The 110,745-nt window shown below is 69.3% G+C and carries 102 protein-coding genes, 1 tRNA gene and 5 pseudogenes (2 of these 108 cut by a window edge); 60 read left to right on the forward strand and 48 right to left on the reverse strand.

The window, feature by feature from the left end:
- On the forward strand, positions 1 to 1,010 hold the 3' portion of the coding sequence (locus JR064_RS07180; RefSeq protein WP_179571141.1) for an acetyl-CoA C-acetyltransferase. Its footprint begins 271 nt before the window's first position; only the last 1,010 of its 1,281 coding nucleotides appear in the window; its start codon lies beyond the left edge, outside the window; its stop codon occupies positions 1,008 to 1,010.
- A 221-nt stretch (positions 1,011 to 1,231) separates the two neighbouring features.
- Positions 1,232 to 1,801 (forward strand): hypothetical protein, encoded by a 570-nt coding sequence (locus JR064_RS07185; RefSeq protein WP_206229261.1) that lies wholly within the window; start codon positions 1,232 to 1,234, stop codon positions 1,799 to 1,801.
- Between the two features lie 118 nt (positions 1,802 to 1,919).
- Here JR064_RS07185 and JR064_RS07190 read toward each other — a convergent pair whose 3' ends face one another.
- The 3 genes from JR064_RS07190 to JR064_RS07200 form a co-directional block, all read right to left on the reverse strand.
- Positions 1,920 to 3,188 carry a heme biosynthesis HemY N-terminal domain-containing protein gene (locus JR064_RS07190; protein ID WP_206229262.1) on the reverse strand — a complete coding sequence of 423 codons (1,269 nt, stop codon included), beginning with the start codon at positions 3,186 to 3,188 and terminating at the stop codon, positions 1,920 to 1,922.
- Complete coding sequence (locus JR064_RS07195) at positions 3,185 to 4,162, reverse strand: uroporphyrinogen-III C-methyltransferase (RefSeq protein WP_191826612.1); 978 nt, start codon at positions 4,160 to 4,162, stop codon at positions 3,185 to 3,187. The genes JR064_RS07190 and JR064_RS07195 overlap by 4 nt, the downstream gene beginning before the upstream one ends.
- 118 nt (positions 4,163 to 4,280) lie before the next feature.
- The gene (locus JR064_RS07200; protein WP_425510278.1) at positions 4,281 to 5,057 is read right to left on the reverse strand and encodes a uroporphyrinogen-III synthase; all 777 of its coding nucleotides are present in this window, start codon (positions 5,055 to 5,057) and stop codon (positions 4,281 to 4,283) included.
- Positions 5,058 to 5,099: 42 nt separating this feature from the next.
- Between JR064_RS07200 and JR064_RS07205 the strand changes: the two genes are divergently transcribed.
- The 5 genes from JR064_RS07205 (at position 5,100) to JR064_RS07225 (ending at position 8,166) form a co-directional block, all read left to right on the forward strand.
- Positions 5,100 to 5,570 (forward strand): YiiD C-terminal domain-containing protein, encoded by a 471-nt coding sequence (locus JR064_RS07205; protein ID WP_206229264.1) that lies wholly within the window; start codon positions 5,100 to 5,102, stop codon positions 5,568 to 5,570.
- Positions 5,571 to 5,607: 37 nt separating this feature from the next.
- Positions 5,608 to 6,027, forward strand: a complete 420-nt coding sequence (locus JR064_RS07210) for a hypothetical protein (protein WP_179571135.1) — start codon at positions 5,608 to 5,610, stop codon at positions 6,025 to 6,027.
- A gap of 53 nt (positions 6,028 to 6,080) precedes the next feature.
- The gene (locus tag JR064_RS07215; protein ID WP_179571134.1) at positions 6,081 to 6,515 is read left to right on the forward strand and encodes a rhodanese-like domain-containing protein; all 435 of its coding nucleotides are present in this window, start codon (positions 6,081 to 6,083) and stop codon (positions 6,513 to 6,515) included.
- Positions 6,516 to 6,603: 88 nt separating this feature from the next.
- Complete coding sequence (gene secB / locus JR064_RS07220; RefSeq protein ID WP_179571133.1) at positions 6,604 to 7,122, forward strand: protein-export chaperone SecB; 519 nt, start codon at positions 6,604 to 6,606, stop codon at positions 7,120 to 7,122.
- A gap of 18 nt (positions 7,123 to 7,140) precedes the next feature.
- Positions 7,141 to 8,166: an NAD(P)H-dependent glycerol-3-phosphate dehydrogenase gene (locus JR064_RS07225; RefSeq protein ID WP_179571132.1), complete on the forward strand. Its 1,026-nt coding sequence runs from the start codon at positions 7,141 to 7,143 to the stop codon at positions 8,164 to 8,166.
- Between the two features lie 165 nt (positions 8,167 to 8,331).
- On the opposite strand, the gene JR064_RS07230 is transcribed toward JR064_RS07225, so the two are convergent.
- The 4 genes from JR064_RS07230 to JR064_RS07245 form a co-directional block, all read right to left on the reverse strand.
- On the reverse strand, positions 8,332 to 8,904 hold the full coding sequence (locus tag JR064_RS07230) for an OmpO family porin (protein ID WP_179571131.1): 573 nt from the start codon (positions 8,902 to 8,904) through the stop codon (positions 8,332 to 8,334).
- A 348-nt stretch (positions 8,905 to 9,252) separates the two neighbouring features.
- Positions 9,253 to 9,921, reverse strand: coding sequence for an NAD(P)-dependent oxidoreductase (locus tag JR064_RS07235; protein WP_206229265.1), 669 nt, complete (start codon positions 9,919 to 9,921; stop codon positions 9,253 to 9,255).
- A 114-nt stretch (positions 9,922 to 10,035) separates the two neighbouring features.
- Positions 10,036 to 10,509, reverse strand: a complete 474-nt coding sequence (locus JR064_RS07240; protein WP_206229266.1) for an AtaL-like protein — start codon at positions 10,507 to 10,509, stop codon at positions 10,036 to 10,038.
- Positions 10,510 to 10,548: 39 nt separating this feature from the next.
- Complete coding sequence (locus JR064_RS07245; protein ID WP_206229267.1) at positions 10,549 to 11,418, reverse strand: SDR family oxidoreductase; 870 nt, start codon at positions 11,416 to 11,418, stop codon at positions 10,549 to 10,551.
- 111 nt (positions 11,419 to 11,529) lie between these two features.
- On the opposite strand from JR064_RS07245, the gene JR064_RS07250 reads away from it, so the two are divergent.
- Positions 11,530 to 12,411, forward strand: a complete 882-nt coding sequence (locus tag JR064_RS07250; RefSeq protein ID WP_206229268.1) for a LysR family transcriptional regulator — start codon at positions 11,530 to 11,532, stop codon at positions 12,409 to 12,411.
- A gap of 173 nt (positions 12,412 to 12,584) precedes the next feature.
- Here JR064_RS07250 and JR064_RS07255 read toward each other — a convergent pair whose 3' ends face one another.
- From JR064_RS07255 to JR064_RS07270, 4 genes are all read right to left on the reverse strand, one after another.
- Positions 12,585 to 12,992, reverse strand: a complete 408-nt coding sequence (locus tag JR064_RS07255) for a DUF2000 domain-containing protein (RefSeq protein WP_179571126.1) — start codon at positions 12,990 to 12,992, stop codon at positions 12,585 to 12,587.
- A 52-nt stretch (positions 12,993 to 13,044) separates the two neighbouring features.
- Positions 13,045 to 13,896 carry an AraC family transcriptional regulator gene (locus tag JR064_RS07260; protein WP_206229269.1) on the reverse strand — a complete coding sequence of 284 codons (852 nt, stop codon included), beginning with the start codon at positions 13,894 to 13,896 and terminating at the stop codon, positions 13,045 to 13,047.
- A gap of 302 nt (positions 13,897 to 14,198) precedes the next feature.
- The gene (locus tag JR064_RS07265; protein ID WP_206229270.1) at positions 14,199 to 14,678 is read right to left on the reverse strand and encodes a tRNA (cytidine(34)-2'-O)-methyltransferase; all 480 of its coding nucleotides are present in this window, start codon (positions 14,676 to 14,678) and stop codon (positions 14,199 to 14,201) included.
- A 51-nt stretch (positions 14,679 to 14,729) separates the two neighbouring features.
- Entirely contained in the window at positions 14,730 to 15,206 is a 477-nt protein-coding gene (locus JR064_RS07270) for a hypothetical protein (RefSeq protein WP_191826605.1), read from the reverse strand.
- A gap of 412 nt (positions 15,207 to 15,618) precedes the next feature.
- Between JR064_RS07270 and JR064_RS07275 the strand changes: the two genes are divergently transcribed.
- The 7 genes from JR064_RS07275 to JR064_RS07305 all read left to right on the forward strand — a co-directional run bounded on the left by JR064_RS07275 (position 15,619) and on the right by JR064_RS07305 (position 23,670).
- Positions 15,619 to 18,495 carry a M16 family metallopeptidase gene (locus JR064_RS07275; protein WP_206229271.1) on the forward strand — a complete coding sequence of 959 codons (2,877 nt, stop codon included), beginning with the start codon at positions 15,619 to 15,621 and terminating at the stop codon, positions 18,493 to 18,495.
- 750 nt (positions 18,496 to 19,245) lie between these two features.
- Positions 19,246 to 19,563 (forward strand): DUF4156 domain-containing protein, encoded by a 318-nt coding sequence (locus JR064_RS07280; RefSeq protein ID WP_179571121.1) that lies wholly within the window; start codon positions 19,246 to 19,248, stop codon positions 19,561 to 19,563.
- Positions 19,564 to 19,665: 102 nt separating this feature from the next.
- Positions 19,666 to 20,682 (forward strand): 3-oxoacyl-ACP synthase III, encoded by a 1,017-nt coding sequence (locus JR064_RS07285; RefSeq protein ID WP_179571120.1) that lies wholly within the window; start codon positions 19,666 to 19,668, stop codon positions 20,680 to 20,682.
- Positions 20,683 to 20,769: 87 nt separating this feature from the next.
- On the forward strand, positions 20,770 to 21,933 hold the full coding sequence (fic, locus tag JR064_RS07290) for a protein adenylyltransferase Fic (RefSeq protein WP_206229371.1): 1,164 nt from the start codon (positions 20,770 to 20,772) through the stop codon (positions 21,931 to 21,933).
- Positions 21,930 to 22,085 carry a hypothetical protein gene (locus JR064_RS07295; protein WP_191826660.1) on the forward strand — a complete coding sequence of 52 codons (156 nt, stop codon included), beginning with the start codon at positions 21,930 to 21,932 and terminating at the stop codon, positions 22,083 to 22,085. The genes fic and JR064_RS07295 overlap by 4 nt, the downstream gene beginning before the upstream one ends.
- Positions 22,082 to 22,987, forward strand: a complete 906-nt coding sequence (locus JR064_RS07300; protein WP_179571118.1) for an alpha/beta fold hydrolase — start codon at positions 22,082 to 22,084, stop codon at positions 22,985 to 22,987. Before JR064_RS07295 ends, JR064_RS07300 begins: the two co-directional genes overlap by 4 nt.
- A gap of 209 nt (positions 22,988 to 23,196) precedes the next feature.
- Complete coding sequence (locus JR064_RS07305; RefSeq protein WP_191826602.1) at positions 23,197 to 23,670, forward strand: hypothetical protein; 474 nt, start codon at positions 23,197 to 23,199, stop codon at positions 23,668 to 23,670.
- Positions 23,671 to 23,810: 140 nt separating this feature from the next.
- On the opposite strand, the gene JR064_RS07310 is transcribed toward JR064_RS07305, so the two are convergent.
- Together JR064_RS07310 and JR064_RS07315 are read right to left on the reverse strand one after the other, a co-directional pair.
- Entirely contained in the window at positions 23,811 to 24,185 is a 375-nt protein-coding gene (locus tag JR064_RS07310; RefSeq protein WP_179571116.1) for a YkgJ family cysteine cluster protein, read from the reverse strand.
- Positions 24,186 to 24,293: 108 nt separating this feature from the next.
- On the reverse strand, positions 24,294 to 25,190 hold the full coding sequence (locus JR064_RS07315; protein WP_206229273.1) for a LysR substrate-binding domain-containing protein: 897 nt from the start codon (positions 25,188 to 25,190) through the stop codon (positions 24,294 to 24,296).
- Positions 25,191 to 25,290: 100 nt separating this feature from the next.
- On the opposite strand from JR064_RS07315, the gene JR064_RS07320 reads away from it, so the two are divergent.
- The 3 genes from JR064_RS07320 to JR064_RS07330 all read left to right on the forward strand — a co-directional run bounded on the left by JR064_RS07320 (position 25,291) and on the right by JR064_RS07330 (position 29,635).
- The gene (locus tag JR064_RS07320; protein WP_206229274.1) at positions 25,291 to 25,890 is read left to right on the forward strand and encodes a short chain dehydrogenase; all 600 of its coding nucleotides are present in this window, start codon (positions 25,291 to 25,293) and stop codon (positions 25,888 to 25,890) included.
- Positions 25,891 to 26,376: 486 nt separating this feature from the next.
- Positions 26,377 to 28,044 carry an olefin beta-lactone synthetase gene (gene oleC / locus JR064_RS07325; protein WP_206229275.1) on the forward strand — a complete coding sequence of 556 codons (1,668 nt, stop codon included), beginning with the start codon at positions 26,377 to 26,379 and terminating at the stop codon, positions 28,042 to 28,044.
- Between the two features lie 10 nt (positions 28,045 to 28,054).
- Positions 28,055 to 29,635, forward strand: coding sequence for a winged helix-turn-helix domain-containing protein (locus tag JR064_RS07330; protein ID WP_206229276.1), 1,581 nt, complete (start codon positions 28,055 to 28,057; stop codon positions 29,633 to 29,635).
- On the opposite strand, the gene JR064_RS07335 is transcribed toward JR064_RS07330, so the two are convergent.
- Positions 29,619 to 30,743, reverse strand: a complete 1,125-nt coding sequence (locus tag JR064_RS07335) for a serine hydrolase domain-containing protein (protein WP_206229277.1) — start codon at positions 30,741 to 30,743, stop codon at positions 29,619 to 29,621. The two genes, JR064_RS07330 and JR064_RS07335, sit on opposite strands and share 17 nt — an antisense overlap.
- Before the next feature lie 197 nt (positions 30,744 to 30,940).
- Between JR064_RS07335 and oleD the strand changes: the two genes are divergently transcribed.
- Positions 30,941 to 31,951: a 2-alkyl-3-oxoalkanoate reductase gene (gene oleD, locus JR064_RS07340; protein WP_206229278.1), complete on the forward strand. Its 1,011-nt coding sequence runs from the start codon at positions 30,941 to 30,943 to the stop codon at positions 31,949 to 31,951.
- Positions 31,952 to 32,013: 62 nt separating this feature from the next.
- Positions 32,014 to 32,172 carry a DUF1328 domain-containing protein gene (locus JR064_RS07345; protein ID WP_003468167.1) on the forward strand — a complete coding sequence of 53 codons (159 nt, stop codon included), beginning with the start codon at positions 32,014 to 32,016 and terminating at the stop codon, positions 32,170 to 32,172.
- A 114-nt stretch (positions 32,173 to 32,286) separates the two neighbouring features.
- Here the strand turns inward: JR064_RS07345 and ddlA are convergent, their stop codons facing one another.
- Positions 32,287 to 33,402, reverse strand: a complete 1,116-nt coding sequence (ddlA, locus tag JR064_RS07350) for a D-alanine--D-alanine ligase (RefSeq protein WP_206229279.1) — start codon at positions 33,400 to 33,402, stop codon at positions 32,287 to 32,289.
- A gap of 172 nt (positions 33,403 to 33,574) precedes the next feature.
- On the opposite strand from ddlA, the gene JR064_RS07355 reads away from it, so the two are divergent.
- The 4 genes from JR064_RS07355 (at position 33,575) to JR064_RS07370 (ending at position 38,318) form a co-directional block, all read left to right on the forward strand.
- On the forward strand, positions 33,575 to 35,533 hold the full coding sequence (locus JR064_RS07355) for an alpha/beta hydrolase family protein (RefSeq protein ID WP_206229280.1): 1,959 nt from the start codon (positions 33,575 to 33,577) through the stop codon (positions 35,531 to 35,533).
- Positions 35,534 to 35,599: 66 nt separating this feature from the next.
- Positions 35,600 to 36,241 carry a ubiquinone biosynthesis accessory factor UbiJ gene (locus tag JR064_RS07360; RefSeq protein WP_179571107.1) on the forward strand — a complete coding sequence of 214 codons (642 nt, stop codon included), beginning with the start codon at positions 35,600 to 35,602 and terminating at the stop codon, positions 36,239 to 36,241.
- Entirely contained in the window at positions 36,238 to 37,896 is a 1,659-nt protein-coding gene (gene ubiB, locus JR064_RS07365) for a ubiquinone biosynthesis regulatory protein kinase UbiB (protein ID WP_179571106.1), read from the forward strand. Before JR064_RS07360 ends, ubiB begins: the two co-directional genes overlap by 4 nt.
- Positions 37,897 to 37,967: 71 nt before the next feature.
- Complete coding sequence (locus tag JR064_RS07370; protein ID WP_206229281.1) at positions 37,968 to 38,318, forward strand: DUF3147 family protein; 351 nt, start codon at positions 37,968 to 37,970, stop codon at positions 38,316 to 38,318.
- Between the two features lie 193 nt (positions 38,319 to 38,511).
- Here JR064_RS07370 and JR064_RS07375 read toward each other — a convergent pair whose 3' ends face one another.
- Positions 38,512 to 38,973, reverse strand: a complete 462-nt coding sequence (locus JR064_RS07375) for a thioredoxin family protein (protein WP_206229282.1) — start codon at positions 38,971 to 38,973, stop codon at positions 38,512 to 38,514.
- Between the two features lie 67 nt (positions 38,974 to 39,040).
- Here JR064_RS07375 and JR064_RS07380 point away from each other — a divergent pair, with 67 nt between their 5' ends.
- A complete protein-coding gene (locus JR064_RS07380; RefSeq protein WP_206229283.1) occupies positions 39,041 to 39,865 on the forward strand; it encodes a pseudouridine synthase in 825 nt (274 codons plus the stop codon).
- Between the two features lie 275 nt (positions 39,866 to 40,140).
- Here the strand turns inward: JR064_RS07380 and JR064_RS07385 are convergent, their stop codons facing one another.
- A complete protein-coding gene (locus JR064_RS07385; RefSeq protein WP_179571102.1) occupies positions 40,141 to 40,674 on the reverse strand; it encodes a DUF2059 domain-containing protein in 534 nt (177 codons plus the stop codon).
- A gap of 443 nt (positions 40,675 to 41,117) precedes the next feature.
- Here JR064_RS07385 and arfB point away from each other — a divergent pair, with 443 nt between their 5' ends.
- Together arfB and JR064_RS07395 are read left to right on the forward strand one after the other, a co-directional pair.
- Positions 41,118 to 41,549, forward strand: coding sequence for an alternative ribosome rescue aminoacyl-tRNA hydrolase ArfB (gene arfB / locus JR064_RS07390; RefSeq protein WP_179571101.1), 432 nt, complete (start codon positions 41,118 to 41,120; stop codon positions 41,547 to 41,549).
- 3 nt (positions 41,550 to 41,552) lie between these two features.
- Positions 41,553 to 42,155: a lysophospholipid acyltransferase family protein gene (locus JR064_RS07395; protein ID WP_179571100.1), complete on the forward strand. Its 603-nt coding sequence runs from the start codon at positions 41,553 to 41,555 to the stop codon at positions 42,153 to 42,155.
- Between the two features lie 358 nt (positions 42,156 to 42,513).
- Here JR064_RS07395 and JR064_RS07400 read toward each other — a convergent pair whose 3' ends face one another.
- The 3 genes from JR064_RS07400 to JR064_RS07410 form a co-directional block, all read right to left on the reverse strand.
- A complete protein-coding gene (locus tag JR064_RS07400) occupies positions 42,514 to 45,555 on the reverse strand; it encodes a TonB-dependent receptor (RefSeq protein ID WP_241092906.1) in 3,042 nt (1,013 codons plus the stop codon).
- 125 nt (positions 45,556 to 45,680) lie between these two features.
- Complete coding sequence (locus tag JR064_RS07405; protein ID WP_206229285.1) at positions 45,681 to 46,766, reverse strand: FecR family protein; 1,086 nt, start codon at positions 46,764 to 46,766, stop codon at positions 45,681 to 45,683.
- Complete coding sequence (locus JR064_RS07410; RefSeq protein WP_206229286.1) at positions 46,747 to 47,319, reverse strand: RNA polymerase sigma factor; 573 nt, start codon at positions 47,317 to 47,319, stop codon at positions 46,747 to 46,749. Before JR064_RS07410 ends, JR064_RS07405 begins: the two co-directional genes overlap by 20 nt.
- A gap of 338 nt (positions 47,320 to 47,657) precedes the next feature.
- Here JR064_RS07410 and JR064_RS23035 point away from each other — a divergent pair.
- The 4 genes and pseudogenes from JR064_RS23035 to lepB form a co-directional block, all read left to right on the forward strand.
- Positions 47,658 to 48,227 (forward strand): annotated as a pseudogene (locus JR064_RS23035) (cyanophycinase); the annotation flags it as partial.
- A 216-nt stretch (positions 48,228 to 48,443) separates the two neighbouring features.
- Positions 48,444 to 49,409: an isoaspartyl peptidase/L-asparaginase family protein gene (locus JR064_RS23040; RefSeq protein ID WP_241092921.1), complete on the forward strand. Its 966-nt coding sequence runs from the start codon at positions 48,444 to 48,446 to the stop codon at positions 49,407 to 49,409.
- Positions 49,410 to 49,653: 244 nt separating this feature from the next.
- A complete protein-coding gene (gene dcp, locus JR064_RS07420) occupies positions 49,654 to 51,810 on the forward strand; it encodes a peptidyl-dipeptidase Dcp (protein WP_179571096.1) in 2,157 nt (718 codons plus the stop codon).
- A 424-nt stretch (positions 51,811 to 52,234) separates the two neighbouring features.
- Complete coding sequence (gene lepB, locus JR064_RS07425) at positions 52,235 to 52,864, forward strand: signal peptidase I (RefSeq protein ID WP_206229288.1); 630 nt, start codon at positions 52,235 to 52,237, stop codon at positions 52,862 to 52,864.
- Between the two features lie 111 nt (positions 52,865 to 52,975).
- On the opposite strand, the gene JR064_RS07430 is transcribed toward lepB, so the two are convergent.
- The gene (locus JR064_RS07430) at positions 52,976 to 54,013 is read right to left on the reverse strand and encodes an MBL fold metallo-hydrolase (protein WP_206229372.1); all 1,038 of its coding nucleotides are present in this window, start codon (positions 54,011 to 54,013) and stop codon (positions 52,976 to 52,978) included.
- Between the two features lie 140 nt (positions 54,014 to 54,153).
- Between JR064_RS07430 and JR064_RS07435 the strand changes: the two genes are divergently transcribed.
- Positions 54,154 to 54,786: a TetR/AcrR family transcriptional regulator gene (locus tag JR064_RS07435; protein WP_206229289.1), complete on the forward strand. Its 633-nt coding sequence runs from the start codon at positions 54,154 to 54,156 to the stop codon at positions 54,784 to 54,786.
- A gap of 103 nt (positions 54,787 to 54,889) precedes the next feature.
- Here JR064_RS07435 and JR064_RS07440 read toward each other — a convergent pair whose 3' ends face one another.
- From JR064_RS07440 to JR064_RS07455, 4 genes are all read right to left on the reverse strand, one after another.
- Positions 54,890 to 55,240 (reverse strand): VOC family protein, encoded by a 351-nt coding sequence (locus JR064_RS07440; protein ID WP_179571093.1) that lies wholly within the window; start codon positions 55,238 to 55,240, stop codon positions 54,890 to 54,892.
- Between the two features lie 70 nt (positions 55,241 to 55,310).
- Positions 55,311 to 56,042 (reverse strand): helix-turn-helix domain-containing protein, encoded by a 732-nt coding sequence (locus tag JR064_RS07445; RefSeq protein ID WP_206229290.1) that lies wholly within the window; start codon positions 56,040 to 56,042, stop codon positions 55,311 to 55,313.
- 159 nt (positions 56,043 to 56,201) lie between these two features.
- Positions 56,202 to 57,464: a cation:proton antiporter gene (locus JR064_RS07450; RefSeq protein WP_206229291.1), complete on the reverse strand. Its 1,263-nt coding sequence runs from the start codon at positions 57,462 to 57,464 to the stop codon at positions 56,202 to 56,204.
- A gap of 290 nt (positions 57,465 to 57,754) precedes the next feature.
- The gene (locus JR064_RS07455) at positions 57,755 to 58,723 is read right to left on the reverse strand and encodes a LysR family transcriptional regulator (protein ID WP_206229292.1); all 969 of its coding nucleotides are present in this window, start codon (positions 58,721 to 58,723) and stop codon (positions 57,755 to 57,757) included.
- Positions 58,724 to 58,831: 108 nt separating this feature from the next.
- Here JR064_RS07455 and aceB point away from each other — a divergent pair, with 108 nt between their 5' ends.
- The 4 genes from aceB to JR064_RS07475 all read left to right on the forward strand — a co-directional run bounded on the left by aceB (position 58,832) and on the right by JR064_RS07475 (position 65,881).
- The gene (gene aceB / locus JR064_RS07460; RefSeq protein WP_206229293.1) at positions 58,832 to 60,475 is read left to right on the forward strand and encodes a malate synthase A; all 1,644 of its coding nucleotides are present in this window, start codon (positions 58,832 to 58,834) and stop codon (positions 60,473 to 60,475) included.
- A 143-nt stretch (positions 60,476 to 60,618) separates the two neighbouring features.
- Entirely contained in the window at positions 60,619 to 61,914 is a 1,296-nt protein-coding gene (aceA, locus tag JR064_RS07465; protein ID WP_206229294.1) for an isocitrate lyase, read from the forward strand.
- A 293-nt stretch (positions 61,915 to 62,207) separates the two neighbouring features.
- Positions 62,208 to 63,254, forward strand: a complete 1,047-nt coding sequence (locus JR064_RS07470) for a GGDEF domain-containing protein (RefSeq protein WP_206229295.1) — start codon at positions 62,208 to 62,210, stop codon at positions 63,252 to 63,254.
- 26 nt (positions 63,255 to 63,280) lie between these two features.
- Complete coding sequence (locus JR064_RS07475) at positions 63,281 to 65,881, forward strand: putative peptide modification system cyclase (protein WP_206229296.1); 2,601 nt, start codon at positions 63,281 to 63,283, stop codon at positions 65,879 to 65,881.
- On the opposite strand, the pseudogene JR064_RS23365 reads toward JR064_RS07475, so the two are convergent.
- Both JR064_RS23365 and JR064_RS07480 read right to left on the reverse strand, forming a co-directional pair.
- Positions 65,823 to 65,990 (reverse strand): annotated as a pseudogene (locus JR064_RS23365) (NHLP-related RiPP peptide); the annotation flags it as partial. The gene JR064_RS07475 and the pseudogene JR064_RS23365 overlap by 59 nt on opposite strands.
- Before the next feature lie 23 nt (positions 65,991 to 66,013).
- Positions 66,014 to 67,228, reverse strand: coding sequence for a putative peptide maturation dehydrogenase (locus JR064_RS07480; protein ID WP_206229297.1), 1,215 nt, complete (start codon positions 67,226 to 67,228; stop codon positions 66,014 to 66,016).
- Positions 67,229 to 67,522: 294 nt separating this feature from the next.
- Between JR064_RS07480 and JR064_RS07485 the strand changes: the two are divergent.
- A pseudogene (locus JR064_RS07485) lies at positions 67,523 to 67,732 on the forward strand (putative peptide maturation dehydrogenase); the annotation flags it as partial.
- 117 nt (positions 67,733 to 67,849) lie between these two features.
- On the opposite strand, the gene JR064_RS07490 reads toward JR064_RS07485, so the two are convergent.
- The 3 genes from JR064_RS07490 to JR064_RS07500 all read right to left on the reverse strand — a co-directional run bounded on the left by JR064_RS07490 (position 67,850) and on the right by JR064_RS07500 (position 71,128).
- Positions 67,850 to 68,665, reverse strand: a complete 816-nt coding sequence (locus JR064_RS07490) for a DUF2884 family protein (RefSeq protein WP_206229298.1) — start codon at positions 68,663 to 68,665, stop codon at positions 67,850 to 67,852.
- A gap of 119 nt (positions 68,666 to 68,784) precedes the next feature.
- Positions 68,785 to 69,378: a cupin domain-containing protein gene (locus tag JR064_RS07495; RefSeq protein WP_241092907.1), complete on the reverse strand. Its 594-nt coding sequence runs from the start codon at positions 69,376 to 69,378 to the stop codon at positions 68,785 to 68,787.
- A 127-nt stretch (positions 69,379 to 69,505) separates the two neighbouring features.
- Positions 69,506 to 71,128: a SulP family inorganic anion transporter gene (locus JR064_RS07500; protein ID WP_206229299.1), complete on the reverse strand. Its 1,623-nt coding sequence runs from the start codon at positions 71,126 to 71,128 to the stop codon at positions 69,506 to 69,508.
- Positions 71,129 to 71,575: 447 nt separating this feature from the next.
- Between JR064_RS07500 and JR064_RS07505 the strand changes: the two genes are divergently transcribed.
- From JR064_RS07505 to JR064_RS07520, 4 genes are all read left to right on the forward strand, one after another.
- Positions 71,576 to 71,995: a hypothetical protein gene (locus JR064_RS07505; protein ID WP_179571082.1), complete on the forward strand. Its 420-nt coding sequence runs from the start codon at positions 71,576 to 71,578 to the stop codon at positions 71,993 to 71,995.
- Between the two features lie 174 nt (positions 71,996 to 72,169).
- Positions 72,170 to 72,376 (forward strand): hypothetical protein, encoded by a 207-nt coding sequence (locus JR064_RS07510; protein ID WP_191825950.1) that lies wholly within the window; start codon positions 72,170 to 72,172, stop codon positions 72,374 to 72,376.
- Positions 72,377 to 72,407: 31 nt separating this feature from the next.
- Entirely contained in the window at positions 72,408 to 73,499 is a 1,092-nt protein-coding gene (locus tag JR064_RS07515; RefSeq protein WP_206229300.1) for a DUF3182 family protein, read from the forward strand.
- Between the two features lie 2 nt (positions 73,500 to 73,501).
- Positions 73,502 to 74,389: an alpha/beta hydrolase family protein gene (locus JR064_RS07520; RefSeq protein WP_179571079.1), complete on the forward strand. Its 888-nt coding sequence runs from the start codon at positions 73,502 to 73,504 to the stop codon at positions 74,387 to 74,389.
- Between the two features lie 96 nt (positions 74,390 to 74,485).
- Here the strand turns inward: JR064_RS07520 and JR064_RS07525 are convergent, their stop codons facing one another.
- Both JR064_RS07525 and dkgB read right to left on the reverse strand, forming a co-directional pair.
- The gene (locus tag JR064_RS07525; protein ID WP_206229301.1) at positions 74,486 to 74,803 is read right to left on the reverse strand and encodes a hypothetical protein; all 318 of its coding nucleotides are present in this window, start codon (positions 74,801 to 74,803) and stop codon (positions 74,486 to 74,488) included.
- A 325-nt stretch (positions 74,804 to 75,128) separates the two neighbouring features.
- A complete protein-coding gene (gene dkgB / locus JR064_RS07530; protein ID WP_206229302.1) occupies positions 75,129 to 75,932 on the reverse strand; it encodes a 2,5-didehydrogluconate reductase DkgB in 804 nt (267 codons plus the stop codon).
- Positions 75,933 to 76,227: 295 nt separating this feature from the next.
- Here dkgB and JR064_RS23215 point away from each other — a divergent pair, with 295 nt between their 5' ends.
- The 4 genes from JR064_RS23215 (at position 76,228) to JR064_RS07550 (ending at position 79,078) form a co-directional block, all read left to right on the forward strand.
- Positions 76,228 to 76,359 (forward strand): hypothetical protein, encoded by a 132-nt coding sequence (locus tag JR064_RS23215; protein WP_263604336.1) that lies wholly within the window; start codon positions 76,228 to 76,230, stop codon positions 76,357 to 76,359.
- Positions 76,360 to 76,520: 161 nt separating this feature from the next.
- Positions 76,521 to 77,516, forward strand: coding sequence for a bifunctional helix-turn-helix transcriptional regulator/GNAT family N-acetyltransferase (locus JR064_RS07540; protein ID WP_206229303.1), 996 nt, complete (start codon positions 76,521 to 76,523; stop codon positions 77,514 to 77,516).
- Positions 77,517 to 77,709: 193 nt separating this feature from the next.
- Entirely contained in the window at positions 77,710 to 78,156 is a 447-nt protein-coding gene (locus tag JR064_RS07545; RefSeq protein ID WP_206229304.1) for an Rrf2 family transcriptional regulator, read from the forward strand.
- Complete coding sequence (locus JR064_RS07550; RefSeq protein WP_206229305.1) at positions 78,146 to 79,078, forward strand: NAD(P)/FAD-dependent oxidoreductase; 933 nt, start codon at positions 78,146 to 78,148, stop codon at positions 79,076 to 79,078. The genes JR064_RS07545 and JR064_RS07550 overlap by 11 nt, the downstream gene beginning before the upstream one ends.
- Positions 79,079 to 79,145: 67 nt before the next feature.
- Here JR064_RS07550 and JR064_RS07555 read toward each other — a convergent pair whose 3' ends face one another.
- The 4 genes from JR064_RS07555 to JR064_RS07570 form a co-directional block, all read right to left on the reverse strand.
- On the reverse strand, positions 79,146 to 80,366 hold the full coding sequence (locus JR064_RS07555; RefSeq protein WP_206229306.1) for an RtcB family protein: 1,221 nt from the start codon (positions 80,364 to 80,366) through the stop codon (positions 79,146 to 79,148).
- A 55-nt stretch (positions 80,367 to 80,421) separates the two neighbouring features.
- Positions 80,422 to 81,543 (reverse strand): slipin family protein, encoded by a 1,122-nt coding sequence (locus tag JR064_RS07560; protein ID WP_206229307.1) that lies wholly within the window; start codon positions 81,541 to 81,543, stop codon positions 80,422 to 80,424.
- Between the two features lie 374 nt (positions 81,544 to 81,917).
- Positions 81,918 to 81,993 (reverse strand) — tRNA-Lys (locus tag JR064_RS07565).
- A gap of 442 nt (positions 81,994 to 82,435) precedes the next feature.
- Positions 82,436 to 82,621 carry a hypothetical protein gene (locus JR064_RS07570; protein WP_206229308.1) on the reverse strand — a complete coding sequence of 62 codons (186 nt, stop codon included), beginning with the start codon at positions 82,619 to 82,621 and terminating at the stop codon, positions 82,436 to 82,438.
- A gap of 306 nt (positions 82,622 to 82,927) precedes the next feature.
- Here JR064_RS07570 and JR064_RS07575 point away from each other — a divergent pair, with 306 nt between their 5' ends.
- Together JR064_RS07575 and pcaD are read left to right on the forward strand one after the other, a co-directional pair.
- Complete coding sequence (locus JR064_RS07575; RefSeq protein WP_206229309.1) at positions 82,928 to 83,416, forward strand: nuclear transport factor 2 family protein; 489 nt, start codon at positions 82,928 to 82,930, stop codon at positions 83,414 to 83,416.
- 322 nt (positions 83,417 to 83,738) lie between these two features.
- Positions 83,739 to 84,518 (forward strand): 3-oxoadipate enol-lactonase, encoded by a 780-nt coding sequence (gene pcaD, locus JR064_RS07580; protein WP_206229310.1) that lies wholly within the window; start codon positions 83,739 to 83,741, stop codon positions 84,516 to 84,518.
- A gap of 99 nt (positions 84,519 to 84,617) precedes the next feature.
- Here the strand turns inward: pcaD and JR064_RS07585 are convergent.
- Together JR064_RS07585 and JR064_RS07590 are read right to left on the reverse strand one after the other, a co-directional pair.
- Positions 84,618 to 85,637 (reverse strand): annotated as a pseudogene (locus JR064_RS07585) (NADP-dependent oxidoreductase); the annotation flags it as partial.
- Positions 85,634 to 86,593, reverse strand: coding sequence for an aldo/keto reductase (locus JR064_RS07590; protein ID WP_179571067.1), 960 nt, complete (start codon positions 86,591 to 86,593; stop codon positions 85,634 to 85,636). The pseudogene JR064_RS07585 and the gene JR064_RS07590, both read right to left, overlap by 4 nt.
- 175 nt (positions 86,594 to 86,768) lie before the next feature.
- Here JR064_RS07590 and JR064_RS07595 point away from each other — a divergent pair, with 175 nt between their 5' ends.
- Complete coding sequence (locus tag JR064_RS07595) at positions 86,769 to 87,626, forward strand: class I SAM-dependent methyltransferase (protein WP_179571066.1); 858 nt, start codon at positions 86,769 to 86,771, stop codon at positions 87,624 to 87,626.
- Between the two features lie 113 nt (positions 87,627 to 87,739).
- Positions 87,740 to 88,276, forward strand: a complete 537-nt coding sequence (locus JR064_RS07600; protein WP_206229311.1) for a pseudouridine synthase — start codon at positions 87,740 to 87,742, stop codon at positions 88,274 to 88,276.
- Between the two features lie 312 nt (positions 88,277 to 88,588).
- Here JR064_RS07600 and JR064_RS07605 read toward each other — a convergent pair whose 3' ends face one another.
- Both JR064_RS07605 and hrpB read right to left on the reverse strand, forming a co-directional pair.
- On the reverse strand, positions 88,589 to 88,990 hold the full coding sequence (locus JR064_RS07605; protein WP_179571064.1) for a hypothetical protein: 402 nt from the start codon (positions 88,988 to 88,990) through the stop codon (positions 88,589 to 88,591).
- 413 nt (positions 88,991 to 89,403) lie between these two features.
- Positions 89,404 to 92,016, reverse strand: coding sequence for an ATP-dependent helicase HrpB (hrpB, locus tag JR064_RS07610; RefSeq protein WP_241092908.1), 2,613 nt, complete (start codon positions 92,014 to 92,016; stop codon positions 89,404 to 89,406).
- A 110-nt stretch (positions 92,017 to 92,126) separates the two neighbouring features.
- Between hrpB and JR064_RS07620 the strand changes: the two genes are divergently transcribed.
- Positions 92,127 to 92,924 carry a TatD family hydrolase gene (locus JR064_RS07620; protein WP_206229312.1) on the forward strand — a complete coding sequence of 266 codons (798 nt, stop codon included), beginning with the start codon at positions 92,127 to 92,129 and terminating at the stop codon, positions 92,922 to 92,924.
- Positions 92,925 to 93,157: 233 nt separating this feature from the next.
- Here the strand turns inward: JR064_RS07620 and JR064_RS07625 are convergent, their stop codons facing one another.
- From JR064_RS07625 to JR064_RS07645, 5 genes are all read right to left on the reverse strand, one after another.
- Complete coding sequence (locus tag JR064_RS07625) at positions 93,158 to 93,670, reverse strand: hypothetical protein (RefSeq protein ID WP_145706987.1); 513 nt, start codon at positions 93,668 to 93,670, stop codon at positions 93,158 to 93,160.
- 489 nt (positions 93,671 to 94,159) lie between these two features.
- The gene (panE, locus tag JR064_RS07630; RefSeq protein ID WP_206229313.1) at positions 94,160 to 95,104 is read right to left on the reverse strand and encodes a 2-dehydropantoate 2-reductase; all 945 of its coding nucleotides are present in this window, start codon (positions 95,102 to 95,104) and stop codon (positions 94,160 to 94,162) included.
- A gap of 49 nt (positions 95,105 to 95,153) precedes the next feature.
- A complete protein-coding gene (locus tag JR064_RS07635) occupies positions 95,154 to 95,609 on the reverse strand; it encodes a hypothetical protein (protein ID WP_206229314.1) in 456 nt (151 codons plus the stop codon).
- The gene (locus JR064_RS07640; RefSeq protein ID WP_179571047.1) at positions 95,606 to 96,421 is read right to left on the reverse strand and encodes an ABC transporter permease; all 816 of its coding nucleotides are present in this window, start codon (positions 96,419 to 96,421) and stop codon (positions 95,606 to 95,608) included. The genes JR064_RS07635 and JR064_RS07640 overlap by 4 nt, the downstream gene beginning before the upstream one ends.
- Before the next feature lie 21 nt (positions 96,422 to 96,442).
- A complete protein-coding gene (locus JR064_RS07645; RefSeq protein WP_241092909.1) occupies positions 96,443 to 97,450 on the reverse strand; it encodes an ABC transporter ATP-binding protein in 1,008 nt (335 codons plus the stop codon).
- 100 nt (positions 97,451 to 97,550) lie between these two features.
- Here JR064_RS07645 and JR064_RS07650 point away from each other — a divergent pair, with 100 nt between their 5' ends.
- Positions 97,551 to 98,300, forward strand: coding sequence for a ferredoxin--NADP reductase (locus JR064_RS07650; protein WP_206229315.1), 750 nt, complete (start codon positions 97,551 to 97,553; stop codon positions 98,298 to 98,300).
- 113 nt (positions 98,301 to 98,413) lie between these two features.
- Here JR064_RS07650 and JR064_RS07655 read toward each other — a convergent pair whose 3' ends face one another.
- Positions 98,414 to 99,307, reverse strand: a complete 894-nt coding sequence (locus JR064_RS07655; RefSeq protein WP_206229316.1) for an AraC family transcriptional regulator — start codon at positions 99,305 to 99,307, stop codon at positions 98,414 to 98,416.
- 236 nt (positions 99,308 to 99,543) lie between these two features.
- Between JR064_RS07655 and JR064_RS07660 the strand changes: the two are divergent.
- From JR064_RS07660 to JR064_RS07685, 6 genes and pseudogenes are all read left to right on the forward strand, one after another.
- A pseudogene (locus tag JR064_RS07660) lies at positions 99,544 to 100,296 on the forward strand (SDR family NAD(P)-dependent oxidoreductase); the annotation flags it as partial.
- A 450-nt stretch (positions 100,297 to 100,746) separates the two neighbouring features.
- A complete protein-coding gene (locus JR064_RS07665) occupies positions 100,747 to 101,328 on the forward strand; it encodes a hypothetical protein (protein WP_179571044.1) in 582 nt (193 codons plus the stop codon).
- On the forward strand, positions 101,325 to 101,525 hold the full coding sequence (locus JR064_RS07670) for a helix-turn-helix transcriptional regulator (protein ID WP_003472309.1): 201 nt from the start codon (positions 101,325 to 101,327) through the stop codon (positions 101,523 to 101,525). Before JR064_RS07665 ends, JR064_RS07670 begins: the two co-directional genes overlap by 4 nt.
- 82 nt (positions 101,526 to 101,607) lie before the next feature.
- A complete protein-coding gene (locus JR064_RS07675; RefSeq protein ID WP_179571043.1) occupies positions 101,608 to 103,125 on the forward strand; it encodes an alpha/beta hydrolase in 1,518 nt (505 codons plus the stop codon).
- Between the two features lie 31 nt (positions 103,126 to 103,156).
- On the forward strand, positions 103,157 to 103,903 hold the full coding sequence (locus JR064_RS07680; RefSeq protein ID WP_179571042.1) for an ABC transporter ATP-binding protein: 747 nt from the start codon (positions 103,157 to 103,159) through the stop codon (positions 103,901 to 103,903).
- Positions 103,900 to 105,081, forward strand: a complete 1,182-nt coding sequence (locus JR064_RS07685) for an ABC transporter permease (protein ID WP_179571041.1) — start codon at positions 103,900 to 103,902, stop codon at positions 105,079 to 105,081. The genes JR064_RS07680 and JR064_RS07685 overlap by 4 nt, the downstream gene beginning before the upstream one ends.
- Positions 105,082 to 105,221: 140 nt before the next feature.
- Here JR064_RS07685 and JR064_RS07690 read toward each other — a convergent pair whose 3' ends face one another.
- Together JR064_RS07690 and JR064_RS07695 are read right to left on the reverse strand one after the other, a co-directional pair.
- Positions 105,222 to 106,226: an energy transducer TonB gene (locus JR064_RS07690; protein ID WP_206229318.1), complete on the reverse strand. Its 1,005-nt coding sequence runs from the start codon at positions 106,224 to 106,226 to the stop codon at positions 105,222 to 105,224.
- Positions 106,227 to 106,404: 178 nt separating this feature from the next.
- Entirely contained in the window at positions 106,405 to 107,013 is a 609-nt protein-coding gene (locus JR064_RS07695) for a TIGR00645 family protein (RefSeq protein WP_179571039.1), read from the reverse strand.
- Between the two features lie 111 nt (positions 107,014 to 107,124).
- Here JR064_RS07695 and JR064_RS07700 point away from each other — a divergent pair, with 111 nt between their 5' ends.
- The 3 genes from JR064_RS07700 to JR064_RS07710 all read left to right on the forward strand — a co-directional run.
- Positions 107,125 to 107,814 (forward strand): glutathione binding-like protein, encoded by a 690-nt coding sequence (locus JR064_RS07700; protein ID WP_179571038.1) that lies wholly within the window; start codon positions 107,125 to 107,127, stop codon positions 107,812 to 107,814.
- Positions 107,815 to 107,888: 74 nt separating this feature from the next.
- On the forward strand, positions 107,889 to 110,120 hold the full coding sequence (locus JR064_RS07705; RefSeq protein ID WP_206229319.1) for a S9 family peptidase: 2,232 nt from the start codon (positions 107,889 to 107,891) through the stop codon (positions 110,118 to 110,120).
- 39 nt (positions 110,121 to 110,159) lie between these two features.
- On the forward strand, positions 110,160 to 110,745 hold the 5' portion of the coding sequence (locus JR064_RS07710) for a cytochrome c oxidase assembly factor Coa1 family protein (protein WP_179571036.1). The gene runs 5 nt beyond the window's last position; 586 of the gene's 591 nt are visible here — the first part of the coding sequence; it begins with the start codon at positions 110,160 to 110,162; its stop codon lies off the right edge, out of view.

The raw sequence follows: 110,745 nt of genomic DNA on the forward strand, positions 1-110,745 counted from the left end.
GCGGCACCAGCCTGGACAGCATCATCACCGTGGCCAACAAGATCGCGCTGGGGCAGATCGAGTCGGGCATCGGCGGCGGTTCGGACACCACCTCGGAAGTACCGATCGTGTACGGCAAGAAGCTGCGCGCGCGGCTGCTGGCCGCCAACCGCGCCAAGACCACCGGCGACAAGATCCGCGCGCTGACCCGCAGCTTCAAGTTCGCCGAGCTCAAGCCCGAGTTCCCCGGCGTGGCCGAGCCGCGCACCGGCAAGAGCATGGGCGACCACTGCGAGGACATGGCCAAACAGTGGAACATCGCGCGCGATTCGCAGGACGCCTGGGCGGTGTCCTCGCACCACAAGCTGGCCGCGGCCTACGAGCGCGGCTTCTTCGCCGACCTGATCGCCCCGTTCCGCGGCGTGGAGCGCGACAACATCCTGCGCGCCGACACCTCGCTGGAAAAGCTCGCCACGCTGAAGCCGGCCTTCGACAAGACCAGCGGCCGCGGCACCCTGACCGCGGCCAACTCCACCCCGCTGACCGACGGCGCCGCCGCGGTGCTGCTGGCCTCGGAGGAATGGGCGCAGGCGCACGGCCATGTGCCGATGGCGTACCTGCGCGATGCGCAGGTCGCCGCGGTGGACTTCGTGCACGGCGAAGGCCTGCTGATGGCGCCGACCATCGCCGTGCCGGACATGCTCAAGCGGCACAACCTGAGCCTGCAGGACTTCGATATCTACGAAATCCACGAGGCCTTCGCCGCGCAGGTGCTGTGCACGCTGCGCGCCTGGGAGAGCGAGGACTACTGCCGCACCCGGCTCGGCCTGGACGCGCCGCTGGGGCAGATCGATCCGGCCAAGATCAATCCGCTGGGGTCCTCGCTGGCCACCGGCCATCCGTTCGCGGCGACCGGCGCGCGCATCGTCGCCACGGTGGCCAAGCAGTTGGTCGAACGCGGCGGCGGGCGGGCGCTGATCTCGATCTGCACCGCCGGCGGCATGGGCGTGGTGGCGATCGTCGAGCGCTGAGCCGCGGCATGCGGCCCGCGCGCCTGGGGCGCCGGGCCGCGAAAGCGCGCAGGGCGATAGCGCCGGGCCCGAAGGCGCCGCTCAACGCGGCCACGACCGCCGCATCGTCGAATAGGTTCTTTCCCCCGCCATCGCCCGCCAGCAGCGCTTGCCGCTGCGCTACCATGCGCGCCGATCCGCCTGCACGATGCAGGCCGAACGGCGCGCAGGGGGCGCATGCCATGAACCAGCTCGACAGCTTCAATCCGTATCAGGCGCCCGACGCCGCCATCCAGGCCACCACCATGCCGCCGCTGCCGGGCGAGACGCTGTGGCGCGACGGCGACGACCTGCTGTGCCTGCGCGATACGCCGTTCCCGGCGCATTGCGTCAAGTGCGGGGTGGCGCTGCGCAACGACGAACTGAAGAAGCGCACGTTCTACTGGCACGCGCCGGGCTGGTACGTGCTGATCCTGGTGAGCGTGGTGATCTATGCGATCGCGGCGCTGATCGCGCGCAAGCGCAGCAGCCATGTGCTCGGCATGTGCGCGGAGCATCGGCGCAGGCGCAACCGCTTCGTGCTGCTCACGGCAGCTGCGTTCGTGGTCGCGCCGCTGCTGGGGTTTGCCGTCGGCGACGAAGCCGGGCTCTGGCTGGGCCTGGGGATGTTCCTGGCCATGCTGGTCGCCGGCCTGCTCGGCGCGCGCATCCTGGTGCCGCGGCGCATGGACGAGCGCTATGCGCGCTACAAGGGCGTGGCGCCCGCATTCCTGGCGCGCCTGCCGGCGCTGCCGGCCGCGTTGCGGCGCTGAGCCGGTCGGTTCGGCCGGCCGGCCAAGCGCTGGCCCTGCAATCCTTGAATGAGAAACCCGGCGCCGGCTGCAGCCGACGCCGGCCTCGGTCAACGGTGCGTCATCCCTACTGCCGCACTCATTCCTGCAGGCGCGGGAACCCGTGTTCGTCGCGGCGTTCGTCGCTGCCCGGATCCGGGTCGATCGGCACCACCGGCGCGCTGGCCGCAGGCAGCGGCTGGGCCAGTTCGCCGCGTTGCACGCGCAGCGCGTTGGCGTAGCAGCGCTGCGCCATGAAGGAGTCGCCGGCCTCGGCATGGCCATCGCCGAACGCCTCCCAGGCCTCTGCGCCGGCGCCCAGCGCCAGCGCGCGATGCAGGAATTCTTCCGACTGCGGCCATTGCTGTTGCTGATGCGCCAGCCGCGCCAGGGTCAGCAGCAGGCCCGGGCTGTCCGGATGGCTCTGCAGCCAGCGCTGCGCGCTGGCGCGGCGCGAATCGTATTTCTCCACCGGCAGGCGCCCGTACAGCGCCGCCAGGCCTTCGTCCCAGCGCGTCTCCAGGGCCTGTTCCACGGCGCGCAGCGCCGCATCGTCCCAGTGCAGCGCGGCGGCGCGGGTGGCATAGGCCTCGACCACGGCCGGTTCGCTGCGCTGCGACTTGGGCAGGCTTTCCCAGCGCTCGGCCAGCGCGTTGGCATCGTCCGCCTGCTGCAGCGAGGCGGACGCCAGGCGCGATTCCAACGGGCCGATCGCGTCCAGCGGCAAGGCCTGCTGCTGGCGGATCGCACCAAGCTGGCCATAGGCCTCGCCGGCGCGGCCGATGCTGGTCAGCGCCTCGGTGCGCAGCAGCAACCCGCGCGGCGGCAACGGCTGCGCCGCGGCCACGTCCAGCGCATTGATCGCATCGACCGGACGTTGCTGGGCCAGAAGGCGTTCGCCCTGCAGCAGCGCGTGCGCGCCGGCGTCGCGCTCGCTCAGGCGCTGCAGATAGCGGTTGGCCGCCTCCGCGTCGGCGCGCGCATCGGCCACGCGGACCGCTGCGACCAGGGCGATGGCGCTGACGTCGGGATCTTCCGCAGCGGCATTGAGCTGTTTCTCGGCGCGCGCCCACTGGCCGTTGTGCAGCGCGGTCAGGCCTTCGATCAGGCGCGCGCGCGATTGCTTGCGGCGATGCCGGCCCCAGGCGCGGAACGGGAAGCTGAGCAGATTCCACAGCAGCAACAGCACCAGGAAGGCGATCACCAGCAGCAGCGCCGCCTGCGGCAGCGGCGAGATGTAGTCGTTGCCGCCTGCGCGCACGACCACTTCGCCGAGGTCGCCCAGCTTGTCCTGCGCCAGCCACTGCGCGCCGATCACGCCCAGGGCGATCACCACCAGCAACACGATCAGGGAACGGAGGGATTTCATGGTTGGCTCCTTGCGTCGCGCATGGTGCGCAACTGCTGCAGGGTGGTGCCCAGCTCGGGGACGGCCGGGCGCAGGGCGGCGTTGCGCAGGGTCTGCAATGTGGCGCGGCGTTCGCGCAGCGGCGCCGAATCGGGCCACAGGCGTTGCAGCCAGGTGCCGGCGCGGGTCAGCGCGCCGCGGTAGCCGCGCGCGTCGCCACGCTCCAGTGCGGCGCGCGCCAGGCTCAGGTCCAGCTGCAGCGCATCGCGCGCGGCGATCCGCTCCGAACGCGCGACCAGCACGCCGCCCTGGGCGGGGCGGATCTTGACCAGCGGCGACAGCAGCCGTTGCCACAGCGGGGCTTGCGTGCGCTCGGGCAGTTGCGTGGGCAATGCCTCCAGGCTGGCGGCGAAGGCGTCCAACTGCGCCGACAGCCGCGCCTGCGGCCCTTCGCCGAGCGCGTCCAGTGCGGTGCGTTCCTGCAGCAGCACCTGGCGCAGGTTGAGATAGCGCGGATCGTCCACGCCTTCCAGCACGCCGCTGGCCAGCGCATAGGCGCGGCGGGCGCCCTGGGTATCGCCGGCCACGTCCAGGCGCTGCTGGCCCTGGCTCAGCAGCAGTTCCACCTCGTCCAGGCGCAGCGCCTGCGCGCCGTGGCGATTGGAGTCGGCGAGCTTGGCGACGTTGTCTTCGAGCAACGCGCTGCGCTGGCTGAGGCCGAGCATCTCGTCGCGCAGCACGCGGTTGGTGCTGGCCGCATCCTGGACCCGCTGCACGGTGGCGCGCTGGTCGCGGCGCAGGGTTTCCAGGTTCTGTTGCAGGGCCTGCAACTGCAGTTGGGTCTCCGATTGCTCGGCCAGCGCGCGCGCGTTGCGCGCCTGCCACCACTCCCAGCCGCGCCAACCGGCCAGCGCGAGCGCAGCCAGCATGGCCAGTACCAGAAGCAGCCAGATCCAGCGCGTGGAGCGGCGGGGCGTGGACGAGATTTCGGTCATCGGCGGGGGCATCCTTATAGCCTGCGTCCCGTCGCGACGATGGCGACGGCCGGACCCACGGCACGCGGGAGCATGGCGTGAGCGGCACCGCGCCCGCAAGCCGGGGGGCGGCGCGCGTTCAGCGAGGTGGCGAGCGCGTTACGACCGCGGCGGCGGCGGTGGCCAGTTGCTGCGGCAGCGGACCGGCGGCGCGCGCGATGTCGGCGAAGCCGAGTTCGGCGGCCTGCGCGGCCAGCCGCGCGCTGGCCGCGACCAGCGGCCGCGCGCGCCAGGCGGCGGCCAGGTCGTCGGGCAGGCGGTCCAGCACCAGCCGCAGCGCCTCGCCGCTGCTCAGCGCCAGCACGCCCGGCGCCGCGGCGCGCAGCCGGGCGATGCGCGCGGCGGACAGGGGCACCGGCACCCGGCGGTAGACATCGGCGCGCTGCAACGGCGTGCCGCGCGCCTGCAGCTGTGCGGCGATCAGGCCACGCCCGCCGGGCGCGGTGATCAGGCCGACGGCGCCATCGCGGGCGGCCAGCTGCGGCAAGGCCAGCAGGCCATCGCTGTCCATCCGTTCCGGCACCACGACCTCGGCGATGCCATGGCGCTGCAGCGCGCGTGCGGTGCCGGCGCCCACCGCCAGCCAGCATTGCCCGGGCGCCGCCGCCAGCGGCTGCAGCGCCGCGGCCGCGCGCACCGCCGCCGGACTGCTGAAGAGCACCCGCGGCGCGGCCAGCGCCAGCGCCAGCGCGGTGCGCGTGGCGGCGTCGTCGCAGGCGTGCAGGCGCCATGGCGAGACCGCCAGCAGCCGCGCGCCGACCCGCGCCGCGGCGCGGCGCAGCGGCGCGTGCTCGCCCTGCGGGCGCAGCGAGATCAGGGTCCAGGCCGCGGCGGCAACGGTTGCATGTGCGCTCATGCCAGGCATTATGCGAGCCCCCACCGGCAGCACAATCGCACCATGGCAGCGGATCTTCCTTTCGATGCGTTCCTGCAGCAGTTGCAGCGGCAGTTCGATGCGATGCCGCCGGTGGCGGCGCTGCAGGTCGCGCTGCAGGGCTATGCCGATCAGCGCTTGCACGTGGTCGCGCCGCTGGCGGCCAACCTCAACGACAAGGGCAACGCCTTCGGCGGCAGCCTGGGTTCGGTGATGACCCTGGCCGGCTGGGCACTGGTCAATTGCGAGCTGCACCGCGCCGGCCTGCAGGCCGACGTCTACGTCGCCGATACCCAGGTGCGCTACCTGGCGCCGCTGTATGCCGACCTGCACGCGCAGGCCGGCGCCGATGCGCAGGCCGACTGGGACACCTTCGTGCAGACCTTCCGCCAGCGCGGCCGTGCCCGGATCGGCATCCAGGCCCACGTCGGCCCGGCCGATGCCGCCGCCGCGGCGACGCTGAGCGGGCGTTTCGTCGCCATCGCGAAAGGGTAGGATGCGCGCATCGCTCGCGCCCATCCGGAAACCCGCCATGCACTCGACGTTCCGCGCCCTGGCGCTGCTGCTGGTGCTGGGTTTCGCTGGCACCGCGCTGGCCGCCAGCCGCAGCCAGCAGAACAAGCTCGACGATCTGCAGACCGCCTACGGCACCGCGATCCGCTGGAGCGAGTTCGAGTCGGCCTGGGAAGCGGTGGATCCGGCCTACCGGCAGGCGCACCCGCTGACCGATCTGCAACTGGAGCGCTACCGCCAGGTGCAGGTGTCCTCCTACAAGGTCGGGCGGGTCGGCGCGCTGGATGGCGACGCGGTACGCGACATCGAACTGGGCGTGATCAACCGCAATACCCAGGCCGAGCGCATCGTGCGCTACCGCGAGCGCTGGCGCTGGGACGCGCAGGCCAAGACCTGGTGGCTGCTGGACGGCCTGCCGGACTTGTGGAACGGCCAGTAGCGCCGCCGGCCAGCTGTGCGACAATCGGCGCCCGCTTCCAGCCCCCTATTCCTGTGAACTTCGAAGAACTGCTGGCCTTCGCCGGCCGCAACCCGATGCTGGCCCTGGCCCTGGTCGGCCTGACCATCGCCCTGATCGTCACCGAAATCGCGCGCCTGTTCCGCGGCTTCAAGACCCTGCGCCCGGCCGAACTGACCCTGCTGATCAATGCCGGCAACGCGGTCCTGGTCGACCTGTCGGCCGCGGCCGATTTCGAGAAGGGCCATATCGCCGGCAGCCGCAACGCCACGCCGAGCCAGTTCGGCCCCGAGCACAAGCTGGTGGCCAACGCCAAGTCCTCGCCGGTGGTGCTGGTGTGCCGCACCGGCAACACCGCCGACGCCGCCGCCAAGCAGCTGAAGAAGGCCGGCTTCGAGCAGGTCTACGTGCTCGACGGCGGCATCGCCGCCTGGCAGCAGGCCGATCTGCCGCTGGTCAAGGGCCGCTGATCGCGCGTCCCGGTCGGGCGCCGAGCGCCGCGGCCGGCATGTGATAATCCCGAATCTTTCTGTTACCTGAATCCACCGGAGTCAAGAAATGTCCGACGTCACCAACAACGGCGCCACGGCGCCGGCCGAAGCCGCAGCCGGCCCCGCTTTCACCATCGAGAAGATCTACGTCAAGGACGTGTCCTTCGAGTCGCCGAACGCGCCGGCGGTGTTCAACGACAACGTGCAGCCGGAGTTGCAGCTCAACCTCAACCAGCGCGTGCAGCGCCTGAACGAGCAGGCCTTCGAAGTGGTGCTCGCGGTGACCCTGACCTGCACCGCCGCCGGCAAGACCGCCTACGTGGCCGAAGTGCAGCAGGCCGGCGTGTTCGGCCTGGTCGGCCTGGACCCGCAGGCGGTGGACGTGCTGCTCGGCACGCAGTGCCCGAACATCCTGTTCCCGTACGTGCGCTCGCTGGTCAGCGACCTGATCCAGGCCGGCGGCTTCCCGCCGTTCTTCCTGCAGCCGATCAACTTCGAAGCGCTGTACGCCGAAACCCTGCGCCAGCGCGCGCAGCAGGGCGAGACCCAGTCGCTCGCCGACTCGGAGCCGGCCGGCAACGCCTGAGCGCGTCCGCCGTTGCGCATGCGCGATAACCCTGCGAAGAAGATCGCCGTCCTCGGCGCCGGTTCCTGGGGCACCGCCCTGGCCGCGCTCGTCGCCCGGCACGGTTTCCCGACCGTGCTGTGGGGGCGCGACGCCGTCGTCGCCGAGGCGATTCAACAGCGCCACGAGAACCCGCGCTACCTGCCGCAGATCCCGCTGCCGGCGAGCCTGCAGGCCACTACCGACCTGGCGGCGGCCGTGCACGGCGCCGACTGGATCCTGGTGGTGGTGCCGTCGCACGCGTTCACCGAAACCCTGCACCAGCTGGCGCCGCTGCGCCCGCCGCAGGCCGGCGTGGCCTGGGCGACCAAGGGCTTCGAGCCCGGCTCCGGGCGCTTCCTGCACGAGGTGGCGCAGCAGATCCTGGGCGAGGACGTGCCGCTGGCGGTGGTGACCGGGCCGTCGTTCGCCAAGGAAGTGGCGCTGGACCTGCCGACCGCGGTGACCGTGCACGGCGATGCCGCGTTCGCGCAGCAGGTCGCCGACGCGATGCACGGCCCCACCTTCCGCGCCTACACCGGCGACGACATGGTCGGTGCCGAGCTGGGCGGGGCGATGAAGAACGTGCTGGCGGTGGCCACCGGCGTGGCCGACGGCATGGAGCTGGGCCTGAACGCCCGCGCCGGCCTGATCACCCGCGGGCTCAACGAGATGCTGCGGCTGGCCGCGGCGATCGGCGGCAAGCCGGAAACGCTGATGGGCCTGGCCGGACTCGGCGATCTGGTGCTGACCTGCACCGGCGACCTGTCGCGCAACCGGCGCCTGGGCCTGGCCCTGGGCCGCGGGCAGACCCTGCCCGACGCGGTTCGCGCGATCGGCCAGGTGGTCGAGTCGGTGCAGACCGCCGACGAGGTGATGCGCCAGGCCGAACGCCATGGCATCGACCTGCCGATCTCCAACGCGGTGCGCGCGGTGCTGCACGGCGAACTGACCCCGGCGGTCGGCCTGCAGCAGTTGCTGGCCCGCGAGCAGAAGCCGGAGTACCCGACCACGCTGTTCAGCTGATCGCGCGTTGTTTTAGACACGAAAAAGCCCGGCCGAAGCCGGGCTTTTTCGTGTCTGCGGCCACTTGGCCCGAACGCCGCGCAAAAAAGAAGCCCGGTCCTGGGACCGGGCTTCGAACCGCGCGCAGCGGAGAGAGACGCGGCGCGCAGCGCTACGCGGTGTCGCTTACCAGCTGAAACGCGGGCCGACGAACCATTCCTTGTCGCCATCGCGGTTCATCTTCAGGTCCGCGCTCAGGCCCCAGTTCTGGTTGAGCTTGGCCTGGGCGCCGAGGCGGCCGTAGAACTCGCCGTCCGGGTTGATGCCGTCCTTCTTGGTGTAGTCCTCGTAACCGCCCAGCGCATACACCTCGAGGTACGGGTTGAACGCGGTACGGATGCCCACTTCGGCGCTGTAGCCGTTGAACTTGGTGCCGTATTCCGGGTCGAAGCGGTTGTAGGCCACGCGGGTCACCAGATCGGTGCTGGTCGAGATCTCGTGGTTGTAGCCGGCGCCGATGCGCCACTGGTCGACGTCGACGTCGCCGAAATCGGTCTTCTGGCGGTTGAAGTCGCCGAACACGCTGAAGTTCGGGTTGATCGCGTAGGAGCCCTTGATGGCCCAACCATCCGCGTCGCCGCCGCTGGCGTCGGTCTTGATGTAACCGCCTTCGACGTAGTTGTAGGACAGGCCTTCGGCCGCAGAGGCAGCGAACGGCAGAGTGGCCAGGAGGCCGAGAGCGAGCAGAGAAGTCTTCATGATCGGGATACCCTTGTTATTGGTTTAGTCGGCGCTGAGGCGTGGGCCGTTCGCTGCCGATATGTAAATTATCCGTTAGCCACCCGAACTTGCCCTGAATTTCAAACTGACCGGTATATAAATCAGACACCGTGTTCAGGAACTTTCGCAGGCACGGTTTCGAAGGCGCATGGCCCGCACGGTTCGCGCCGCTACCGGATCACAAGTCGCCGTAGTCCCGGGACGCCAAACCGCCATCGACTCGTTGCCGACAGCGTTGGTCGCTGGCTTCTGGTCGCGGCTATACCGCGGCGGGCCGCGTCCGTCTGCTCGTCCGGCGCGGTCCGGGCAGTAGCGCGCGCGGTGCGCTTACCAGGTGACCAGCGGCGCGCGATGCAACCAGGCATCGGAGGCCACCTGGTCCAAGACGAACGTCGCGACATCCGCCCGCGCGATGCTGCCGCCGCGGAAGCCGGTGAGATCGGTGATCGCGCGGACTTCGCCGCGGGCGGGCTTGTCGTTGAGCACGGATGGGCGGACCAGCACCCAGTCGAGGCCGCTGTCGCGGATCAGGGCTTCCTGCCGATTCTTGTCTGCATACACCTTGCGCAGAAGCAATGGAAAGATCAGCTTGTCGAACAGAAATCCGCCGTGTCCTGTGCTGTCGCCGGCCCCCATTCCGGTAATGCCGATCAGGCGTGTGACCTGCTCTGCCTTCATCGCGCTCACGAGCGCTCGCGTCGCGGTGGAGAGCAGGGTGACCTCGCGGCGCGGGCTGGCCGGCGTGCCCAATGCGCTGATGACGGCGTCGCGGTCGCGCAGCGCCTGGCGCAGGATCGTCTCGTCGCGGGCGTCTCCCACGATGAGTCGTGCCCCGCCGAGATGGCGCGCCGCATCGGGCGAACGCACCAGCGCCGCGACGTCGTAGCCTCGGGCCACCGCCTGGCCGACGATGAGCCGGCCGGTGCCGCCGGTCGCACCCAGGACCAGAATCTTCGGTCGGTCAGGCGCGATATTGCCGCTGTCGTGCTGTTGCATGTTGGCTTCCTCGGAGGACGGGACGCCTGTTGATAGAGGTCGTCCCAGGGGGGATCTCATGTCTCGGCCAGGCGTTTCCTGGCGGAGCCGTTGCGGCGAGAGGCGGACGGTTGTTCAGAGCCTGCCGTCCGCGAGCAGTTCGCGGGTGCGTTTCAGCGTCGATTGCAGCGCCGCCTTGTAGCCCTTGTCGCTGTCGAACTGGGCCTGCTCGGCTTGCTCCTCGGGGCCGCCCGGCTCTTTGCCGCGCAGGCCGAGATAGCAATAGAAGCGCAGCTGCAGCGCTCCGGCCGCGTCCTCGAAAAGCACGTTGACGATCGCGCCTTCGCGCGGGCCGGTGGCCTGGAAGAAGGTGATCTTGCTTTCCGGTTCGAGGACGATGATCTCGCGCAGGTCGGTGCCGGCGATCGTGGCTTCGCGCACGAAGTGCGTCGCGCTTTCCTCCACGACGTCGCAGCGGGTGCACAGGCCCTCGGGCAGGAACAGGCGGGCGTCGCGGGCCTTGAGCAGCAGGCCCTGCCAGGCCTGCGCGCGGGTCAGCGGGCGTTCGCCGGGAGGGTTCACGGCGACGGTGGCGGTCGAATAGATCATGGTGGAGTCCTGGTGGTGTAGGTGCGCAAGCGCTGCTTGTCAGGAGGAGGTCGCGACCCGGGTGGCGAACTCGCGATAGGAGTGCAGCGGGCGACCCAGCAGCGTGGTCAGGCGTTCGACGTCGCCGGCGGCGGGGATCATTCCGTCGCTGATGAAACGCTCGCTCATCAGGCGCATGTCGAAGGCCATCCAACTCGGCATGAACTGGCGCAGGTTCTGCTCGAATGCGGCGGTGTCCTCGCCCGGATAGGAGATCTGGCGGCCCAGCGCGTCGCTCCAGATCGCGGCGATGGCGGTGCCGGTCAGCGTCTCGGGGCCGACCAGGTTGATGCGCTCCAGCGCCAGCGGCACTGCCGACTGCTCGCGGCGCAGCAGTTCGATGGCCGCGACCTCGCCGATGTCGCGCGTGTCGACCATCGCCAGGCCCTTGCTGCCGATCGGCATCGGATAGACGCCGTAGCCGCTCACCACGTCCTTGATCGTGAGGTCGTTGTCGATGAAGTAGGCCGGACGCAGGATGGTGGCGTTCAGGCCCATCTGCTCGATCATGCGTTCCACGCCGTACTTGCCCGCGAAGTGCGGCACGTTGACGTACAGGTCGCTGTGGATCACCGACAGATAGACGAACCGTTCGATCCCGGCCTCGCGGGCGACGTTCAGTGCGATCAGCGCCTGGGTGTACTCGTCGGCCACCACGGCGTTGAGCAGAAACAGCGTGGAGACGCCGGAGAAGGCGCCGCGCAGCGAATCTACATCGAGCAGATCGCCTTGGACGACCTCGACGCCTGCCGGCAAGTTGGCCTTGGATGGATCGCGGACCAGCGCGCGGACATCGGCGCCGCGCTTGACGAGGTGTTCGACGACCTGACGGCCGACAGTGCCGGTTGCACCGGTTACGAGAATGGTCATGGTGATTTCCTTGGTTGGGGTTCGGTCTGGGTGTGGGCCAAACGATAGGAGGTTCCATATTCAAAACACAGACTCTAAAATATGGACGCCTCGTACCAAATTTGAGACGAAATGGACCTGAACGCCCTGGAAGATTTCCAACTGGTGGCTGCGCACGGCGGCTTCGGCAGAGCCAGCCGCGCCAGTGGCCGGTCCAAAGCGACCCTGTCGCGCCGGGTTGCCGATCTCGAAGACTCCCTGGGCATACGGCTCATCGAGCGAGGCGAGCGCAGCCTGGGCCTGACCGAAGCCGGCCGGATCCTGCTGGCAAGACTCGAGGGGCCGATGCGCGAGGTTGCCGACGCGATCGCGGCGGCGCGGGATGGACTGGCGACCCCGCGAGGCCGGCTGCGTGTCGCAGCGCCGCTGCTGTTCTCGCAAGTGGCGCTGGGACGGCTTGCCGCCGCGTTCCAGGCGCTCCATCCGCAAGTGCAGATAGAAGCCGTCTCCGAGGACCGCGTCGCCGACCTCGTCGACGAGCACTTCGACGTCGCCATCCGCATCAACCCGCGCAAGGACAGCGCGCTGGTCGGCAGGTGTTTCGCCAAGGACCGGTTGGTGCTTGCGGCGGCTCCTGTCGTCGAGACCCCCAAAGGGCGCAAGGGCGAGACGCTGCGCGTCCCGGCCGTGGTGATGCCGTCCTATCGCGACGGCGAGCTGTGGTCCGTCCAGGGCGGCCAGCTCGTGGTCGAACCACAGCCCGTCCTGCGGCTGTCCTCGCTGCTGACGGTCCGCGATGCCGTCACCGCCGGCGCGGGCGCGGCCATGCTGCCGCAGTCGCTCATCGGGCGCCTTCTCGACGAGGGCGAACTGGTCGCGTGGGGCGCGGCCGGCGACGAGGTCGAACTGTGGGTGTTGCACACCTCACGGCGCCTGCAGAGTCCCAAGGTCCGGGCGTTCGTCGAGTTCATATGCGGCCGTTATCCGAGTGGTGTGTTTGTCGTGGACGCATGATCTTGGCCGGCGGCGCACGTCATCCGGATGCGCGGACCGTGCGCCTGCGCCGGGTGCCAGGCATCGCTACGCATCGCCTGGAGCCATCCGCTAACGACCGACCGTGCAGGGGACGGTGCGGCGTGCGGGACAACCCGGGAAGATTCGGCACGGCCGCATCGCCGCGCGCCGCGTCACGGATGCAGGGACAGGCGCTTCGTGGCTTTTTCCACGGCTTTCTTCGGCCCGCGCAACCCGATCCCCACAAGGTTCAGATCGCCCGGGTCTTCCGCGCCGAATGCCTGGCGATTGGCGTCGTCGTGCCCGGTCGCGAACATGGCGAACACATACGGCAGCACGGTGATCTCGCGCTCCAGTCCCACGCGATGCGCGGCCTGCAGTCCGGCGAGGTCGGCCTCGAACACCAGCATCGGTTGCCCGAGCATGTTGCCGTAGCGATGGCCGTTCGCATCGACGTAGGGTTCGCCCATGGCGTCTGGGGCGGCCGATGCGATGCCGGTCGCCAGGAACGCAACGACATTCAACCGTTGCCAGGTCGCCAGGTCGTTGCGGACGATGAGAGCCACTTTGGTGTCGAACATTGGGGAACTCCGTTCTTGCTGGACTGTGGTCATGGTCGGAGCCGCCCAGGATTCAATCTAGAACGCCTGTGCATTGCCGCCTGTAGGCGGCCGGGGTGAGCCGATAGGCGCGCTTGAACCAGCGGCCCAGATGGCTTTGATCGGCAAAGCCGACCTTGAGCGCCACGTCCGCCGGTTCCTGGCCAGTGGCCAGCAGGGCGCGCGCGACGCGCAACCGCAAGCGGACCAGGTACGCGTGCGGCGACAGGCCGAACGTGCGCTGGAATTGCCGGGTGAGGCGGAACCGGTCCATGCCGGCGTAGCCGGCAAGTTCATCGAGGCCGACGTCGCGTTCCATCTGCTCGTGAAGGAAATCCCTGGCCCGCGCCATCCTTGCCGCCGAATCGCGCGCGGGCTGCGCATCCGCGGACAGGTGCGAGGACAGCCGCCGCATCATGCGATCCAGGCTCTGGTCCCGCGCCAGGCGGCCTTCGCCATGATGCACGGCGAGGAACGCCTGCCGTATCGCCGCGCTCAACACTGCGTCGCCGGTCAAGGTGCTCCGGAACGCCGGTTGAATCGCGGAGATGTCCCACTGCCCGAGCCGTTGCAGCATCTGCGCCACCCAGGACTGCGGGAGGTAGAGCATCGCGTAGGTGAAGCCGTCCTCCTCGGGCGCATGTCCGTCGTGGACCGCCCCAGGCTCGATCAGGATGGCGCGCCCCGGCGTGCTGGTATGGAGCGATCGATGGCAGTGGAACCGCTGGATTCCCTGCAAGGTGATGCCGACCAGCACTTCGTCGTGATCGTGGGGATCGTAGGCGTGTCCGCGGAAATGCGCGTGCACGCTCTCGATCCCGGTTTCCTGGTCGCGGCGAATCCTGACCCAATCGTCGGTGGTCGTTTTTCGGGAGCTGGAGGTCATAGCGCTACCCTGCAAGCGCGCGGCGGGTAGCGCGCCCGGATCGACTCAGGCGATGTCCCTGACGACTCAGTGTAAGAACGAAGCGTTGCCGACTTCAACCGCAAGCAAAGACGCCGCAATGCACGAGACGCAGCGGCTTTCCGGCGGAACGTCGGCGTGCAGCTTGCGTTCGTTGTCGTGGAGAAGGCCTCATGCCTGCGGCGCCGCCGCCGTGTGCCGGATCGCGTGGCAGTCGTCGTCTGCGTTGCCGCACAGCCCGGCCCGATGGACGTGGCGCCAGCGACCGGTGCCCTGCCGCGCGTTCAATCCGCGCCGGGGAAGCCCAGCTGCCGCCATGCTTCGAACACCACCACCGCTACCGCGTTGGACAGGTTGAGGCTGCGGTTGTGCGGGCGCATCGGCAGGCGCAGGCGTTGCGCGGGCGGAACCCGTTCCAGCACCTCGGCGGGCAGGCCGCGGGTTTCCGGGCCGAACAGGAACGCATCGCCGTCGGCGAAGGCGGGCGCATCGTAGCGGGTGTCGCTGCGGGTACTCAGGGCGAACAGGCGGCGCGGGGCGATGCTCTGCAACGCGGCGTCCAGCGAAGCGTGGACCTGCAGGCGTGCGTACTCGTGGTAATCCAGGCCGGCGCGTTTGAGCTGCTTGTCCTCAAGGTCGAAGCCGAGCGGCTCGATCAGGTGCAGCTGCGCGCCGGTATTCGCGCAAAGGCGGATGGCATTGCCCGTGTTGGGCGGTATTTCTGGTTGGAACAGCAGGACATGCAGCGTGGGCGTGGCGGTCATCGGCGCAGTTTACGCGCCGGCTCCGGCCTGCGCCGGCGAAGCGTCGCCGGCTCAGCGCGCCAGGCTGGTGGTCAGGTCCTGGCTCAGGTTCTGCAGGCTCGGCTGCAACTGCAGCATCGCGCTGTCCAGGGCGCCGCTGACCACGCTGCCGATCGCGAAGACGCTCTGGGTGTCGGTGCTCGGACGCACCTGCACCGCGGCCAGGGTCACCACGCGCTGGCTGGTCGCCTGCTCGGCATCGCGCTGGGCGATCTGCTCGGCGGACGGACGCACCTGCACCGACGCCAGCGTGGCGATGCGGCTGGACAGTTCGGCATCGCGCTGCGCCAGTTGCTCGGCGGAGGGGCGCACCTGCACCGCGGCCAGGGTGGCGATGCCGCTGTTGCGCTCGAAGGTGCGCTGGGCGATCTGCTCGGCGGAGGGGCGGACCTGCACGCTGTCCAGGGTGGTGACGGTCGGTGCGGCGATGGCCGGCGCGGCGAGCAGGGCGGCGATGGCGAAGGTCAGGGCGAAGGAAGCGGTTTTCATGGCGGGCCTCGTTGGTGTTGTTGAGCAGTGGTGTGGTAGTAAGGTAGAACACCTAATCAGGGCGTGCAAGAACTTTCTTCTGTTTTTTCTTTCTATTAAGCTCTCATTCATTATTTGCTTCGAATGCAGTTGTGGCGCTCAGATGCAAAGCAGATCCTGTGCCAACTTCAAGGTATTGTTATTCAAGGTTTTTTTGGCGAGCCGGGTGTCCGCGGGCGGACACACGGTCGCTTGCGTACGTCCGTCTTCGGCCTGCCGGTCACCGTTGCGGCAGCGGCGTTGGCGCATCGCGTTCAGGATCGGAAGCGCCGGCCACGCTCGGGAACGGGCCAAAAGACATACGCGGGCGCGGCGGCGGCCCGTTACGATCGAGGCCTGTTGTCCTTCCACTCATTTCTCAAAAGGAACTTGCATGACCGTGTCGATCCGCCCCCGTGGGGCGCTGCTGGCCATCGCCCTGTCCACCGCGCTCGGCGCGTTGAGCTACGCGCCGCCGTCGAGTGCGGCCAGGCCGCCGGCTGCGGCGAAAGTGGACATCGCGTTCGAGCAGTTCACCCTGCCCAATGGCCTGCGCGTGGTGGTGCATACCGATCGCAAGGCGCCGATCGTGGCGGTCAACCTCTGGTACCACGTCGGCGCCAAGGACGAGCCGGCCGGGCGCACCGGTTTCGCGCACCTGTTCGAACACCTGATGTTCCAGGGCAGCGAGAACCACAGCGGCGAATTCTTCGAACCGTTCAAGCAGGTCGGCGCCACCGACCAGAACGGCACCACCAACAGCGACCGCACCAACTATTTCGAGAACGTGCCGACCACCGCGCTGGACATGGCGCTATGGATGGAGTCCGACCGCATGGGCCACCTGGTCGGCGCCATCGACCAGGCCGCGCTCGACGAACAGCGCGGCGTGGTCCAGAACGAGAAGCGCCAGGGCGAGAACCAGCCCTACGGCCAGGCCTGGGACAAGCTGAGCCGCGCGCTGTACCCGAAGGGCCACCCGTACCACCACAGCGTGATCGGCTCGATGAACGACCTCAACGCCGCCTCGCTGGCCGACGTGAAGCAATGGTTCCGCACCTGGTACGGGCCGAACAACGCGGTGCTGGTGCTGGCCGGCGACATCGACGTGGCCACCGCGAAGGAGAAGGTCGCCCGCTATTTCGGCGACATCCCGGCCGGGCCGAGCATGGCGCAGCCGCAGGTCGACGTGGCCCAGCGCACCCAGTCCACCCGAGAGACGATGACCGACAAGGTGCCGCAGGCGCGCATCTACCGGGTCTGGAACGTGGCCCAGACCGGCACCGAGGACATCGACCGCCTGCAGCTGCTGGCGCAGGTGCTGGGCGGCGCCAAGTCGTCGCGGCTGGACCGGCGCCTGGTGCACGAGGACAAGCTGGTCGACCAGATCAGCGCCGGCGCCTGGCCGTCGCAGTTGGGTTCCAGCTTCGGCATCATCGCCACGGTGAAGCAGGGCGTGGATCCGGCCAAGGTCGAGGCGGTGATCGACGAGGAGCTGCGCAAGCTGCTCGACAAGGGGCCGGACAAGGACGAACTGCTGCGGGCCAAGACCGCGTTCCGCGCCGGCTTCGTGCGCGGCATCGAGCGCATCGGCGGTTTCGGCGGCAAGGCCGATGCGCTGGCCGAGTGCACGGTGTTCACCGGCGATCCGGGCTGCTTCCGCACCTCGCTGGCCACGATCGAGTCCACCCGCGCGCGCGATCTGAAGGCGGTGGGCCGCAAATGGCTGGGCAAGGGCGACCACACCCTGGTGGTGGAACCGGGCGAGCGCGTGGCGCTGGCCGAGGAGCCGGCCGTGCAGCCGGCGCCGCTGAATCCGCCGCCGGTCGATCCGAAGTACCGCGTGCTGCCCAGCGTCGTCGATCGCAGCGCCGGCCCGCCCAAGACCACCCAGTTCCCGCAGCTGAAGTTCCCTGCGCTGCAACGCGCCACGCTGAAGAACGGCACCCGGCTGATCCTGGCCGAGCGCCACGACGTGCCGGTGGTGCAGTTCAGCTACGAATTCCCGGGCGGCTTCAGCGCCGACCAGGGGCGCAAGTCGGGCACCGCCAACTTCACCATGGGCATGCTCGACGAAGGCGCCGGCAGCTACGACTCGCTGGGCTTCGCCGATGCCGCCGACACGCTGGGCGCCACGCTCAGCGCAGGCGCCTCGCTGGACGGCAGCAACGCCTACCTGTCGGCCTTGAAGGAGAACCTGGCGCCGTCGCTGGCGCTGTACGCCGACATGCTGCGGCGTCCGCGCTTCGAGCAGAAGGAGATCGAGCGGATCAAGGCGAGCTGGATCGCCGGCATCCGCCAGGAGAAGGCGCAGCCCAACGCGGTGGCGATGCGGGTGCTGCCGCCGCTGCTGTACGGCGCCGGCCATCCGTATGCGATCCCGTTCAGCGGCAGCGGCACCGAGCCGGCGATCGCAGCCCTGGAGCGCACCGATCTGGTGGACTTCCAGCGCGACTGGATCCGCCCCGAACAAGCCACTCTGATCGTGGTCGGCGACACCACCCTGGCCGAGGTGGTGCCGCTGCTGGACGCGCAGTTCGGCGACTGGAAGGGCGAGGGCACGGCGCCGTCGCTGCAGGCGCCGGCGGCGGTGCCGCGTCCGAGCAAGCCGCGGGTGTACCTGATCGACCAGCCCGGCGCGGTGCAGGCCAACCTGTTCGCCGCCGAACTGGTGCCGCCGACCACCGATGCGTCCTCGATCCGCTTCGATACCGCCAACGGCGTGCTCGGCGGCGATTTCACCTCGCGGTTGAACATGAACCTGCGCGAGAACAAGCACTGGTCGTACGGCGCGCGCAGTTCGGCCTCCAACACCCTGGGCCAGCGCCCGTGGTCGGCCGCCGCGCCGGTGCAGATCGACAAGACCGCGCCGGCGCTGCAGGAGATGCAGAAGGAGATCAGCGCCTTCGCCAGCGGCAAGCTGCCGCCGACGGCGGAGGAAGTGGCGCGGATCCGCAACATCCAGACCCTGAGCCTGCCTGGCGCCTACGAGACCGCCAGTTCGGTGCTCGGTGCGATCGGCGGCATCGTCCGCTACGGGCGGCCCGACGACTACGTGTTCAAGCGCAAGGCCGAGATCGAGGCGATGACCCCGGCGCAGGTGGCGCAGGCCGCCGCGACCCTGGATCCGAACGCACTGACCTGGGTGGTGGTGGGCGACCTGAAGCAGATCGAGCGCCCGGTGCGTGCGCTGAAGCTGGGCGAAGTGACGGTGATCGACGCCGACGGCAAGCCGCAGGGCGCGGCCGCGCCGGTCGCGCCCAAGCGCTGAGGGTGGCGGCCTGCGGGGCCGGGTGAGGATGCGGGCGCAGCCTCGCGCGCCCAACTCCGCGAGGCGCTTCGCGCCGTACCCTCACCCCAACCCCTCTCCCGGCGGGAGAGGGGCTAGTCGGCTGTTCCCTTCTCCCCTCGGGAGAAGGTGGCCCGCAGGGCCGGATGAGGGTACGGGCGCAGCCTCGTGCACCCAAACACCGCGAGACGCTTCGCGCCGTACCCTCCTCACCCCAACCCCTCTCCCGGTGGGAGAGGGGCTAGGGCTGCTCCCTTCTCCCACCGGGAGAAGGTGCCCCATAGGGCCGGATGAGGGTACGGGCGCAGCCTCGCGCACCCAACTCCGCGAGGCGCTTCGCGCCGGACCCTCACCCCAACCCCTCTCCCGAGGGGAGAGGGGCTAGTCGGCTGTTCCCTTCTCCCATCGGGAAAAGGTGCCCCGCAGGGGCGGATGAGGGTACGGGCGCAGCCTCGTGCACCCAAACACCGCGAGTCGCTTCGCGCCGGACCCTCACTCCACCCGTCTCGCGGTGGGAGAGGGGCTTAGGCCGTTCCCTTCTCCTTGCGGGGACATGGCTCCTTTCGGGGGACGGTGGCCCACGGGGCCGGACGACGCATGGCGAAGCTTCGCGCACCGGAGCCGCCGTGGCCGGCTCCGGTGCGCATTGCGGCCACCGGGATCCGGCGGCGTCATTGCCAATTCAGCAATCTGCGGCACAATCCGGGTTCTCTCAGCCTGCGGTCCCTCTCCATGCGCCTACCGATCGCGTTGCTCCTGCTCGCCAGTCTCTCCGCCTGCACCTGGGTGCCGATGGCGCCGGAAGGCAAGACCGTGCGCGTACTGCCGCCAGGGCAGGCGCCGGCCGGCTGCGAGAAGCGGGGCGAGGTGGTGGTGTCGGTGAAGAGCAACGTGGGCTTCTACCAGCGCAACCCGCTGCGGGTGCGCGAGGAACTGGAGACCCTGGCGCGCAACGAAGCCCCCGGCGTCGGTGCGAATACCGTGCAGGCGATGGGCGAACCGGTCGACGGCGACCAGCGCTACGGCGCCTATCAGTGCAGCGTTCGCTGAACCGGTTAAGCCATACGCTCTGTTCCAATTTGTTAAAGATGCGGTAAAACCGGGCAGCCGCTAGAATTGGCGCCCCTTCGCCTTATCCCGGCGTACATCTCGATGCTCTTCAACAATGTCTCCATCGCGGGACTGGCGCATATCGATGCGCCGCACACGCTGACTTCCAAGCAGATCAACGAACGCCTGCAACCGACCTACGACCGTCTCGGCATCCGCACCGACGTGCTCGGCGACATCGCCGGCATCCACGCGCGGCGCATGTGGGATGCGGACATGCAGGCGTCCGATGCGGCCACCCTGGCCGCGCGCAAGGCGATGACCGACGCGGGCATCGACGCCGGCCAGGTCGGGCTGCTGGTCAATACCTCGGTCAGCCGCGACTACCTGGAACCGTCCACCGCCAGCATCGTCTCCGGCAACCTGGGCGTGGGCGAGGAATGCATGACCTTCGACGTCGCCAATGCCTGCCTGGCCTTCATCAACGGCATGGACATCGCGGCGCGGATGATCGAGCGCGGCGAGATCGACTATGCGCTGGTGGTGGACGGCGAGACCGCCAACCTGGTGTACGAGAAGACCCTGGAGCGGATGACCTCCCCGGACGTGACCGCACAGGAATTCCGCGACGAACTGGCCGCGCTGACCCTGGGCTGCGGCGCCGCGGCGATGGTGATGGCGCGCGCCGAGCTGGTGCCCGACGCCCCGCGCTACCGCGGCGGCGTGACCCGCTCGGCCACCGAGTGGAACACCCTGTGCCGGGGCAACCTGGATCGCATGGTCACCGATACCCGCATGCTGCTGATCGAGGGCCTCAAGCTGGCGCAGAAGACCTTCATCGCCGCCAGGCAGGCGCTGGGCTGGGCGGTGGACGAGCTGGACCAGTTCGTGATCCACCAGGTCAGCCTGCCGCACACCCAGGCCTTCATCAAGAACTTCGGCATCGACCCGAAGAAGGTGATGACCATCTTCGGCGAGCACGGCAACATCGGTCCGGCCAGCGTGCCGATCGTGCTGAGCAAGCTGCGCGAACTGGGGCGCCTGAAGAAGGGCGACCGGATCGCGCTGATGGGCATCGGCTCGGGCCTGAACTGCTCGATGGCCGAGGTGGTCTGGTAGCGGGACGGAGGCCTGGCGGGCGCATAAGACGTGTTAAAAAAAATGGATTTTTAGTACATGTTATTGCATCATGTTCGTTCTCCGAACATGATTGACGCAGCCATGGAAGATGTGTCGACGTTCGAGGCCGAGTTCCCGTACAACGATCTCCCGTTGCTGCCTCCAACGGGAGATATCGAGACCCGCAGCCTGCTCAAGGCCTGCATCGGGGCTAGAACCGCGTTGGCCGAGTTGAAGCAGGCCACGGCGCTGCTGCCAAATCCCACGGTGTTGATCAACACGATTCCGATCCTCGAGGCTCAGGCCAGCTCGGAGATCGAGAACATCGTCACCACGACGGACGACCTGTTCCGCTACGCAGAAGATCAGGATAAGGCGCAGAAGCCTGCGACCAAGGAGGCGTTGCGCTACCGCAGCGCGCTCTACGAAGGCTTCCAGTCTTTGCAGCAGCGCCCCTTGTGCACGGATACCGCGGTCGTCGTCTGCAGCCGCATCAAGGCGGTGCAGATGCAGATCCGCCGCGTCCCCGGCACGGCTTTAGCCAACGACCAGACCCAGCAGGTCATCTATACCCCGCCGGTGGGGGAGACGCTGCTGCGCGACAAGCTGGCCAACTGGGAGCGTTTCATCCATGAGCACACCGACATCGATCCATTGATCCGCATGGCGGTCGCGCACTACCAGTTCGAAGCCATCCACCCCTTCACCGACGGCAACGGCCGTACCGGCCGCGTGCTGAACCTGCTGATGCTCATCGAACAGGGATTGCTCGACTTGCCGGTGCTGTATCTGTCGCGCTACATCATCCGCCACCGCAGCGACTATTACCGCCTGCTGCTGGACGTGACCCGGCATGGCCACTGGGCCGAGTGGATCCAGTACATGCTCAGCGCCGTGGCCGAGACGGCTGCCTGGACCACGGCCAAGATCCAGGCGATCCGCGGGCTGGAGGCACAAGCGCGCGATTACATTCGCAGCCATGCGCCGAAGGCGTATAGCCGAGAGCTTGTGGAGGTGATTTTCAACCAGCCCTATTGCCGCATCCAAAACGCCGTGGAGGTGGTGGGCGTGACCCGGCAGACCGCTGCGCGTCAGTTGAAGGAGTTGGTGGAGATTGGCGTGTTGCAGGAGCAGCGCCTGGGCAAGGAAAAACTGTTTCTGCACCCTGCTTTTCTGCGCCTGCTTTCCAATGACGACCATCGTTTGCCTGCTTACCATGCGTCTGCGCGCGATGAGGAATCGATGGCGTGATTGGCAAGCACGGCGCGGTCCATCGAGACGGTGGCGCAGTCTTCATGGTGGCAAGTGAGCGCGGCGAGCGCGAATTCTTCTCCCTGCCGAAGTTGGGCGAATGCCTACAAAACGCGGGTTCCTTCGATCTGGATCGGATGCGATTTGCATGAACTACCCCGGCTACCCCTTCACCCCGCAGCGTTTCCAGGTCCGTCCGGGGCTGGCGATGTCCTACCTCGACGAAGGCCCGCGCGATGGCGAGGTGGTGCTGATGCTGCACGGCAATCCGTCGTGGAGCTATCTGTGGCGGCATCTGGTGACCGGTCTGTCGGACCGCTACCGCTGCATCGTGCCCGACCATATCGGCATGGGCCTGTCGGACAAGCCGGACGATGCGCCGGGTGCGCAGCCGGGCTACGACTACACCCTGCAATCGCGTGTGGACGATCTCGACGCGCTGCTGCGGCACCTGGGCATCGACGGCCCGGTGACGCTGGCGGTGCACGACTGGGGCGGCATGATCGGCTTCGGCTGGGCGCTGTCGCACCATGCGCAGGTCAAGCGGCTGGTGATCACCAACACCGCCGCGTTCCCGTTGCCGGCGGCCAAGCCGATGCCGTGGCAGATCGCGATGGGCCGGCATTGGCGCCCGGGCGAGTGGTTCATCCGCACCTTCAACGCGTTCTCCTCCGGCGCCTCGTGGCTGGGCGTGTCGCGGCGCATGCCCGCCGCCGTGCGCCGCGCCTACGTGGCGCCGTACGACAGTTGGGCCAACCGCATTTCCACGATCCGCTTCATGCAGGACATCCCGCTGTCGCCGGCCGACAAGGCCTGGTCGTTGCTGGAACGCTCGGCGCAGGCGTTGCCGTCGTTCGCCGACCGCCCGGCGTTCATCGCCTGGGGCTTGCGCGACATCTGCTTCGACCATCACTTCCTGGCCGGTTTCCGCCAGGCGCTGCCGCAGGCCGAGGTCATGGCGTTCGAGGACGCCAACCACTACGTGCTCGAAGACAAGCACGAGGTACTGGTGCCCGCGATCCGCACGTTCCTGGACAGGCATCCGCTGGGCTGACGCGCCGTCGCCGGCGCGCATCGGTCCGGCGGCGGGCGCGCATCGCGCTGAGGCGCGTCGTTGGCCCTGACGCGCGTCGCAGCGGGAGACGTCGCCGGCTTGTTCGCGAAAACTGCAAACGATTGCCGCTCTGTAATAAACAGGTCTCTGTACAGTGCAGGCGATGGACGCAAGCGGACCGGAGTAAAGACGAAGTGAGAGCGATCGCAATGTCGATGTTGTTGATGTCGATGAGCGCCACCGGCGCGCACGCGGAAGGCCTGACCACCTCCCCCGACGGCAAGCACCTGGCGGTCGGTTTCGGCCAGCCCACCTACAAACAGGTGCTGCACTACCGGAAAATGTACGACAAGAAGCCGTTTCCCGATGCCGAGCTCTATTACTACAGCAACGGCATGTACAAGCTCATCTCGCAAGGCGAGAACCACTACGGCGTCTATGTGCTGCAAGGCAGTTTCGACGACGAGAGCTATACCGTCCGCTTCATTTCCCTGCCTTCCGAGGACTGGGGCAACAAGACCGCCTTCCACCAGTTGACCTTCGTCCGCGGCGAGGACAAGAACATCTTCATCCAGAACGCGATCGTCGACACCGGCGAAGCCATCGCCCAGCAGAACGGCACCTACACCATGGAAAAGAACACCGTGACCAATCCGGTGCCGACCAAGTGGAAGAACCGCTGAAGCGCGTTCATGCTCGGCCGTGGCGCTGGCGGGCGGATGTCGCCGGCGCCATCGGCATCCTGCACCGATGAGAGGACGGTCGTCGGACGGGTTGCGATGCGCATGGGCGACCTTGCGCTGAGCGCAGCGGTATCGCGCAATCAGGCGTCCGGAAGATTACGCTCGGTCACGCCATCCCAATCGTCCTCGGTCAGCAACGGCAGCCCGTGCGCCAGCCGCGACTTGTCGCACTGCGCGCTGCGTTCGCCGAACTCCAGCGAGGCGGGCACCGCGGCGCATACCGACGGGCGCCGGTCGTGGATCGTGCAGCGGCTGTAGCGGCCGATCTGCGCGTCCAGCGCCACGCAGCGCGGCTGCGCCTGCGAGGTGCCGCGCATCACCCGTTCGTGGGTGCGCAACGGTTCGGTGAGTGCGAACGGGACCCTGCCGCCCAGGTCGGGATCGGCTTCGCTCCAGTGGAAACTGACGCGGAAGTAGGCGCAGCAGGCGCCGCAGGTGAGGCAGGGATGTGCCATGGCAGCCGGGCCTTGCGCGGCAAACAGCGGTGGGGGGCGCGGCATTCTGACCGAACCGGCGCGCGCTGCAAGCGGCGCGGCATTCAGGCGGCGGCGTTTCGTGCGCGATCAGGCCAGTCGCGGCGCCGCATGCTGCTGCAGGAAGGTCAGAAAACTGGCGAGCTTGGGCAGCGGTCGACGGTCCTGCCGGTACAGCGCGTGGACCGGGCGGCTGGCCGGCAGATAGGCCTCGAGCAGGCCGACCAGGCGTCCGGCGGCAAGATCCTCGGCCACCAGCACCTGCGGCTGCAACAGCAGCCCGGCGCCGTGCAGGGCGGCCTGGCGCAAGGCGGCGCTGCTGTTGCAGCGCAGGGCGGTCTCGGCCGGCCAGCCCGCGGTCGCGCCGGACGCCTCCAGCCGCCAGGCCGAACGCGGGTTCCAGGCCGCGTGACCGAGGCAGCGGTGCGCGGCCAGGTCGGCGGGCGTGGCCGGCACGCCGTGGCGCGCCAGATAGGCCGGCGCGGCGCAGATCGCCATGCGGTAGTGGCCCAGCGGGCGCGCCACCAGGTTCAGGGCGGGATCCAGCGCGCCGACCCGGATCGCCAGGTCGATGCCGTCTTCGATCAGGTCGACCACGCTGTTGCTCAGGTCCAGTTCGATGCGCACCTGCGGGAACTGCGCCTGGTACTCGGCCACCGCCGCGGCGATCACGCATTCGCCCAGCGTGGTGGCGGCGCTGATCCGCAGCAGCCCGCTCGGCGCGGCGGCCAGGCGCTCGACCGAGCTTTCGGCCCAGCGCAGCTGTTCGAGCACGCGCTTGCCCTCTTCGTAGAAACGGCGACCGGCGTCGGTCAGGCCCTGGCGACGGGTGCTGCGTTCCAGCAGCCGCGCGCCCAGATGGGTCTCGAGCTGGCGGACCAGCTTGCCGACCATCACCGCGCTGATGTCCAGCCGCCGCGCGGCGGCGCTGAAGCTGCCGGCCTCCACGGCGGCGACGAAGACCTCGATGCTGCGCAGTTTGTCCACGATTGCGAACCCTGGGTTTGCAGTGTCGGAAATTCTGCGCCATTTTTCGCTGCCCGGTACACGGCCAGACTGCCCGCCTCACACCAGCAGGAGCAGTGGCATGAAGGCAGTCGTCATCGGCGGAACCGGCACCCTGGGCCGGGCCGTGGTGCAGGAACTGGGGCGCGACCACGAGGTGATCGCGGTCGGCCACACGCGCGGCGCGTCCACCGTGGACATCACCGACGACGCCAGCGTGCAGGCGCTGTTCGCCGCGCTGGGGCCGGTGGATGCGATCGTCTCGACCAGCGGCGAACTGCACTTCGGCGAGCTCGCCACGCTGCAGCCGGCGCAGTTCGCGCTGGGGCTGCAGCACAAGCTGCTGGGCCAGGTGCGGCTGGCGCTGCTCGGCCAGCACCATCTCAACGAAGGCGGTTCGATCACGCTGACCGGCGGCATCGTCGCCGACGAGCCGATCCGCGGCGGCAGCAACGCCACCACGGTCAACACCGCGCTGGAGGGCTTCGTGCGCGCGGCCGCCTGCGAGTTGCGCGGCGGCCGCCGCATCAATGTGGTCAGCCCGACCGTGCTGAGCGAATCGGCCGAACAGTACGGGGCGTTCTTTCCTGGATTCGAGAGCGTCAGCGCTGCGCGCGCGGCGCTGGCCTACCGGCGCAGCGTGGCCGGGATCCAGAGCGGGCGCACGTTCCGGGTCGCCTAGGGCGCGCCATCAATCCCCGAGCAGCTCGCGCCACGCCCGCGCATGCATGTTCACGTCAGCGCTGGCGCGGCAGCGTGCACGCGCAAGAGCCGCCCTACGGATTGGGCCTGTCAGGCCGCCAGCCGGCACCGTGCGGCTTGAGCTGACCGCTAGTCAGGCGCTGCGCCACGCAGCACCGGCTGGCGACCTGACAGACCCAGCGCGACCTGCCCGGGAATTGATGACATGGCCTAAGGCAACAGGCCGCGCCGATCCTGCGCACGAACGGGACAAGCAAGAGAGCGGACGTGGACGCGTGTGCAGTCCCGAACCATGACGCGCCCCGCGTACGCGGCCCAGCGGCCTGCGCCACGCGGCTTGAGCCGACCGCCAGTCAGTCGCTGCGCCACGCAGCACCAACTTGCGACCTGACGATCCAACGTGACCTACTCGGCACTGCATGACATGCCTTGGCGGCATGGCGACGCCATCGGCGATAATCGGCCGATGACCACGACCCCCATCTGCAACATCGCCGCGACGCTGCCGCCGTTGGCCCGCGAGCGCCCCGACCAGATCGCCATCCGCTGCCCGGGCGGCCGCGGGGTCAACGGCCTGGCCGCCTACGACGTGACCCTGAGCTATGCGCAGCTGGATGCGCGCAGCGACGCGATCGCCGCCGGGCTGGGCGGCTACGGCATCGGCCGCGGCACCCGCACCGTGGTGATGGTGCGGCCGTCGCCGGAGTTCTTCCTGCTGATGTTCGCGCTGTTCAAGGCCGGTGCGGTGCCGGTGCTGGTGGATCCGGGCATCGACAAGCGCGCGCTCAAGCAATGCCTGGACGAGGCGCAGCCGGAGGCGTTCATCGGCATTCCGCTGGCGCAGCTGGCGCGGCGCCTGCTGGGCTGGGCGCGCTCGGCGCGGCGCATCGTCACCGTGGGCCGGCGCTGGGCCTGGGGCGGTACCACGCTGGCGCAGATCGAGCGTGCCGGCAGCGGCGCCGGCAGCCAGCTGGCCGACACCGCGGCCGACGACGTGGCCGCGATCCTGTTCACCAGCGGCTCCACCGGCGTGCCCAAGGGCGTGGTCTATCGGCATCGCCATTTCGTCGGCCAGATCGAACTGATGCGCAACGCGTTCGACATGCAGGCCGGCGGCATCGACCTGCCGACCTTCCCGCCGTTCGCCCTGTTCGATCCGGCGCTGGGGCTGACCTCGGTGATCCCGGACATGGACCCGACGCGGCCGGCCAGCGCCGATCCGCGCAAGCTGCACGATGCGATCGACCGCTTCGGGGTGACCCAGTTGTTCGGTTCGCCGGCGCTGATGCGGGTGCTGGCCGACTACGGGCGGCCATTGCCGAACGTGCGCTGCGCCACTTCTGCCGGCGCGCCGGTGCCGCCGGAAATCGTGGCCAAGATCTGCAGCCTGCTGCCGGAGGACGGCAAGCTGTGGACGCCGTACGGCGCCACCGAGTGCCTGCCTGTGGCGGCGATCGAAGGCCGCGAACTGCAGGACACGCGCACGGCCACCGAAACCGGCGCCGGCACCTGCGTCGGCGCGGTGGTGGCGCCGAACGTGGTGCGCATCATCGCCATCGACGATGCGGCGATCCCCGAGTGGCCGGGCGTGCGCGAGCTGCCGACTGGCACGGTCGGCGAGATCACCGTGGCCGGGCCGACCACCACCGACACCTATTTCAACCGCGATGCGGCCACGCGCATCGCCAAGATCCGCGAGCGCCTGGACGACGGCAGCGAGCGCATCGTGCATCGCATGGGCGACATCGGCTACTTCGACGCGCAGGGCCGGCTGTGGTTCTGCGGGCGCAAGACCCAGCGCGTGGAGACCGCGCAGGGGCCGCTGTACACCGAGCAGGTCGAACCGATCTTCAATACGCTGCCGGGGGTGCGGCGCAGCGCGCTGGTCGGGATCGGCGAGGCGGGTCGGCAGCGCCCGGTGCTGTGCTACGAACTGGAAGCCGGCACCTGGAAGTGGAGCCAGCTGGAATTGCAGGAACTGGAGCAGCAGTTGCGGGCCACGGCCGCGGCGCACCCGCACACCGCCGGCATCGCCGACTTCCTGCGCCATCAGGGCTTCCCGGTGGATATCCGCCACAACGCCAAGATCGGCCGCGAGAAACTCGCGTTGTGGGCCAAGGACGAACTGCGCTGAGGCCGCGGCGATGGGCGAGCGCTACCGGCTGGACGACCTGCGCATCGACGTGGCACGGCAGCGGGTCGAGCGCGACGGCGTGGCACTGGAGCTGGGCGGACTGAGTTTCCGCCTGCTGCATTACCTGTTGCAGCAGGGCCAGCGCGTGGTCGGCTTCGACGAACTGATCGCGCAGGTGTGGGCGCCGGCGCTGGTCAACGAGGAGACCGTGACCCAGCGCGTGCGCCTGTTGCGGCAGGCGCTGGGCGATGCCTCGCGGCAGCCGCGCTACCTGCGCTCGGTGCGCGGCCAGGGCTACCAGTTGTGCGCGCCGGTGCGCAGCGACGAAGACGACGGCGACAGGGAAGACGCACCGGTGCCGCGACGCCCGCGTTGGCGTGGCATCGCGATCGCGGCAGTCGTGGTGCTCGGTGTCGGGACGCTGGCGGCGCTGGCGTGGTCGTGGCGTGCGCCGCCGCAGGAAGCGGCGACCTCGCCGCTGTTGCAACGCGCCGAGTATTACGCCGGCATCGGCCAGCGCGACGACAACGAACGCGCGATCGCGCTGTACCGGCAGCGCCTGCAGCAAGTGCCCGACGAGCCACGCGCGTTGCTCGGGCTCAGCCGCGCCTACAGCGCACGCGTTTGCCAGTACGGCGGCGATGCGCAGTACGTAGCGCTCGCGCGGCGCCTGGCGGCGCAGGTGATCGCGGCGCAGCCGCAGCTAGCCGCAGCGCATGCCGCGCTCGGCTACGCGCACGATTGCAGCGGCGAGTACGCGGCGGCGCTGGCCGCCTACGAGCGCGCGCTGCAGCTGGATTCGGGCGCCGATGCGGTGCGCGGCTCGGCTGCGTATCTGTACGAACGCAAGGGCCAGTTGGCGCAGGCGTTGGCCGCCAACCTGCAGGTGCGCGATCCGGCGCGGGTGCGGTTCCTGCCGATCCAGATCGCCAGCAACCTCAACCTGCTCGGCTACGTCAGCGCCGCCGAAGCGCGCTATCGCGACAGCTTCCAGTTGTATCCGGACAGCGCGTTTTCCAACGTGGCCTGGCCGAGTTTCCTGTTCGCGCATGGCCGCACCGCTGAAGCGCAGGCGGCATTGGACGAGGCGCTGGGGCGCGGCACCGACTATGCCGGGCTATACCTGCTGCAAGCGGAACTGGCATTGGTGCAGGGCGATGCGGCGCGTGCGCGCCAGGCCAGCCTGCAGGCGCTGCGGTTACGTCCCCAGGGCAGCCTGGGGCAGACGGTGGCATGGACGCTGGACGCGCAGCCACGACCAGCCGCGCCGGCGCTGCGCGCGCGGGCGCAGGACCTGTTGCGCAACCTCGCGCGTGGCGCTGATCCACTCGATGGGCTGGATGCGGCGCTGCTGCTGCAACTGGCCGGCGACCCGGACGCGGCGCTGGATGCGTTGCGCCGCGCACAGGCCGCCGGCTATCGCGATGCGGCCTACCTGCGGGTGTCGCCGCTGCTGGCGCCGCTGCGCGCACAGGCCGGCTTCGCTGCGTTGCTGGCGCGCAACCAGGCAGCCATCGCCACCCAGCGCGCGCAGGTGCGCCAAGCCGGCCTGCTCCCGCAGGAAACCGGAGCGGCTACGGCAACGCCTTGAGCACGTAGTCGGCGAGCAGCCCCTGCGATTGCGGATGCATTTTCGGCGTGTTGTAGGCGCTGCGGGTGATCACCACCACCAGGCGCTCCTCGGGCAGCACGAACACGTAGTTGCCGCCGTTGCCGGACATCGCCCACACCCCGCGCTCCACCCCGCGCACCGGGAAGCGGAAGCGCCACAGCAGATAACCGTAGTCGGCATCCTCGCGCGCCTGCGCGTGCACCGTGGTCATCGCCCGCACCCAGTCCGCCGGCAGCACCTGCTGGCCGTGCCAGCGGCCCTGGTCGAGCAGCAGCTGGCCGAACTTGGCCAGGTCGCGGCTGCGGTAGCGGGTGCCGCCGCCGCCCATGCCCACGCCTTCGGCCGAGCGGCCCCAGTGGACGTCGGTGATGCCCAGTGGCCGTTCCAGCGCCTGCGCGGCGAAGTCTTCCAGGTGCTGGCCGGTGGCTTTCTCCACCAGCGCGCCGAGCAGGAAGCTGCCGGCGGTGCAGTAGGCGAAGGCGCGGCCGTGCGGGCTGTTCTCGGGGCGGCGCATCCACGGCGCGTAGCCCTTGATCGGCAGGTCCAGCGCGAACTGGGTCCAATTGGCGCTGACGTACATGCGTTCCTCGTTGCCGCTGGAGAACGCGTTCTCGTCGTCGCATTCCAGCTGCGAACTCATCGTCAGCAGGTCTTCGACGGTGATCGCGCGCTTGCGCGGATCCGGCTGCTGCCAATGGCGGTCGCCGAAGGCGTCATAGACCTTGGCCTGCGCGCCGGGCAGGCGGCCGCGCTCGATCGCCGCGCCCACCAGCATCGCGGTGATGCTCTTGGTCGCCGAGCGGGTGTCTTGCAGGGTCTGCCGATCGGCATCGCCGAAGTAGCGTTCGTAGACCAGCGCGCCGTCGCGCACGATCAGTACGCTGCTGGTGTTCGGCGCCTTGCCGTCGGCGATGGCCTGCTCCAGTGCCGCGAGCGTGGCCATGTTCCAGCCGGTGGCCTTGGGGTCGGCGACCTTCCAGCCGTCTTCGAGCGCCGGCGGCGCGGTGGTGGTGGTGTTGGGCGCGGCATGGACGACAGGCGCGGAGAGGACGAACACGATGCACAGCAGGAACGGAAGGCGCGACATGGTGAAACTCCGGAAGGATGCAGTCCGCGCACTGCGCCAGCGCCGTGGATGAAGTGCCTGATGCCACGGTGAAGAATTATGAAGTTCCACAGGATCAATGACTTGGGGTGCGCCCTGGCGTCGCCCGCAGCCGTGCGGATCGCCTTCCCCGGCGACCCCGGCTATCGTGTGCGCCCTGATGCGATCGGTGCGGCGCGATGAAAATAGTGGTGACGGGCGGCGGTGGATTCCTGGGCCAGGCGCTGTGCCGTGGCCTGGTCGCGCGCGGGCATGAAGTGATCAGCTACAACCGCGGCCACTATCCGGAGCTGCAGGCGCTGGGCGTGGCCCAGGTGCGCGGCGACCTGACCGATGCGCAGGCGCTGCACCACGCCGTCGCCGGCGCCGAGGCGGTGTTTCACAACGCGGCCAAGGCCGGTGCCTGGGGCAGCTACGACAGCTACTACCAGCCCAACGTGATCGGCACCGAGAACGTGCTGGCCGCCTGCCGCGCGCACGGCGTGGGTCGTTTGATCTACACCTCCACGCCAAGCGTGACCCATCGCGCCACCCACCCGGTGGAAGGCCTGGGCGCGGACCAGGTGCCGTATGGCGAGAACTTCCAGGCGCCGTACGCGGCGACCAAGGCGATCGCCGAGCGCGCGGTGCTCGCTGCCAACGACGCGCAACTGGCGGTGGTGGCGCTACGGCCGCGGCTGATCTGGGGGCCGGGCGACAACCAGATCCTGCCCAAGTTGGTCGCGCGCGCGCAGGCCGGGCGCGTGCGCCTGGTCGGCGGCGGCGACAACCGGGTCGATTCAACCTTCATCGACAATGCCGCGCAGGCGCATTTCGACGCGTTCGAACATCTGCGCGTCGGCGCGGCCTGCGCCGGCAAGGCGTACTTCATTTCCAACGGCGAGCCGCTGCCGATGCGCGAGTTGCTGAACAAGCTGCTCGCCGCGGTCGGCGCGCCGCCGGTCACCAAGACCCTGTCGTTCAAGGCGGCCTATCGCATCGGCGCCGCCTGCGAAACGCTGTGGCCGCTGCTGCGCCTGCGCGGCGAGCCGCCGCTGACCCGCTTCCTGGCCGAGCAGCTGTGCACGCCGCATTGGTACAGCATGGAACCGGCGCGACGCGATTTCGGCTATGTACCGCAGGTTTCGATCGAGCAGGGCCTGCAGCGCCTGGCGTCATCATGGCGCCGCGACACTTCCGTCACTTCCTGACGACCGGCGGTTTCCGAAGATAACTGCGCGCCGATTCGGCACGACAACTTCTGGACCTTGCCATGCTGCATTACGCCATCATCTTTTTCGTCATCGCCATCATCGCGGCCGTGCTGGGTTTCAGCGGCATCGCCGGCGCCGCGACCAACATCGCCTGGATCCTGTTCGTGGTGTTCCTGATCCTGGCCGTGATCTCGATGTTCCGTCGCGGCAAGGTGTAGTCGCCCGCGCTGCATCGCGAACGGCCCGTCGCACCGGAGACATCCGGTGCGGCGGGCCGTTCGTTTTTGTGCGCGCCGCTGGCGCCGGAGTCGCGCCATTGCATGGCCGCCGCGCTATTCGCCGGATCCCGGCAAGGCCACCGCGCTCCGCAGCCCCGCATCCTGCGCATGGCGTTCCAGCGCCAGCTCGATCAGGCGCGTGACCAGCGCGCGGTAGCTCAGCCCGCTGGCCTGCCACAGCTTCGGATACATGCTGATGCGGGTGAAGCCGGGCAGGGTGTTGAGTTCGTTGATCACGATGCGGCCGTCGCCGGTCAGGAACACGTCCACCCGCGCCAGGCCGGCGCATTCCAGCACGGCGTAGGCGCGCAACGCGACGGCGCGGATGCGTTCCTGGGCAGCCTCGTCGATCGCGGCAGGCACCACGACCTCGGCGCCTGTCTCGCTGATGTATTTGGTCTCGTAGGAATAGAACGCGTCGTGCACCACCACCTCGCCGCAGACGCTGGCTTGCGGAGCGTCGTTGCCGAGCACGGCGCATTCGATTTCGCGCCCATCGATGGCCGCTTCCACCAGCACCTTGTGGTCGTAGGCCAGGGCCAGCGCCAGCGCCGCATCGAAGCCGGCCGCATCGTGCACCTTGCTCACGCCCACCGACGAGCCCTGGTTGGCCGGCTTGACGAACAACGGCAGCCCGAACTGCGCGGCCAGCGCGGCGAAATCGGCCTGCGCCGCATCGCGGCGGCGGATGCAGGCGAACGGCGCCACCTCCAGCCCGGCGTCGCGCAGCAGGCGCTTGGCCACGTCCTTGTCCATCGCCAGCGCCGAGCCGAGCACGCCGGAGCCGACGAACGGCAGCCCGGCCATGCGCAACAGGCCTTGCAGCGAGCCGTCCTCGCCCAGCGTGCCGTGCACGATCGGGAACGCCACGTCGATCTGCTCCAGTGCCTGTGCCGGCTGCAGCGCGCGCAACGGCTGCGTGTCGTCGCCGGGGATCACCGCCACGCCGCGTCCGCTGCGCTGCAGCGCGATCCGTGCCGGATCGTCGGCATGCAGCAGGAAGCCGTCGCGCTCGTTGGCGTGCCAGCGGCCCTGCTTGTCGATGCCGATCAGGGTGGCGTCGAAACGCTGCGGGTCCAGCGCATCGACGATGTTGCGCGCCGATTGCAGCGAGACCTCGTGCTCGGCCGACTTGCCGCCGAAGATGATGCCGACCCGGATCTTGCGCATGTCGCGGCTCCGTCATTGCCCGATGAAGGGGCGATAGCATGGGCCATCGCCGCGCGTCGCGGGAGAGGGTATCTGCGACGCACGCGCAGGGCTCCGCGGACTGTGGCGGGGGATGGACGCCGTTCGCGGAGCTTGCCAACATAGGCCGCTCAGGGGACAGGGGATGCACTCGATGCGACGTTGGACGTTCGTGGCCGGCCTTGCGCTGGCCGGCATGGCATGCGCGCAGGCCGAGCCGCCGCCGCTGGATCTGGCCCCGTATCTGAAGCGCGACCAGTTCGAGCGGGTCAAGATCTCGCCGACCGGCGCCTACTATGCCGTCACCCAGCCGATGGAGGACCGGACCGGGCTGGTGGTCGTTCGCCGCAGCGACAAGCAGCTCTCGGCCAGGATCATCGGCGGCGCCGACTCGGTGATCGACGATTTCTGGTGGGCCAACGACGAGCGCATCGTGGTGTCGATGGCCGAGCGTTTCGGCACGCGCGATGAACCCGTGGCGATCGGGCAGCTGCACGCCATCGATGCCGACGGCAAGAATCCACGCCTGCTCGCCAGCCCGTATGGGATGAACGACGCGGTCAACGCGGCCACGCTCAAGGTGGGCCTGGATCCGTCGGTGTACATGCTCGATACGTTGCCGCAGGATCCGCGCAACGTGCTGGTGTCGGTGGTGGAGCAGACCAGCGACCCGACGGTCCATATCGATAAACTGGACATCTACAATCACCGGCGTACGCCCGTGGCGACCGCGCCGGTCTCGCGAGCGGACTTCGTTGCCGACCACGCCGGGCGCGTCCGTTTCGCCAACGGCGCCGATACCGGAAATTCCAGCAAGCTCTACTACCGCGACGACAACGCCACGCCGTGGCGGCTGATCAACGACGAAGCCGCCAGTTTCCATCGCGCCTATCCGTTGGGATTCTCCGCCGACGACAAGCTCGCCTATCTGCAGGTGGAACAGGCCAGCGGCCCGGATGCGGTGGTGTCCTGGGATCCGGCGACCGACCGCTATTCGCCCTTGCTGCGCGACGAGCAGGTCGACCCGTACCGGGTATTGCGCGACCTGGACGGCAAGACGCCGATCGGCGTGTCGTTCATGAGCGACCGGATACATAACCGTTTCTTCGACGACAACGCGCCGACCTCGCGCCTGTATCGATCGCTGGAAAAGGCGTTCAATGGCGATGCGGTGTTCATCACCTCGGCAACGGCCGATCGCCGGTTGCTGTTGCTCTACGTCTGGAGCGACCGCAACAACGGCGACTATTTCCTGTTCGACAGCACGGACAAATCGGCCAAGCGCGTGTTCAGCCGGCGCGAATGGTTCCGGCCCGACCAGGTCCCGCCCAGCCGCGAAGTCAGCTTCAAGGCCAGGGATGGCTTGCCGCTGCACGGCTATCTCACCCTGCCGCTGCATGCCGAGGCAGGCAAACCCTTGCCGATGGTGTTGCTACCGCACGGTGGGCCGTTCGGCGTGTTCGACGCGTGGGATTTCGACGACGACACGCAACTGCTCGCCGCGGCAGGCTATGCGGTGCTGCGGGTCAATTACCGCGGTTCGGGCAACTATGGCCGTGCCTTCACCCAGGCGGGGGCGAAGGAATGGGGCGGCCGCATGCAGGACGACCTGACCGATGCCACGCGCTGGGCGGCCGCGCAGGGCATCGCCGATGCCGCGCGCATCTGCATCTATGGCGCCAGCTACGGCGCCTACGCGGCGTTGATGGGCGCGGCCAGGGAGCCGGGCTTGTACCGCTGCGCCGCCGGCTACGTGGGGGTATACGACCTGGAGACGATGTACCGCGACCAGGCCAGGCGAGCGCGCTGGGCAAAGAATTGGGCCGGCGACTGGCTTGGCGAACGCGGCACCCTGGCCGCGCGCTCGCCGGTCAATCTGGCCGATCGCATCCGCATCCCGGTGTTCCTGGCCGCGGGCGGCAAGGACGAGCGTGCGCCGATCCAGCACACCGAGCGCATGGAAAAGGCGCTGAAGAAAGCCGGCGCGCCGGTGGAGTCGCTGTACTTCCCCAACGAGGGCCATGGCTTCTACACCGAGCCGCACCGGCGCGCCTACTACACCCAGTTGCTGGCGTTCCTGAGCAAACATCTGGGCGGCGCGCAGGCGCAGTAGCGCGGCACGCTTCACAGTCTGCCGCTCGCACGGTGCGGCGACGTGTCTGCCGCTAGAATGCGCGGCATGCCTGGATCTCCCTTCGATGCCCTCAAGCCCCTGGCCGGCCGCGCGCTGGAAGCGGCGCTCAACCGCGCGCTGGCGCTGGACCCGGATACCCGCGAGGCGCTGCGTGGTCTCGACGGCCAGCGCGTGGCGCTGACCCTGGACGCGCCGGCGCTGGCGCTGCAGATCCGCGTGGACGGCACGCGCCTGCAGGTCGGCCCGGTGGATGCGGCGCAGGAGCCGGACCTGGCGGTGCGCAGCACCCTCGGCGGGCTGTTCGCGCAGCTGCCGTTCCTGGCGCAGGCGCGGCGCGGCGCCAGCCCCGGCGGGCGGGTGCGGGTGTCCGGCGATGCCGAGCTGGCGCGGCGCCTGCAGCAGTTGGCAGGGCGTTTCGACCCGGACTGGCAGCGCCCGTTCACCCAGGTGTTCGGCGACGTGCTCGGCGTGCAGTTCGCCAACGCGGCGCGCGCGGCGCTGCAGCAGGCCCAGCGCAGCGCGCAGGACCTGGCGCAGAGCGCGGCCGAATTCGTCACCGAGGAATCGCGCGACGTGGTCCCGCGCGCCGAGCTGGACGCGTTCTACGACGATGTGGATGCGGTGCGCGACGACGTCGAGCGCCTGGCCGCGCGCGTGGCGCGGCTGCAGCCGGGACGCGGCGCATGAAGGCGATGTTCCGCGCCAGCCGCATCGGCCGGGTGATCCTGCGCTACCGCCTGGACGACCTGCTCGACGGCACCCCGGCCGAGCGCTGGCTGCGCCTGGCCAAGCCGTTCGTGCCGCGCGCCAGCCCGGACATCGCCGCGCAGTCGCGCGGTGCGCGCTTGCGCCTGGCGCTGCAGGACCTGGGCCCGATCTTCGTCAAGTTCGGGCAGATCCTGTCCACCCGCCGCGACCTGATGCCGCCGGACGTGGCCGAGGAACTGACCCTGCTGCAGGACCGGGTGCGCCCGTTCGACGGCGAGGCCGCGCGGCGCATCGTCGAGCAGGCGCTGGGGCAGCCGATCGGCGTGGCCTTCGCCAGTTTCGACACCACGCCGCTGGCTTCGGCCTCGATCGCGCAGGTGCATGCGGCGACGCTGCACGACGGCCGCGAGGTGGTGGTCAAGGTGCTGCGCCCGGACATCGAGCGGCAGATCGACGCCGACATCGCCTTGCTCAAGTCCGCCGCCGCCCTGGTCGATCGCGCGCACCCGCGCGCCGACAAGATCCGCCCGCGCGAAGTGGTGGCCGAGATCGAGACCACCCTGGCCGCGGAACTGGACCTGCAGCGCGAAGGCGCCAACGCCAGCGTGCTGCGCCGCTTCTGGCTGCATTCGGACGACATGTACGTGCCGGAGGTGATCTGGAGCCACACCGCCGAGCGCGCGCTGACCCTGGAACGGGTGCGCGGCATTCCTTCCGACGACATCGCCTCGCTCGATGCCGCCGGCATCGACCGCAAGGCGCTGGCGGCCAAGGGCGTGCGCGTGTTCTACACGCAGGTGTTCCGCGACAACTTCTTCCATGCCGATGCGCACGCCGGCAACATCTGGGTGGACAGCGATCCGGCGCGGCGGATCAACCCGCGCTTCATCGCGCTGGACTTCGGCATCATGGGCCAGCTGTCGCAGGAAGATCAGTACTACCTGGCCGAGAATTTCATGGCCATCTTCAACAAGGACTACCGGCGCATGGCCGAGCTGCACGTGGAGGCGGGCTGGATGCCGGCCAACGTGCGCATCGACGAACTGGAGGCGGCGGCGCGCTCGGTGTGCGAGCCGTACTTCACCCGGCCGCTGTCGCAGATCTCGCTGGCCGAGGTGCTGATCAAGCTGTTCCGCGTGGCCCAACGCTACCAGCTGACCCTGCAGCCGCAGCTGATCCTGCTGCAGAAAACCCTGCTCAACATCGAAGGCGTGGGCCGCCAGCTGGATCCGGAGCTGGACATCTGGGCGGTGGCGCGGCCGGTGCTCGAGCGCATCCTGATCGAGCGCTACAGCCCGCAACGCGCGGTGCAGGAGTTGCGCAAGCGGCTGCCGGAAATCATGACCCATGCGCCGGACATGCCGCGCCTGGTGCACAGCTGGCTGCGCCAGCAGGTGGAAGGCGGCCACGAGCTGTCGATGCGCTCGCGCGACCTGTCCGACCTCAATCTGATCCTGCTGCGCATGCAGCGCCGCGTGGTCACCGCGATCACCGGCGTGGGCCTGCTCACCGTCGCCGTGCTGCTGTACGCGCTCCACGCGGGCGGGCCGCAACTCGGCGGGGCCTCGCTATGGGCCTGGATCGCCGGCGGCATCGGCGTGGTCAGCCTGCTCTCGGCGTGGTGGCGGCGCTAGGCGCTTCGCCGCCGCAATCGAACGCCCCGCGCTGGCCGCGTCCTGCGTCTTTCACCTGTCGGGAGCTGCGCATGCCCTGGATCGTCGGCAAGTACCTGATCACCGCCGCGCTGGTGGTGGCGATTTCCGAAGTGGCGCGGCGCAGCGACCGGCTCGGCGGGCTGATCGCCGCCTTGCCGCTGGTGACCTTGCTGACGCTGATCTGGCTGCACCTGGAGCGGCAGCCGCAGGCCAAGATCGCCAACCATGCCTGGTACACGTTCTGGTACGTGCTGCCGACGCTGCCGATGTTCCTGGCGTTTCCGCTGCTGTTGCCGCGGCTGGGCTTCTGGTGGACGCTGGCCGCGTGCGCGCTGCTGACCATCGCCTGCTTCGCTGTGTTGGCGCTGGGCGTGCGCCGCTTCGGGATCCAGCTGCTGTAGGGCCTTTCATCCACCCATCAGCAGGTCGCGCCACGCCTGCGCGTGCATGGGGCAGGAAACGGGAGGACGCGAGCCCATGCGATGACATGGCAGCGTTCGCGCGAACGCGGCGCGACTTGCGCGGAAGCGACACGCCATGGCGCCGATGAGGCTGCCGGCCGCCACCGGCAGCCATCGCCGTGGACGCTGCGGCTCAATGTCCTGCCGGTACCGCTGCCACCTTGGCGAAGAAGTCGTAGATGCCCTGATCGCTCATCTTGCGCGCATTGGCCAGCTCGCCGGCCCTGGTGGTGTACAGCGTCTTGCCGTCGGCTCCGACCACCACCGCGGCCGGGATGCCCTTCTGGATCGGGTCCCCGTAGGCCTGGCTCAGTTCGAGGTTGTGGTCGAAGTTGCCGACATCGATCTTGACCACTTCGAAATGCGCCTTCACCAGCGCGGCGTTCCTGGCCGCGTGCAGCGAGGCGTCGAGCGCGCGGCAGTCGCCGCACCAGTTGGCGCCGAAGATCAGCAGGGTCGGCTTGTGCGCCTTCTTGCCGGCGGCCAGCGCCTGCCGCACCTGCGCCTTGGCGTCGGCCGCGGCGTCGTAGGGCAGATCCAGCGCATGCGCCAGCGGGACCACGGTCAGCAGCGACAACAACAGCCAGCGCTTCATCGGGACTCTCCGCAACATGGGGGAGGATCATCGTCGAGCGGTGGCGCGGCGGCGTCAACGGCCGGCCATGGGACGCTGCGTGACGCGCGCATTGTGGCCGGGGCCGCCGGGCGCGGATAATCCGGCGGTGAGCATTTCCCCCGATTCCCTGCAGATCCTCTATCTGGACCCGTTCCTGGCCGTGGTCGACAAGCCGGCCGGGCTGATGGTCCACGACAGCAAGCTGGCCCGCGGCGAGGACGACTTCCTCGCCGATCGCCTGCGCGCGCAACTGGGACGTCCGATCTTCCTGGTGCACCGGCTCGACCGCGCCACCAGCGGCTGCCTGCTGCTGGCCTTCGACCGCGACACCGCCAGCGCGCTGGGCAAGGCGCTGATGGGCGGGGAGGTGGACAAGGACTACCTGGCGATCTGCCGCGGCTGGCCGGCCGAGGAGCGCTTCGAGGTCGACCACGACCTCGACGGCGGCCCCGGCAAGCCGCTGAAGAAGCCGGCGCAGACCCGCTTCCAGCGTCTGGCCTGCGGCGAACTGCAGGTGCCGTCGGGTGAGTTCGGCACCTCGCGCTACGCGCTGTTGCGCTGCAGCCCGGTGACCGGGCGTTTCCGCCAGATCCGCCGCCACCTCAAGCATCTGTCGCATCACCTGATCGGCGACACCAGCCATGGCGACGGCCGCCACAACCGGATCTTCCGCATGCAGGGCGTGCACCGCATGCTGCTGCATGCCGAGCGGCTGGCGTTTCCGCATCCGGACGGGCGCCGGATCGAGGTGAACGCGCCGCTGGATGCCGAGTTCGTGCGCGCGTTCGGCTTGTTCGGGTGGGCGGCGGCGCCTTGGTCGCGGGGCGAGGCGGAACGCTTGCTGGATACGCCGGGCGAAGCCGCTGGCTGACCGGTCAGCACGCCCTGTAGGAGCGGCTTCAGCCGCGACGGGCATTACCGGTAAAGCCCGTCGCGGCTGAAGCCGCTCCTACAGTGTCATGGCTGCAAGAGGAGGTGTTTTGGCCGTGCTCGGGAGCGTTTGATCCAGGTCCTTGCCGAAACCGGAACGCTCGCTGCTTCGTTCGTCGCGGTCGATGGCCCGAGGCCACCCGGAACCGCTCCGACAGCCGCAGCGCAGTGCAGGCGTCGCGCGCGCAGGGGCGCGGCGCGGTTGCCGCGGCAGGACTACTTCTTCGCCGCCGGTGGCGTGTTGACGGTCTGCTCCAGGTCCTTCTGCAGGTCGACGAACAGCGGGGTGATCTTCTGCTGGATCGCGCCCATCAGGTTCTGCATCAGCTGCGGGGTCTTGTCGAGCATGCTCTGGCCGGCCGGGCTCTCGTAGAACTCGGCCATCGCCAGCACGTCCTGCTTGGAGAACGACTGCTTGTAGAGGTTCACGTACAGCGGGCGCATTTCCTGCCACGACAACGCCTTGCGCACGGTGGCCTGGGTGCGCTCCTGGATCTGCTGCACCTTCTGCTGCTGCGCCGCGTCGAGCGGGTGCTGCGCGGTCAGCTGCGCGAATTGCTGGCGCTGCATCGCCTCGATCTGCGGCAGCATGCTGTCGAGCATGTTCTGCGCGCGCGAGGCCGACAGCAGGCGGTTGACGTCGCCATCGCTGGGCGGCTCGGCCAGGGCGGGAGCCGCGGCCAGGGCCAGCAGCGCGGCCAGCAGCAGGCGCTGCGGCCAGCGACGGGAAAGGAGCGGGGTCGGATTCATCGAGCGTCCTGCAAGGCTATGACCGGCGGCCAGGATACGGGAATCGCCGCGGCCTCGCCGTCTGCGCGCTTGCCGCGATTCGGTCTCCCGCGGCTTCGCCGGACCCGGCGGGCGATGCGCGAGCGGGCCGGCTCGAAATAGCGCAACAGCCCGGCGCTGCCGTGCGGAACTGGTCGGCGCTGTCGAAATGGCGGCGCAAGGCGCGCAGCGTGGCCTGGTCGGTGTCGAGCGTGCGGTGGCGTGCTCATCCCGCGGGCCATGGGTCGGTGTCGGTGCCTTGTCGCCGATCTGCAGCCGGGGTCCAGGTCATGCGCCGTCGCTCGGGACCCAGCCCTGGGACGGCGGCAGGCGGCGCCGTAGTCGCCGACGCCGCTTGCGCCCGGCCGTTCAGGCCGCAGGCCGTCGAAAATCAAGCGGTCTGGCGGATGCCCTACAATTCGCGGATGGGTACCGGGGCCATCCACATCTCGAACAGCCTGGCGATTCCGGAAAGCGAAATCGTCGAGCGCTTCGTGCGCGCCAGCGGCGCCGGCGGGCAGAACGTCAACAAGGTCTCCACCGCGGTGGAGCTGCGTTTCGATCTGGCCGGCTCGCCGTCGCTGCCGGAGCCGCTGCGTGCGCGGCTGCTGGCGCGGCGCGACCGGCGCATCACCGCCGAGGGCGTGCTGGTGATCGATGCGCAGCGCTTCCGCACCCAGGACCGCAACCGCGACGATGCGCGCCAGCGCCTGGCCGAGTTCATCGCCGCCGGGCTGTCGGTGCCGAAACGGCGCATCGCCACCAAACCCTCGCATGGCGCCAAGCTGCGGCGCCTGGATGCCAAGCGCGAGCGCAGCCAGATCAAACGCGGCCGTTCGCCCGGCCGCTGGGAGTGACTTTTGAGCGAACGCGATTTTTCGTTGCCCCCCGCGACCCCGAACATGCCGATGGTCAAGCCCAGCCGCTTCGGCCGCTGGCTCGGCCGCACCGCGCTGCGCCTGACCGGCTGGCGGGTGGTGGGCGAGTTCCCGGACGTGCCGAAGCTGGTGATGATCGTCGCCCCGCATTCGTCCAACTGGGATGGTTTCCTCGGCTTCGCGGTCAAGTTCGCGGTCGGCTTCGAGGTGCGCGTGCTCGGCAAGACCCAGCTGTTCTGGTGGCCGCTGGGGCCGCTGCTGCGCAAGCTCGGCGGCATCCCGCTGGACCGCAAGTCGCCGCGCGGCGTGGTCGAGCAGGCGGTGGCGCTGATCCGGGAAGCGCCGCGCATGTGGTACGTGATCACGCCGGAAGGCACGCGCAAGCGGGTGGAGAAGTGGAAGGTCGGTTTCTGGAAGATCGCGCATGGCGCCGAGATCCCGATCTTCCCGGTGTACTTCGACTACCCCAGCCGCACCGTCGGTCTCGGCCCGCTGTTCCACACCAGCGCCGACATGCACGCCGACATCGCCGCGATCCGCACCTGGTACCGGCCGTGGCGCGGCAAGCATCGCGATACGTTGTGAGGCCGGGCGGCACCTCGATGCGAATGCGCTTCCTGTAGGAGCGGCTTCAGCCGCGACCGGGCGTTACCGGTGGCATTCTGTCGCGGCTGAAGCCGCTCCTACAGGGGCGCGTACCTGCAACCTCTCGCAAGGCCGCTGTTCCGCACCAGCGCCGACATGCGGGCCGACGTCGCCGCGCTGCTGCCGATAGCGTTGCGACATCCCGGCGTCTTGCGGCCGGCGCAGTGCTGTGGGAGCGACTTCGGTCGCGACGGGCTCTACTGGTGAGGCCCGTCGCGACTGAAGTCGCTCCCACAAGGTCGCCGCGACCTGCAAAGGATCGAAAAACGCCCTGGCCGCGGTGCCGGCGGCGGCGCCGCTACAACGCGCTGCCGCCGAACTTGTGCGTGTACTGCAGGTACAGGCTGCGGCCCACGGTGTCGAACCAGGACACGTCGTAGTACGGATACGACGTGTAGGTGCGGTCGCGCGGCGGCATCTTGTCGAACAGGTTGGTCACCGCCAGCGACAGCTGCGCGTGGTCGCCGATGCGGTACTGCACCGAGGCGTTGTAGCGGTAGGTGGCGCCGATCCACGGGCTGTCGCCGCTGTCCGGGTCGTAGACCTGGTCGTAGGAATCGGAACTGGGCAGGCGCCCCAGGCGCTCGCCGTGCAGCGTCGCCGACCACGCCTTGCGTTCCCACGACACGCTGGCGCTGGCCTTGCTGCGCGGGATGTCGTAGCCGCTGTTGACCGCGAATTCGTCCACCATCGCTTCGCCGGCGTAGACCTGGATGTCGTGACGGCGCACCCAGGTGTAGCTGCCGCTGAAGCGGAAGGTGCCGATCGCGGTGTCCAGCCGGTAGTGGGTGCTGAGGTCGATGCCGCTGGTGCTTTCGCGGGCGATGTTGATCGGGTTGACGTAGACCCCGTACAGGTCGCCATCGGCGCTGCGGGTGACCCGCGCCAGCGCCTGCTGGCAGGTGGTCGAGGCCGCATCCAGGTTGCCCAGCCGGCACTCGGATTCGTCGCGCAGCACCTGGTCCACGCGCAGGTCCTGCACCTGGTTGCGCATGTCGATGTCGAAGTAGTCCACCGACACGTCCAGCTCCGGTCGCGGCGACCAGACGAAGCCGGCGGTCCACGAGGTGCTGGTTTCCGGGTCCAGTTTGCGGTTGCCGCTGCGGCCGCGGATGATCGCCTCGTCGTTGTAGCTGCAGTCCTCGATCGCCACGCCGGGTTCTTCGCTGGCGCAGCGGTAATAGTCCACGCCGGAGGTTTCGTCGTTGCCGGCGCCGGCGTAGATGTAGTGCAGGTCCGGCGCGCGGAACGCGGTGCCGTAGGAGCTGCGCAGCAGCAGCGTGTCCAGCGGCCGCCATTCCAGCCCGCCGCTGTAGGTGAACTTGCCCAGGGTGCGGCCGGAGAAGCGGTACTGGTCGTAGCGTCCGGCCAGGCTCAGCGCCAGCGTCGACAGCACCGGCAGGCGCAGCTCGCTGGCCAGCGCCCAGCGGTTGCGGCTGCCGTGGCCGTCGGAATCCTTCCAGCTGTAGTAGTAGTACTGGGTGGCCAGCGGATCCGGACGCAGGTCGTAGCCCTGGTTGCCGAACTCGGCGGTGGCCGACAGCCCGGCGTCGCCGCCGGGCAGCGCGAACAGGCTGGGATTGGTCACGGTGAAGGCGGCGGTGTCGGTGCGCGAGCGCGGTTGGTACACGCTGCGCTGAGCGATGCTGTCGTAGTCGGTGCGGGTCAGCGGCGTGTACAGGCGCTGCGGGTCGGCATTGAAGATCGGCAGGCCGGAGTCTTCGTCCACGCCCAACTGCTCGCCGAGGAACAACGCGTTGGCACGCTCGGCGACGATCTGCGGCCAGCTGATCGTGGCCTGGTACTGCGAATGGCTGAGGCTGGCCTCGTAGTCCCAGTCGCTGGCCAGCTTGCCCTTGAAGCCGGTGGTCAGGCTGAAGGTCTTTTGCCGGGTGCGGATGGTGCCGGCGTTGAGCCCGCCCATTTCCTCGGGACTGAACTGGCGGCCCCAGGCCTCGATCTGGTCGGTGGCCTGGTTGTAGAAATAGCCTTCCTCGTTGCCGTCCGCGGCCATGTAGCCCCACTGGGTCACGTCGCGGAACAGCGACAGCTCGTGGTAGCCGAGCTGCAGGTCGGCGAACCACTCGGTGCCGCCGTCGAAGGCGTAGCTCAGCGAGGCGTAGGCGTTGATGCCGCGGCGCTTGTTGCCGATGGTGCCGTAGCCGATCGACGCGCTGCTGCCGCAGAACTCGCCGTAGCCCGGGCGCGAGGCGTAGCCGGTGCTGCCGCCGTTGAGCCCGGACACCGCCTCGCAGGTGGCTTCGCCCGGATCCAGATAGTTGTCGTCGTAGTCGGTGCGCAGGAAGGTGCGGCGCGGCACCTGCGAACGCACGGTGGGGCCGTCCAGGGTGCTGTCCTGGCGGCTGCGCTGGTAGGCCCACAACGGATTCTGGGTCACCGCTTCGGCGCCGAACACCGCATCGAACGCGCCGCGCGAGAAGCCGCTGCTGATGCTCAGGTTGAAACTGTCGCCACCGCCGCCGCTGGTGTCGCCGAAGCGGTAGTCCAGGGTGGTGCCGTCGGCCTGCTTCTTGAGGATGAAGTTGACCACGCCGGAGATCGCGTCCGAGCCGTAGATCGCCGAGGCGCTGCCGGTCAGGATCTCGATGCGGTCGATCATGCCCAGCGGGATGTTGGAGATGTCGGTGAAGTTGCTGCGGCCCTTGAACGGCATCGGGAAGTCGGCGATGCGGCGGCCGTTGACCAGCACCAGGGTGTGGTTGGGGCCGAGCCCGCGCAGGTCCACCTGCTGCGCGCCGGGCGAGAAGTCGGCGCCGCTGGCCGACTGCGGGCTCTGCGTCTCGCCGCCGTTCTGGGTCATCGCGCGCAGCACGTCCGGGACCGAGGTGAAGCCGTTGGCCTTGATCTGTTCGGCGCTGATCACGCTGATCGGCGCCGGCCCTTCCAACTGTGCGCGCGGAATGCGCGAGCCGGTGACCTGCAGCGTCTGCAGCTCGGCGACCGGTTCGGCGGGCGCGGCGGCGGGCAGCGTGGCGCGCACCGGTTGCGCGCGCGGCGCTGCCGGGGCCGGCTCCTGGCGCCGTACCAGCCAGGCGCCGGAGGCATCGCGCTGGGCGACGAAGCCGCTGCCGTGCAGCACGCGTTGCAGCGCCTGCGCGGTGTCCAGCTGGCCGTGCGCGCCGGCGCTGCGTGCGCCGTCGAGCTGGTCGGCGCGGTAGATCAGCTGCGCGCCGGATTGCCGCGCCAGCGCCTCCAGCGCCGCGCGCAGCGGGCCGGCGGGAATGTTCACCTGGCTGGCCGCGGCTTGGCCGTCGGCGGCCGCTTGCGCCTGCGCCGCGCAGGCGGTCGCACAGGCCATGCTCAGCAGCAGGACACGCATCGGATATCGCATCGAGTTTTCTCGCCTAACACAGGCGCAGGGCCACGCCCCCGCTAGTCATGACGAACGAGTTACGCAAATCCCCCCGTCGCGCCGCACCGCCGCACCGCCGCGCGCAGCCGCGCTCAGCGGCTGTGCAACAGCACCTGGTCGCCGCGGCGCTCGGCGCGGATCGGGAAGCCCTGCTCGAGCAGGCGCACGAACGCGTCGGTATTGGACCAGCGGAAGTTGCCGCCGACGCGCAGCGCGCCGGCACTGGCGTCGGCCACCTGCAGCTTGACCGTGTTGTAGCGGTTGAACTCGGCCACGGCCGCCTGCAGCGGGGTGTCGTCGAAGGTCAGGTAGCCGTTGCGCCAGTCCAGCGCGCGTTCGGCCTCGGCCAGTGCGACCCGGCGCACCAGCACTCCGTGCGGGCCGGCCAGGGCGATGCTGCCGGCCGGCAGCAGGGTCGGCGGCGCCTGCGGGTTCGCCGCCGACTCCAGCCGCACCGTGCCCTCGGTGACCACCACGCGCAGCGCGTCGGCATCGCGGCGCACCGCGAAGCGCGTGCCCACCGCGATCACCCGGCGCGCGCCGCTGGCGACCACGAACGGCCGCGCCGGATCCTTGCTCACCTCGAAGAACGCCTCGCCGCGCTCCAGGTCGATATGCCGCTGCGCGCGCGACAGCGCCACGTCGATGCGGCTGTCGCTGCTCAGCGTCGCATGCGAGCCGTCGGCCAATGCCAGCGGGCGCAGGCTGCCGGTGGCGCTGGCGTAGGCGACCGGCTGCAGCGCCGCGGATTGGCGCCAGGCCAGGCCCAGCACCGCGCCGAGCAGCAGCGTCGCGGCCAGCGCCAGCGGCCAGCGCCGGCGCGCGCGCGCGGGTGGGCGCGGCGCGAAGCGCAACTGACCGAGGTCGGCCGGCGTACCGGGTGCGACCGCTGCCGCGGCGCCGTCGCTCGCTTCGGTGGCGTTCGCCAAGGCGTCTCCACCCGCCAATCCCCGCCAGCTGCCGCGTGGCGGAATGTGGCCGTCGCGCTGGCCCGCGCCCAGCGCCTGCAGCCGCCCGCTCTCCTGCCACGCCGCGCGCAGGCGCAGGAACGCCACCCGGTGCGCCGTGGCCGCGGCCAGCCACGTTTCCAGCCGCGCCTGCTGCTGCGGCGTCCAATCGCCGCGGTCGCAGCGCGCCAGCCAGGCCGCGGCGCGCAGCTCAATCCGCCTGCTGTCCATCCTGTGCCCGTGCCTGCCGCGGCGCCGCGGGCGCGCGCGCGCCGTCGTCGCCATGAAAATGATCGGCCAGCAGGCGCATGCCCTTGGCCACGTGCTTTTCCACGGTCTTCTCGCTGATGCCCAGACGCACGGCCACCTCCTTTTGCGACAGTTCCTCGACCCGCCGCAGCCAGATCACGCTGCGGCAGCGGTCGGGCAGGCGGTCGAAGGCGGCCGCCAGCCGTCCCAGTACCTGCCGCCCGCCGCACCAGCGTTCCGGCGACAGCTCGTCTACCAGGACGTGCAGCGACTCCAAATCACCCACTGCCTCGATCGACACCACCCGGCTGCGCCGCCGCCGGTCGCTCATCAGGTGCCGCGCGGTGGCGAACAGGAACGACTTGGGCAGGCTCGGCCGCGCCTTGCCGGCGGCCTCGTAGACGCGCACGTAGATCTCCTGGCGCAGGTCGTGCCATTCCTCGCGCTGCGGCCAGCAGCGCCGCAGGTAGCCGCTCAGCGCCTGCTCGTGGACGAGGATCTCGTGGACGAACCAATCGTCGAGGGAGGCGGGCATGCATCCCACATTAGCCGATCGTCCGCCCGTGTGGCAGCGCCCGCGCGCCGCCGCGAACCGGTACAACGACGAGGGGGGAAACCGCGCCGCCGTTCGTCCCCTGTCTGCAACGAACCGCCCGTCCGCCCCTCGAGGAGATCCGCATGACCCGTTCCGTCGGCACGTTCCGGCCCTGGCTGGTGGCATTGCTGGGCCTGTGCCTGGCCGCGCCCGCCGCCGCTCGCGATTACCGCCAGTACCTGGTCGGCGATCCGGCCCTGCCCACGCCCGGCCCGGTCGCGCCGGGGCTGCTGCTGATGGGCGGCGGCGACCGCAACTACGACGCGCTGCGCTGGTTCATGGCCAAGGCCGGGCACGGCCACGTGGTGGTGCTGCGCGCCTCGCAAGGCAACGAAGTGGCCGAGGAGTTCTACCGCGACGTCGGCGGCGTGGCCTCGGTGGAGACCTTCGTGTTCAGCGGCCGCGGCGCCTCCAGCGATCCGGCGCTGCTGCGCAGCCTGGCCCGCGCCGACGGCATCTTCATCGCCGGCGGCGACCAGTCGCGCTACGTGCGCTACTGGAAGGGCACGCCGGTGGCCGCCGCGCTGGACGCGCACGTGCGCGCCGGCAAGCCGCTCGGCGGCACCAGCGCCGGCCTGGCGATGCTGGGCGAGTACCTGTACGGGGCGATGGACGGCGGCAGCCTGACCAGCGCGTCGGCGCTGGCCGATCCGCTGGGGCCGGCCACCACCATCGAGACCGACTTCCTGCACCTGGACCTGCTCAAGCGCGTCATCACCGACACCCACTTCAAGGAACGCGACCGGCTCGGCCGGCTGTTCGCGTTCCGCGCCAAGGCGGCGACGCTGGCCCCGGCCGGGCAGCCGCTGATCGGCCTGGGCGTGGACGAGAGCGCGGCGTTGGCGGTGGAGGGCGACGGCAGCGCGCGGGTCTATGCCACCGATCCGCAGGCCGGCGCCACCGTGGTCGCCGGCCCGCTGCAGCCGGCCACGCCGGCCGGACAGCCGCTGCAGGCGGCACGCATCGAGACGGTCGGCGTCGGCCCCGGTTCCACCCTGCACCTGCCCGACGGCCGGGTCGATGCGCCGGTGTTCCACCGCTACTACGCGGTGCGCGACGGGCAAATGCGCGAGATTCCCGCCACCACCCTGGTGATCCACGGCGGCGCCGGGGTCGAGCGCGCCAGCAGCAGCGCCGCCGACCTGGCGCAGGCGCGCGCGGCGATGGAAACGGCGCTGCGCACCGGGCAGGCGCTGCTGGTGCAGGGCAGGCCGGCGGTGGACGCGGTCGCCGCGGCGATCGCGGTGCTGGAGGATTCGCCGCAGTTCAACGCCGGCAAGGGCGCGGTGTTCACCCACGACGGCCGCAACGAACTGGACGCGGCGATCATGGACGGCGCCAGCGGCAAGGCCGGCGCGGTGGCCGGGGTGCACCGGGTGAGGAACCCGATCCAGCTGGCGCGCGCGGTGATGGACCAGTCCGAGCACGTGATGCTGGTCGGCGACGGCGCCGAGGCGTTCGCGCGCCAGCACGGGGTGACCCTGGTCGATCCGTCCTACTTCCGCACCGAGAAGCGCTGGAAGCAGCTGCAGCAGGCGCTGAAGGAAGAGGCGAACAAGCAGGCGCACGCCGACCTGGAGACCGCCAAGCACTTCGGCACGGTCGGCGCGCTGGCGCTGGACACGCAGGGCCGGCTGGCCGCGGGCACCTCCACCGGCGGCATGACCAACAAGCGCTACGGCCGCGTCGGCGACTCGCCGATCATCGGCGCCGGCACCTATGCCGACAGCCGCTGCGCGGTGTCCGGCACCGGCTGGGGCGAGTTCTACATCCGCGCGGTGGCGGCCTACGACATCTGCGCGCGGGTCAAGTACGCCGGGCAGAGCCTGGCGCAGGCGGCCGAGGCGGTGATCGACCAGCAGATCCCCAAGGCCGGCGGCGACGGCGGCGCGATCGCGCTGGGCGCCGACGGCAGCGTCGCCTTCCCGTTCAACACCGAGGGCATGTACCGCGGCTGGATCGGCGCCGACGGCGTGCCGCACGTGGCCATCTTCAAGGACGAGGCGCTGCCGCTGCCTGGGGCGCTGTAACTGGCTTGAGCACGTCCCTGTCGCGGCTGAAGCCGCTCCTACAAGACCGGCTGCGCACTGTAGGAGCGGCTTCAGCCGCGACAGGCGCTGTCCGCAAAGCGCCTGCCCAGGCCGCCAGGGCGTTCGGCGCCATGTCCACGCCGCGCCCGCCACCCCCAGATCCAATGGCACATGCCCGCCCCGCGCAAACCGCGTAGCGTGCGCGGCTGCCCCGCCACCATGTCCCTGTCAGGAGTTCCACCCCATGTCGCGTACTGTCGTTCTGGCCGCCGCCATCAGCCTGGCGCTGGCAGCCTGTTCCGGTAAGGAGTCCACCCCCGTGCCCGCCGCCCCCGCCGCCTCGCAGTCCCCCGCTCCCGCCGCCGCCAATCCGCTGTTGAGCGCCAGCACGCTGCCGTTCCAGGCGCCGCCGTTCGACAAGATCAAGGACGCCGACTACCTGCCCGCGTTCGAAGAGGGCATGAAGCAGCACCTGGCCGAGATCCGCAAGATCGCCGACAACGCCGAGCCGGCCACCTTCGCCAACACCATCGAGGCGATGGAGCGCAGCGGCCAGACCCTGAGCCGGGTCCAGCGGATCTTCTTCGGCCTGGTCCAGGCCGACACCAACGACGAACGCCAGAAGATCCAGGAAGCGGTGGCGCCGAAGCTGGCCGAGCACCAGGACGAGATCAGCCTGGACCCGAAGCTGTTCGCGCGGATCAAGGCGATCTACGACCAGCGCGACACGCTGAACCTGGAGCCGGAGCAGAAGCGCCTGGTCGAGCGCGACTACGAGGAATTCGTGCGGTCCGGCGCGCAGCTGTCCGATGCCGACAAGGCGACGCTGCGCAAGCTCAACGTCGAGGAAACCACGCTGGCCACCCAGTTCCACACCAAGCTGGTCGCGGCCACCGCCGCCGGCGCGGTGGTGGTGGACGACAAGGCCAAGCTCGACGGCCTGTCCGAGGGCGACATCGCCTCGGCCGCGCAGGACGCCGCGGCGCGCAAGCTCGACGGCAAGTATTTGCTCGCGCTGCAGAACACCACCCAGCAGCCGGTGCTGGCCTCGCTGAAGGACCGCGAGCTGCGCACCCAGGTGATGGCCGCCTCGCAGTCGCGCGCCGAGAAGGGCGACGCCAACGACACCCGCCAGACCATCCAGCGCCTGGCCCAACTGCGCGCGCAGAAGGCCAAGCTGCTCGGCTTCGACAGCTACGCCGCCTACAGCCTGGGCGACCAGATGGCCAAGACCCCGGCCGCGGCGCTGAAGCTGCTCACCGACACCGTGCCGGCGGCCACCGCCAAGGCGCGCAGCGAGATCGCCGAGATGCAGAAGGTGATCGATGCGCAGAAGGGCGGCTTCAAGCTCGCCGCGTCCGACTGGGACTTCTACGCCGAGCAGGTGCGCAAGGCCAAGTACGACCTGGACGAGTCGCAGATCAAGCCGTACTTCGAGCTGGACAACGTGCTCAAGAACGGCGTGTTCTACGCCGCCACCGAGCTGTACGGCATCACCTTCAAGGAACGCACCGACATTCCGACCTACAACCCGGACATGAAGGTGTACGAAGTGTTCGACCAGGACGGCACCTCGATGGCGCTGTTCTACACCGACTACTACAAGCGCGACAGCAAGTCCGGCGGCGCGTGGATGGACGTGTTCGTCGAGCAGGACGGCCTCACCGGCGCCAAGCCGGTGGTGTACAACGTCTGCAACTTCACCAAGCCCGCGCCCGGCCAGCCGGCGCTGCTCAGCTTCGACGACGTCACCACCATGTTCCACGAGTTCGGCCACGCGCTGCACGGCATGTTCTCCAAGGTGAAGTACCCGTCGATCGCCGGCACCGCGACCTCGCGCGACTTCGTCGAGTTCCCGTCGCAGTTCAACGAGCACTGGGCCTCGGATCCGAAGGTGTTCGCGCACTACGCCAAGCATTACCAGACCGGCGAAGCGATGCCGGCCGAGCTGGTGGAGAAGATCAAGAAGGCGCGCACCTTCAACCAGGGCTATGCGACCACCGAGTACCTGTCGGCGGCGCTGCTCGACCTGGCCTGGCACACCCAGCCGGCCGACGCGCCGCTGCAGGACGTGGACAAGTTCGAAGCCGACGCGCTGAAGAAGTTCAAGGTGGACGTGGCCGAAGTGCCGCCGCGCTACCGCACCACCTATTTCGACCACATCTGGGGCGGCGGCTACTCGGCCGGCTACTACGCCTACTTCTGGTCGGAAGTGCTCGACGACGACGCGTTCGAATGGTTCAAGGAGAACGGCGGCCTGTCGCGCAAGAACGGCGACATCTTCCGCGCCAAGATCCTCTCGCGCGGCAACACCGTCGACCTAGCCACCCTGTACCGCGATTTCCGCGGCAAGGATCCCAGCGTCGAACCGCTGCTGGAAAACCGCGGCCTGAAGGACTGAGTCGCGTCTCGCCGCTGGCGGTGATCGAGAACGGGATGGCCCAACGGCCATCCCGTTTTTCGTTGCGGCGGATGCGCAACGGTGGCGGCGACCCTGTAGGAGGGGCTTCAGCCCCGACCTCATCCGCAGCCGCGAGCAAGCGCGTTTCGAGCGTCATGGTTTCCCAAGCCGGCCGCCCACCGGCGCCGTGCCGCGACCGATGGTCCGAGGCCCCCGGAGCCGCTCTTACAGGGAGAGCATGCGATTGCCTGCTGGGTGCACTGCAGGAGGGGCTTCAGCCCCGACAGAACCCCTCCGCGCCCGACTCGCGGCGCCGGAACCGCCACCCATGCCTTCCGTCACTGGCAGGCCACGCGGCCACGCGCGCACTGTCGCCATGGCATCGCGCCGCGATGCGCTCCCGCCCGAATCCCACAGGTGTCGCATGACCTCGACCGACCCGCAAGACTCCCGCCTGCACCGCGCCGCGCGCTGGACGCGCAAGGAACTGCTGCCGATCGCGGTCATGCTGCTGTTGCTGACCGCCGCGCGTTCCTCGTTCGCCAACCATTACGTGGTCCCGAGCGGCTCGATGCAGCCGACCCTGCAACCCGGCGACCGCGTCGCCGTGGACATGAGCGCCTACGGCCTGCGCGTGCCGTTCACCGAATGGCGTGTGCTCGAGCGCGGCCATCCGCAGCGCGGCGACGTGGCGGTGTTCGATTCGCCGCGCGACGGTACCCGCCTGATCAAGCGCGTGGTGGCGGTGGCCGGCGATCGCGTGGACCTGCGCGACGGCCACCTGTCGATCAACGGCCAGCCGCTGCAGATCGGCAGCGATGGCGACAAGGAACGGTTTGGCGAGCGCATCGCGCAGCTGGACCTGGATGCCGGCGGCGGCCCGGACCTGTACGACGTGCGCGTGCCGCCCGGCAAGCTGCTGGCGGTCGGCGACCATCGCGGCGACAGCCTGGACGGCCGCTACTTCGGTTTCGTCGACGCCGACAGCGTCTACGGCAAGGCGCTGGCGGTGTACTACCGCCGCGGCGAAGGCCTGGAGTGGTTGCGCTTGTAAGCGCCATGCCTGCGTGTCGGTCGCGTCATGCGACCGGCGCGCGGTCTCCGAAGGGGATGCCGGCGCAGGTTGCGGACCGCGCCGGCATTGCAACGTTGCTGCTTCAGCGCCTCAGCGCGCCGCCGCAGGAACCGCGCCCAGCGTGCGCCACCAGCGGTCGCCGGCGGCCGGCGCGCTCAGGTCCACCCGCTCGCCCATGCGCGGCGTCGCCAGCGGCACGCCGGCCGCGACGGCCAACGCGACGATGCGCTCGAACGGTTCGTGCCAGGCATGCAGGGCCAGGTCGAAGGTGCCGTTGTGGATCGGCAGCAGCGTGCGCCCGCGCACGTCCAGGTGCGCCTGCAGGCTCTGCTCCGGCTGCATGTGCACGTGCGGCCACTGCGGGTCGTAGGCGCCGGTTTCCATCAAGGTCAGGTCGAACGGACCGAGCCGCTGGCCGATCGCCTTGAAGCCGTCGAAGTAGCCGCTGTCGCCGCTGAAGAAGATCTTCAGCGCGTGGTCCTGGATCGCCCACGAGCACCACAGTGAGCGGCCGCTGTCGAACAGTCCGCGGCCGGAGAAGTGCTGCGACGGCGTCGCGGTCAGCGTCACCCCGTCCACCGTGGTCGATTGCCACCAGTCCAGCTGCCGCACCTTGGCCGGGTCCACGCCCCAGCGCAGCAGCAGGTCGCCCACGCCCAGCGGTGTCACGAACACGCCGACGCGGTCGGCCAGGCGGGCGATGGTGGCGCGGTCCAGATGGTCGTAGTGGTTGTGCGACAGGATCACCCCGGCGATCGGCGGCAGATCGTCCAGCGCGATCGGCGGCGCATGGAAGCGCTTGGGGCCGGCGAAGGAGAACGGCGAGGCGCGCTCGGAGAACACCGGGTCGGTCAGCCAGAAGCCGCCGCGCAGCTTCATCAGCACCGTGGAGTGGCCGAGCCGGAACAGGCTGTGGTCCGGCGCGGCCAGCAACTGCGCGCGGGTCAGCGGCAGCACCGGCAGCGGCAGCGACGGCACGGTGTGCGCCGGTTTGTTGAACAGGAACTCCCACATCAGCCGCAGCGTCGGGAAAAACCCCAATGCGCTGGTCGCGGTGGGAACCGTATTGCGGAAACGCCCATGGCGGAACTGCGGCGAAGCCGCGTGGGGCGACGAACTGCGGGGCATCTGGCGGGCGGAGGCGAGCACGGTGGCATTCCAACGGGGTGGGGGACGGGCGGCCCCGGGACGGGTGCCAGCAAGAAAATTACACTACACAGTGTAGTTTCCTTTGGAGAAAAGTAAACCGCCCGGTGTAAAATGTCCACATGCCCAGTTCCTCCGCCCCCGCGCCGGCCCCGGTGCGCCTGACCGAGCGCAAGCGCCAGGCCATCCTGGAGGCGGCGATCGCCGAGTTCCGCAGCCAGGGCTTCGACGCCACCAGCATGGACCGCGTCGCCGCCAGCGCCGGCGTGTCCAAGCGCACCGTCTACAACCACTTCCCGAGCAAGGACGCCTTGTTCGCCGAGATCCTGCGCGGGCTATGGCAGCGCAGCGCGGACACGCTCGACGTGCCGTATCGCGCCGACCGGCCGTTGCGCGAGCAACTGCTGCAACTGCTGCAGCAGAAGCTGCGGCTGCTCGACGACCCGGCCTTCGTCGACCTGTCGCGCGTGGCCATCGCCCAGGGCATCCACTCGCCCGAGCGCGCCCGCGAGCTGATCGCGCAACTGGGCAGCAAGGAAGAGGGCACCACGGTCTGGATCCGCGCGGCCCTGGCCGACGGCCGCCTGCAGCCGCTGGATCCGGAATTCGCCTCGCAGCAGCTGCAAGGCCTGGTCAAGGGCTTCGCGTTCTGGCCGCAGATCGCCATGGGCCAGCCGGCATTGAGCGCCGCGCAGCAGGCGCAGGTGGCGGAGTCGGCGGCGGACATGTTCTTGCGGCACTACGCCCGCGAGTGAGTGTGGTGCGCGTGCGGCGTGCCGTTGCGCCAGTAAGCGGTTGGCTAGCGGCAGCAGAGCCGCAAACGCGCAGCGGCCTCTGCGCCGCAGTCTTGCCCAGCCGTCAGCCTTCCGACCACACCGCCAACTCGTAGCCGTCCTGATCTGCGAAATGGAAGCGGCGGCCGCCAGGAAATTCGAACAGCGGGCGGACGATGCGGCCGCCGGCGGCCTCGATGCGCGCCTGGGTATCGGCCAGGTCGTTGGAGTACAGCACCACCAGCGCGCCGCCGGGTTGCGCGGTGCCGTGGAAGAAGCCGCCGGTGAGGCGGCCGTCGCGGAATTCGCAGTAGTCCGGACCGTAGTCCTGGAAAGTCCAGTCGAAGGCCTGGCCGTAGAAGGCTTTGGCCGCGGCGATCGAGGCGACGGCGAATTCCAGATAGTCGATGCGGTGCTGCTGGTCGGCGCGGCTCATGGCGGGCTCCGTGGAAAGGGCCGCCAGTATCCATCGCCGCGCCGCTGCCGGCTTGGCGAAAACGGCCAGCTCAGCGCGCGTGCCGCTGCACCAGGTCGCGCGGGCTGAGGCCGGTCAGCTGGCGGCTGTCGCGGACCAGGTGCGGGGCGTCGCCGTAGCCGGCCTGCAGCGCCGCCGCGGTCAGCGTGGCATGGCCGCGGGCGATGCGCAGGAAGCGCTGCAGGCGCAGGATGCGTTCCAGGGTCTTGGCGCCGTAACCGAACGCGTCCTGGCAGCGGCGCCGCAGCGAGCGTTCGCTGATGCCCAGGCTGCGCGTGAGTTCGGCCATGCGCGGCGCATCGTCGCCGGCCAGTTGCGCGAACACCCAGGCCATCGGCTGGTCCGCCACGAGTGGACGGCTGGCGCATAGCGCATGCAGCACCGCCAGCGGTTCGGTGCTGTCTTCGAGCCGTGCCTGCCAGTCGCGGCCGCGGCCGTCCCACAACGCCTCCAGTGCGACGCGTTGGTCGGCGATGGCATGCAGCGGCACGCCGAGCAGGCTCGCGCCCGCGCCGGCAGCCAGGCGCACCCCGCTCAGCACGCTGCCCGGCGCCAGCGTCGCGACGCTGGCGCCGCGGTCCGGCCCGGCCACGAACAGGACGCGTCCGTCCCAGATCAGGTCCACGCAGCCATCCGGCAGTACCTGCGTCGGCAGCGGATCGGCATCGCCCTGGCGAAAGCGCCAGCTGCAGCACAGGCGATCGCGCAAGGCCGGCGGCGCATCGCGTTCGGCGTAGCGGGAGGATGTGGGCAAGGCGCTCATCGGCAGGCGGGCGTGCGCGGCGGGCGACGGCGGGGTGCGCGGTCGCCTGGTCCGGCATGCCTGCGCCAACCGCACAAGGCATGTGCGCCGAGCGCCGCGACTGCATGTCGGACGATGCGGGCGCCGCGGTGCAGCCGTTCGCTCGGCACGGCCCAGCGCTCAGCGACCGGACCGGCTCGCGCCCAGTCCGGCGGCGCCGGCGGCACGCCGTTCGCGATGGAACCAGGCCACCATCGGCGAGGCCATGAAAGTGGTCACCAAGGTCATCCCGAACAGCAGGGTGAACAGGTCCGGGCCGATCACGCCGCTGTCCAGGCCGATCTTGATCACCACCAGTTCCATCAGCCCGCGTGCGTTCATCAGCGAGCCCACGGTCAGGCTGTCGCGCCAGTCGTGGCCGCTCAGGCGCGCGCCCAGCGTGCAGCCGACCAGCTTGCCGAGCACCGCTACGCCGATCACCAGCACGAAGCCGGCGATACCCGTGCCGGCGAAGACGCTGGGGCTGGTGGCCTGGCCGGCGACCGCGAACAGCACCGGCATCAGCAAGGTGATCGCCAGCGGTTCGATGCGCCCGGCCAGGTGTTCCAGCAGGCGGTCCTCGCGCGGCAGGCAGATGCCGAACAGGAACGCGCCGAAGATGGCGTGCAGGCCGATCCACTCGGCCGCGGCGGCGCAGGCCAGCACGCCGATCAGCACCCAGACCAGGGCGGTCGGCGCATAGCGGCCGTCGCGCGCGCGGGGCTTCAGCAAGCGCGCGAACGCGGGGCGCAGTGCGCCGAACACCACGGCGATCAGCACCAGCGCGCCGACCGCGGTGAAGCCGACGCCGCCGTGCGCGTTGCCGCCGGTCAGGGTCAGCACCACCGCCAGGAAGATCCAGACGGTCGCATCGTCGATCACCGCCGCACCCAGCGCCAGGCGGCCGGCGTGCGTGCGCGTCATGTTGCGGTCCTTGAGGATCCGCGCCAGCACCGGAAACGCGGTGACCGACATCGCCGCGGCGATGAACAGCGCGAACGGCCAGAAGCCGATGCCGTGCGGCGCGAAGCGCGGATACAGCCATGGCGCCGCGGCCAGGCCGAGCAGCAACGGCAGCGCGATGCCGGACAGCCCGACCGTCACCGACGAGCGCACCTGCGCCTTGGTGCCTTCCGGCGCGCGCAACTCCACGCCGACGATGAACATGAACAGCACTACGCCGATGTTGGCCAGGCCGGACAGCGGCGGCAGGCTGGCGGGTGCGAACAACGCGCCGTGCAGATCCGGCAGCCATGCGCCGAACGCGATCGGCCCCAGCAGCAGTCCGGCGGCCATTTCGCCGATCACCGGCGGCTGGCCGACGCGCTGCAGCAGCATGCCGCACAGGCGCGCGGCGCCGAGGATCGCCGCCAACTGCACCAGCAACAGCGTGGTTGGATTCATCGCCAGTCCTTCCGTTGGATCGCCTCGGCATGCACGCCAGCACGGCCGCGGTGTGCGCGTTCGCCGGCCCTGTTCCCCGCGACTGCCGGCCTGCGCGCTTGTCGTGCAGACGGGGGTCGCCGTGTGCGGCTAGTCTATGACGACGGCGGCGCGCGCGTCAGCCGCTGCCGATGGCGGCTTGCGACCACGACCGGCAATCCTGTCCCGATTCCTCGATGAGGCCAGCCGCGGCGCGCACGCTTGCGACGGCCCGAGACGATGCACTGCCGGATGCGCGGCGAAGACGCGCCTCAGCGCTCCGACGGCCCGCTCTCGTCGTAGCCGCGCGGGGTGAACAGGTCCGGCTGGATCAGTTCGATGAAGGCGCGCGCCTGCGGCGACAGGTACTTGCCCTTGCGCACCACCACGCCGTAGCTGCGCGACGGGAAATAGTCGCCCAGCGAGCGCGTGGCCAGCTTGCCGCGGTCGGCCTCGGTGACGCAGATCGAGCTGACGATGGAAATGCCCATGCCCATCGCCACGTACTGCTTGATCACCTCCCAGCCGCCCACTTCCAGCGCCACCGTGTACGGCACCCGCGCCTGCTGGAACACCAGGTCGACCAGGCGGTAGGTCACCTGGCGCTTGGGCGGCAGGATCAGCGGATACGGCGACAGGTCGTGCAGGGTGAGCTTGGGCGTGTTCGCCAGCGGGTGGTCGCGTGGGGCGATCAGCAGTTGTTCGAAGCGGTACACCGGCGCGTAGCTGAGGTCGGCCGGCACGTCGAGCATCGAACCCACCGCCAGATCCACCGCGTCCTCGCGCAGCAGCTCGGTGCCGTCGGCGCTGATCGCGTTGTGCAGGGTCAGGCGCACGTCCGGGTGGCGCGCGCGGAAGTTCTCCACGATCTTCGGCAGCAGGTACAGGATGGTGGAGCTGTTGGCGGCGATGTTCAGTTCGCCGGCGTCCAGCCCGCGCGCCTTCTCGCGGAAATCGGCCTCCAGCCGGTCCAGGCTTTCCACCAGCGGCTGCGCCATTTCGTACAGCAGCTGGCCCTCGCGGCTGGGGATCAGGCGCCGTCCGCTGCGCTCCAGCAGCACCACGCCCAGTTCGCGCTCCAGCGCCTGCAACTGCAGGGTCACCGCCGGCTGGCTGACGAACAGCGCCTCAGCTGCCCGTGAGACCGAACCCAGGCGCACGGTCTGGCAGAACGCGCGCAGCGGCTTCAGCCGGTCGGATTTGTAGGGAAAACGCGGGGTTGCGGTGCCGCGCGTGGGCATGATGTGACAACTATAAGGTGTACTTATTTAATGCATTGATAAAACTGTATTGTCAAATACATGCTGCGGAAGCACGGTGACAGCCCGGAAACATCGAGGAACCCCACCATGTCCGCCGCCGCCTTCGCCGCTTCATCCCCGTCCGCCGAACGCTCCACCCCCGGCATCACCCTGACCGCCTCGCTGGCCGGCCAGGACGCCCTGCTGCCGCCGGCGGCACTGGCCTTGCTGGTGTCGCTGCACCGGGCGATCGAACCCGAGCGGCAGGCGCGGCTGGCGGCACGCCGCGAACGCCAGGCCTGGTTCGACGGCGGCGGCCTGCCGGACTTCCGCGCCGACACCCAGGCGATCCGCGATGGCGACTGGCGCGTGGCACCGCTGCCGGCCGCGCTGCAGGACCGCCGCGTCGAGATCACCGGCCCGACCGATCCGAAGATGGTCATCAACGCGCTGAACTCCGGCGCCAAGGTGTACATGGCCGACTTCGAGGACTCGACCGCGCCGACCTGGCGCAATCTGGTCGCCGGGCAGCGTGCGCTGGCCGAGGCGGTGGCCGGCACGCTGACCTTCAGCGCGCCGCCGGCGCGCGACGGCAGCGCGGGCAAGCGCTACGCGCTCAAGCCCTACGACGAGCAGGCGGTGCTGATCGTGCGCCCGCGCGGCTGGCACTTGGACGAAAAGCATGTGCTGGTCGACGGCCAGCCGCTGGCCGGCGGCCTGTTCGACGCGGCGCTGTTCGCCTTCCACAACGGCCGCGCGCTGCTGGCCAAGGACCGCGGCCCCTACCTGTACCTGCCCAAGCTGCAGTCGATGGAAGAGGCCGCGCTGTGGGAAGCCGCGCTGTCGCACATCGAGGCGATGCTGGGCCTGCCGCAGGGGCAGATCAAGGTCACCGTGCTGATCGAGACGCTGCCGGCGGTGTTCGAGATGGACGAGATCCTGCATGCGCTGCGCGAGCGCATCGTCGGCCTGAACTGCGGCCGCTGGGACTACATCTTTTCCTACCTGAAGACCTTCCGCCGCCACCCCGACCGGGTGCTGCCCGAGCGCGGCCAGGTGACCATGACCCAGCCGTTCCTGAAGGCGTATTCGGAACTGCTGATCCGCACCTGCCACCGCCGCGGCGCGCATGCGATGGGCGGCATGGCCGCGCAGATCCCGATCGGCCACGACGAGGCGGCCAACGAGCAGGCGATGGCACGGGTGCGCGCGGACAAGCTGCGCGAAGTCACTGCCGGTCACGACGGCACCTGGGTCGCGCATCCGGCGCTGATCCCGATCGCCCGCGCCATCTTCGACGAGCACATGCGCACGCCGAACCAGCACGACGTGCGCCGCGAGGACGTGCAGGCCGACCGCGACACGCTGATCGCGCCGTCCACCGGCACGATCACCCGCGCCGGCTTCGAGGGCAACATCGAAGTGTGCGTGCGCTACCTGGCGGCGTGGCTGGACGGCAACGGCTGCGTACCGATCCACCACCTGATGGAAGACGCGGCCACCGCCGAGATCAGCCGCAGCCAGCTATGGCAGTGGCTGCACGTGGGCGGCCTGCACCTGGACGACGGCACCGCGATCGACTTCGCGCTGTTCGACGCCTGCATGCGCCAGCTGCCGGCGCGCCTGGGCGAACGCGCGCTGCTGCCCGGCGGCAACCGCCTGGACGATGCCATCGCGCTGCTGGACACGCTGACCCGCAGCGAGGACTTGGCCGAATTCCTGACCTTGCCGGCTTACCAGATGATCGAGTGATTGGAGCCGGGAGTGGGGAATCGGGAATGGGGAATCGTGAAAGCGACATTCCTGCGCCTGACCTCTTCCGTGCCTTCCATGCTTTTCGTCCGAAACACCGCTCCACCGTTTCATCGCCGTATCCATTCCGAGGAGAACGCAAGATGAGCACCACGTTGCAGACCGCCGAACAGATCCAGCACGCCTGGGACACCGATCCGCGCTGGGCCGGGATCGCCCGCAACTACACCGCCGCCGACGTGGTGCGCCTGCGCGGCACCGTGCATGTGGAGCATTCGCTGGCCCGGCTCGGTGCCGAGAAGCTGTGGAAGTACCTGCACGAAAAGGACTTCGTCAACGCGTTGGGCGCGCTGACCGGCAACCAGGCGATGCAGCAGGTCAAGGCCGGGCTCAATGCGATCTACCTTTCCGGCTGGCAGGTCGCCGCCGATGCCAACCTGGCCGGGCAGATGTACCCGGACCAGTCGCTGTACCCGGCCGATTCGGTGCCGGCGGTGGTCAAGCGCATCAACAACACGCTGCTGCGCGCCGACCAGCTGCACCACGCCGAGGGCAAGGACGAGATCGACTTCCTGCAGCCGATCGTGGCCGATGCCGAGGCCGGTTTCGGCGGCGTGCTCAACGCCTTCGAATTGATGAAGGCGATGATCGAGGCCGGCGCGGCCGGCGTGCACTTCGAGGACCAGCTGGCTTCGGTGAAGAAGTGCGGGCACATGGGCGGCAAGGTGCTGGTGCCGACCCGCGAGGCGATCGAGAAGCTCAACGCCGCGCGCCTGGCCGCCGACGTGCTGGGCGTGCCGACGCTGTTGGTCGCGCGCACCGACGCCGAGGCCGCCGACCTGGTGACCAGCGACATCGACCCCAACGACCGCCCGTTCACCACCGGCGAGCGCACCGTCGAAGGCTTTTTCAAGACCAACAAGGGCCTGGACCAGGCGATCAGCCGCGGCCTGGCCTACGCCCCGTATGCCGACCTGATCTGGTGCGAGACCGGCAAGCCGGACCTGGAATTCGCGCGCCGGTTCGCCGAGGCGATCCACGCCAAGTTCCCGGGCAAGCTGCTGGCCTACAACTGCTCGCCAAGCTTCAACTGGAAGAAGAACCTGGACGACGCGACCATCGCCACGTTCCAGCAGGAGATCGCCCGCTACGGCTACAAGTTCCAGTTCATCACCCTGGCCGGCTTCCATGCGCTGAACTACTCGATGTTCAATCTGGCGCACGGCTATGCGCGCCGGCAGATGAGCGCCTTCGTCGAGTTGCAGGAAGCCGAGTTCGCCGCCGCCGATCGCGGCTTCACCGCGGTCAAGCACCAGCGCGAGGTCGGCACCGGCTACTTCGATGCGGTGACCCAGGCGATCCAGCAGGGCCAGTCTTCCACCACCGCACTGAAGGGCTCGACGGAAGAAGAGCAGTTCCACGGCGAAAAGGCCGCCTGACCTGCAGCCAGGCGTCCATTGCTTGCCGATCCCCATGGGAGGGGAGAGCCCGGGTTCGCCCGGGCTTTTTTTGCCTGCGCGATGGCGCATGTGCCGACAGCAGTACGGTGTCTACGAGTTACGACAGGACTGGGTGCGGAAACGCCGTACCGGCGGGCCGCCAACGCCCGATTTCGGATCATTTCGCGATCTCCGCGCGTGCGAGATTGGCTGTGATCGCATCAGCGCCGATTCGTTCAGGTGCTATGCTTTGCGCAAGATGGCGGGCGACGCCAAGAGCAGTAGGGGGCTGGATGAGCTGCGACAGCGCCGCGTCCAATGCACGCGAGACAATTCCGACGGTTGCCGTGGTTGCCCCCAAGCCCAATGAGCTGGCGGTGCTGACCGCCGCGGAACTGCGCCTGTTCTCCGCGTTCGGCCGTTCGCGCACGGTGCGTGCCGGCGACGTGCTGTTCCGGCGCGGCGACGGCGGCAGCGCCATGTTCGTGATCAGCAGCGGCGTGATCGACCTGGATTTCGGCGAGGACCTGGTCGTCAAGCATCTCGGGCATGGCGAATTCTTCGGCGAACTCGGCCTGTTGATCGGCAGCCACATGCGCAGCGCCGACGCCATCGCCGCCAGCGACGGCGTGCTGGTGGAACTGGACCACGACGACTTCCAGCGCCTGGTGGAGCGCGACCCGGGCCTGGTCGCTTACTTCCTGCGCCGCACCATCATGCGCGTGGTGATGAACGAGCAGACCCTGATCCGCCAGCTGCGCCGCCGCAACCACGACCTGGAAGCGGCGCTGGACAACCTCTACGCCACCACCCACCAGCTCAGCCAGACCGAGGAGCTGGTGCGCACCGACGAACTGACCGGCCTGCACAACCGCCGCGGCCTGATCCTGCGCCTGCAGGAATGCCGCCGCGACGGCCGCTCGCCCGGTCCCGGCCTGCTGCTGATCGATTGCGACCGCTTCAAGCGCATCAACGACGAGCACGGCCATCTGGTCGGCGACCGCGTGCTGCAGAACGTCGCCAACATCCTGCGCTCCGTCGCCGGCCAGGACGACATCGCCTGCCGCCTCGGCGGCGACGAATTCTGCCTGCTGGTGTCCACCGGCAACGCGGACGATCTGCGCCGCATCGGCGAGTTCGTGATCGCCACCGTGCAGAACCTGCTCGGCGTGCCGCATCCGCTGCCGCACATCTGCCCGGTCAGCATCGGCATCAGCCGGGTCGATCCGCAATCCGACTGGAACGACTGGTACGCCAACGCCGACGCCGCGCTGTACGAGGCCAAGCGCCTCGGCGGTAACCGGTTGTACTGGCACGACCTCGCCTCCGGCTCGCGCTGAGCCCACCAAGCACCCTCGAGCTGCCCATGAACCACGCCCACCAGCCGCAGCCCGACGCCCCGCAGCTGCGGACGTTGCTGCTGACCGACCTGTGCGATTCGATGGCGCTGGTGGAGCGGCTGGGCGACGCCAACGCCGCCGAACTGTTCAAGCTGCACGATCACCTGGTGCTGGAACTGCAGCAGCGCTGGCGCGGGCGCCTGATCGACCGTTCCGACGGCCTGCTGCTGCTGTTCGAACGGCCGATCGACGGCCTCGGTTTCGCCCTGGACTACAGCCGCGGCCTGCACGCGCTGGGCAAGCAGCGCAAACTGGAACTGAAGGTGCGCGCCGGCCTGCACGTCGGCGAGGTGCTGACCTGGCGCAACAGCGACGCCGCGGTGCAGGTCGGCGCCAAGCCGCTGGAAGTGGAGGGCCTGGCCAAGCCGACCGCGGCGCGGCTGATGACCCTGGCCCGCCCCGGGCAGATCCTGCTGTCGGCGGTGGCCGAGTCGCTGACCCACCGCGCCGCGCGCGAACTGGGCGAGCGCGGCGAGCGCCTGCTGTGGAAATCGCACGGCCGCTGGCGCTTCAAGGGCGTGCCGACGGCGCAGGAGATCTACGAAGTCGGCGAGATCGGCAACACCCCGCTGCGCGCGCCGAAGCCGACACCGAAGGCGTGGCGGGACATCCCGCTGTGGCGTCGCCCGGCGGCGCTGCTGGCGGAGGTCGGTCTGATCGCTGCGGTCGCGGTCGGCGTCTGGTTCGTCACCCGTCCGCAGCCCGCGATCGCCTTCGCCGAGCGCGACTGGGTGGTGGTGGGAGATCTGCGCAATCTGACCGGCGACACGCTCTACGACGACACGATCGAGACCGGGCTGCGCATCAGCCTGGAGCAGTCGCGCTATGTCAATGTGCTGGCCGATGCGCGCGTGCGCGAGGCGCTGAAAATGATGCAGCGCGACGCCGGCGTTGCCGTGGATCGCAAACTCGGCGCGGAAATCGCCCAGCGCACCGGCGCGCGTGCCTTGCTGCTGCCCACGGTTTCCGACGCGGACGGGAAGGTGCGGATCAGCATCGAAGTGGTCGACCCGGCGACGGAGGCCACGGTCGTCACCGAGTCCGCGACGGCGCGTGGCCCGGGGTCGGCGGTCGCGGCGTTGGGGGAGGCTGGCGACTCGTTGCGCAAGGCGTTCGGCGAGAGCGTGGCGTCCATCAAGAAGAGTTCGGCCCCGCTGGAACGGGTGACGACCGACAAGCTCGATGCGCTGCGCGCGTTCTCGCTGGGCCAGAAGTCCTACGCCGAGCAGAATCTGCAAGCGGCGGAAATGCAGTTCAGGCAGGCGCTGAATATCGACCCGAACTTCGCCATGGCCAAGATCGGCCTGGCGCGCGTGGCCTACAACAAGACCGACGTGCTCAGCGCGCAGCAACAGATGGGCATGGCGATCGAGGACACGGGCAGGCTGACCGACCGCGAGCGCCTCTATGCCATGGCGCAAATGGCGCTGTTCCGATGGGAAAAGGATTATCCCGGCAAATGGGTCGCCCTGTCGTCCCTGTATCCCGATTATCACGTTGCCGCATTCAATGTGGCCACGAGCATGCGCGACGGTGCCCGCTTCAAGGAGATGTTCGAATACAGCAACCGCGCCGCGGCAACGCAGGCAGTCACCCGTCCGGTCGCATTGAGCTTCAGGGCGATCGCACGCTCGGCCCTGGGCGATGTGGCCGAAGCCGAGCGCGACTATCTCCAGGCCGAAGCGTTGGGGTTCCGCAAGAATTCCGTCGAATTTTCGCTGATCAAGGCGGCCGAATCGAAGTTCAAGGAAGCCGACGCGATGTTGCGTCCGGTTCCGGGAGAGCCGCCGTTCGCTAAAAACGAGCGGGCCGCCGCGAACCTCAATGTGATGGCGGATCAAGGCGAGTGGGAAAAGGCCGCGCAGCAGGCCGATGCGCTCAGGGCTGCGGTCGCCGATCCGCATACGCCGTTCGAATGGGGCGCACGGACCTCCGTACTGGCGATCATGCGCCATACGTCCGACAGCAGGACGGTTCTGCAGGAAGCGCAGAAGCTGGTGACTCTGGCGGAAAACGGCCTGCACAACAGCGCCGGCCGGGCGCAGGAAGCGGTGGCGAATGCGGCGCTCTATGCGGGCTATGTCGCGGCCTGCAACGGCGATATCGCCACTGCCCAGCGTGCATTGAAAGTGGCCAAGCCGATTGCCGACATCGCCCCCTATCCTCTGCTCAAGAATTCTTCGGCCATCGTCGAGGCCCGGATCGCCATGCAGTCGGGAAAGCCCGACGCGGCGCTGGATATCCTGAAACCCTTCGATCAGCCCTGGGCGTTGACCTTGACCAAGGTCGAGCGGCTATCCGCCGAGGTGGCACTGGGCCGGGATGTGGGCGAGCAGCTCGCCTCCATGAAAACGTTGGCCTGGCGCGGTCGCGTCTACGCCGAATGGGCGGCCGAAAGGCCGCCCGTGATCGAATCGCTGTCGTCGCCGCAGCAACTCCTCAACGACAAAAAACCACCCAGCCAAGGCTCGCTTCGAACTGCTTCGCCAGAAGTTCCAGATTCGCTTCGATCTCTTCCTTGCTCGGGAGATTCACGCTCTCGGGCAAAATGCTCGGGTCGAGGTTGAATCCATATTCGGCGAATGCCGCGACAGGATTCTGTTCCATGGCAGCGCGAAAGGCATCGTCGCTGGCGAGGCGTTGCAGCAGGGACCGTGCATTATCTAGTGTGGTCATTTAGTTTGCGCTCGTGGATGGTTTTATTGCCCAAGTGACTGATGCGTCGCGATCAACGGCTTGGGATTCAAGTGTAGCGTGTTTTTCGTGGCATCAATGTTGCCGACGCCATTGGCGCCGATCACCATGGTCGTGAGCGGGTCCAGCGACAGCAGTCGGCCGGCGTCGGTATCGTTGATGGCGGCCGTGTAGAACGCACCGAGATCGCGTTCCGTCGCCAGCAGGTAGAACGTCTGGCTCAGGTGGCCGGAGTCCAGCAGAACCGCCTTGTAGGCCTTGGGGTGGCGCCGGTATTTCCAATGGTGCCGATCCAGCCGCGCGACATGGAAGACGAGCGCGCTGGAATCGGCGAAGTAGGTTTGCCCGATGGTCAGGTCGGCGGCCAGCGTTCTGGCCTCGGCCTCGGTCAGGTCGATTATCTTGACGAGCTTGTGGGTGTCGGATTCATAGTGATAGAACCCTGGCGTCAGCCCTTCCACATCGATTATCAAGGGATATGCCTCGATCGGGTGCAGCGACCCGCCGGAAGGACTGGTGCGGCGTACGGCGACATGACCGGGTGCGATTTCCTCGGCCCCGATCGCGCCGAACGTGCCGAACAGCATGCGCGACAGTTCGGTCAGGGCGAGAGGGCGCGTCCGATCGAAATGCCGGGTGGTGCGCCTGGCACGCAGGACATCGGCAACGTCGCCTTGCAGTGTTTCGGCCGGAAGCGCTATCGAACCGATCCCATCCTGGCGCTTCGGGAAATGCGCGGGAAGCGGGCCATACGTGGCAATGTGCTTGTCCAGGCGCGCGCGCTCGGCCGCATTTCCGTGTTCCCGGCTGCCCTCGTCGCCGACCACGCCCGACCACGCGCTCATGCGGTGATAGACGCTGGCCAGCGGATGCCATCCCACGGTTTCGAGCGTCGCCTGGCCGGCCAGGATGGCGGCGCTTCTGGTGTCTGGAGCGTCGCAAAGAACGATCTCGTCCTCGATCATCCTGTCGATGAAGGACGCATCGCAGTTGTGCTTTCGCATGACCTCGCCGGCGTCGGTCCAGGAATTTCCCGGTAGCGAGGCGACGATGGCCAGCGCCTCGGGCGAAAGCGGAATGCGTTTTCCGCTGAGGGGACACAGCAGGGCGGTGGCGATGGTGGTATCGAGGACGACCGAGCCATTGAGCAGCGCGCTGATATTGGGGAAGAGCACGTCCCCGATTTCGATGATGCAGTGAAGCCTTCGGCGTAATTTCATCTGGATTGGTTTCTGATCGCTGACGGTATGCGGGAGAACCTGGCCGACCCGACGCTGTGCCGCGCGCGATGGTGGGTCGATGACACGGCGTTTCCAGCGCTCGGGTCATGTGCACTGGCATACGATCAGTATGCCGAAGGATGTGGCCGAGGCGTGGGCGCGTTGGCAGCCGATCCGCAGGCACCTTGCCAGGCTTGCCGCACAACCGGCCATCGGTGCAGGCCGAGCGCGCCCGCCGGCGTCCTGGACCATGTCGGGAGCAGGGCGTCCTTCGCCGGTCGACCTATCGTGTTGCTGTGCCTGCGCGCGACGCAGGCGCAGTGGGGCGCGTTCGTGACCTCGGCGATCAACGAGGTGGATATCGAGCAGGCATTCGGCATGGACCCGTTGCGCGAAGGGCCGCTGGTGGTCTGCGGCTTCGGCTGGCGGGCGCCGGCGTTGACCACCGCGGAGTTCGATCCGGCCGGCGCGGTATGGCAGGCCAGCGTCGCCGGATCGCCCTGACGAGCGCGCGCGGTGGCATGAGGCGCTTCAGTCAGTGCCAGCGAGCATGGCCGCCGCACTGGTGCAGCGCTCCTGCAGTTGCCTGCGGTGCCGTCCGCCGCCAGTCGTTGTCTGTGTTCAGTGCGCCTGGCTGTGCGCCGTTGCGGTTGCGGCCACAGCCGCTGCGTCGGGGGCGGCCGGCTTGGCTGGCGTGTCGCTATGTTCGAGCAATTCCAGACGCTTGTCGCCGGGCAGCCGATAGTCCAACTGCTCCTCCAGCGCATCCAGCGCGGCCACCTGCACGCAGAGCGCGTTGGCCCTGGCTTCCAGCGCCTTGCCGCGCGCGTCCATGCGCCGCTCCAGGTCCTTCTCCATCGCGTCGGTGCGTTTCTCGATGGCGTCGGCGCGGCCGGTGAACACCGCGAACATCACCCCGCGGGTCAGCGCGCCGGCCATCTCCTCTGCGGCGGCGCTGACGTCGGCTTCGAACGCCTTGTCGAACGGCTCCTTCTGCCATTGGCCTTTGCCGAGGGTGCGGTCAAGGTGGGCGAGGGCGGCGTCGCGGTGCCGCTCGAGCTTGCGCGCCTTGCTGCTGCTGCCGGTGATGGCCTCGACCACGCCACCGAAGGCGTCGAAGGTGATGCCGACCACCTCGCGGGCGATGCCGGCCACTTCGGGCATCAGCGCCTGGGCGCCCTGTTCCATCTGCCGCAAGCGCTGGGCGTCGGCGCTGCTGAGCGGCTGCGCGACGCCGTCCACTTGCAGGCGGCCGTCATGCAGGAACACGGTCTTCGGCGTGCCGGCGCTGCGCGTCAGGGCGACGCCGGTCCGGTCGACGATGACGTCGTAAGGCGTGGAAAAGCCGCATTGCTGCGAGGAGAACTGCGGGCCGGCGCTGGCGCTGGCGGCGGCACCCAGCAGGGAGAGCGTACACACGGAAAGCAGCAGGCGCATGGCGGCGGTTCCTTTGACGATGACGGCAGCATCGGTGCTGAGCCGTGCCGTGTCGTCTGCGGGAAGTCAGGGTGCGGGAAGTCATGCCTGCACCGCGGCGCCGGCAAGCCCGCGCGGATCTAGCTCGGACCCTCAGGCATCGCCCAGTGCTGGAGAAGGGGGCCTTGCGGACCGGCGACGGGATCGCTGGGCGGGAACGGCAGCTGGGCGATGCGCCGGATCGTTTCGGCGCTGGGCGCCTGCCGGCAGATGTCCCAGTCCTGACCGGCGGGATAGGCGCCGACCACCACGAAGTCGCTGCTGGCGGCGATGCAGCGATGGCCGGTACCGGCCGGCAGCAGCAAGGCGTCGCCGGCCGCCAGCGTGGTTTCGGGGCCGCCTGGGCCGCCGATGACCAGCCGCGCGCTGCCGCTGGCCACGCCAAGCACCTCGTGGGCAGTGGAATGGTAGTGGTGGTAATCGTAGATGCCATCGCGCCATTGCGGCGGCCAGCCGTGGGCGGCGAAGCGGCGTTCGAAGCCGGCGGCATCGCCCTCGCGTCCGGCTTGGCGGTACAGCAGGACCGGCAGGAACGGATGGTTGGGCACCCAATCGTGCGGCGGCAGCAGCCAGTGTTCCAGGTGCATCGGCGCGTCCTCGCGGCATGGTGTGGCGGGCAGCGGGCGGCCGCCGATGCGGATCATGCTAGCCAGGCCGCGTGGTCGCGGCGTCATGGCGCGATGCGGCGACATCGTCGCGGTGCACGTGCGCATGCAGCGGTCGACACGGCAATCCCAACGCCATCCGCCGGCTTGCGACACGGCAGCCCAGGCGATATCGCCAGGGCTGCCGCTGCTTGCCTCAATGCAACGGTGCAGGGCCTGCGTCGGCACGATGGTGCGTGCCCAGGTCCCCGACCATGGCGGCGCTGGCGGCGTTCAGCCCCACCACCTGCACCTGCGCACCATGGCGGCGGAATTTCAGCACCACCTTGTCCAGCGCGCCGATGGCGCTGATGTCCCACAGGTGCGCCTGCGTCAGGTCGAGGGTGACCCGCGCCGGTGCGTGCGCATAGTCGAACGCGGCGGCGAAGCTGCCGGCCGAGGCGAAGAACAGCTGGCCGCCGATGCGGTAGGTGTGGCCGCCATCGGCGTCTTCGGTCCTGGCGATGTCCAGCATGCGCCCGACCTTGCGCGCGAAGAACAGCGCCGACAGCAGCACGCCGGTCAGCACGCCGCGCGCCAGGTCGTGGGTGGCCACGGTCACCACCACGGTGGCGAGCATCACCAGACTGGAGCTCTTCGGATGCGTGCGCAGCTGCGCCAGCGAGCGCCAGCTGAAGGTGCCGATCGAGACCATGATCATCACCGCCACCAGCGCCGCCATCGGGATCTGCCGCACCCACGCGCCGGCGAACACCACCAGCATCAGCAGCACGCTGCCGGCGACCAGCGCCGACAGGCGGCCGCGGCCGCCGGATTTCACGTTGATCACCGACTGCCCGATCATCGCGCAGCCGGCCATGCCGCCGATCAGCCCGCTGGCGATGTTGGCCGCGCCCTGGCCGATGCATTCGCGGTTCTTGCCGCTGGGGGTGTCGGTCATGTCGTCGACGATCTGCGCGGTCATCATCGATTCGAGCAGGCCGACGACCGCCATCGTCGCCGACACCGGGAATACGATCTTCAGCGTCTCCAGCGTCCATGGCACGTCCGGCAGCAGGAACGTCGGCAGGCTGTCGGGCAACTGACCCTTGTCGCCGACGGTGGGCACGGCGATGCCGAAGTACAGCGCCATGCCGGTCAGCAACACGATCGCCACCAGCGGCGGCGGCAGCGCGAGCGTACGCGTCCAGCGATGGCCGAGCAGCAGCGCCGCGGCACCGATCGCCGCCACGGCATACAGCGCACGCGCATCGAGGCTGCCGGCGGTCAATGCGGCGCCCAGCAACAGCAGCCACAGGCCGAGTCCGGCAAAGGTGCGTCGCGACAGCCACGGCAGGCCGTAGATCACCAGCAGGCCCAGCGCCACCAACGGGTATACCAGTGCGGGCACGCCGATCAGTTCCGGCAGCTGCGCCATGAAGATCAGGATCGCCAAGGCATTGACGAAACCGGTGATCACCGAGCGCGACACGAAGCGCATCAGCGCGCCGAGCCTGAGCAGGCCGGCGCCGATCTGCAGCACGCCGGTCAGCAGCGTCGCCGCCAGCAGGTACTGCAGGCCGTGGTCCTTGACCAGGCCGACCATCAGCAGCGCCATCGCGCCGGTGGCGGCGGAGATCATGCCCGGCCGGCCGCCGACGAAGGCGATCACCACGCAGATGCAGAACGAGGCATACAGCCCGACCTTGGGATCGACCCCGGCGATGATGGAGAAGGCGATGGCTTCGGGGATCAGCGCCAGCGCCACGACCAGGCCGGCGAGCACGTCGCCACGGATGTTGCCGCACCATTGCTGGCGCAGCGGGGGATTGAGATTCACGAGAAAACGCTCCTGGCGCCGCGCCCGTCGCGGGGCGGCGCTACACCAAATGGAAAGCCAGAACACACCGGGCGTCCCGCAAGGGGACAGCGTGGAAAGCGCAGCGCGGGTGTCAGGGTGGCGTCATGTCGTGGCGTGGGGAGCGGAAGAGCACGCGGCGATGCGTTGCGTGCCGCGCCAGTATAGAACAGTCGCGCCTGTGCCGGCCTTGCGCTGCTTCCCACTTGCGCGTGCTGCGGTGGATGCAGCGCTGCATGTGCAGGCATGCGAGCACGGGGTGAGAAGCGGGCTGACGTCCGATACGGCCGTTCACAGCCGCTGGCATGCCCGCCTGGGTCGCGCGGCGGAACGCGCCGTCCCATTGCCGGAGACGCCACGGCTCACAATCTCCTCACTATTTGCGCGCAGAATGTGGCAACAGGATTGCGCGACGTGGAGCGCCGGCGAATGAACGATTTACGCATCGACCATGTCGACGCTGCCTTGTCCGCGCTGGACCAGGCCGATCCGCAACGCAAGGCGGCGTTGTGGCAGTGGGCGTATCTGGAGATGTTGCACGAGACCCTGAGCGCGATGCATCAGCTGTCGCACCGGGTCGGCGTGGCCGAGCTGGTCGCCGATGCCTGGCTGGCGCCGGTGGACGTGATCGCGCTGGAGCATTCGTTCCTGGACCGAGCCACGCTGGCCGATCCGCGCGTGCAGGCCTTCGCGTTGGCGTTGGCCGAAGCGTCCTCGCGCCAGTCGCGCGCCGAGCTGTGGCGCAGCGGCTACGCCAGCGCGGTGCAGGCCACGCTGCAGGGCATGCAGGCGCTGGCCGGCAAGCACCGGATCGATGCGCAGGTCGCTGCGCCCTTGTCGTCCGCCTGAGCGCCACCTCGACGCATTCGTGCGGCGTGGATAGCGTCGCTGGTGACGCGTCGGTAGCGTGCGCTCGCAGCAGGCGACGTCGGCAGTTGCATCCTCGACATCCAGAGACCTGCTAACGCGCTCGGCACGCAGCGTTCACCATGGCGCAACGCCGTTGCCGACAGCCTTGGGAACATGGTCAGCTCCCACCGCCATTCCGCATCGCAGGCGACGGCCACGCATCGGGCGCCGCGGGCGAACGACGTTCCTGCCGATGCCCCGGGCATCTCGGAAGCCGGCGCCTGGTGGCGGCAATTGCGTGCCGCCGTGCCGCGCTGGTTGCTCGTCGCGGTGGCACTGCTGGCGCTGGGCTTGCTGCTGTACTGGTACGCCCGTGCTTGACCTCCTGTCCTCATCGCGTGGAGAGCCGCGCATGGCGCCATCTGCCGCACACGACCATGTCCGTCGCTGCAGCGTGCGCCTGCATCCGCCCGGCGGGCACGAGGTCGCCACGCACGCCTGGATCGCCGCCGAAGTGGCGCGGCTGATGCGCCTGCCGTTGCAGGATGCCAGCGCGGCGCAGAGCGGTTTCTACGTGCCGGACGACACCCTGACCGCCGCGCAGGCGCAGCAGCTGGGCGTGCGTGCGGCGACCGACCTGCTCGGTGGCGTGGTCCCGCATGCGTTCGTCGCCACCAAGGCGATCAGCCATCCGCTGGTTGATCCCGGCGCGGCCGCGCCGCAGGGCTGGGCCCATGCGCTCGGCGGCGCGCTGGCCGAGGCGACGGTGCCCGGCTACACCGCGTTCGCTGCGGACGATGCGCGCGTGGCGTATGCGCGCCTGTGCGGCGGCGGCCAGGTGCGGTTGAAGCTGCCCAGCGGCATCGGCGGGCAGGGCCAACTGTTGCTGCACGACGCGCACGTGCTGGAGACGGCATTGGCCGCGGTGGCGGCGACGGACCTGGCGCAGCAGGGCGTGGTGCTGGAGCGGCAACTGGACCGCTCGACGACCTTCAGCGTCGGCGAAGTGGACTGCGCCGGCATGACCATCGCCTATTACGGCACGCAATCGGTCACCGACGACGCTGCCGGCCGCGAGACCTACGGCGGCTCGCAACTGTTCGTGATCCGCGGCACCCTGGACGCGCTGCTCGAACGCACGTTGCCGCCGCAGCAGCGCGAGGCGGTGCTGAAGGCGCGCCACTACGATCGCTGCATCGCCCAGGCCTATCCCGGTTTCTATGCATCGCGCCGCAACTACGACGTGATCGACGGCATCGCCGAGGATGGCGCGCGCCTGTGCGGCGTGCTTGAGCAATCGTGGCGCGTCGGCGGCGCCACGCCGGCGGAACTGGCCGCGGTCGATGCCTTCCAGCGCGATCCGGCGTTGCACGCGGTGATCGCGGCCATGGTCGAACGCTACGGCATGCCGACGCTGCCCGCGGACGCCGAGGTCTACTACATGGGCGAGGATCCGCGCGTGGGGCGCCTGACCAAATACCGTTATGTGAGCGCTGCGGACTGACGATGGAAACCAAGCTCTCCAGCATCGATATCGCGGTGGACGGCGACGCCTTGAGCGGCACCTTGCTGACGCCGACCAATGGCATGCCCGGCGTGTTGTTCGTGCATGGCTGGGGCGGCAACCAGCACCACAACCTGGTGCGCGCGCGCGAAGCGGTCGGCCTGGGCTGCGTATGCCTGACCTTCGACCTGCGCGGCCACGAAGGCCTGGCGTCGATGCGCGAGACGGTGACCCGCGCGCAGAACCTGGACGACATCAAGGCGGCCTACGACCGGCTGGTGGATTCGCCGCAGGTGGATCCGGAGTCGATCGCGGTGGTGGGTTTGAGCTACGGCGGCTATCTCGCCTCGCTGCTGACCCTGGAGCGGCCGGTGGAGTGGCTGGCGCTGCGTTCGCCGGCGCTGTACAAGGACGCGCATTGGGACGGCCCGAAGGTGGCGTTGAACCGCGATCCGGATTTGATGCCGTATCGGCACCGCGCCATCGCGCCGGAGGACAACATCGCGCTGGCCGCGTGCCAGCGCTTCCGCGGCGACGTCTTGCTGGTCGAGGCCGAGCAGGACGTGATCGTGCCGGGGCAGGTGCTGAAGAACTATGCCGCCGCGTTCTCCAATGCGCGTTCGCTGACCTCGCGGGTGATCAAGGGCGCCGACCACGCGCTGACCCGCAAGGAACATCAGCTCGAATACACCCGCTACCTGGTCGACTGGCTCACCGAGATGGTGGTCGGGCGCCGCGTGGCGCTGGCCAAGAACGTGGTCGAACGGCGCAAGCAGCAACTCAAGAGCACGCAAGGCGATGCGGCGACATCGCCCGGACAGGGCTCGAAGGAGTTCCAGGGCCGCATCGAGGCCAAGGAACGCACCTCCGACGCCACGCCGTCGCGGTGAAGCGCTGGCGCGGCGGCGCCGCGGCGGATGCGCGCGACGAAGCGGTCGCGCTGCAGTCTGCAACGCGATCCCATTCCGGCGCGCTCGCCGCTGCCGTCAGTGGCTGCGCCCGGATTGCTCCAGATGGTGCCAGGCGTGGCGGACCAGCCAGCGCGCCTCGTCCCACGGCACCGACAGCGACGGCGCCAGGTGGTGATAGGACTCTTGCAGCACGCGGTACAGCTGCGCTTCGGTGGCGCGCGGATAGGCCAGATAGACGTCGTAGCCCATCTTCAGCAGCGAGGCATAGTCGGAGAAACCATGGTGACCGAGGCGGCCATTGGCATGCGCATGCCGCCAGTAGGCCATTTCGGCATCCAGATCGACGGCGCGACGAGCATGGGCAGGACGAGCGGGAGCGGAAGCGGTCTGCATGGGTAGGACTCCTCTCGAAGCTACCCCCCTGTCGCTCCGATCCTAGCGGATCGGTGCCGCGATTTGCGCGGGCAGCACGATATCGCGCGCGAATCGCTGAACCGCTAAGCGAGATGAGCGGAAAGATGCGCTGTAAGCGTTTGCAACGCAGTGCTGGATAGCGCGCCGGTTGCGAGGGCGCATGACGCGCCGTCGTCGTGCCCGGCGAGGATGCGTCATGCGACGGGGCGCCAAGCACGCGTCACACGCCTTGTCATGCGGCACATGCCGATCGCCGTGGAGGCGACGGCACGATCACCGATCCAGGGCTGGCAGCGCCGCGGCTTCAGTCCCAGTCCGGCGCGATACCGGCTGGGTTCGCCAGCCGTTCGCCGCGATCCAGCGTGGCGATCTGCGCCATGTCCGCGTCCTCCAGGCGCAGCGACTGCGCGAGCAGATTGCTGGCCAGGTTCTCGCGCTTGGTCGAGGACGGGATCACCGCATAGCCCTGCTGCAACGCCCAGGCCAACGCCACCTGCGCCGGCGTGGCGGCATGGCGTGCGGCGATCGCGGCGATCACCGGATCCTTCAGCACCTTGCCGTAGGCCAGGGTCATGTACGAGGTGACGTGGATGCCCTGTTGCTGCAGGTAGCCGATCAGCTTGCGGTTCTGCAGATAGGGATGCACTTCGATCTGCTGGGTGGCGATCGCCTCGGCGCCGAGGATCGCGATCGCCTGCTCGGTCAGCGCGATGGTGAAGTTGGACAGGCCGATCTGCCGGGTGAGGCCCTGCCGCTTGGCGTCGGCCAGGGCGTGCAGAGACTCGGCCATCGGCACCGCATCGCGTGGCGAGGGCCAGTGCACCAGGGTCAGGTCCACGTACTCGCTGCGCAGCTTGTCCAGGCTCTGGCGCAGGCTCGGCAGCAGCTTGTCGGCGGACAGGTTGTCGGTCCACATCTTGGTGGTGACGAACAGGTCCGCGCGCGGCACGCCGGAAGCGGCGACGGCCTGGCCGACCTCGGCTTCGTTGCCGTAGATCTGCGCGGTGTCGACGGCGCGGTAGCCGAGTTCGAGTGCGTTGCGAACCGAGTCGACGACGACCTGGTCCTTGAGCCGGAACGTACCCAGGCCGAAAGCGGGAATGCGCATGCAGTGACTCCTTGCGAGGAAGATGGGAAAGAGCGTTGGATTTCAGTATGCGAGCGGTGCAGTTGCGGTAGCGTCGGCGCGCATCGCACCGGGTTGGCCGAACGCTGCGGTGGCGCCGAGGGGCGCTCACAGGCATGCAGGGCCAAAAGACGGAGGCGGGAGCATGACGGCATCCCGTAGGAGAAAGCAGGTTCACAGTGTGGACCTGTCCCTGGCCCGGAAAAACCCGCCGCCAGACCAATCACTTTTGCGTTCTGGTCAATAATCGGCTTCCGATTCCGCCATCCGCCTTGCCATGAAGACGACGCTGGAGGTGCGGCAACCGATCCATGCCGTGTACTACCGCAACACCGCGTTCTCGGCGCGCATCGCCTCGTTTCTCGATCCCCTAGCGGAGGCCATGGGGCCTACGCCGTTCGCGGCGTAGCGGCTAACCGCTGCCTGAGCTGAGTGGGTGCATGCGCAGCCGGCGGCCGGCCAGATCGCCAACGACGCGGCATGCCGCAGCGGCCGTCCGGTCGTGGCAAGACCATTGACCGGCGCCGCCAAAAGTAGTTGTATGAAGCAACGAAATTGCCGGAGCCGGCCATGCCAGCGGTGGATCCCGTCGTCGTCGAACAGATCCGCGCCGCCTCGCGGCAGCTGGTGCGCGAACTCGGCTTCCTGCAGGACACCCTCGCCGCGACCGACTATCCGCCGTCGGCGGTGCATGCGTTGCTGGAGATCGACGCGCGCGACGCGGTCGGCGCGTCGCAGCTGGCCGACTGCCTGCAGCTGGAAAAATCCAGCGTCAGCCGCATGCTACGCAAGCTGATCGCGGCGGGCGAACTGCGCGAGCGCACCAGCGCCGAAGACGGCCGCGCCAAGCAATTGCGGCTCTCTGCCCGCGGCCGGCGCACGGTGCAGGGCATCCACGCTTTCGCGCGCGCGCAGGTGGAGGCCGCATTGGCGCCGCTGCCGGCGCAGGCGCAGGCGGACATCGGCCACGGGCTGGCGGTCTATGCGGCCGCGTTGCAGGCTCTGCGCAATGGCGCCGCGCCGCCAGCGCCGGAAGCGGTGCGCATCGACGGTGGCTACCGGCCCGGTGCGATCGGCCGCATCGCAGAAATGCACGCCACCTTCTATGCGCGGCATGCCGGCTTCGGGCAGTTCTTCGAAGCCAAAGTCGCGGCGGGCGTCGCCGAATTCTCCGCGCGCCTGGAGCGGCCCGGCAACGGCCTGTGGCTGGCGATGCAGGCGCAGCGCATCGTGGGCGCGATCGCCATCGACGGCCAGGACCTGGGCAACGGCGAGGCGCATCTGCGCTGGTTCGTGGTGGACAACGGCCTGCGCGGCAGCGGCATCGGCCGGCAGTTGCTGCAGCAGGCGTTGCAGTTCTGCGACGCGCAGGGTTTCGCCGCCACCCGGCTGTGGACCTTCGCCGGCCTGGACGCGGCGCGGCGGCTGTACGAGGCGCACGGTTTCGCGTTGCTGCAGCAGTGCGAAGGCGACCAATGGGGGGCGAGCGTGATCGAACAGGTGTTCGTGCGGCCGCGGCCCGCGGTCGCGGCACCGGCGCAATCGTGCAGGCGGCAGGACGGCTAGCGGCCGCCATCCGCACCCACGCCAGGCATGCGCGCCGCGTATCGCCTCGTTGCCGGGCCATCTGCTCGTCGCACTGGTGCCGAGCGTTCGTTGCGCAGCGGTTCGCCTGCGCGGCACATAGCGATTCGGCGACTCGACCGGCCGGCAAGCGGGACGCTGGACACGCGCCAAGTAATGTAACTATTATGGTTACATGAAAAGAAACACGCAGCTGTCCGACGTGCTGCACGTGCTGGTGCACCTGGCCCAGCATGGCGAGCCGATGACCTCCGAGCAGATGGCGGCCTGCCTGCAAAGCCATGCGGTGGTGGTGCGGCGCCTGCTGGCGCGGCTGCGCGACGCGCAACTGGTCGAATCCACCCGCGGCCACGGCGGCGGCTGGCAGCTGGCGCGCGCGCCGGAGGCGATCAGCCTGTACGACGTCTATGTCGCGCTGGGCGAGCCGCTGCTGCTCGGCCATGGCGTGCGCGGTCCGCATCCGGATTGCGCGATCGAGCGTGCGGTCAACGACGCGCTCGACGACGGCTACCGGCAGGCGCAGGCCGCGTTGGCCGCACAGCTGCAGGCATTGACGCTGCGCAAGCTGGGCCAGCGCGTGCAACGCAAGCTCAGACAGGAGAAGAAGACCCATGCAGCATGATGCCGTGATCGTCGGCGGCAGTTTCGCCGGCCTGTCTGCCGCACTGATGCTGGCGCGCGGGCATCGCAAAGTCGTGGTGGTCGATGCCGGCCTGCCGCGCAACCGGTACGCCGCGCACTCGCATGGTCTGCTGGCGCTGGACGGCATGCCAGGCAGCGCGGTGCTCGCGCAGGCAAAGGCGCAACTGCTGAACTATCCCACCGTCGCGTGGTGGGACGGGCAGGTCGAAGCGGCAAAGGCGCTGCCCGGCGGCTGGGAGCTGGCGTTGGCCGATGGCCGGCAGGCGCAGGCGCGCGGCCTGGTGCTGGCGACCGGGGTGGCCGATCGGTTGCCGGAATTGCCCGGCGTGGCGGAACGCTGGGGGCACAGCGTCATGCACTGCCCGTATTGCCACGGCTACGAGCTGGGCCGGCAAGCGCGTATCGGCGTGCTCGGCAACGGCACCACGGCATCGGCGGAGCAGGCGCTGATGCTCGCCGACTGGGGGCGGGTGACGCTGTTCGCGCAAGGCATGCAGCTGGACGACGCGGAGTTGATGGCCAGGCTGGCCAAGCGCGGTGTGCAGGTGGAAACGCGGCGGGCGCTCGCGCTGGAGGGCGATGGCAAGGCGATCGACGGCATGCGCGTGGACGATGGCGCGCGGGTGGAGATCCAGGCGCTGTTCGTGGCCGCGCCGACGCAGATGGCCAGCCCGTTGGCCGAGCGCCTGGGCTGCGTGTTCGACGACGGCCCGTCCGGCCCGTATCTGCGCGTGGACGAGCGCAAGCAGACCAGTGTGCCGCGGGTCTACGCGGCCGGCGACGCAGCGCGCATGTTCGGCAATGCGACCCTGGCCTCGGCCGACGGCGTGCTCGCCGGCGTCGGCCTGCACCATGCGCTGATCGCCGAAGACAGCCAGCCGGATCCCGCGAGCGGCGCATAAAAAAGGCCGTCCGCGAACGGACGGCCTGCTACCGGCGACATGCCGCCCCGCTTGCGGGGCGACAGCCTCAGCCCTTCACGCACAGCACCTGACGCAAGGTGTGCACCACTTCCACCAGGTCGCTTTGCGCGGCCATCACCGCATCGATCGACTTGTACGCCGCCGGCGATTCGTCGATCACCGCCGCATCCTTGCGGCACTCCACGTGCGCGGTGGCCTCGCGGTGCTGGGCCAGGGTGATCTGCTGGCGCGCGGCGGTACGGCTCATCACCCGGCCGGCGCCGTGGCTGCAGCTGTGGAAGCTGTCGCCATTGCCCAGCCCGCGCACGATGAAACTCTTCGCGCCCATGCTGCCGGGAATGATGCCCAGCTCGCCGGCACGCGCGCTGACCGCGCCCTTGCGGGTGACCAGCAGTTCCTCGCCGGCGTGCGTTTCCTTCTGCACGTAGTTGTGGTGGCAGTTCACCGCCAGCTTCTCCAACTGGAACTTCGGCAGGCGGTGACGCATCTCCGCCAGCACCCGCGCCATCATCGCCTCGCGGTTCTCGCGCGCGTAGTCCTGCGCCCAGGACACCGCTTCCACGTAGTCGTCGAACAACGGCTCGCCTTCCATGAAGAACGCCAGGTCCTTGTCCGGCAGGTGGAAGCCGAGCACGCGGTGCGCCAGCTGCTCGCGCGCCTGCTCGATGAAGTAGCTGCCGATCAGGTTGCCGGTGCCGCGCGAGCCGCTGTGCAGCATCACCCACACCGCATCGCTCTCGTCCAGGCACACTTCGATGAAGTGGTTGCCGCCGCCGAGCGTGCCGATCTGGCAATCCAGCTTGTCGGTGCGGATCCGGCGGTGCCTGGCCTTGATCGTGTCCAGGCGCTCGACCAGCCCCGACTGCGCGATGCGCGTGGCGATGCTGTCGGGCAGCTTGCGATGCTCGCCGCCGCGGCCGTTGCCGACCGGCACGCTGCGTTCGATGCTGGAACGCAGTTGCGCCAGGCTGTCGGGCAGATCGGCCGCGCGCAGCGTGGTCCGCACCGCGGCCATGCCGCAGCCGATGTCCACGCCGACCGCGGCCGGGATGATCGCGCCGCGGGTCGGGATCACCGAGCCCACGGTCGCGCCCTTGCCCAGGTGCACGTCGGGCATCACCGCCACCCACGGTCCCACGAACGGGATCGCGGCGATGTTGCGCAGCTGCTCGTGGGCCTGCGCTTCCAGCGGCACGCCGCGCACCCAGCCCTTGATCGGCGTGGCGCTGCCTTCGGCGTGCAGCAATTCGTAGTTCTGCATCCTCATGTCTTCATTCCTTCGAGGCCATGCGCGGCGCGTCCCTGCGCTGCGCATGGCGGTCCTACTTCATCGTCACCAGCTGCTTCAGCACGCCATCCAGGCCGCCGAACACGGTGAGCTTGTCGATCTTCTCGGTGACCTTCTCCAGCGCCTCCAGCTCCTTCAGCCGCATCAGCACCGGGTTGTCCTCGATCAGCTTGGCGGTGTTGAGCAGCGAACGCGTGGCGTTGGCCTCCTCGCGCCGGCGGATCACGTTGGCCTGCGCCGACTTCTCCGCCTGCACCACCGCGTTGAGGATGTCCTTCATCTCGCCGGGCAGGATCACGTCCTTGACTCCGACGCCCAGCACCTCGATGCCGAAGCCGGTCACCTGCTCGCGCACGTAACCGAAGATGTCCGCATCCAGCGACGCCTTGTCGCCCAGCAGTTCGTCCAGCGTCTTCGCCGACACCGCACGCCGCAAGCCGTACTGCAGCTCGCGGTACAACTGGTCGCCGTACTTGGCCACCCGCGTCCGCGCGGCGACCGGGTCGGCGACGCGCATGCTCGCGGCCAGGTTGACGCGCAGGCTGACCTTGTCGCGGGTCAACAGCTCCTGCCCGGACACCTCCACCGACTGGATACGCAGCTCGATCACTTCCGCGACGATGTTCTTGCGGAAGTTCCAGAACGCGTAGTGCCCCGGTGCCAGGGTCTGCTGCAGGCGCCCATCGACGAACACCAGTCCCGCTGACTCGGCCGGAACGTCCAGCGCCACCGCGAAACGCGACAGCAGGCCGAGCTGGCGCAGGCGCTGGGCGACATCCGCCGGCACCGCCAGGCTCTCGCCCAGCGGCAGACGCATCACCTCCACCGCGATCAGCCCGCGCCAGTACAGCCGGCGCGTGCCGGGCGCCAGCACGTCTTCGAGCTTGCCCTGCTTGAACACCAGGCCGACTTCGTCGCTGCCCAGGTCGGCCAACACGAAGGCCTCGTGCAGCTGTGCGCCCAGGCGCGCGATCAACGCATCGGCATCGGCGCCGGCGTAGTCCGGCACGGCGATATTGCAGGTCTTCACGTCGATCCGCCGCGACGGATCGAACAGACGGTAGACGCCGGGCGCGAGCACGCGCTCGAAACGCCGGTTGCGATACATCAGGCCGCGCTCGCTATCGCCGATCACGACCCGCTTGGTCCAGAACATGGCACGTTCTCCTTGTGTGGCTCTGGTGATCCGGTCCTGTGGATGAAATCGCCGCGCCGGACCGACGAGCGCGAGGACGCCACGTTGCGAGCGCCATGGGCGCCGCAACGCTGCAAGAGAAATGCAAGTGCGCGCACGACGTCGCCACGGCGGCCAGTGGGCGCTGTCGGTGCGGAGGCCGGCGCGTGTCGTCGGCATCGCGCTGCATTGCGATGCGACCGTCGGCGCAGGCGCGCACGTCCAGGGCGGCGTGGCGGCGGCAGCGGCGCTGCGGTGCATGCGTTACGCAGCGCCGGTGGCGATGCGTGCGGCGTGTCCCGCGCGGCGCGACTTGCTGGGCTTGCGCCCGGTATTGCACATGACGTGACAGGTCATGGTTCTCGGAGCGGGATTCGAACCCGCGACACTCGGATTAAGGTTCCGATGCTCTACCAATTGAGCTATCCAAAAGCGACGTGCCGGAGTCGAACCGGCGACACGTGGACAAGCCACCGCTCTACCTCTGAGCTAACGTCTGGTGGAAATTGCACATCCCGGCCGCAGGCATACGCGACGGCAGCGCCGTGCGCACCGGACGGGAATGGCATCCCGTACCGCTAGCGACCATTAAGTGCAGTTTCCCATTGCCGCCTCTTTCGAAACGGCAATTCCTGCGTCGATTCCATTCCCGCCGCCCGCGTCCGGCACCTGGACGCAGCGCTTGCGCGCCTCGCGAGCGAAACTTCCCTGTTTCCGGGCATTCCATGCCCGGGTGCCTGGGATGTTGGATCGACAAAAACAAAACACATGGCATGCGAACGCGCAAAGCAAAACGCCCCCGGCATGGTGTCCGAGGGCGTTCGCGTTCCTCGGAGATCGATGCAACCGATCTCCGCAACGGGCGATCAGTCGATCAGGTGGCGCAATCCAGCCGCAGCGCGGCATCGCGCTGCGCACGCAGGACCGCTGCGCGCGTTTTGCGCTGCAGGCCGGGCAGATGTGCGGTGAAGGGGCGGAAGGTCATGATCGTCGGAGTCGTCGTTGCCGAACGTGTCGGCTGATGGGCGCGCACATTACCTGCGTTGTTTTCGTTGCGCAAGGGGTTTATCGAATTATTTTTGTCTCTCTCGCCAATGCCTCGATCGCTGCGCCGCGCGTCAGCAGTCCTCGGCAGATTCGCAATCCTCGAAGAGGCGTTTCCAATTCTGGTGTTTTGGTTACTGTGGCCGGCTCCGCAAAGCGAAAAAAATCATCGGGAAATGGCCGCATTTTCTCCGGGCGATGCCCGACCTGGCGCAATGCGCACTGCTAGGCTCGCGGTGCGTCCTCCAGCGGCCAATCACTTACTTTCCGGTTACTGGATGGCGCCAGCGATCAAGCCACTTCCCCCGACGGAGTCATCGAAATGAAAATTCGCCTGCATGCGTCTCTGCTCGCATTGCTGCTCGCGTTCCCCGCCGTTTCCGCATTCGCGCAAACCGCGGTCACCGCCAATCCCAACCACCAGCAGCTGCTGCAGGGCTCGGATTGGCGCACCGAGGCGAACAAGCGCCTGGTCTACGACTTCTGGCGCATCGTGTTCGAAGCCGGGCACACCGAGTACGCGCCGATGTACATGGCCAAGGACTATATCCAGCACAATCCGACCGTGGCCAACGGCCGCGACGCATTCCTGCAGTTCCTGACCGCCTTCGTCAAACCGCAGCCGATCAAGCCGCGCGTGCAGCTGCCGCTGGTGGCGATCCTCGCCGAGGGGGACTACGTGACCCTGGTATCGGTGCGCACGTTGCCCGATCCCAAGGACGCGACCAAGACCTATACGACCACCTGGTTCGACATGTTCCGCATCCAGAACGGCAAGATCCAGGAGCATTGGGATCCGGCGACCAAGTGAGATAGGCCAGGATCCGGGACATCGCGGCGATGCGTCGCTGCGGCACGCACGAGGTGTGTTGTCGCAGCGACGCGGTGCGTGTGGTCGTGGTGCCGTCGTCGCACGGATTTCCTTGTTGTCCGGCGCCGACACAGGGTGGCGAATTGGATGTCGGTGTGGGCCGCACGTGCAGTCGGTCGCGCATGCGCCTCAAGAGTTCTGTGCCGGCTTGCTGTAGCGAACACCCGGCGGTGCGCGCTTGGAGCATGCTGGCAAGGCGCTAGGGAGCTAGACTCCGGTAGCGGCCATCGGTCGCGCGCCCTTCCCAGCCGACCCCGCCGCCATGCCCTTCCTCGAACTTCCGACGCATCGCCTGCATTACCGCATCGACGGCAGCGAAGGCCGCCCATGGCTGACCTTCTGCAATTCGCTCGGCACCGACCTGCACATGTGGGACGCGCAGATCGACGCGCTGGCACCGTACTACCGGGTGCTGCGCTACGACCGCCGCGGCCACGGCGCCTCGAGCGTCGCGCCTGGACCGTATCGGATCGAGGCGCTGGCCGGCGACGTCCTGGCGTTGCTCGATGCGCTGGCGGTCGAGCGCACCCATTTCTGCGGCCTGTCGATCGGCGGGCTGACCGGGCAATGGCTGGGCGTTCACGCCGGCGCGCGCCTGCACACGCTCACCGTGTGCGCGACCGCGGCCAGGATCGGCACCGAGGATGGCTGGCAGGCGCGCATCGCGCAGGTACAGGCCGACGGACTGGCGTCGTTGCTCGCCGGCACCCGCGAGCGCTGGTTCACCCCGGCCTTCGCCGAGATGCAGCCGGCAACGGTCGAGGCGATCCTGGCGAGCTTCCTGAGCACCGATGCGCAGGCCTATGCGGCCTGCTGCGAGGCGCTGGCCAGCGCCGATTTCCGCGAGGTCCTGGGCGAGATCGCCACGCCGCTGCTGGCGCTGGCCGGACACGACGATCCGGTCTGCCCGCCGGCCGATCTGCAGGCGATCGCCGCGCAGGCGGCGCGCGGCAGCTTCGCCCAGGTGCATGGCCGGCACCTGTGCAATGTGGAATCGCCGCACGCCTTCAACGACGCGCTGCTGCGCTTCCTGTTGCAATAGACGCGGTCAGGGCTGCACAGACAAGCGCCGCGCGATCCCGACCGCGCAGCGCTGGCTGTCCCATCCCCAATCCCTAATCCCGGCTTTCATCCAGCTGCACACCAGCTTGCCGAAATTGCCGCCGCCGAGCATGTCGATGAAGGCCTGCGGCGCGTTCTCCAGCCCCTGCACGACATGCTCGCGGTAGCGCACGCGGCCGTCGGCCAGCCACGCGCCCATCTCGCGCAGGAACTCGGGATAGAGCTTGACGAAATCGCCGACGATGAAGCCGCGCAGGGTCAGCCGCTGGCGCAGCACCTGGTTCATCAGCGCCGGCAGGCGGTCCGGCCCGGGCGGCTGTTCGCCCTTGTTGTTGTAGGTGGCGACGGTGCCGCACACCGGCACCCGCGCGAAATCGTTGAGCAGCGGCAGCACCGCATCGAACACGTGGCCACCGACGTTCTCGAAGTACACGTCGATGCCGTCTGTCGCGGCGGCGCGCAGTTGCTCGGCGAAGTCCGCAGCACGATGGTCCAGCGCCACGTCCAGGCCCAATTCCTCGCGCAGGTAGCGGCACTTCTCGGCGCCGCCGGCGATGGCGATCACCTTCGCGCCGCGCAACCTGGCGATCTGCGCCACGCTGGCGCCGACCGGGCCGGTGGCGGCGGCGACCACGACGGTCTCGCCGCTCTGCGGCTTGCCGATTTCGTGCAGGCCGGCGTAGGCGGTGAAACCGGGCATGCCGTAGACGCCGAGCGCGGTGCTCGGCGGCAGCGGCGAGTGCGGATCGAGCTTGCGCCGCAGGCCGGCGCCGTCGGCCACCAGGTGGGTCTGCCAGCCGCCGCTCTGCACCAGCACCAGGTCGCCGGGCTTGAGGTCGGGATGGTGCGATTCCAGCACCTCGGCGACGGTGCTGCCGACCATCACCTCGCCCAGCTGCACCGGCGGCGCGTACGAGGGCGCATCGCTCATGCGTCCGCGCATGTACGGATCCAGCGACAGCCAGCGGTTGCGCAGCAGCACCTGGCCGGGACCGGGCACGGCCAGTGGCGCCTGTTCGATGCGGAAATTCTCCGCGGTCGGCGCGCCTTGCGGACGCGAGGCGAGGACCACGCGGGTGGTATGGGAAGCGGTGCTCATACGGTTTCCTTGCTGGCGGTATCCAGTTGCGCGATGTCCTCGGCCGACAGCGCCAGGCGCGCGGCGGCCAACAACTGCTGCAACTGCTCGATGCTGGTGGCGCTGGCGATCGGCGCGGCGATGCCGGGGCGCGCGATCAGCCACGCCAGGGCGACCTGGGTCGGCGTGGCCGAATGCTTGCCGGCGATGTCGTCGAGCGCGGCGAGGATGCGCAGGCCGCGCGCGTTGAGGTAGCGCGCGATCACGCTGTCGCCGCGCGCCTGGCTCTTCGCCGCATCGGCGGGACTGCGGTACTTGCCGCTGAGGAACCCGCGGGCCAGCGCGTAGTAGCAGAGCGTGCCCAGTCCCTGTTCGCGCACCAGCGGTTCCAGGCCGGCCTCGTAGCCGGCGCGGTCGTACAGGTTGTATTCGGGCTGCAGCGTCTCGTAGCGCGGCAATCCGTACTGCGCCGACACCTTCAACGCTTCGGCCAGGCGTTCGGCGCTGTAGTTGGAGGCACCGATCGCGCGCACCTTGCCTTGCTCGATCAGCCGCCCGAACGCGGCCAGCGAGGCTTCCAGCGGCACCGATTCGTCGTCCTCGTGGGCCTGGTACAGATCGATCACGTCGGTCTGCAGGCGCTGCAGCGATTCGTCCACCGCCGCGGCGATGTTGTCGGCGGCCAGGCCCGGGCGTTCGGCCCACTTGCCGACCTTGGTCGCGATCAGCACCTTGTCGCGCTTGCCGCTGCGCTTGAGCCACTGGCCGATGATGGTTTCCGATTCGCCGCCGCGGTTGCCGGGCACCCAGGCCGCGTACGCATCGGCGGTATCGATCAGGTTGAAGCCCGCTTCGACGAAGGCGTCGAGCAAGGCGAAGGAGGTCTTGGCGTCGGCACTCCAGCCGAACACATTGCCGCCGAAGGCGAGCGGCGCCGCGTGCAGGCCGGAACGGCCGAGTTCGCGCGTGTGCAGCATGGGGAACGCTCCGCTGTGGGGAAGGGCGACAGGATAGTCGTCCGAGGTTTCGGTATCGGGGCGATGGTCGCGAAAACAGCGTTCCGTTTGCGTGATTCGGGCTAACGCGAAGACAACATTCGGGCGTGCGCGCATGCGTGCTAGGCTCGCGTCACACCGACAACGGACGTACGCCATGAGCCTTCGCACCACGCTTGCCTGCGCTTGTACCCTTGCCATTGCCGCGACGCTGGCGATCCCGAACGCGCAGGCGATCAAGCCTGCCGACAGCGCCAGCCTGCCGGCGCCGGATGCGGCCTTGCAGAAGGCCATCGACGGCAGCTGGCGCGACCGCGTCTACGCCGAGCGCGACGCCTATCGCCACCCCGGACAGACCCTGGCGTTCTTCGGCATCAAGCCGACCCAGACGGTGATCGAGATCACCCCGGGCGGCGGCTGGTATTCGGAAATCCTGGCGCCGTACCTGCGCGAGCGCGGCCAGTACATCGCCGCGGTGGTCGATCCGACGGCAGTGCCGGAAGGGCGCGGCCGCGAGTATCAGCAGAAGGCGCGCGCGACGCTGGAGCAGAAGTTCGCCGCCGCGCCGGCGCAGTACGACCGCGCCAAGCTGGTGGCGTATTCGCCGACCGCGCCGGTGTTTGGTCCGGCCGGCTCGGCCGATCTGGTGCTGACCTTCCGCAACGTGCACAACTGGCGCATGTCCGGCCAGGCCGAGGGCATGTTCAAGGGCTTCTACGCGGTGCTCAAGCCCGGCGGCGTGCTCGGCGTGGTCGAGCACCGGGCCAAGGCCGACGTGCCGGCCGACGACAAGAGCGGTTACGTCGGCCAGGCGCAGGTGATCGCGATGGCCGAGGCGGCCGGCTTCAAACTGGCCGGCAAGAGCGAGGTCAACGCCAACCCGCGCGACACCAAGGACTATCCGGGCGGCGTGTGGACGCTGCCGCCGAGCAACAGCCACGATGCCGCCGACGATGCCAAGTACAAGGCGATCGGCGAGAGCGACCGGATGACGCTGAAGTTCGTCAAGCGCTGAGAACGGCGGCGCGGGCAGCGGGAAAGGAAAACCGGCGTGGGAGAATTACCCGCGCCGCGCGCGCCGTCGTTGCGTGGCCAATCCCGAATCCCTTTTCCCCAATCTCCGCTTCCATGCTGATCGCGTTCAACAAGCCGTTCAATGTGCTGTGCCAGTTCACCGATCGCAGCGACCCGCCGCGGCGCACGCTGGCCGGGTTCGGCCTGCCCGCCGACGTGTACGCGGCGGGGCGGCTGGACTACGACAGCGAAGGCCTGCTGCTGCTCACCGACGACGGCGCGCTGGCGCACCGCTACACCGATCCGCGGCACAAGCAACCGAAGACGTACTGGGTGCAGGTGGAAGGCGTGCCGCAGCCCGAACAGTTGCAGCGCCTGCGCGATGGCGTGGTATTGAACGACGGACCGACCGCGCCGGCACAGGCCAGCGTACTGGAGACGGCGCCGGACCTGTGGCCGCGCGACCCGCCGGTGCGCTTCCGCAAGACGGTGCCCGATGCCTGGCTGCAGATCGTGCTGCGCGAAGGGCGCAATCGCCAGGTGCGGCGCATGACGGCCGCGGTCGGCTTGCCGACCTTGCGCCTGGTCCGCGCGGCGATCGGCGCGCACCGGCTGGAGGGGTTGGCGCCGGGCGCGTGGCGGGCGCTGTAAGCCATGTGGGCAACGCCCCCGTGTAGGAGCGGCTTCAGCCGCGACGCTTTACCGGTAGCCCTGTCGCGGCTGAAGCCGCTCCGACAGGAACGGAGCCGGTGGTCGCGAATTCCGGATTGAGGCGCGCACTTGCCGCGTGGCGTGTCCGCAGGCGCTCGACGATCGCCGTCGCGGCGGCTTCGTCGTCGCGCTGCAGATCGCTTGGACACCACGTCGTCCGCTGCCTGTAAACGAAAACAGCGGCCGGATGCATCCGACCGCTGTTTCGATGGCGCTGCCGTCGTCGCTGTCGCGGCGCCGCTGCTGCAATGCTTATTCTTCGGTGGCGTCCTGCGCCGCCGCGGCACGGCGCGAGGTGCGCGCCGCCGAACGACGGGCACCGGCGTTGCCGCGCTTGCTGGCTTCGATGCGCTGCGAATCGCCTTCGATCGGCGCGTTGTTGTCGCGCTGGCGCTTGCGGTAGATCGCATACCCGAGCAGGCCCACGCCCACCGCCGCGGCGGCGATCGCGATGACCGGATTGCGGCGCACCGCCGTCCGCGCGACCTTGGTGCCGGTCTTCACCGCACCCAGCGCCGCACCGGTCTTCAGCGCGCCCATGGCGGCGCCGGACTGCAGCCACTTGTTGGCCTGCGGCCCGATGTGACGGAGGCTGTCGCCGGCATGGCTGGCGAGATCCAGCGCGCGGTCGGTGATGATGGTCAGCTTGCTCATGGGGGCGTCCCTACTGGCAGGAATAAGGACCGCAGTGTCCCCCGGGTACCGTATAGACCGCGTTAGCGCGCCGGCGTGGAGTCGTCTGCCGGCTGAATGCGCGGCCGGTTCGGGTGCGGTGGCCGGTGCGGTTGCGATCGCCACGGTGGGGATGTCTCGACGGGACCGCACGCCGTGGCGCTGGCGCGACGTTGCCGCGGGCGACGTCGATCAGCGCAGCGTTCGCGCCGGGTCCATCGCCTTCGCCATCCACGGGCAGGGACGGCGGGCGAGGCGGTGCTCGCCTGCATCGGTGCATCCGGCGTGCTTGCGTCGGACCTTCGGAAACGCGGCGTGCAGACGGAACGTCCTCTTCGCCGCTGTTGCCCGTCTGCGACGGCCGCAAACCTGCAGCGCGATGGCGGCCGCCGTGCTCAAGTGCCGCGCGGCTTCGCGCGATGGCTGGCGGTGGCGGTCCACGGGTCGTCCGGCCACGGGTGGCGCGGATAGCGGCCCTTCATTTCCTTTTTCACTTCCGGATAGGTGCTGGACCAGAAGTTGCGCAGGTCCTGGGTCACCTGGAGCGGGCGCCCGCCGGGCGAGAGCAGGTGCAGCAGCAGCGGCACGCGGCCGTCGGCGACGCGCGGGGTGTCGGCCAGCCCGAACAGTTCCTGCAGCTTCACCGCCAACACCGGCGGTTGCGGTTGGCCGGCGTGGTCGAGCGCGTAGTCGATGCGCCGCTCCATGCCCGAGGGCACCGTGATCCGCGTCGGCGCGTGGCGATCGACGGCCTGCCGCTGGTCCCACGGCAGCAGCGACTTCAGCGCCTCGCCGAGGTCGTCTTCGCCGAGCGCATCGAGCCGGGTCTTGCCGGCGAAGGCCGGGCGCAGCCAACCGTCCAGGCCTTCCAGCAGCGCGGCGTCGCCGAGATCGGGCAAGCCCAGCTCCGGCATCCACGTGCGCAGCGCGACCGCACGCGCGCGCCATTGGGTCAGCGGCTCGCTCCACGGCAGCGCCTGCAGGCCGAGTTCGCGTACCGCCTCGGTCAGCGCCGCCGCCGCATGCGCCGGATCGACGCGGCCGGCGGGGCGGCTGTCGAGCACGATGCGGTCGAAGCGGGTTTCGCGCAGCGCGCTCAACGCGCGCCGCTCGGCGTCCCAGCGCACCACGTCCTGCTGCACGAAGCGCTGCGGGAAATCCGCGCGCAGCCGCGCCTCGTCCACCGGCGCGGCGCGCAGCAGCAGCGCGTCCTTGGCTTCGTAGCGCAGTTCGGTGGCGACCAGCCACGGCTCGCCGCGCAGGTCGCTGTGCTCGAACAGGCGTGCGCTGCGGCCGTTGGCCAGCAGATAGCGCAACGGATCGGCCGGATGGCGGGTGGCGATGCGGTCGGGGAAGGCATGGGCCAGCAGGTCGCCGAGTTCGTGCGCTTCCACGCTGTCCGGCGCGGCGGCGTCGCTGCGCAGGCGCCGCCGCCATTGCTTCGCGGCCGCATCGATCGCGGCCAGGCCGCCGCGGTTGGCGTCGTGCGGGGCGCGGCCGCGGCGGAACCCGGCCAGTGCGCGCCAGCGCGCCGCCAGCGCGTCGCCGCCCTGGCGCAGCGGATCGCGCGCCTCGACCAGCGCGGCCAGGTCGCAGGCCAGCGCCTGCGCCCGCGCATCCGGCGCGGCCAGCAGCATCGCCGCCAGCCGCGGATGGGTGCCCAGCGCCAACATGCGCCGCCCGGCCGCGGTGATCGCATGGTTTTCGCTCAAGGCGCCCAGCCGCTGCAGCAGTTCGCGCGCGGCGGCCAGCGCGCCGACCGGCGGTGGATCGACGAAGCGCAACGCGTCGCTGCCCCAGGCCGCCAGTTCCAGCGCCAGCCCGGCCAGCTCCACCTGCAGCATTTCCGCGCGGCGCTGCGCCTCCAGGCGCTGCGACTGCGGCCACAGCCGGTACGCCCAGCCGGCGGCGACACGGCCGGCACGGCCGGCGCGTTGGTCGGCCGAGGCCTGGGCGATGGCGGTCACGTCCAGCCGCGAGAAACCGCTGTTGGGATCGTAGTGCGGCTCGCGCGCCAGCCCGGCATCGATCACCACGCGCACGCCGGGCAGGGTCACCGAGGATTCGGCCACGTTGGTCGCCAGCACCACGCGGCGGCGGCCGTGCGGATCGGGCTGCAGCACCTTTGCCTGCTGTTCGACCGGCAGTTCGCCATGCAACGGCAACACGTCGACACCGCTGCCTTCTCCCCCCGGGAGAAGGTGGCGCGCAGCGTCGGATGAGGGTGCGCCCGAGGCGGTGCCGGCGGCGAGGGCGCCAGAAGCGGCCCCCGATGTGGGCACGCCCAGCCCCACCCCGGCCGCCTCCAACGCCGCCTGCACCCGCGCGATCTCGCGTTGCCCAGGCAGGAACACCAGCACGTCGCCGGGATGCTGCTGCAGCGCATGGTCGATGGCGCGGCGGGTCTGCGCTTCCAATGCCTCCTCGCGCCGCGCCGGGAAATGCGCGATCTCCACCGGATAGCTGCGGCCGGCACTGGACAGCCGCGGCGCGTCCAGGAACTGCGCCAGGCGTTCGCCGTCCAGCGTCGCCGACATCACCACGATGCGCAGGTCCTCGCGCACCTGCGCCTGCACGTCCAGCGCCAGCGCCAGGCCCAGGTCGGCGGCCAGGTGGCGTTCGTGGAATTCGTCGAACAGCAGCGCGCCGACGCCGTCGAGCATCGGGTCGTCCTGCAGCATCCGGGTCAGGATGCCTTCGGTGACCACTTCGATGCGGGTGCGCGCGGACACCTTGTTCTCGAAGCGGATGCGGTAACCCACGGTCTCGCCCGGCGCCTCGCCGCGCTGCCGGGCCATGAACGTGGCGGCGCTGCGCGCGGCGACCCGGCGCGGCTCCAGCATCACGATGCGGCGGCCCTGTAGCCACGGCGCGTCCAGCAGCGCCGGCGGCACCTGGGTGGTCTTGCCGGCGCCGGGCGGGGCTTCCAGCACCAGCCGCGGGTGCGCGGCGAGGCTGTCGCGGATCTGCGGCAGCAGCGGGTCGATCGGAAAAACGGGAGAGGCCATCGGCCAAGGATACGGATCGGCCGCGCCGCTGTAGAGCGCGCGCCTCTCGCGGTTAGCGCCGGCCCCGTACAATCTCCCGCTTTCCTGCCCGGCTTCCTCGGCATCTCCGCATGACTCTGATCGATATCGGCGCCAACCTCACCCACGACTCCTTCGATCGCGACCGCGACGCGGTGCTGCAGCGCGCCCGCGACGCCGGCGTCGCGCAGTTGGTGGTGACCGGCGCCAGCCGCGAGCACTCGCCGTTGGCGTTGCAGCTGGCGCAGCAGCACCCCGGTTTCCTCTACGCCACCGCGGGCGTGCATCCGCACCACGCGCTCGAGTACACCGCCGAGTGCGACGCCGAACTGCGCGCGTTGCATGCGCATGCCGAGGTGGTGGCGGTGGGCGAGTGCGGGCTGGACTACTTCCGCGACCTGGCGCCGCGCCCGGCGCAGCACCGCGCCTTCGAGCGCCAGCTGCAGCTGGCCGCCGACACCGGCAAGCCGCTGTTCCTGCACCAGCGCGACGCGCATGCGGATTTCCTGGCGTTGATGCGCCAGTTCGACGGCAAGCTCGGCCCGGCGGTGGTGCACTGCTTCACCGGCACCCGCGAGGAGCTGTTCGATTACCTGGACCGCGACTGGCACATCGGCATCACCGGCTGGCTGTGCGACGAACGCCGCGGCGCGCATCTGCGCGAGCTGGTCAGGAACATCCCGGCATCGCGGCTGATGATCGAGACCGACGCGCCGTACCTGCTGCCGCGCACGCTCAAGCCGCTGCCGAAGGACCGGCGCAACGAACCGGCGTTCCTGGCGCACATCGTCGAGGAACTGGCGCGCGACCGCGGCGAGGACGTGGCGGCGACCGCGGCGGCGACCACCGCCACCGCGCGCGGGTTCTTCCGCTTGCCCGACGCCGCGTGAGCGCAGTCCGCCGCCCGGCTGCGGCTATCGCCGTTGTGCGTGGCGATGCGGACCGAATGCTGGCGGCACGTGCGCTGCCGCAGCAGTCGATCGCGGTCGTTTGCGCTCGCGAGATCCTGTAGGAGCGGCTTCAGCCGCGACCGGCACTACCGATAGCGCCTGTCGCGGCTGAAGCCGCTCCTACAGGGTTCATGGCCTGTCGCTGCGCTGGTTTTGCGTGGCGCCGATCCGCGCTATTCGATCTGCGCGTCCTCGCGCTTGGCCTCGGCCATCGCTTCCGGTTCCAGTTCCTCGGCGCTGCGGTTGAGCTTGACGAACACGCCCCAGGCGATCAGCAGCAGCGCCGCGCACAGGCCGACCGCGGTGGCGTAGGGCAGCTTGGCCGGGTCGTCGTGCATCAGTTCGAACACCGAGACCAGCGTCTCGATCGCCAGCGCGATGACGATGACCACGAAGAACCGCGACAGGTAGCGGCGCACGCGCGTCGGGCCGCTGATCTTGACGTCGCGCTGCACTTCTTCCTCGAAGATGGTCTGGCCCAGTTCCAGCGTCACCAGCGCCACGGTGAGCAGGCCGATCGCCTCCAGCACTACGTTGAAGCGGTCGCGGATCACCAGGTCGCCGCCGGGGGTGAGGCCGTGCCACAGCTCCAGCACCGCCATCGCCACCAGGCCGGCGGCGCACAGCAGGAACAGCAGGATGATCAGGAAATGGCCGCCGCGGAATAGTTTTTCCATGAACTTCATCGCCGCTCGCCGTGGTCAGGTCGGCGAGCATAGGCGGGGCGGGCGTCAGCGGCGCGCGAAGAGGCGCGATGGACGGGGCGGACCTGCCGCAGCCGAGGACTCCCAGGCACGCAATGCGTTCCGCGGTGCCCGGAGGCGGCTGCCGCTTGGCGGATTGCGCTGCCCGGTCAGGCTGATCAGGGGATTGCAGCGGCGGCGGTGGATGGCCTCGGGCATCGGCTTCGGCGCGTCCTCGCGTCCCCGGTGACCGGAGTAAGTGCCTGTCGCGGTGCAACCATTCCTGCACGCGCGATGGCAGGCCGGGCGGGGTGCGTTGTGGGAGGGACTTCAGTCCCGACGCGTGTCGGCCGGACAGCGCCATGGCGACGCGTGTCGCGGCCGGGCCCGCTCGCACCACACGCATGCCGGCGCATGGCGGTGCGCCTGCAGAGCGTGAGCCGCCCCGCTGCGAGGCGCGTCACTGTGGCGGCGTCGCCCGCCGCCATGCCTTCAGCCTTGCGCCAACCCGGCCTGGTAAGCCTGCAGGTGGCAGTACGCGGCCAGCAGCCACGGTGCGGCATGGCCGGCGGCGCGGGCGCGGGCCAGCATGTCGCCGACGATGTGCTGCGCTTCCACCTGCTGCCCGGCTTCCAGGTCGCGCAGCATCGACGCCTTCATCGGCGAGCCGGGCTGGGTCAGCAGCTGCAGCGCGTTGGCCTGCGCCGCTTCCGGCACCGGTTCGCCCGCGGCGGCGGCGACCGCCGTGCATTCGGCATACAGCCCGCGCAGCAGGGCCACGCCGTCGTCGCTGGCGACGATGCGGCCGGTCGGCGCGCGCATCAGGCAGGTGGCCGCGGCCAGCGCGGTCAGGAAGGTGTACTTGATCCACTGCTCCTGCGCGATCCGCGGCGCGGCCAGGTGGTCGATGCCGGCCTGCGCGCAGGCCGCGGCCAGGTCGCGCACGCGCGCGCTGTCGGCGCCGCGCCCGTCGCGCTCGCCGAAGGTCAGCGAGGCCGGCTTGCCCAGGTGCTGGACGCTGCCGTCCGCGCCCAGCGTGGCGCTGATGAAGCACAGCCCGCCGAACACGCGTTCGGCCCCGAAGCGCGTGTCCAGCAGCGGATAGTGGCGCAGGCCGTTGAGGATCGGCAGCAACGCGGTGTCGCGGCTCATCGCCGGCGCCAGCGCGTCCAACGCGCTGTCCAGATCGTAGGCCTTGCAGCTGAGGATCACCAGGTCGAATGGCTGTGCGGCGGCCGTTGCCGGCAAGGTATCGGCGGTCAGCGTGGTCACCGCGATGTCGGCATCGCCGCGCGGGCTGCGGATGCGCAAGCTGTCGCGCTGCAGGCGCGCGGCCCGCGCCGGGCGGACCAGGAAGGTGACATCGACGCCGGCCTGGGCCAGGCGTCCGCCGAAGTAGCCGCCGGTCGCGCCGGCGCCGAGGATCAGGATGCGCATCTGCTAGAGCCTTTGGGTGGTGAGGGAAAATCCGATCTGCAGGGCGAAGCTAGTCCTTGGCTTCCTGCTTGGGTAGTGGGCCGATCAGCGCCTCGATGTCGGTGCGCACTTCGGCGCACTGCTCCTGTTCGTGCGCTTGGCGTTGCACAGGGTCGTGGCCGTCGTCTTGCGCGTCGATGGTGGCCATCAACTGGCGGAAATCGTCGAAGCCGGCCTTCATCGCCGCACTGTTCTCGGCCACATCGAAGTCGGCGTTCGCAGCCAGCGCGCGCTCACGCGCGGCGTGTTGCAGGGCTTCTGCGAAGCGAACGAACTCGGTCCGCTGCAGACCGCAGTAACGCGCCTGCGCCAGCTGCACGCCATCGGCCTGGGCGTGGCGGTACAGCCTGTCGGCGTCCGGCACGACCGGATCCTGACCGGCCGCGCAAGCGGCGGGCGTTGCCGCCGCGACAAAGCCGCACAGCAGCCACAGCGGCAATGCGCCTGTGGCGCGGCGCATGCTCAACTACGCAATCCCACCCCACGCCGCAGCAGCCACAGCGCCAGCGCGCTGAGCACCGCGACGAAGCCCAGCATCAGCGCGTAGGCCACCCACACCGGCACGTCGCTGCTGCCGAGCAGGCCGTAGCGGAAGGCGTTGACCATGTAGAAGATCGGGTTGGCATGGGTGGCGGCCTCGGCCCAGCCGGGCAGCAGCTTCACCGAATAGAACACGCCGCCCAGGTAGGTCAGCGGGGTCAGGATGAAGGTCGGCACGATGGCGACGTCGTCGAACTTCTTCGCGTAGACGGCGTTGATGAAGCCGGCCAGCGAGAAGATCGTCGCGCCCAGCAGCACCGTGGTCAGCGTCACCAGCGGGTGCGGGATGCGCACCGGGGTGAAGAACATGGCGATGATCAGCACCAGCACGCCGACCATCAGTCCGCGCAGCACCGCGCCGGCCACGTAGCCCCACAGGATCACCCAGTTCGGCATCGGGCTGACCAGCAGTTCCTCGACGTGGCGGCCGAACTTGGCGCCGAAGAAACTGGAGCTGATGTTGCCGTAGCTGTTCTGGATCACGCTCATCATCACCAGGCCGGGGACGATGAACTGCATGTAGCTGTAGCCGCCCATGTCGCCCACGCGCGAGCCGATCAGCCCGCCGAAGATCAGGAAGTACAGGGTCATGGTGATCGCCGGCGGCACCAGGGTCTGGCCCCAGATGCGCAGGATGCGCTTGACCTCGCGGCGCACCACGGTGCCCAGCGCGACCCAGTTGCGCTGGGCCGGCGTGGTCTCGGGGAGGAGGGATTGCGGTTTGGCGGTGGTGTTCATTGGCGTCCAGCGAAAGAGGGGTCAGGCGGCGGCGGGCGGCTGCTTCGGCGAGTCCGGCGCCGAGGCCGGGCCGCTTGCGCCGTCCCGGTTGTCCCCGGTGAGGCGCACGAACAGCTCCTCCAGGCGGTTGCTCTTGGTGCGCATCGAGCGCACGCGGATGCCGGCGCTGCCGAGCGCGGCGAACACGCGGTTGAGGTCCATCGCCCGCGGCATGTCCAGGTCCAGCGTATGCGCGTCCTGCGCGAGCAGGGTGGTGCCCTCGATCGCCGGCAGCTGTGCCGGCAGTTCGCCGTCGATGTCGAGCAGGAAGCCTTCCACGTCGAGCTTGGCCAGCAGTTCGCGCATCGGGCCCTGTTCGACGATGCGGCCGCGGTCGATGATCGCCAGGTTGCGGCACAGGCTCTCCGCTTCCTCCAGGTAGTGCGTGGTCAGGATGATGGTGGTGCCGGCGCCGTTGATCTCGCGCAGCACGCGCCACATGTCGCGGCGGATCTCGATGTCCACGCCGGCGGTGGGTTCGTCCAGGATCAGCAGGCGCGGCTGGGTCATCATCGCGCGGGCGATCATCAGCCGCCGCTTCATGCCGCCGGACAGGGTGCGGCTCATCACCTGCGCCTTGTCCCACAGGTGCGCGCGCTTGAGCTCCACTTCGGCCTGGTGCTCGGCCTGCGCGCGCGGCATGCCGTAGAACCCGGCGTAGTTGACCAGGATGTCGAAGGGCTTCTCGAACAGGTTGAAGTTGATCTCCTGCGGGACCAGGCCGAGCAGGCGCATCGCCGCGCTGCGCTGGGTGGTCAGGTCGGTGCCGAACACTTCGACCTGGCCGGCGCTGAGGTTGACCAGCGAGCTGATGATGCCGATCAGGGTGGACTTGCCGGCGCCGTTGGGGCCGAGCAGGGCGAAGAAATCGCCGGGCAGCACGTCCAGCGACACGCCGTGCAGCGCCTGCACGCCGTTGTCGTAGGTCTTGCGCAGCTCGCGCACGCGCAGCGCGGGCACCGGGGAGGGGAGCGGGGAGGCGATATTCAAGGCGGACCCTTTCGCGCCCTGTTGACGGCGCTGAAGAAATGCAGCCGCTATTATAGAAGACCTCGTGGGCTCGGCCCCGGCCATAGACTGTTGCATCCGCGTGCCTGCCCAATTCCCGTTGAAACTGGTCGACCGCCACATGCTGGCCCCGGCCGTCGGCCACTACCGCTTCGTCCGCGACGACGGCCAGCCGCTGCCGTTCGTGCCCGGCCAGTTCGTGCAGGTGCACTTCCACTACGCCGACGGCACCGCCACCAAGCGCAGCTATTCGCTGGCCACCCGCCACGATCCGTCGCAGCCGGCCGATGCGACGGTCGAGATTGCGGTCAGCTTCGTCGCCGGCGGCGCGGCCACGGCCTTGTTCGAAGGCCTGGAGATCGGCGGGCAGGTCTGCGCCAGCGGTCCGTACGGCCGCTTCTGCCTGAACCAGGGCGACAGCAACCGCCGCTACCTGCTGATCGCCACCGGTACCGGCGTCACCCCGTACCGCTCGATGTTGCCGCTGCTGGAAGCGGCGATGGCCGAGCGCGGCGCGGAGGTGGTACTGCTGCTGGGCGCGCGCACGCCGGCCGAGCTGCTGTACGGCGACGAATTCCGCGCCTTCGCCGACGCGCATCCGCGCTTCCGCTTCGTGCCGTGTTTCTCGCGCGAACTGCCCGCCGCGCCGCATGCGGACGTGCGCCACGGCTACGTGCAGCAGTTCCTCGGCGAGTTCGCGCCGCAGGCCGACGGCGATATCGCCTATCTGTGCGGCAATCCGAACATGGTCGACGCCTGCTTCGATGCGCTGAAAGAGGCGGGTCTGCCGGTGCAGCACATCCGCCGCGAGAAGTACGTCAGCAGCAAGTAGCGCCTGCGCGCCGTCGCTCGCCATACGCCGGCGCCTGGTGGCTCGCTTCCTGCCCGCGCCGGACATCGCTCCGGGCGCTGCAGCGTTTGCTCGGCACGGGGCCCGCGCCTCGGCTACGCGGCCGAGGTCAGGCGTTGCCGGGTGTCCTTGATGTCCTTGCCCGGCGGCATGCCGAACATGCGGCCGTATTCGCGCGTGAACTGTGGAACGCTTTCGTACCCCACCGCCGAGGCCGCCCTGCCGATCGTCGCGCCTTCCGCCAACAGCAGGCGCCTGGCCTCGATCAGGCGCAGCTGCTTCTGGAACTGCAGCGGGGTCAGCGAGGTGATCGCGCGGAAGTGCACGTGGAACGTCGACAGGCTCATTCCCGCCGCGTCCGCCAGCTGCTCCATGCGCAACGGCCTGGCGAAGTCCGAGCGGATCCTGGCCACCGCGCGGCCCACCCGCCGGGCATGGCTGTCGGTGACGCCCAGCGCGCGCATCGCGCCGCCGTGCCGCCCCGACAGCAGCCAGTAGTGCAGCTCGCGCAGCAACTGCGGGCCCAGCACGTGGACCGACGCGGGGCGGTCCAGCAGGCGGATGAGCCTGTCCGCGGTGTCGGCGACTTCCGCCTCGGTCGGATCGACGCGTACCGGCGACCCCATCGCGAAAGGGGTCGTGCCCATCTCGGCCACCAGCGATGCGATCGTGGCCGGATCCAGCTCCACCACGCAGGCGTAGTAGGGCGCGGCGAGCGAGGCACGGGTGATCTGGCTGACCGTGGGCACTTCCGCGGTGACCAGCAGGGACTCGCCGGCACCGAAGTCGTAGCTGCTGCTGCCCATCGTGACCTGCTTCCTGCCCTGCAGCACCAGCGCCACCAGCGGCCTGCAGATGGCGTAGTGCAATGGCGTCGGCCGGGTCTCGCGCAGGATCGCAAGCCCGGGCAAGGGCGTGCGCGCGACCCCGGCCTCGTCGACGTTCGCATCGGCGTAGCGACGCGCGGTTTCCAACAGATTCGCAGGCATAAGCAGACCCTAGCGCGTGATCGCAGCGGGCACAATCGAGTTGGATGATTGGGCAAGAAATTCGCAAGAAAAGGCAGGGGTGCGCTGAGTTTTTGCGGGTAAATGAGGGGTTCTTCAGGTTCGTTGGTGCGAATTCTGGACGAATAGGCAAGAAATGGGCTGGATCGGGAAACTGCGCGAGGGCGTTCCGTCCGATCGTTTCTCCACCCCGCAACATCCACCCCCTGGAGATCCCCATGACGTCGATCACCCTCATCACCGGTGCCAACCGCGGCCTCGGCCGCAATACCGCCATCAGCATCGCCCGCCGTGGCGGCGATGTCCTGCTGACCTACCGCAACGGCGCCGACCAGGCCAAGGCCGTCGTCGCCGAAATCGAAGCGATGGGCCGCAAGGCGGTGGCCTTGCCGCTGGACGTGAGCGACGTGGCGTCCTTCGGCGCTTTCGCCGACGCAGTGCGCAGCGCCCTGTCCGTCACCTGGTCCCGGACCGACTTCGACCACCTGCTTAACAATGCCGGCCATGGCGAGATGGCCATGCTCGCAGAGACGACCGAAGCCCAGTTCGACGCGCTGTTCGCGACCCACGTCAAGGGCGTGTACTTCCTGACCCAGGCGCTGCTGCCGCTGATCGCCGATGGCGGCCGCATCGTGAACTTTTCCTCCGGCCTGACCCGCGTATCGATGCCGGGCTTCTCTGCCTACGCGGCCGCCAAGGGCGCCGTCGAGATCCTGTCGGTCTACATGGCCAAGGAATTCGGTGGCCGCGGCATCGCGGTGAACACCGTGGCCCCGGGCGCGATCGAAACCGACTTCCTGGGCGGCGCGGTGCGCGACCTGCCCGATCTGAACAGGCAGTTCGCCGACATGACCGCCCTGGGGCGGGTGGGCGTGCCCGACGACATCGGCCCGATGGTCGCCAGCCTGCTCGGCCCGGACAACCGCTGGGTCAACGCGCAGCGGATCGAGGTGTCGGGCGGGCAGGCCATCTGGCCGACGGTCCCGCGAGGCTCGGAAGGCGTCGGCCTGCTGGCCGGCGCTTTTGTGCGGCGACGGCAGAGCGCACGCAAGGGTGCGGCCTGTGTGCGATCGCAGCGCGACGGAGCTGCCGATGTCGCAAGGAGACGGATGCGCAGTGCGATCGCAGAGAGGTCCTGCGCGACTGTCTGAAAACGCCTCCGTGCCTGGCCACGATGCAGCTGCCGGCGCGATGCCGAGGTGCGTGTTGCGGCAATCGCGCGCGACGCCGACGCTGCGACTCTGACGGATTGCGCGACGGCATCGCCTGTCGCCAGCGGCTGTAAAGGACGCTTGACAGCCGCGACCGGCGCGCGCATCCTCCTGTAAAGCGTGCTTGACAGGGGGATGTATGCGAAACGTCGTGATGGCATTCGATTGGTGCCGGCCAGAGACGGTCGGCGCTGCGGTCGGGGCGCGGCCGTGAACCGCTGCAAGCGCAGCGCGATCGTGGTGCTGGGCGTGAGCGTCGCGCTGCTCGCGGTCACGCCGTGGCTGCGGCTGTTGCGCGGCGACGACTATTTTCGCGGGCTGTGGTTCGGGCTGTGCATCGGCGGCATCTTCCTGGCGCTGATGCTGTGGTGGTCGCCGGGCAGCCTGCGCGACAGCGCGCCGCCGGCGCTGGCGCGCCGCTACTACCGCGAGTTCGGGTTGCCGATGCTGCTCTACGTCGGCGTGATGCTGTGCTGGAGACGCCTGCTCGGCAGCGTGGAGGCGGACTGGGCGCGGGTGCTGATCGCACTGCTGCCGGCGCTGCTGGTGGCGCTGGTGATCCGTGCGGTGGCGCGCTTCGTGCGCGACTCCGACGAGATGCAGCGGCGCATCGAGCTGGAGTCCATCGCCATCGCCGCCGGGCTGGTCGCCGGCGGCTACATGACCGCCGGTTTCCTGCAGGCCGCGGGCACGATCGCGGTGCCGGCAGCGGCGGCGATGCTGTGGGTGTTCCCGCTGCTGTGCGCGACCTACGGCATCGCCAAGGGCGTGAATGCGCGCCGCTACCAATGAACAGCCGCATCCGCGAACTGCGCGAGGCCCGCGGCTGGTCGCAGGGCGAGCTGGGCGAGCGGCTGGGCGTGTCGCGGCAGACCATCAACGCGCTGGAAACCGGCAAGTACGATCCGAGCCTGCCGCTGGCGTTCCGTATCGCGCGGCTGTTCGCGCACAGTATCGAGCAGGTGTTCCTGTTCGACGATTCCGAGTAGCCCTTCCGACCTGCCATCGGTCACCTACGACGCCATGCTCCGGCATGGCATCCTGCAAGCCATGAACTCAAGGATGCGAACCATGCGACACCCATGCAGACCGCTCGCCGTCGTCGCGGCGACCTTGCTGCTCGCCGCCTGCCAAGGCGGACACGGACCGGCCCCGCAGAATGCGGGGCGCAGCTACGGCACGCTGCGCTTCCATCCCTGCACGTTGACCAGTCCGGTCGCGTCCAACAACGTCGAGGCGCAATGCACGCGCATGCCGGTGCCGGAGAATCCGGCGGTGCCTGGCGGACGCAAGATCGAACTCAACATCGCCTGGTTGCCGGTCACCGGCCAGGGCGGCAGCGATCCGGATCCGGTGTTCTTCCTCGCCGGCGGCCCGGGTCAGGCGGCGACCGAGGTGGCCAGCATCGTCGACATGGCCTTGCGCGAAACCCGCAAGCGCCGCGACGTGTTCCTGATCGACCAGCGCGGCACCGGCCAGTCCAATCCGCTGACCTGCCTGGGCGCGGACGGCAAGGAAATGCAGCTGGCCGATCCGGCGCGCGCGCCCACCGCCAGTGAGCTGCTCGACTACGCGCGGCGTTGCGCGCAGTCGCTGCAGGGCCGCGCCGATCCGCGCTACTACACCACCACCCAGGCCATCGCCGACCTGGATGCGGTGCGCGCCGCGCTCGGCACGGACAAGCTCAACCTGATCGGCGGCTCCTACGGCACCCGCGTCGCCCAGCAGTACGCGGCGCGCTATGCGGCGCACACCCGCAGCGTGGTGATCGACGGCGTGGCGCCGAACGACCTGGTGGTCGGCGGCGAATTCGCCACCACCTTCGAGGATGCGATCAAGCTGCAATCGGAGCAGTGCAGGGCCACCCCGGCCTGCGCCAAACGTTTTCCCACCGACACCCGCGCGCAGCTGCGCACGGTGGTGGAGCGGCTGCGGCAGGCGCCGGCGGACGTGGACTATCGCGACCCGGCCAGCGGCGAGAGCAAGCACGACCGGGTGACCGCCGACACCGTCACCAGCCTGGCGTTCTCGTTCTCGTACGCGCCGCAGACCGCGTCGCTGTTGCCGCTGGTGCTGGACGAGGCCGCGCACGAACGCTATGCGCCGCTGATGTCGCTGGCGAAGATGATGGGCAAGCAACTGGACGGGCAGATGAACCGCGGCATGCAGTGGTCGGTGATCTGCGCCGAAGATGCCGACCGTTACCACCCGCCTGCCGCCGGCGGCGAAACCCTGCTCGGCCCGGAGGTGGCGCAGATGTTCTTCGCCGCCTGTCCGGCATGGCCGACCGGGACGCGCCCGGCCGGTTTCACCGCGCCGTTCAAATCCGAACTGCCGGTGCTGCTGACCTCCGGCGAGCTGGATCCGGTGACCCCGCCGCGCTATGCCGCGCGCGTGTTGCAGGGCCTGCCCAACGGCCGCCACCTGGTGGTGCGCGGCCAGGGCCACGGCACCATGACCCTGGGCTGCATGCCCAAGCTGCTGAGCCAGTTCTTCGAGAACGCCGATGCCAAGCAGCTCGACGCCACCTGCCTGGACGCGATGAGCGGCGTGCCGGCCTTCACTTCATTCAACGGATGGGAACCATGAGCCGCGCAGCGTTTCGCAGGGGAGAGTGCGCATGATCGTCGCCGACAATCTGCACAAGGCGTTCAAGACCAAGGCCGGCGTCGTGCAGGCGGTGCAAGGGGTCAGCTTCGAAGCCGCCGACGGCCAGATCACCGGCCTGCTCGGTCCCAACGGCGCCGGCAAGACCACCACCTTGCGCATGCTGTACACGCTGATGGCGCCCGACCAGGGCCAGGTGCGCGTGGACGGCATCGACGTCGGCGCCGATCCGCTGGCGGTGCGCCGCGCGCTGGGCGTGCTGCCCGATGCGCGCGGCGTGTACAAGCGCCTGACCGCGCGCGAGAACATCGCCTACTTCGGCGAACTGCACGGGCTGTCGGCGGCGCGCATCGCCGAGCGCACGCGGCTGCTGTCGGCGGCGCTGGACATGGACGACATCCTCGACCGCCAGACCGAGGGCTTCAGCCAGGGCCAGCGCACCAAGACCGCGATCGCGCGCGCGCTGGTCCACGACCCGCGCAACGTGATCCTCGACGAACCTACCAACGGCCTGGACGTGATGACTACCCGCGCGATGCGCGGCTTCCTGCGCGGGCTGCGCGAGGAAGGGCGTTGCGTGATCTTCTCCAGCCACATCATGCAGGAGGTGGCGGCGCTGTGCGATCGCATCGTCATCGTCGCCAAGGGCACGGTGGTGGCCGCCGGCACGGCCGACGAACTGCGCGCCCTGACCGGCGAAGACAATCTGGAAGACGCCTTCGTCAAGGCGATCGGCAGCGACGAGGGACTGCACGCATGAGCCTGTTTCGAACCGTTTTCACCGTGATGCGCAAGGAATTGCGCGACCTCGGGCGCGACCGCCGGACCCTGGCGCTGGCGCTGCTGCTGGGCCCGCTGCTGTATCCGGCGCTGATCCTGGGCATGGGCGCGCTGGCCGAGAGCCGGGTCAGGACCCAGATCGACAAGCCGCTGAATATCCCGGTGATCGGCCGCGAGCGCGCGCCGAACCTGGTCGCGTTCCTCGCCGCGCAAGGCCTGAACGCGGTCGCCCCGCCCAAGGACCTGACCGCGGCGATCCGCAGCCAGGACGTGGACCTGGCGCTGAAGATCGACGAGGACTACGCCAACGCCTGGCGCGAGGGGCGGCCGGCGCTGGTGGAGATCATCAAGGACAGCACCCGCCGCGATGCCGACATCCCGACCACGCGCGTGCAGACGGCGCTGAGCATGTACAGCCAGCAGGTCGGCGCGCTGCGGCTGTTGGCGCGCGGCGTCGATGCGCAGGTGGCGCGGCCGCTGGACATGGCCGTCCAGGACCTGGCCACGGCCGAGGCCAAGCGCGGCGTGCTGCTGGCGATGCTGCTGCCGGTGCTGCTGAGCATCACCTCGTTCATCGGTGGCGCCTATCTGATCCTCGACGCCACCGCCGGCGAACGCGAGCGGCAATCGCTGGAGCCGCTGCTGGCCACGCCGGCCTCGCGCGGCGCCATCGTCAGCGGCAAGATCGCCGCCGCGTGCGTGGTCGGGCTGGCCTCGCTGCTGCTGACCCTGCTCGCGTTCAAGCTCAGCGCGCAGGTCGCCAGCGGCATCGGCCGCCAGCTCAACGTCAGCTTCGTGGCGATGCTGCAGATGCTGTTCGTGCTGCTGCCGATGCTGTTCATCGGCACCTCGCTGCTGACCCTGCTGGCCGCCGCGGCCAAGAGCATGAAGGAAGCGCAGAGCCACATGACCTGGCTGATGCTGCTGCCGATGCTGCCCGGTTACGCGTTGATGGTGTATCCGCTGAAGACCACGCTGTGGCAGTTCGCGGTGCCGTTCCTGGCGCAGAACCAGATGCTGCTGAAGATCATCCGCCGCGAACCGATCGACCTGCAGATCTGGGCGGTGTACCTGGCCGCCGGCTTCGGCCTGGCCGCGGTGCTGTGGCTGGCCGCGGTGCGTCGCTACCGGCAGGAGCGGTTGGCGATATCGGGGTGAAGCCGGGATTGGGGAGTCGGGATTGGAGATTCGTAAGAGCGAAGGGCGTTCCTGCAGCGATGCATTTGCGCTGCTTTTACGAATCCCCAATCCCGACTCCCTAATCCCAAAAAAAGCCCGGCGGAGCCGGGCTTTTTTTCTTAGCCGCCGGGATTGAACGCCAACGTGCGCCGCGTCGTGACCGGCGCGCTGACCGGCTCGAAGCGCCAGCGCTTGGTCGCGTTCAGCGCTTCGCGGTCGAACACCCGTGCCGGGGTGGCGCGCAGCACGCGGGCGCTGGTGACCGAACCGTCGGTGCCGACGGTGATCTCCACCAGCACTTCGCCTGCGGTGCCCGAACGCAGCGCTTCGGGCGGGTAGCGCGGCGCCGGAGTGCTGATCGCGCGTAGCGATTGGGTGCTGGCGGTGGCGGCCGCCGGCGGTGGCGTGGCCGCAGGCTGTGCGGCTGCCGGAGCCGGGGTCGGCGCGCTGCGCGCGGCGGCGGCCTGGCGCTCGGCTTCCTGGCGCGCGCTCTCGCGGCGCGCGGCTTCCTGTTGCGCGGCGATCTGCTGCGCGGCCTGCGCCTCGCTGGCCTGCTGCTGCGCCTGCTTTTGCTGCTCGGCCAACAGCTTGGCCTTCTGTTCGGCCTCCTTCTTGACCTTGTCGGTCTCTTCCTGGCTGCGTTGCGCCGCGGACTGCATGCCGTTGCTCACGCCCAGCTTCAGCCGCGGCAATGCCGGCGCCTGGCTGTCGATCTTCTCGATCAGCGCGACCAGCCGCTGCGCTTCCGGGAAGTCCTCGCGGTTGATGCTCTGCTCGGCGGCGATCAGCGTGTACGGCATCAGGTCGGTCAGCGCGCTCTTCACCCCGGCGTCGTCCGGCTGCTTGTCGCGCAACGCCAGGTAGTACTCGACCGCGTTGTTGCCGGCCGGCGCATACATGCGGTTCTCGCGCAGCGCCTGGCTGGCCGATTCGTGCAGCTGCTCGGTGCCCATCGACTGCACCTTGGCCGAGACCGGCGGTGCGGCCGGCACCGTTGCCGCGGGCTTGGCCGCCGGCGCAGTGGCCGGGGCGGCGTCCTCCTGCTTGGAACAGGCGGCCAGCGCGGCCAGCAGCAGTACCGGCGCCATGCGGCGCGCCTTCGCGAATGTCGTTACCTGCAACATGCTTCCCCCTAATCCCCGGTGATGGCCATGAATACGCAGCGGTGGTTCTCCCGCGCAGCCGGTCCGGCTCCCCCGTCCCTGCCAGCGCACCCCACCTGCCAATCTAGCATCCGCTCCGGCCGCGTGCTTGACGGCCGCGTGGCGGCGGCCGGAAAAGCGTGAGCCCGTGCACGCGAGGTCAGTGCGCCGGTTTCGGCGGCGCGGACATCAGCCGGTCGGTCCAGGCGATGCCGATCGCCGACAGGATGAAGATGCCGTGGATGATGGTCTGCCACAGCACGCCGGTCTGGGTCAGCGTCGCACAGCTCTTCAGGTCCACCGTGGCTGCGGCGCTGGCCAATTGGTCCGGCGAGCACAGCGGCATGCCGCCCAGCGCGCCGACCGCGATGAAGGTCTTGAGCAGGTGGATCGAGGAGATGCCGATGATCGACAGCGCCAGCTTCACCTTCAGCACGCTGGCATTGACGTGGCTCAGCCACTCCGGCTGGTCCGGATGGCCTTCCAGGCCCAGCCGCGAGACGAAGGTCTCGTAGCCGCCGACGATCACCATCACCAGCAGGTTGGAGATCATCACCACATCGATCAGGCCGAGCACGATCAGCATGATCTGCTGCTCGCCCAGGCTCGGCGCCTCGTGGATCAGGTGCCACAGTTCCTTGCCGAACAGGAACACGTAGACGCCCTGGGCCACGATCAATCCCAGGTACAGCGGCAGCTGCAACCAGCGCGAGGCGAAGATCAGGCTGGACAGCGGATTCAGGCGGGGCGTCGGGCGCGGAGGGCTCATGGCGTGGTATCGAATGCTGCGTTGCAGGAAGGCGCAGGGTACTGGCCCGCCGTGATGCTGCCAAGCGCACGGCGCGGCTACACTGGACGCCCCCGTTTCCGGACCGCCGCCATGATCGATCTGTACTACTGGCCCACGCCCAACGGCCACAAGGTCACGTTGTTGCTCGAGGAAGCCGGCCTGGACTACACCATCAAGCCGGTCAACATCGGCGCCGGCGAGCAGTTCGCACCGGAGTTTCTGGCGATCTCGCCGAACAACAAGATGCCGGCGATCGTGGACCATGCGCCGGCCGACGGCGGCGCGCCGCAGAGCGTGTTCGAATCCGGCGCGATCCTGCTGTACCTGGCCGAGAAGACCGGGCGCTTCCTGCCGGCCGATCCGCGCGGGCGCATCGTCGCGCTGGAGTGGCTGTTCTGGCAGATGGCCGGGCTCGGCCCGATGAGCGGGCAGATGGGCCATTTCAATGTCTATGCGCCGGAGAAGATCGGCTACGCGATCGACCGCTACAACGCCGAGGTGCGGCGCCTGCACGGCGTGCTCGACAAGCGCCTGGCGCACAGCGAGTACCTGGCCGGCGCCGAGTACGGCATCGCCGACATGGCCAGCTATCCGTGGATCGAGGTGTACAACGGGCTCACCCCCGACTACGCCGCGTTCCCGCACCTCAAGCGCTGGCACGATGCGATCGGCGCACGCCCGGCCACGCAGCGCGCCTACGCGCTGAAGCAGCAGGTCAATCCGGACGCCGGCAAGCCGCTCAGCGACGCCGAACGCAAGCATCTGTTCGGCAAGCGCTGAGCCGTCCGCGTCACGCTTCTCAAACCGCCGGCACGCGCGCATCCTTGCGCGCTAGTGCCACGCCAGGAACCTTCATGCGCTCTGTGTTCGCCGCTCTCGCCCTCATGCTCGCCACTTCCCTCGTTCCCGCGCACGCCGAAAAACTGACCCTGGAGGCCATCACCGGCAGCAAGCCGCTGTCGGGGCCGACCCTGATGAAGCCGCAGGTCGCGCCCGACGGTTCGCGGGTGACCTTCCTGCGCGGCAAGGACAGCGACCGCAACCAGCTGGACCTGTGGGAATACGACATCGCCAGCGGCCAGACCCGCTTGCTGGTGGACTCGAAGGTGGTGCTGCCCGGCACCGAGACGCTGAGCGACGAGGAGAAGGCGCGGCGCGAGCGCCAGCGCATTTCCGCCTATGCCGGCATCGTCGATTACCAGTGGGCGCCGGATGCGCACGCGCTGCTGTTCCCGCTCGGTGGCGAGCTGTATCTGTACGACCTGCGCAAGACCGGCAGCGCCGCGGTGCGCAAGCTGACCCACGGCGAGGGTTTCGCCACCGATCCGAAGATTTCGCCCAAGGGCGGCTACGTCAGCTTCGTGCGTGCGCGCAATCTGTGGGTGATCGATCTGGCCAGCGGCCAGCAGCACCAGCTGACCCGCGACGGCAGCGACACCATCGGCAACGGCGTGGCCGAGTTCGTCGCCGACGAGGAGATGGACCGCCACACCGGCTACTGGTGGGCGCCGGACGACTCGGCGATCGCCTTCACGCGCATCGACGAATCCGGCGTGCCGGTGCAGAAGCGCCCGGAGGTGTATGCCGACCACACCGAGGTGATCGAGCAGCGCTATCCGCAGGCCGGGCAGCCCAACGTCAAGATCCAGCTGGGCACGATCGCGCCGCGCGCCGGCGCGCAGCCGCAGTGGATCGACCTGGGCAAGAATCCGGACATCTACCTGGCGCGGGTGGACTGGCGCGATGCGCAGCGGCTGACCTTCCAGCGCCAGTCGCGCGACCAGAAAAAGCTCGAACTGATCGAGGCGACCCTGGCCGGCGGCAAGCAGCGGGTGCTGGTCACCGAGACCAGCAAGACCTGGGTGCCGCTCAACCACGACCTGCATTTCCTCAAGGACGGGCGCTTCGTGTGGGGCTCGGAGCGCAGCGGCTACGAGCACCTGTACCTGGCCTCGGAAGACGGACGCAAACTGGTTCCGCTGACCCACGGCGACTGGATCGTGGACGAGCTGCTGGCGGTGGACGAAGGCGCCGGCAAGGTCTACTTCTCCGCGACCAGGGAGTCGCCGACCCAGACCCAGCTCTACGCGGTGCCGCTGGACGGCGGCGCGATCGAGCAGCTGTCCAAGCCCAACGGCACGCATGCCGCCAGCTTCGCCAAGAACGCCAGCGTCTACGTCGACAGCTGGTCCAACACCGCCACGCCGCCGCAGATCGAGTTGTTCCGCGCCAGTGGCGAAAAGATCGCCACGCTGCTGGTCAACGATCTGGCCGATCCGCAGCATCCCTACGCCAGGTACCGCGACGCGCAGCGTCCGGCCGAGTTCGGCCACCTGACCGCGGCCGACGGCAAGACGCCGCTGCACTACCGGCTGACCAAGCCCGCCGACTTCGATCCGGCCAAGCGCTATCCGGTGGTGGTCTACGTCTACGGCGGCCCGGCCGCGCAGACCGTGCTCGACGGCTGGCCGGTGCGCGGCGACGCGCTGTTCGACCAGTACCTGGCCCAGCACGGCTATGTCGTGTTCTCGGTCGACAACCGCGGCACCCCGCGCCGCGGCCGCGACTTCGGCGGTGCGCTGTACCAGCGCCAGGGCACGGTGGAAGTGGACGACCAGCTGCGCGGCGTCGCCTGGCTGAAGGCGCAGCCGTGGGTGGATGCCGCGCGCATCGGCGTGTACGGCTGGTCCAACGGCGGCTACATGACCCTGATGCTGCTGGCCAAGCACAGCGAGGCCTATGCCTGCGGCGTGGCCGGCGCGCCGGTGACCGATTGGGGGCTGTACGACAGCCACTACACCGAGCGCTACATGAACCTGCCGGCGGCCAATCCCGACGGTTACCGCGACGGCCGCGTGGCCGCGCATCTGGATGGCCTGAATTCGCCGCTGCTGCTGATCCACGGCATGGCCGACGACAATGTGCTGTTCACCAACTCCACCTCGCTGATGAGCGAGCTGCAGAAGCGCGGCAAGCTGTTCGAGCTGATGACTTATCCTGGGGCGAAGCACGGCCTGTCCGGCAGCAATGCGCTGCACCGCTACCGCACCACCGAAGCTTTCCTGGCGCGTTGCCTCAAGCCCTGATCGCCACCCGCACCGTCTTTCGCCGAAAAGGAGTTCTGCATGTCCACGCCGCCGCCGTTACCCGGTTCGCCCGTGTCTGACCCCGCCGCCGCCGCGCCGCCGGTGGCGGCCCGGAAGGGCTGGTGGGCACGCCACTGGAAATGGGCGGTGCCATTGGTGGTGCTGTTGCTGGGCGCAATGCTGCTGGCCTCGATCGCGGTGTTCGTGATGGGCATCGCACGCGTCACCAAGTCGTCCGAGCCGTACCGCGTCGGCCTGATGGCCGCGCAGCTCGACCAGCGGGTCATCGCCGCGCTGGGCGCGCCGGTCAAGGACGGGATCATGCCCAGCGGCAGCATTTCCACCAGCAACGGCACCGGCAGCGCCAATCTCAGCGTGTCGCTGCACGGCGCGCGCGGCAACGGCACCTTGTACATCGAAGCCGAGCGCCATGCCGGCGAATGGCACTACACGACGCTGCAGGTGCTGCCCGACGCCGGCGAGGCGATTCCGCTGCTCGAGGATGTCGAGTCCGGAGTGGACGACGCCATCGAAACCGACGCCGAGTCCGATTCCGACGCGGATGCCGTCAACGAGGTGCAGACCGACGCGGATCCGGCTGCGCCGGCCGAGGCGGACAGCACGC

Source organism: Xanthomonas bonasiae (assembly GCF_017163705.1).
GTDB classification, from domain to species: domain Bacteria; phylum Pseudomonadota; class Gammaproteobacteria; order Xanthomonadales; family Xanthomonadaceae; genus Xanthomonas_A; species Xanthomonas_A bonasiae.

What these genes read in the sequence shown, in the direction of transcription:
- JR064_RS07185 (WP_206229261.1), top strand. Translation starts at nt 1,232, where the DNA reads ATGAACCAGCTCGACAGCTTCAATCCGTATCAGGCGCCCGACGCCGCC.
- JR064_RS07190 (WP_206229262.1), bottom strand. Translation starts at nt 3,188, where the DNA reads ATGAAATCCCTCCGTTCCCTGATCGTGTTGCTGGTGGTGATCGCCCTG.
- JR064_RS07195 (WP_191826612.1), bottom strand. Translation starts at nt 4,162, where the DNA reads ATGACCGAAATCTCGTCCACGCCCCGCCGCTCCACGCGCTGGATCTGG.
- JR064_RS07200 (WP_425510278.1), bottom strand. Translation starts at nt 5,057, where the DNA reads ATGAGCGCACATGCAACCGTTGCCGCCGCGGCCTGGACCCTGATCTCG.
- JR064_RS07205 (WP_206229264.1), top strand. Translation starts at nt 5,100, where the DNA reads ATGGCAGCGGATCTTCCTTTCGATGCGTTCCTGCAGCAGTTGCAGCGG.
- JR064_RS07210 (WP_179571135.1), top strand. Translation starts at nt 5,608, where the DNA reads ATGCACTCGACGTTCCGCGCCCTGGCGCTGCTGCTGGTGCTGGGTTTC.
- secB (WP_179571133.1), top strand. Translation starts at nt 6,604, where the DNA reads ATGTCCGACGTCACCAACAACGGCGCCACGGCGCCGGCCGAAGCCGCA.
- JR064_RS07225 (WP_179571132.1), top strand. Translation starts at nt 7,141, where the DNA reads ATGCGCGATAACCCTGCGAAGAAGATCGCCGTCCTCGGCGCCGGTTCC.
- JR064_RS07230 (WP_179571131.1), bottom strand. Translation starts at nt 8,904, where the DNA reads ATGAAGACTTCTCTGCTCGCTCTCGGCCTCCTGGCCACTCTGCCGTTC.
- JR064_RS07235 (WP_206229265.1), bottom strand. Translation starts at nt 9,921, where the DNA reads ATGCAACAGCACGACAGCGGCAATATCGCGCCTGACCGACCGAAGATT.
- JR064_RS07240 (WP_206229266.1), bottom strand. Translation starts at nt 10,509, where the DNA reads ATGATCTATTCGACCGCCACCGTCGCCGTGAACCCTCCCGGCGAACGC.
- JR064_RS07245 (WP_206229267.1), bottom strand. Translation starts at nt 11,418, where the DNA reads ATGACCATTCTCGTAACCGGTGCAACCGGCACTGTCGGCCGTCAGGTC.
- JR064_RS07250 (WP_206229268.1), top strand. Translation starts at nt 11,530, where the DNA reads ATGGACCTGAACGCCCTGGAAGATTTCCAACTGGTGGCTGCGCACGGC.
- JR064_RS07255 (WP_179571126.1), bottom strand. Translation starts at nt 12,992, where the DNA reads ATGTTCGACACCAAAGTGGCTCTCATCGTCCGCAACGACCTGGCGACC.
- JR064_RS07260 (WP_206229269.1), bottom strand. Translation starts at nt 13,896, where the DNA reads ATGACCTCCAGCTCCCGAAAAACGACCACCGACGATTGGGTCAGGATT.
- JR064_RS07265 (WP_206229270.1), bottom strand. Translation starts at nt 14,678, where the DNA reads ATGACCGCCACGCCCACGCTGCATGTCCTGCTGTTCCAACCAGAAATA.
- JR064_RS07270 (WP_191826605.1), bottom strand. Translation starts at nt 15,206, where the DNA reads ATGAAAACCGCTTCCTTCGCCCTGACCTTCGCCATCGCCGCCCTGCTC.
- JR064_RS07275 (WP_206229271.1), top strand. Translation starts at nt 15,619, where the DNA reads ATGACCGTGTCGATCCGCCCCCGTGGGGCGCTGCTGGCCATCGCCCTG.
- JR064_RS07280 (WP_179571121.1), top strand. Translation starts at nt 19,246, where the DNA reads ATGCGCCTACCGATCGCGTTGCTCCTGCTCGCCAGTCTCTCCGCCTGC.
- JR064_RS07285 (WP_179571120.1), top strand. Translation starts at nt 19,666, where the DNA reads ATGCTCTTCAACAATGTCTCCATCGCGGGACTGGCGCATATCGATGCG.
- fic (WP_206229371.1), top strand. Translation starts at nt 20,770, where the DNA reads ATGATTGACGCAGCCATGGAAGATGTGTCGACGTTCGAGGCCGAGTTC.
- JR064_RS07300 (WP_179571118.1), top strand. Translation starts at nt 22,082, where the DNA reads ATGAACTACCCCGGCTACCCCTTCACCCCGCAGCGTTTCCAGGTCCGT.
- JR064_RS07305 (WP_191826602.1), top strand. Translation starts at nt 23,197, where the DNA reads ATGTCGATGTTGTTGATGTCGATGAGCGCCACCGGCGCGCACGCGGAA.
- JR064_RS07310 (WP_179571116.1), bottom strand. Translation starts at nt 24,185, where the DNA reads ATGGCACATCCCTGCCTCACCTGCGGCGCCTGCTGCGCCTACTTCCGC.
- JR064_RS07320 (WP_206229274.1), top strand. Translation starts at nt 25,291, where the DNA reads ATGAAGGCAGTCGTCATCGGCGGAACCGGCACCCTGGGCCGGGCCGTG.
- oleC (WP_206229275.1), top strand. Translation starts at nt 26,377, where the DNA reads ATGACCACGACCCCCATCTGCAACATCGCCGCGACGCTGCCGCCGTTG.
- JR064_RS07330 (WP_206229276.1), top strand. Translation starts at nt 28,055, where the DNA reads ATGGGCGAGCGCTACCGGCTGGACGACCTGCGCATCGACGTGGCACGG.
- JR064_RS07335 (WP_206229277.1), bottom strand. Translation starts at nt 30,743, where the DNA reads ATGTCGCGCCTTCCGTTCCTGCTGTGCATCGTGTTCGTCCTCTCCGCG.
- oleD (WP_206229278.1), top strand. Translation starts at nt 30,941, where the DNA reads ATGAAAATAGTGGTGACGGGCGGCGGTGGATTCCTGGGCCAGGCGCTG.
- JR064_RS07345 (WP_003468167.1), top strand. Translation starts at nt 32,014, where the DNA reads ATGCTGCATTACGCCATCATCTTTTTCGTCATCGCCATCATCGCGGCC.
- ddlA (WP_206229279.1), bottom strand. Translation starts at nt 33,402, where the DNA reads ATGCGCAAGATCCGGGTCGGCATCATCTTCGGCGGCAAGTCGGCCGAG.
- JR064_RS07355 (WP_206229280.1), top strand. Translation starts at nt 33,575, where the DNA reads ATGCGACGTTGGACGTTCGTGGCCGGCCTTGCGCTGGCCGGCATGGCA.
- JR064_RS07360 (WP_179571107.1), top strand. Translation starts at nt 35,600, where the DNA reads ATGCCTGGATCTCCCTTCGATGCCCTCAAGCCCCTGGCCGGCCGCGCG.
- ubiB (WP_179571106.1), top strand. Translation starts at nt 36,238, where the DNA reads ATGAAGGCGATGTTCCGCGCCAGCCGCATCGGCCGGGTGATCCTGCGC.
- JR064_RS07370 (WP_206229281.1), top strand. Translation starts at nt 37,968, where the DNA reads ATGCCCTGGATCGTCGGCAAGTACCTGATCACCGCCGCGCTGGTGGTG.
- JR064_RS07375 (WP_206229282.1), bottom strand. Translation starts at nt 38,973, where the DNA reads ATGAAGCGCTGGCTGTTGTTGTCGCTGCTGACCGTGGTCCCGCTGGCG.
- JR064_RS07380 (WP_206229283.1), top strand. Translation starts at nt 39,041, where the DNA reads ATGGGACGCTGCGTGACGCGCGCATTGTGGCCGGGGCCGCCGGGCGCG.
- JR064_RS07385 (WP_179571102.1), bottom strand. Translation starts at nt 40,674, where the DNA reads ATGAATCCGACCCCGCTCCTTTCCCGTCGCTGGCCGCAGCGCCTGCTG.
- arfB (WP_179571101.1), top strand. Translation starts at nt 41,118, where the DNA reads ATGGGTACCGGGGCCATCCACATCTCGAACAGCCTGGCGATTCCGGAA.
- JR064_RS07400 (WP_241092906.1), bottom strand. Translation starts at nt 45,555, where the DNA reads ATGCGTGTCCTGCTGCTGAGCATGGCCTGTGCGACCGCCTGCGCGGCG.
- JR064_RS07405 (WP_206229285.1), bottom strand. Translation starts at nt 46,766, where the DNA reads ATGGACAGCAGGCGGATTGAGCTGCGCGCCGCGGCCTGGCTGGCGCGC.
- JR064_RS07410 (WP_206229286.1), bottom strand. Translation starts at nt 47,319, where the DNA reads ATGCCCGCCTCCCTCGACGATTGGTTCGTCCACGAGATCCTCGTCCAC.
- JR064_RS23040 (WP_241092921.1), top strand. Translation starts at nt 48,444, where the DNA reads ATGCGCGAGATTCCCGCCACCACCCTGGTGATCCACGGCGGCGCCGGG.
- dcp (WP_179571096.1), top strand. Translation starts at nt 49,654, where the DNA reads ATGTCGCGTACTGTCGTTCTGGCCGCCGCCATCAGCCTGGCGCTGGCA.
- lepB (WP_206229288.1), top strand. Translation starts at nt 52,235, where the DNA reads ATGACCTCGACCGACCCGCAAGACTCCCGCCTGCACCGCGCCGCGCGC.
- JR064_RS07430 (WP_206229372.1), bottom strand. Translation starts at nt 54,013, where the DNA reads ATGCCCCGCAGTTCGTCGCCCCACGCGGCTTCGCCGCAGTTCCGCCAT.
- JR064_RS07435 (WP_206229289.1), top strand. Translation starts at nt 54,154, where the DNA reads ATGCCCAGTTCCTCCGCCCCCGCGCCGGCCCCGGTGCGCCTGACCGAG.
- JR064_RS07440 (WP_179571093.1), bottom strand. Translation starts at nt 55,240, where the DNA reads ATGAGCCGCGCCGACCAGCAGCACCGCATCGACTATCTGGAATTCGCC.
- JR064_RS07445 (WP_206229290.1), bottom strand. Translation starts at nt 56,042, where the DNA reads ATGAGCGCCTTGCCCACATCCTCCCGCTACGCCGAACGCGATGCGCCG.
- JR064_RS07450 (WP_206229291.1), bottom strand. Translation starts at nt 57,464, where the DNA reads ATGAATCCAACCACGCTGTTGCTGGTGCAGTTGGCGGCGATCCTCGGC.
- JR064_RS07455 (WP_206229292.1), bottom strand. Translation starts at nt 58,723, where the DNA reads ATGCCCACGCGCGGCACCGCAACCCCGCGTTTTCCCTACAAATCCGAC.
- aceB (WP_206229293.1), top strand. Translation starts at nt 58,832, where the DNA reads ATGTCCGCCGCCGCCTTCGCCGCTTCATCCCCGTCCGCCGAACGCTCC.
- aceA (WP_206229294.1), top strand. Translation starts at nt 60,619, where the DNA reads ATGAGCACCACGTTGCAGACCGCCGAACAGATCCAGCACGCCTGGGAC.
- JR064_RS07470 (WP_206229295.1), top strand. Translation starts at nt 62,208, where the DNA reads ATGAGCTGCGACAGCGCCGCGTCCAATGCACGCGAGACAATTCCGACG.
- JR064_RS07475 (WP_206229296.1), top strand. Translation starts at nt 63,281, where the DNA reads ATGAACCACGCCCACCAGCCGCAGCCCGACGCCCCGCAGCTGCGGACG.
- JR064_RS07480 (WP_206229297.1), bottom strand. Translation starts at nt 67,228, where the DNA reads ATGAAATTACGCCGAAGGCTTCACTGCATCATCGAAATCGGGGACGTG.
- JR064_RS07490 (WP_206229298.1), bottom strand. Translation starts at nt 68,665, where the DNA reads ATGCGCCTGCTGCTTTCCGTGTGTACGCTCTCCCTGCTGGGTGCCGCC.
- JR064_RS07495 (WP_241092907.1), bottom strand. Translation starts at nt 69,378, where the DNA reads ATGACGCCGCGACCACGCGGCCTGGCTAGCATGATCCGCATCGGCGGC.
- JR064_RS07505 (WP_179571082.1), top strand. Translation starts at nt 71,576, where the DNA reads ATGAACGATTTACGCATCGACCATGTCGACGCTGCCTTGTCCGCGCTG.
- JR064_RS07510 (WP_191825950.1), top strand. Translation starts at nt 72,170, where the DNA reads ATGGTCAGCTCCCACCGCCATTCCGCATCGCAGGCGACGGCCACGCAT.
- JR064_RS07515 (WP_206229300.1), top strand. Translation starts at nt 72,408, where the DNA reads ATGGCGCCATCTGCCGCACACGACCATGTCCGTCGCTGCAGCGTGCGC.
- JR064_RS07520 (WP_179571079.1), top strand. Translation starts at nt 73,502, where the DNA reads ATGGAAACCAAGCTCTCCAGCATCGATATCGCGGTGGACGGCGACGCC.
- JR064_RS07525 (WP_206229301.1), bottom strand. Translation starts at nt 74,803, where the DNA reads ATGCAGACCGCTTCCGCTCCCGCTCGTCCTGCCCATGCTCGTCGCGCC.
- dkgB (WP_206229302.1), bottom strand. Translation starts at nt 75,932, where the DNA reads ATGCGCATTCCCGCTTTCGGCCTGGGTACGTTCCGGCTCAAGGACCAG.
- JR064_RS23215 (WP_263604336.1), top strand. Translation starts at nt 76,228, where the DNA reads ATGAAGACGACGCTGGAGGTGCGGCAACCGATCCATGCCGTGTACTAC.
- JR064_RS07540 (WP_206229303.1), top strand. Translation starts at nt 76,521, where the DNA reads ATGCCAGCGGTGGATCCCGTCGTCGTCGAACAGATCCGCGCCGCCTCG.
- JR064_RS07545 (WP_206229304.1), top strand. Translation starts at nt 77,710, where the DNA reads ATGAAAAGAAACACGCAGCTGTCCGACGTGCTGCACGTGCTGGTGCAC.
- JR064_RS07550 (WP_206229305.1), top strand. Translation starts at nt 78,146, where the DNA reads ATGCAGCATGATGCCGTGATCGTCGGCGGCAGTTTCGCCGGCCTGTCT.
- JR064_RS07555 (WP_206229306.1), bottom strand. Translation starts at nt 80,366, where the DNA reads ATGAGGATGCAGAACTACGAATTGCTGCACGCCGAAGGCAGCGCCACG.
- JR064_RS07560 (WP_206229307.1), bottom strand. Translation starts at nt 81,543, where the DNA reads ATGTTCTGGACCAAGCGGGTCGTGATCGGCGATAGCGAGCGCGGCCTG.
- JR064_RS07575 (WP_206229309.1), top strand. Translation starts at nt 82,928, where the DNA reads ATGAAAATTCGCCTGCATGCGTCTCTGCTCGCATTGCTGCTCGCGTTC.
- pcaD (WP_206229310.1), top strand. Translation starts at nt 83,739, where the DNA reads ATGCCCTTCCTCGAACTTCCGACGCATCGCCTGCATTACCGCATCGAC.
- JR064_RS07590 (WP_179571067.1), bottom strand. Translation starts at nt 86,593, where the DNA reads ATGCTGCACACGCGCGAACTCGGCCGTTCCGGCCTGCACGCGGCGCCG.
- JR064_RS07595 (WP_179571066.1), top strand. Translation starts at nt 86,769, where the DNA reads ATGAGCCTTCGCACCACGCTTGCCTGCGCTTGTACCCTTGCCATTGCC.
- JR064_RS07600 (WP_206229311.1), top strand. Translation starts at nt 87,740, where the DNA reads ATGCTGATCGCGTTCAACAAGCCGTTCAATGTGCTGTGCCAGTTCACC.
- JR064_RS07605 (WP_179571064.1), bottom strand. Translation starts at nt 88,990, where the DNA reads ATGAGCAAGCTGACCATCATCACCGACCGCGCGCTGGATCTCGCCAGC.
- hrpB (WP_241092908.1), bottom strand. Translation starts at nt 92,016, where the DNA reads ATGGCCTCTCCCGTTTTTCCGATCGACCCGCTGCTGCCGCAGATCCGC.
- JR064_RS07620 (WP_206229312.1), top strand. Translation starts at nt 92,127, where the DNA reads ATGACTCTGATCGATATCGGCGCCAACCTCACCCACGACTCCTTCGAT.
- JR064_RS07625 (WP_145706987.1), bottom strand. Translation starts at nt 93,670, where the DNA reads ATGAAGTTCATGGAAAAACTATTCCGCGGCGGCCATTTCCTGATCATC.
- panE (WP_206229313.1), bottom strand. Translation starts at nt 95,104, where the DNA reads ATGCGCATCCTGATCCTCGGCGCCGGCGCGACCGGCGGCTACTTCGGC.
- JR064_RS07640 (WP_179571047.1), bottom strand. Translation starts at nt 96,421, where the DNA reads ATGAACACCACCGCCAAACCGCAATCCCTCCTCCCCGAGACCACGCCG.
- JR064_RS07655 (WP_206229316.1), bottom strand. Translation starts at nt 99,307, where the DNA reads ATGCCTGCGAATCTGTTGGAAACCGCGCGTCGCTACGCCGATGCGAAC.
- JR064_RS07670 (WP_003472309.1), top strand. Translation starts at nt 101,325, where the DNA reads ATGAACAGCCGCATCCGCGAACTGCGCGAGGCCCGCGGCTGGTCGCAG.
- JR064_RS07675 (WP_179571043.1), top strand. Translation starts at nt 101,608, where the DNA reads ATGCGACACCCATGCAGACCGCTCGCCGTCGTCGCGGCGACCTTGCTG.
- JR064_RS07680 (WP_179571042.1), top strand. Translation starts at nt 103,157, where the DNA reads ATGATCGTCGCCGACAATCTGCACAAGGCGTTCAAGACCAAGGCCGGC.
- JR064_RS07685 (WP_179571041.1), top strand. Translation starts at nt 103,900, where the DNA reads ATGAGCCTGTTTCGAACCGTTTTCACCGTGATGCGCAAGGAATTGCGC.
- JR064_RS07690 (WP_206229318.1), bottom strand. Translation starts at nt 106,226, where the DNA reads ATGTTGCAGGTAACGACATTCGCGAAGGCGCGCCGCATGGCGCCGGTA.
- JR064_RS07695 (WP_179571039.1), bottom strand. Translation starts at nt 107,013, where the DNA reads ATGAGCCCTCCGCGCCCGACGCCCCGCCTGAATCCGCTGTCCAGCCTG.
- JR064_RS07700 (WP_179571038.1), top strand. Translation starts at nt 107,125, where the DNA reads ATGATCGATCTGTACTACTGGCCCACGCCCAACGGCCACAAGGTCACG.
- JR064_RS07705 (WP_206229319.1), top strand. Translation starts at nt 107,889, where the DNA reads ATGCGCTCTGTGTTCGCCGCTCTCGCCCTCATGCTCGCCACTTCCCTC.